This is a genomic window from Bacillus cereus group sp. BfR-BA-01316 (assembly GCF_022664195.1).
In the GTDB taxonomy this organism is placed as follows: Bacteria; Bacillota; Bacilli; order Bacillales; family Bacillaceae_G; genus Bacillus_A.
Map to the genome: position 1 here is coordinate 1 of NZ_JAKUGX010000023.1, position 84,432 is coordinate 84,432.

The following is an 84,432-nucleotide window of genomic DNA, read 5'->3' on the forward strand; positions in this document are numbered from 1 at the left end:
AGCTTTTTTGTCATTTTGAACATTCTCCGATCCCAATTTTCCTCTTATTATACAAGAAATACCCGATAGAATAGACTTTTTTTAAGTGTCTATTCTATAGGGTACATTTTAAACTGCCCCACTGTTTCTTATTTATCAACCATTTAATTGTTTATTTTTGGTAATAAGGGAATAGAGATAGTGAAAGTTGTACTATTTTGATTACTGGAAACTTTTAATGTACCGTTATGGTTTTGAATAATTTTCTTCGTTACTGATAATCCCAGTCCCGTTCCTGAGTCTTTTGTAGAGAAGAATGGATCAAATATATATTCTTGAATAGCTGGAGGAATGCCAGTTCCGTTATCTTTGAAAGTAATACGAACAAAATTATCTAAGCGATAACTAGTAATTTGAATAGAAAGAGGTTCTTCACCTTGAGCGTCGACAGCATTTTGAAATAAATTTAAAAAAACTTGCACGAGTTCATGGCGATCAATATTGACGAGTACACCATCTAATTCGGTAGAAAAATCATAGTCAATAGAAATGTTGTGTAAAAAAACTTCACTAGCAAGTAGTTGTTGAATATACTCGCGTAAAAACGTATTGATTGGAAAATGTTCTCTAGTAAATTCACGCGTTTTTGAAATAGCTAAAAATTTTGTAATAATACTATTGGCACGATCTAATTCAGGGATGAGTAAACTTTTAAACAATTCTTTATTGGATGGAGAAACGCTATCTTGTAGAAATTGCAAGTACCCACGTACCGTTGTAAGGGGATTTCGTACTTCATGTGCAATCCCAGCTGCAATTCGCCCAGCTAGGGAAAACTTTTCGGCATCACGTTCTGTATTTAAATAATGAAATACACTAATAACTCGGAAAATCTCTCCATTATAATCACGAATAATGCGGTTATTTACGATGCCATAGTTTTTGTCTAACACTTCCTCATTATATATTTCGGTTCCCGTTTTTAACGTTTCAATAGCTTTAATTTGTTCTTCAGGTAAGTTTAATAATTGTTGAATTGGTTTCCCAATTATAGAATTTCGTATTACACTAAAATCATCTGCTGCAGCTTGATTACATAATGTAATGTTACCTTTATTATCAATAAAAGTGACGTGATGCGAGAATGCATCGAAAATATGAACAAAATGTTTTTCGAGTTGTTCAAATAAAAATAGTGAATCGCGAGTAAGCTGAAAGGTAGGCTCTTTATCATTTTGTTGTATGTGTTGAATAGAATGAGATGTTCTCGTTTTTTTTATTTGCAAACCAATATGTGGATTTTTATATGTGAAATGATGTGGTAATTGATTTACAAGCTCTTCATATAACCGTACTTTATTTTCCAATTCTTTTATTCGATTTTCATGAGATAAAATAATATCGTCTTGAAGCATAAATAAATAACCCCTCAATTTAAAAATTCTTCCATCTAGTATATCATATTTTTATACGGATACTCTTAAAGAAAGAGCGACTTTATGAAAGTGATCGGATGGTATTTTTGTGAAGTAATATAGAATGAGTGTAAGCTGAAGTTGGGAAGGGAGGAATTCGTTTGCTTTTTATTGGAGTGACGGGATGGGGAGATCATGATTCTTTATATAGTAATCCCTATGAAAATAGAAATAAATTGCGAACTTATAGTGAACATTTTCCCATTGTGGAAGTAGATAGTTCATTTTATGCGATACAACCTGCGCGGAATTATACAAAATGGGCGATGGAAACGCCAAAAGATTTTTCTTTTATAGTAAAAGCTTATCAAGGAATGACAGGACATATGAAAGGGGAAATCCCTTTTTCTACGTTCGATGAGATGTTTGATGTGTATAAACAATCAATTCTTCCTTTAATAGAAGCGAATAAATTAGAAATGATTTTATTTCAATATCCACCATGGTTCGATTGTAAAGTGAAAAATGTAGATTTACTTCGATACACGAAAGAGAAAATGGAAGATTTCCCATGTGCAATAGAATTTCGAAATCAAACATGGTTTTATCCAGAAATGAGAGATAAGACGTTACAATTTTTAGAACAAGAAAAATGGATTCATACAATTTGCGATGAGCCTCAGGCAGGAATAGGATCAGTACCGCTTGTATTAGAGGCAACAAACTCAGACATGGCGTTAATACGTTTTCATGGCCGGAATGTTCATGGATGGCTTGACAAAGGAGAAAATTGGAGAGCGGTTCGTTGTTTATATCGCTACAATAATAATGAGTTGAAAGAATGGGTAAAACGATTAGAGCAATTGAAAAAAAAGACTAAGGACATATACGTTTTGTTTAACAATAATTCGGGTGGGGATGCGGCGGACAATGCGAAACAGTTGATGGAAATGACGAATATTACATATGGCGAGCCGAAACCAGAGCAATTAAATTTATTTGAATAAATACAAACAAGAAAAGCACTGTACAAACAGGGGGAATGTACAATGCTTTTCTATATGAAAAAGAGGGGTAACAATGTTACTGAGCGTTTGGTTGATTCATCAATTGTTGGCTTCATAATAAATGATAATGGTTATCATTATCATAGTCAATAGTTTTTCGGAAAATAAATAAAAAACTTTTGATATTTTGAAAATAAATAAAAAAAGAACAGCGATTACTGCTGTTCTTTTCCATTGACGAATTGTTGTAAATCAAAAGGAGTTATCGCTTGGATAAATTCCTTTGAGATAAGTGTTTGAACAAGAGTGCTTTCAGAAATTGTAGCACCTGTTTTCTTTTCATAAGATTTCTTTAATAAATCAAGTTTTTCAGCCGTTTCTTTCGGTAATTCAATTGTTAATGTGTTCATAATTTCTCCCCCTTACTATTAGAGTACCACTACAGTATAGGAGAGACAAGAAAAGAGAATATGAAACATAAAAAAGGTTACCAAATTTACAAATGGTAACCTTTTTTATGTATAAGAGTTATTAAGCAATACCGATATACTTTAAAGTTTTTGATGGAGTACTGTGATCAAAGAAGTGTTGTAAAAATGCAATATCAACACCTGATTTGTATGCACAATAGCCCCAAGTTTTTCGAAGTGTATGTGAGCTAATCCCTTCTAATCCAACTTCTTTTGCAGCTTTGTTTAAAATGTACCATGCATGTTGTCTCGTAATAGACTTTGTTCCTTTTTGAGACTTTAATAATGGTTCATTACGTTTCCAAGTTTTACGTTCTTTCATGTAGTCTTCGATTGCGTGCTGTAAGTCTTCATTTACAGCAAACCATTTATGTTTCTTTACTTTTTCATTGTAAAATAAAATGGAATGGCGAACATTTTCATTTTCATCGATTACATCACTAACTTTTAATTGTAAGATTTCACTTACTTTTAAGCCAGAATTTACAGCTAATACGAATAATAAGCCATCACGTTTCGAAGATTGTAAAAGTATATTTTTGATAGTTTCTAATTGTTTTTCATTTTGAATAGGTTGTCCTGCTTGTTTCATTTCACGCACTCTCCTCTTTTATATGTGTAAAGGAAAGGATTAACTTGTTTCTTACTATAAAGGGAGAGTGTGAATTTCATGTGAACTCCTAGTGAAATTAAGACAAATTATTTGACTTCTTTCACTTTTTGTAAATTAAAATAAAATACAACGCTATTAGTGGTATTATACACACCATATTCAGCGCGATGTAAGTCTAAAATGTTTTTCACAATGGATAACCCAAGGCCAGTACCTCCAGTATGACGGCTACGAGAAGCGTCTAAACGGTAGAAGCGATCCCAAATTTTTTCAAGGCTTTCTTCTGGAATAGGATTGCCTGTGTTTTCAATTTCGATTTTCACTGTATCTTCCGTTTCTACAACAGAGACGTGTATTTTTTCACCATCTGGAGTATATCGAATTGCATTGCTAAGTAAGTTTACAACGACTTGCTCAATACGGCTACGATTTGCTTTAACAAATAGAGAAGAGTCAGCATGGATGTCCACTTGTAAATGTTTTTCCTCCATGCTAAATAATAATTTTGTATAGACTTGTTGAATTAATTCACCGATCGAGAATGTCGACATTTCTAGTTTGTACGTACCTGATTCTAGTTTTGCTAATTCTAACATTTCAACAATGAGCCTGTTCATATTATCTGTCTCTTCCAAAATAACATTTGTATAATATGTCGTATCTTTACTTACGCCATCTTGAATACCTTCAGCGAAGCTACGAATAACACTAAGTGGTGTTTTTAATTCATGAGATACACCAGAAATGAATTCTTTTCTCGTTTTTTCCAATTGACGTTCGCGTTCAATATCTTGTTGTAATTTTGTATTGGCAACATTTAATCGGTCGATTCGATCTTTTAAATTTACAGAGAGTGTATTAATACTACTTGATAACCCGCCAATTTCATCGTCTGCTGTAACAGGTAACTTCTCGCTAAAATCAAAGTTGGCCATTTTTTTTGTAACGCGATTTATCTTAATTAATGGTTTAACAATGATTTTTGAGTAGTAGAAGGATAACAAAATAATAACGAGAAACACGATAATTAAGGCATAGACATAATAATCTTTTAAAACGAGCATCGCTTCATTAACAGGTTGTAAAGATGCTATCACAAAAGCGTACTCCTTAATTTCTCCGTTTTCCATAATAGGCTTTACAAAGACACTGTTTTTTATATTTTCCCCACTATCTAAAATATACGTGTTTAATTGATTTGAATTAGAAGTACCTTGTCTAATAGTTCTTGCAAAATATTGAACAGCTTGTAATGTTTCAAAATCCTTTGCAAGACGAACCTCAGCCTTGGAAGGAAGCTGTAATTTAGATATTACCCCAGTAAAATGGATTGGAGAACCAGTATTATCATATCGATTTTTAAGTTTATTTTTAGATGGATTACCACTAATGGATTGAAAATCTGAATTGAATTGTTCATTTTCCCATCTAGTATTATTAGTTATTAATTCTTGAGGTGTTATTATATTATTCGGTTGGAGTAGTCCGTCTACATAAATTATTCCATCTTTTTTTAATCCTAAGTTTGCGAATTTATTATATTCTTCTGGTGTTAAAAGATTGTTAAGGGGGATGGAATAGGTTTTATTATTGTTAGGGTTAATCACATCAATGTAAAAACTGTATTCACTTTTAATAATTCCGTTAGAATCTAAAAATTGGATTTCGGCATTTGTTTTATCATGAAATTCTTGTTTTAATTTTCTAGTTTCCTCAAAGCCTTGGTCGCTTTTCTCGTAATTATCTACGAATTTTTCAAAAGCCGTTTGAACGGTTTTTACTTTTTTATTAATATAAAACTTCTCTAAAAATAGAGATTGTCCAAGGAAAAAAAGGAGAAATATGATTGTAAATAAAGTTGATGTTAATAAAAATAGTTTAAAGACGATGCTTCTGTTCTTCACTGTTTCACCTCGTATGAAAAATACTGTAATATAAATGATTACTTAATTATAACAAAGGTTGCAAAAAAGTAGAGGGGATAAATCTGTCTCTCTCTAAAGTAGTTTTTTATAGAAAGTCACATAAAGAGAAGGTGCAGTGACCGTCGAAGTATTTTAGCATAAAAAAGAACTCGCCAGACGTATGACAAGTTCTTTAGTGTGCTATTGCTGAATTGCTGCATCTAAAGCGATTTCAATCATTTCGTTAAATGTAGTTTGACGCTCTTCAGATGTTGTTTCTTCACCAGTGAAGATATGGTCGCTTACTGTTAATACAGATAATGCATTTACACCATATTTAGCTGCTAATGTGTAAAGAGCAGTCGTCTCCATCTCTACTGCTAATACACCGTAATCTCCAAGTTTTTTAACCATATCCATGCTCTCACGATAAAATACATCTGCTGTTAATACGTTACCAACACGAACGTGTAATCCTTTTTCTGTTCCAGCATCGTAAGCTTTCTTTAAAAGATCAAAGTTTGCAGCAGGAGCAAAATCAAAACCTGGGAATGTTAAGCGGTTCATATTAGAATCTGTACAAGCCGTCATCGCAATAATAACGTCACGTACCTTAACATCTTTTTGAATTGCACCACATGTCCCAACACGAATTAAATTTTTCACTCCGTAGCTTTGAATTAATTCGTTTACATAAATAGAAATAGAAGGAACACCCATGCCTGTACCTTGAACAGATACACGCTTTCCTTTGTAAGTTCCAGTGAAACCTAACATGCCACGCACGTTATTATAACAAGTAACATCCTCTAAAAATGTTTCAGCAATATATTTTGCACGTAATGGATCACCAGGTAATAGAATGGATTCAGCAATTTCGCCTTGTTTTGCTTCAATATGTACACTCATGAAAAATCCTCCTTATAATGTATTGATAGAAATCAATATCATTTGCATTATACACTACGACTCCTTTCAATCAAAATCTTTTTTATTTGTAATATGTGCAAAAGAGGAGGATTTCGTAAATCATAATCTAGAATATATATTTAAGAGGTTTTGCATGGATAAAGACAATAAAAATGGTAGGTGATATTTTGAAAAATCTTGTCATTGGGCTTATTGCACTAGTACTTATTGTGGCAGGAGGATTTTACATAAAAAAATATCAAGAAACTGTAGAAACGACCGGAGATGTTCAAGAAGTGAAATGGGATGTAAAAAATAAAAAGGGAAATGAAAAAGTCGATATTTCGTTTCAATTGCTAAATAAAATGAATAATGAAGTTCGTGGTGTGAACGATCAAATTCGAGCAGTGATAGTGGATGGGAATTTGAAAAACATACAACAAACGAAGCCTATATTTGCTGGAAATGGATCGTATAAGCTATCTTCAGATGTAGCAAAAGGTGAAGAGTACACGATATTTTTGTATGAAGATGAAAACAAGTCTGTGGAATCATTTTCTAAGAAAGATTTTGGTGAAGAAAAAAAGGAGAAAAGCAAGGACAAGAATAAAAAGAAACTACCTGTCGATACTGTACTTACAAAAAATATAGGCGAGCATCAAGTGTCTCTTTTATTTGGTGCATTACATCCGAATGAGGCAGCGACATTAACATTTCAGTTTCAAGCGAAAAAGGGAGAAAAGCTGAAATTAAATTCAGGGAGAGGTGAAGTCAACGCTCTATATATCGTTGATGAAACGAGGGAACATTTTTTATATGTCATTCCTGTTGATACGGATGAACAATTACAATATCGTATTACATTTCCAGAAGAAGGAACATATAAAATATGGGGGGATTTCTATATAAATGGTAAGAAGTATGAAAAGGAGTTTAGTATACAAGTGCAAAAACGAAAAAACAGCTAAGTACTTAGCTGTTTTTTCGTTTTCCTATTAATTTTGTTACAGAGAGCATTGTAATTGGTAAAGAATGATTCTTTCGAAATGCTAAATATTTTCCACTCCATGCAGGTTTGTATTTTTCTTTGAAATGTCGTAAACCGCTGAAGCTATATGTGTAACGAACGTTATTAAATATTGCAGCAGCAACTCGTTCAGACCAGAACGATTGCGTTGATAAACCGACATTTGAGAGTGGTGCCATACCAATATTAAAGGAATGGTATTCATTTTCTTTTGCCCAGTGGAATAAGTGGATAAAAATTGCATCCATAATTCCGCTAGGGGCATCTGGATAATAACGCATTAAATCAACAGATAATATGCCACTTTGATATACTGGCATAAAGGTTGTGAATGCAATGACTTTTCCTTCTGCATCAGATAATGTAGCGATAGGGGCACGACTAATATACTCACGATCGAAGTACCCAAGTGAAAATCCTTTCTCTTTTTTTCCGCCGAGCCAAGCATCAGACACTTTCTTTAATTCCTCGTATAATTCGTCTGAGAATGGTGGCTTATGAATAGAGAATGAATAACCTTCTCGTTCAAAACGGTTGAAAGTAGCTCGCATACCAGCACGTTTTTTTCCTGTTATTGTAAACGTATTTAAATCAACGACAGCCTCTTCGCCAAGTTTAAAGAAGTTGTAGCCGAAATCGTGGTATAAGCTCATCCATTTGCTTTCAATTTGATAGAATACGCAAATATACCCAAATCGATCAGCTTCAGCTAAAAATTCTTGCAGCACAGTGCGGTAGGAGGATGGATCACCAATTGGATCACCTAGTACAACAAGACGTTTTCCAGTAATTGAAAAGAGAAGAAGTGCTTTTCCGTCACTACTGAAGAAGAACTGTTTATCTCTTAAAAAACCTAAATGACTAAGTACGTTCCCACCATGTTCATCTAAGAAGTTTTCTAACCTTTTATCATTAGCTGGTTGCCCGGGAAATTGACTACGGTAACGATTGGCAATTAGTGAACCGATAAGTAAAAAAGTAGGAACGAAAAAGGCTGCTGCTAATGCACTTCGTTTAACTTGTGTAATATTTCGAACGACAAAATCAGGTTGGAACGCTTCTTTTGCACCCGCAAATAAAATACCTAAGTTTTTATATAAATATAACGTAAGTAATAAGAAGATAAACACTTTTACGATGTCAGAAAGAGAGACTTCCATTTTCTCGCGTGCAAATCTTTTGCGAAGCATATACAACACAGCAAGTACGATTAATAAAATAAAGGTTTCTTCAATATCAATTCCTTTTAGGGTATTAAAGATTGCTGCTCCAATTAAAGAAACAATCGTCATATAGTAAGAACGCTTTGTTCCATAATATATGCCTCGCGAAAGAATCAGGAGGAGAATACCGAATGTTAATGATAAGCTAAAAGAAAATTGAATAAGATGCTTTGGAGCTAAAATATGTAAGGCGTGAGCTCGATTTATACTAGTCGGTAAAATTGTTGATAGAATAACCATTAAGCCAGCGAATACGGTTAAAGCGGCGGATGCCCATGAACCTAATTTCCCTAAAAAATCACGTTGTAAAGTCCAAATTACACCAGTTGTTTCTAATGCAGGTGCAATAAATGGTTTGTCTTCAATTTTTTTTATGGCCGCTCCTGTCATTTCAAATGCTGCAAAAATGAGACCAAGGCAGAATGGTAAGATGTAATAGACAAGTCGATATAATAACATAGCGGGTAGTAATACGCCTGTATCAACTCCGTATTGTCCTAGTCCGGTTAAGAAAACAAGATCAAATGAACCAAGGCCACCAGGGACAAGACTTACGACACCAGCTAAAGCAGCAATTACATAAACACCTAAAAACTTTTGAAATTCGATATCAATTCCAAACAATATTAAAATGACGTACATAACGATACCAGCTGATACCCACTCGACTAATGAAACTAATGAATATAAAACAGTTGGATTTTTCTCTTCTTCTTCTTCTTCATCTTGTCCGTCTGTCTGTTTTGTTTTTCTATTTTTAATTTTAGAAAACCCAATATATATAGGAACGAAAAGAGCAAAGAAGATAAGAACAGGCCATAACCACGGTTTTTCGTGCAGAATAAAACTAGTGTCTAATATTCCAATAAGGCCGAGGAATGACAGAATGGCTAATCCGTTAATAAAAGCGGTTGTCATCCAAGCAATGCTTTTAATAAGTTTCCCATTCTCTTTTATATGTGGACGATATAGCATTGTACGTACACCGGCACCAACAAGACCACCAAAACCGATAAATCCATTTAAAGTGTTTGCAATCCATGAGATACGGAAAATCTTTTGTACAGGTATATCTGCTTTTAAGTAACGAAGCATAACAAAGTCATAAAAGAACATTGTTGATACGGCAAATGCACCGAGTGTAATCGCTAAAAATACCCCACCAGTTGGAATGTTTTTAATTGTTTCAATTGCTTCTAAAAAAGAAATGCCCGCTAATTCTTTTTTAGCTTGAAAGAAAACAATTGTTAAGACAACAAATGGGAAGATTATTTTCCCGATTTGTAAGAAACGTTTCCATGAAAACGACATAAATACAACTCTCCTTGTGTAAGAAAACTGAGACAATAATATTATTATGACAAACTTCAAGAAAAATAAAAAGGTAAATTCCTGTATAGGGAAGCTATTTTTTATATAGGTTATATTTAAAAGAATATTTCGTTTATCGGAAAATTAAGTTAAAATAAGATGAAAGAAGGAAGAGAGGGGAAGTAGATGATTATAATAGGTTATGCAGGATATGAGTTAGAAAAAGCACAACCGAATACATCAGAAGATTTTTTTAATAGATCTGAAGTGACATATATATTAAATAATCAAGAGAAAACCTTTTCTGTCTTATATGTTCGATATTTTGAAGAAATTTTACAAGAAATTACCCCTTTTGAAGGAAATCCAGTTTATAAAGTAGAAGAACAAGACGTATATTTACGAGATATTGTAGCGATCGCTTGTTTAGTGAACAATAAAGAGCTACGCGCGCAGAAGCGCTTGTATCTCAATGAAGTAACAGACTTTCAACGATACTTTGATGAGGGAACAGTGGTGAAAGTACAAGAAATATTAGCTGAATTACATAAAAATAAAAGAGTAGAAATAGCGTAAAACGGCAAAGGAGAGAGAAGCCATGTCTAATTTGATGGTTGAAAATCAAACAGAACAAGTTTCTATATTTTTAGAAGATGTAATTTCCTTGATAACTAATTATGTAAATTATCATACGTTACCTTCTTTATTGGAGGAGACACCAACAGGAAACGAGCAATACTATAAAGGGATATTAGCATCAATAAGAAGACTTCTTGTTTTTTGTGAAGAAGGACTTGATGCATGTTTTGTTTTGTTGAATAGCCAACCATTTCGAAAGACCGCAGCTGAAAAAGTTTTATATAAGATTTACCATCAAGTAATTGCAGAGTTTTTTTCGCCAAAGAATGATCATTGGTATGAAAATAGTCGTTCTGCTTATACAGGGAAAAATTCTATTGTTTTTCAGCAAAGCCCCCCTGGATCTATAGAACGAATGATGAAGGATTTAGAAGGGAAATTTCAATTGATGCGTGAAGAACTAGAATATTATGAGACAGATTACCAAACAAAAATGTTGCACAAATATTAATTAAGGAAAAGAAGCTAAGGACACTTAGCTTCTTTTCCATTTGTCCAGTTATATAAGGGATTTTAATTGAATATAGTTAAAGTGGATAGCATCAAGGAGGTGCGACATGAGTCAGCAAGGTGTATTTACAGATTACTTTCATGAAGTAGAGAGCTGGTGTGAAAGTGTTCTTCAAGTATTAGATAGCCGTGCAATGGAAGTGTATGATGTCCATATGCTTGCTTATAAAATTCAAACTTTATTAGAGCGTATGAAAGAGCATGAATACGACACAGATGCCGAGTTTATGTATGAAATAAGTGAGGATGTAGAACATATTCAACACCATTTACAGGAAGTATTTATGCAAGAAGGAGAGGAATATGAACTATGTGAAAGAGGGGATAGCGAACGAGCTGTTCCGATTGGGGGGCATACCCTTCCGCCATTACCTTATCCATATAATGCGCTAGAACCGTACATTTCACGAGAAATTATGATGTTACACCATGATAAACATCATCGTAGTTACGTGGAAGGATTAAATAAAGCAGAGAAGATGATGGAAGAAGCGAGAAAAACAAATCAATTTGATTTAATTAAGCATTGGGAAAGAGAAGCGGCTTTTCATGGATCAGGTCATTACTTACACACGATATTTTGGAATAACATGAAAAAAGATGGTGGTGGAAGTCCGAGAGGGGCTTTTTCACAACAAATTGAGCAAGATTTCGGAAGTTTTTTACGTTTTCAAAAGCATTTCACAGAAGCAGCTTCTAAAGTGGAAGGTTCAGGATGGGCGATTCTTGTATGGGTACCCCGTTCAGGAAGGTTAGAAATTTTGCAAAGCACGCTTCATCAATTGTTTACACAGTGGGATACGATACCGCTCCTTGTACTGGATGTATGGGAACATGCATATTATTTACAATATCAAAATCGAAAAGATGAATATATTAAAAATTGGTGGAATGTTGTAAATTGGCCAGATGTAGAAAAGCGATTTGAAATTGCGAAGCAAATTGAATGGACACCGTATTAGACGCATATCCCATGCGTCTTTTTTAGTGGAGGTGGAAGGAAGATTTCGTTCATATTTTAAAAGGCCAAGCATAAACTTGTACAAAAAGTGCCAAAAGGACGTGGGGGGGAAATATGAGACGAATTTGTATAATAATTACGCTAATTATAATGTACGCAAGCGTTATGCCGATTCCTGCATATGCAAAAATGAACGGTGGTGTCAGTGCTCGTAACGCAGTCTTAATGGAACAACAATCCGGTCGTGTGCTATATGGAAAATTAGAACATGAGCCACAAAAAATTGCTAGTATAACAAAAATTATGACAGCATTGTTAGCTGCTGAATCAGGAAAAATGAAAGAGCTAGTATCGGTTAGTAATGAAGCAGTACGAGTAGAAGGATCGGCAATTTATTTAAAACCTGGACAAAAAGTGAAGTTAGAAGATTTAGTTTACGGATTAATGCTTAGATCTGGTAATGATGCAGCACAAGTAATTGCTGAAAATGTGGGAGGGAGTATAGAAGGGTTCGTATATTTAATGAATGAAAAGGCGAAAGAAATCGGAATGAAAGATACGCATTTCTCAAACCCGCATGGCTTGGATGGGGATGGATCGCATTATTCGTCGGCTTATGACATGGCATTATTAACGAAATATGCAATGGGGAACGAGACCTTTAAGGAGATTTTTGGAACAAAAACGTATAAATCAGATTCTTGGGATTATCCGTGGAAAAATAAACATAAGCTTGTGACATCTTATTATGAATTTGCAACAGGGGGAAAGACAGGTTTTACGAAGAAAGCAGGACGGACGCTTGTCACAACAGCTTCAAAAGATGGACTAGATTTAATTGTCGTAACTTTGAGTGCTTCTAGTGACTGGGATGATCATATGAATTTGTTTGATAAAGGCTTTGAACGCTATAAGCAAGCGAAAGTTTTAGGACAAGGAGCACTCGCTGAAATAAATGAAAAGAAATATGCCAATCATGTTTATACGAAAAATAGTTTTTCTGTACCTTTAACTGAAGAGGAAAGAAAGAGCGTGTTATTGAAAGTTGAGCTCGACAAAAGTGCAAAACTTAAGGATGGAGTAAAGATTGGGAAGACAGAAATTTATGTAGGGAACGAGAAAGTTGGAGAACGAAATTTGTTTTACAGTAAACGAAAGTTAGTAGCTACAACGGGAATGTATTGGAATAACGTAAAAGAAATCTTCTCTTACATGATAGGTGTTGGGATAGATGGTTAATCTCGTATGGGCAGCGATGGCAGTTATAGGGATTGTGTATGCCATGATAAATGGAACGATGGAAGAAGTGACCAAAGCAGTGTTTGAAGGGTCAAAAGATGCTGTAACGATTTGTATTGGACTTATTAGTGTTTTAGTATTTTGGCTCGGTTTAATGAAAATTGCTGAGGAAGCTGGATTGTTAAAGAAGTTAGTATCACTTTTTATGCCGATAGTAAAAAGATTATTTCCAGAAATACCGAAGGATCACCCTTCAATGGGATTCATTTTATCAAATATGATGGCGAACTTTTTTGGGTTAGGTAATGCAGCAACACCTTTAGGTATTAAAGCAATGGAACAACTGAAAGAGTTAAATGGTGGAAAGGATTCAGCAAGTCGTTCTATGGTGACGTTTCTAGCATTAAATACTTCAGCAATTACATTAATTCCGACTACTGTCATTTCGATTCGAATGACTTATGAATCAGCAAACCCTACTGAAATCGTTGGCGTAACATTTATAGCACAAGTGTTATCGATGATTGGAGCGATTTGGATTGACCGCTATTTTTACCGGAGAAGGAGTAGAAAGGGGCGGAAAAAATGAGTATTGTAAATACAATTTCATTATGGGTAATTCCTTGTGTAATTGGTTTTATCCTTTTGTATGGCACGATAAAGAAAGTTCCAACGTATGAATCGTTCGTTGAGGGCGGAAAAGAAGGGATTCAAATTGCGGTTTCCATTTTGCCGTTTATGGTTGGAATGCTTGCATCTATTTCTATTTTTCGGGCATCAGGTGCTCTAGATGCGATGATATCAGTAATGAAGCCGATGTTAGACTTTATTCATGTACCAGCCGAAATCGTTCCACTTGCACTTATACGTCCGATTTCGGGATCTGCTGGTTTAAGTATTACGACCGACTTAATCGCTACATATGGGCCAGACTCGTTTATTGGTAGGTTAGCTTCAACGATGCAAGGTAGCACAGATACGACTTTTTATATATTAACAGTATACTTTGGGGCTGTCGGTATTAGAAAAATGGGAGATGCATTAAAGGTAGGACTTTTTGCAGATTTAATCGGAATTATCTGCTCAATTGTGTTTGTTTCTTTATTGTTTCAGTAATGCTATTCATTTTTTACGCTATTTCGCTTATAATATGTATACGACCACTATTAAGGTGTAGCTTAATAGTGGTTTTTTTATGCGGTATTTTTGACAAAATGATGAACTTTTATTGTGAGGAATATGAAAAATATGGACAATAATAAAGGGTAAAAACATGATTTGACCTTTATATGTTTATTATCATCACTATGTTGTTTAAGTGAGATGGAGCGAATAACCGTAAAGCGTATGCGGTTGCCAAGTCTTTCTAATGTAAGGTAAGATAAATTCGAGGTGAAAAAAAGAAATGGAACGATTACAAAAAGTGATTGCGCAAGCAGGTATTGCATCGAGAAGAAAGGCTGAGGAATTAATTCAGCAAGGGAAAGTGAAAGTTAACGGGAAAATAGTGAAGGAGTTAGGAACAAAAGTAACTCCTCAAGATAAAGTAGAAGTAAATAACATCCCTCTTGAAAAAGAAGAACCTGTTTATTTTTTACTATATAAACCAACTGGTGTAATTTCAAGTGTATCAGATGATAAAGGAAGAAATGTTGTAACAGACTTTTTCCCTGAAATTAGACAACGTTTATTCCCAATCGGACGCTTAGATTATGATACGTCTGGCGTATTATTGATGACAAATGATGGGGAATTTGCAAATGTATTAATGCATCCGAGATATAAAGTTGAAAAAACGTATGTTGCGAAAATTAAAGGGCCATTAACAGGTGAGAAAATTCGCATGTTAGAACGAGGTGTTGCATTAGAAGATGGGAAAACAGCACCAGCACAAGTGAAAATTATTTCTTGGGATAAGCGTAAAGAGATGGCGATTGTACAATTAACGATTCATGAAGGACGTAACCGTCAAGTACGTCGCATGTTTGAAGCGTTAGATTGTAAAGTAATGAAATTAAAACGTGAACGTTATGCCTTTTTAGAAGTGGGTAGTTTGCGACCTGGTGATGCAAGAGAATTGACACCGCATGAGGTGAAGCAGTTACGTGCACTTGCTTCTACAAAGCCAAGATAAGCGATAAAGTGAAACCTTTCACCAGTGGAATTATCCGCTGGTGATTTGTTCAATAAAATATTTGAAGTAAAGAATACATATATTTATTATTCATTGAAGAGAGGAGAGACAATATGAAAAAAAACAGATTATTATTTCGTGTTATCATTCTGCTCATTTTAAGCGGTGCTGTAGGATTTACACTGTATCAAGGATTTTTTTCTGATAAAGAGAAAATGCAAATTGGAAAAGAAGCACCTAACTTTGTTGTAACTGATTTAGAAGGAAAGAATATTGAATTAAAAGATTTAAAGGGAAAAGGTGTATTTTTAAATTTTTGGGGAACTTGGTGTAAACCTTGTGAAAAAGAAATGCCTTATATGAATGAATTATATCCGAAATATAAAGAAAAAGGCGTTGAAATTATTGCCTTAGATGCAGATGAAACGGATATCGCAGTGAAGAACTTTGTGAACCAATATGATTTGAAATTCCCAGTTGCAATTGATAAAGGGCAAAAGATCATAGGTACATATGGAGTGGGACCATTACCAACAACCTTTTTAATTGATAAGGAAGGCAAGGTAGTTGAGCAAATTATAGGTGAGCAAACGAAGGAACAACTGGAAGCCTATTTAAAGAAAATTACTCCATAATAAAGATAGCCTTCACATAAGAGGTGCTTGGTGTATAGCACCTTCACTCTAAAAGATTCTGAGTATTGCGGTAACTTGAAAGTAGAATATACAATAGTACATAATAGATACAGGGGCGGTGAGAGCTTTGAAAGAAATTAAATGTGAATGTGGACATGTTAATCCGATAGGAACCATTTTTTGTGAAGCATGTGGGAAACCATTTGAAAGTAATGAAAATATGAAATTATTGGATATGAGATATGAGGGGAGTGCTCGGAGATCTCTCACACATACAAAAACGATAGTCGATAAAATTTGGAGTTTTTTCTCTTCTGTAAAAGTAGGCGTATGGTTAATCGTAATAACTTTAGCTGCATCGGCAATAGGAACTATCTTTCCCCAAGAAATGTACATAACTCCAGGAATCGAACCAGCTGAATATTATAAGACCGAGTATGGATTTTTAGGACAATTATACTATCAATTAGGATTTAATAATTTATATGGATCATGGTGGTACATGATTTTAATTGCTTCCATTGGTATTTCACTTGTTATATGTAGTTTAGACCGTGTGATTCCTCTTTATAAAGCATTAAAAAAACAGGGGGTGAAAAGACACCCAAGTTTTTTAAAGAGACAGAGAGTGCACGGGACTGGTACGCCGCATGAAGGTGACTTAGAACGAGTTCAAATTAATTTAAAGAAACGTAATTATAATGTGAAAGTGGAAGACGGGAACGTTTTAGCGGAAAAGGGACGTTTTTCCCGTTGGGGTCCATATGTAAACCATATTGGTCTTATTATCTTTCTATTCGGTGCAATGCTACGTTTTTTACCGAGTATGTATGTAGATGAAGCACTTTGGTTACGTGACGGTGAAACGAAAGAAATACCAGGAACAGATGGTCAATACTATTTGAAAAACGAAAAGTTTATCAAGGAAGTTTATGATAAGAGTAAGGATAAAGAAGTTTTTGATGAAGCAATTGATCGTGTTGGTGATAAAATGATTGCGAAAAACTTCCAAACAAATGCTGTATTATATAAAGCGGTAGGAGAAAATATATCGGGTCAAAAACCAAAATTAGAAAAGGTAAAAGAAGCTGAAATTCGAGTGAATGAGCCACTGAAATTTGATCAATTTGCTGTTTATCAAGTGGATTACAAAGAAAGTGAATTTAAAAGCATGTCTTTCCATTTGCAAAACAAAGAAAATAATCAAAAGTGGGGACCGATTAAAGTAGATTTAGCGAATCCTACAGAAAAATATGATTTAGGAAATGGGTATTCTCTAGAACTATTAAGCTATTTTCCTGATTTTTATTTTGATGAGAATGGAAGGCCGAATACGAAAACAAAATTACCGAATAATCCTGCATTCGTCTTTAAAATGTTTACCCCGGAAACACCAGATGGTGAAGTTAGTTTCGTCGGTATTCAGCAAAACATAGAGCCTGACGGGAATAATAAATATAAAATGTCATTTGCAGGTGTGGAAATGCAAAATGCAACAGCTCTTACAGTAAGAAAAGATTTGACGCTTTGGATTCTCGGTATTGGAGGATTTATATTTATGGTTGGTGTGATTCAAGGTATGTATTGGAACCATCGACGTATTTGGATACAACGTGTTAATGATGAATGGTGGGTTGCAGGCCATACGAATAAAAATTGGTTCGGCTTAAAGAAAGATATTGAAAGAGTACTAGAAGGAACAGCGATTCCACAACCACACGATAAAATGAATGATAAAAAAATTAGTTAAGGTGGGGAAACGATATGGTACAAATAAGTAGTAATTTTCTGTTCGCCGCGTTCATCTTATATTTAATTGCAACTTTATTTTTTGGAGGAGCAATTAAAGAAAAAGGTAACAAGTGGGCAAATATAGGTATAACAATAACGATTTTAGGTTTTGTAGCCCAAACGGTATATTTTATAACAAGATGGATTGCTTCAGGACATGCACCCGTTAGTAATTTCTTCGAGTTTGGTACCTTCTTCGGTATGATGCTTGTTGGCGCTTTTATTGTTATGTATTTTATGTATCGTGTAAGTATTATCGGATTATTTGCATTACCAATCGCGCTTTTATTAATTGCATATGCAAGTATGTTTCCTAGAGAAATATCACCCCTTATCCCATCTTTAAAAAGTAATTGGCTACATATTCACGTAACGACAGCGGCAGCGGGACAAGCAATATTAGCAATTAGTTTTATTACAGGCGTAATGTATTTACTGAAAAATGTAGATCAATCAACAAGAAGTAAGCGCACATTTTGGTTAGAAACAGTAGTTTTCACACTTGTTTGTACAGTTGGATTTATTGGAGTAACAACGGTATTCTCTAGTATGAAATACGAAGCAAAGTTTCAATGGATTGATAAAAATGAACAACAAGTTGAGATGAAGTATAATCTTCCGGCTTTAGTTGGACCACATGAAGGGAAGTTAATAACAGAAAATAAATTAGAGCCGACAGTAGAGGTTCCAGCAATTGTAAATGCGAAAAAATTAAATACTGTTATTTGGTCAGTGTTAGTCGGAACACTACTTTATATTGTATTAAGACTTGTTTTACGTAAGCGAGTGTCAGCGGCACTTCAGCCGTTAGTAAAGAATACGAATAGTGATTTATTAGATGAAATCGGATATCGTTCTATTGCGATAGGATTCCCAGTGTTTACATTAGGAGCATTAATCTTTGCAATGATCTGGGCTCAAATCGCTTGGACGCGCTTTTGGGGTTGGGATCCAAAAGAAGTTTGGGCGCTTATTACTTGGCTCTTTTATGCTGCGGTATTACATTTACGTTTATCTAAAGGATGGCATGGAGAAAAATCCGCCTGGCTTGCAGTAATTGGTTTTGCAATCATTATGTTTAACTTTATTGTAGTAAACTTAATTATCGCGGGTTTACATTCATATGCATAGAGAAATAAAATAGGAGAGTGTATGTCACTTTCCTATTTTATTTTTGTCAAATTTTCTTCTTTTTTGAGAAAAACATGACAAAGTAGCGGTTGATTCTGTAAAATGATGTCGAGGACCAAATATACTGTTCAAAAAAAATACATAGTTTTGGAAAAAAAATGAACAAACTTTATTATTCTTGTGAAGCATAATATGGGAAGTGGAACGTTAAAAAATGCTTAATTAAACGAGGATAGGTGCAACATTATATTGTAGAAGGGTAGGTGTAAACCGTTGTGGTAAAAGTACGCAGCGGGTAGAAATGGAAAATGAATCAAGAATTTTAATTGTAGATGATGAGGATCGTATTCGTCGTTTATTAAAGATGTATTTAGAAAGAGAGCAATACACAATTGAAGAAGCGGATAATGGTGATACAGCTTTAGAAATGGCGTTACAAAATGATTATGATTTAATCCTATTGGATATTATGATGCCTGGTAAAGATGGTATCGAAGTGTGTAAAGGGATTCGTGAGAAGAAAGCGACGCCAATTATTATGCTGACAGCAAAAGGTGAGGAAGTAAATAGGGTACAAGGATTTGAAGTTGGAACTGATGATTATATTGTAAAGCCGTTTAGCCCGCGTGAAGTAGTACTTCGTGTGAAAGCGGTATTACGCCGCGCTGTACCAACGACATTCTTTACACAAGATACAACGACGAAAGATGTTACTGTGTTCCCTCATTTAACAATTGATAATGATGCGCACCGCGTTACAGCGGATGGTAATGAAGTAAACTTAACACCGAAAGAATATGAATTACTATTATTCTTAGCGAAAGCTCCGGATAAAGTTTTTGACCGTGAGCAATTGTTAAAAGAAGTATGGCAATATGAGTTCTTCGGAGATTTACGTACAGTTGATACGCATGTAAAGCGTTTACGTGAAAAGTTAAGTAAACAATCACCAGATGCAGCGAAGATGATTGTTACCGTTTGGGGTGTTGGTTACAAGTTTGAGGTTGTGAACGACTGATGCTTTGGAGAAGTGTAGTAGGGAAGTTATGGATGACCATATTACTTCTCGTTTCGTTTGTTCTTGGATTTGTTGCTATTTTACTTTCACAGTTTTTTAGAACGTATTATGTTGATATGAGTGAAGCTAGGCTTCAGAAAGTTGCAACAAGTGTAACGGAATTAATTGAAGAAGGTGCCGATGTAAAAACGATTGAGGATATTGCTTACAAATTTTCTGATCCACTTTCAAGGATTATCATTGTAGAAGATGGTAAGGAAATTTCTTCTTCGCCGAAACAAGAAGGATTAGTTACTCTTACAATAGATGATTTGAAAAATGATAAAGAATTAGCAGCTGTTTTTACAGATAAAAAGGATATTAAGAATAATATTAGAAAAGCTTCTAATAGTAGGAAGAATAAGAACACTGAAAATGATATTATGATCGTCGGGAAACCAGTACAGTCAAAAAATCAAAGTGCGGTGTTTGTATATGAATCATTGCAAGTTCCAATACAAGGTATGGAGAGAACGACTGATTTTATTTTCTTATCAGCCGGGATTGCGATTATTTTAACAACTTTCTTTGCATTTTTCTTATCTACTCGAATTACGGCACCGCTTCGTAAAATGCGTGAGGTTGCATTTGAGGTAGCGCGCGGGAAATTTGATACGAAAGCCCCTATGGTGTCGCAGGACGAAATTGGTGAGCTTGCAACTGCTTTAAATCAAATGGGGAAACAGTTGAAGTTTAATATGAATGCCCTGCAGCAAGAAAAAGAGCAGTTGGCTAGCATTTTGAGTAGTATGGCAGATGGTGTTATTACGTTAAATCAAGAAGGTGAAGTCGTTGTTATCAACCCACCGGCAGAACACTTCTTACAAGTTTGGCATGAAGAAAAAGAAGTAGAGTTAAGTAAAAAACTGCCATCTGAACTTGTTGAACTATTCCATCTCGTTGTAGAAAGTGAGCAACAACAAGTTGTTGAAATTAATTTGCAAAAAGGTAACTACGTAGTTCTTATGACACCGCTTTACAATCAAACAAAAATTCGTGGAGCTGTAGCAGTATTGCGAGATATGACGGAGGAGCGTCGTCTTGAGAAAATGCGTCAAGACTTTATTGCGAATGTATCACATGAACTTCGTACACCGATGGTAATGCTTCAAGGATATAGTGAAGCAATTTTAGATGATATTGTGCAAACGAAAGAAGAAATTAATGAGTTTGTTCAAATTATTTATGATGAATCTGTTCGTTTAGGTAAACTTGTAAATGAGTTATTAGATTTAGCCCGTATGGAAAGTGGACATGTAGAGTTACATATAGGTGAAGTAGATATTCATCCATTTGTCGAAAAAATTGGCCGTAAATTCCAGGGGATTGCAAAGGATAAAGAAGTCCAATTAACAGTGGATTTCCAAAGTCCAATTGCACAATATCCGTTTGATGCAGACCGTATGGAACAGGTACTGACGAATTTAATTGATAATGCAATCCGTCATACAAATGCAGGTGGACATGTTACACTTGTAATTAATACGAAAAATAGTGGCCTTACTTTCGAAGTGCAAGATTCAGGTGCTGGTATTCCAGAAGAAGATATTCCGTTCTTGTTCGATCGATTCTATAAAGCTGATAAAGCGAGAACGCGTGGGAAAAAAGTTGGAACAGGACTCGGGCTTGCGATTGCTAAAAATATTGTTCAAGGTCATGACGGGAAGATTTTTGTATCAAGTGTCGTTGGAGAAGGAACTATATTCTCTGTATATTTACCAAATCGTATAATTTAGATATATATGTTTTTTTAAGTTGATCATGAATAAAAGCTTTACTGTTTTTTTATTTTATTGTAAGTGCAATTAAATAAAGAATGGTAGAGTTTTTTTAATAATCAGAATTAAAATAAAAAGAGAGGTGTCGAGATGAAATGAAACTTTATACAAAAACAGGTGATAAAGGGGAAACGAGTGTCATAGGTGGCCGAGTGGATAAAGATCATATACGTGTAGAAGCTTATGGCACAATTGATGAGGCGAATTCTCATATCGGATATGCCATGTCTAAATTACAAGAGGAATGTTTTCGTAACATTTATAACGAACTTGAAAATATTCAACATGAACTATTTGATTGTGGAGGGGATTTAGCAATAGTAGAGAAGAAAATCCCCTATAAAGTAACGATAGAGATGGTCGAGTATTTAGAGAGACGAATTGATTCGTATACAGAAGAAGCGCCGCCGTTAGAGCGTTTTATTTTACCAGGCGGTAGCGAGGTATCGGCTGCACTACACATTGCACGTACAGTTATAAGAAGAGCAGAACGTTGTATAGTGTCATTGCAAAAAGAAGGAGAAACCAATGAAATTGTTCTAAAGTATGTAAATAGGTTATCTGATTATTTATTTGCGCTTGCTAGAGTAATAAATGCACGTTTACAAGTGAAAGATGTGGAATATAACCGCAGTGCACTTGTTTTTCGTAATAAAGAAGAGAAGGAAGTGGAGTAATACACTTTCTTTTTTTTGTATACTTTTTTCTGTAATATCCCACAATAGAGAAGGTATGACGGTTATTAGAAAACGGAGGATGTATATGAAAGCGTTAAAATGTGGCGTGGTGATATTGAGTGTATTATTTTTATCTCAATTACATGTTTACGCTGAAGGGAATCAGTGGATATGGCCTGTTGATGGGCAGATAAGTGATTATTTTGGGACAAGACATGGGAAACACTATGGTATTGATATAGCTGCGCCTATTGGAACGCCTGTTGCAGCTATTCAAAATGGTAAGGTGACAAAGTCTTATTTTTCAAGTAGTTATGGAAATGTTGTGTTTATTAAACATGGAGAATATGAGGCTGTTTATGCGCATTTAAATAAGAGATATGTAGTTCAAGGGGATAACATTTCAAAAGGAGAGCTAATTGGAGAGGTAGGGAATACAGGAGAATCGCGAGGAGCGCATTTACATCTAGAAGTGCATCAAGGGAGATGGACGATGGAGAAAAGGAATGCGATGAATCCGTTGCTTGTTTTAAATGAACAAAAAAATCAAGTTGTGTCATCATCACTATATATTGTACAAAAAGGTGATACTTTAGTTGGTATTGCTCGAAAATTTAGTATGACAGTTGAGGAAATTAAAGTGAGGAATGGATTGCGACAAGAGCAAATCTATCCGAACCAACAACTATACGTCAAGTAAAGGCAACGTCCCAAAAGCATAACTTTTGAATAGATTTATTTTCTTCTTATTTAAGATTGCGATAGTAAATGAAATTATATCGACGCAAATTGAAATATATCGAACATAGCTCTTATTATATCGACATTTCGACAAGAAATATCGACTTAACAACAAAATACGACAATAAGAGCAACCTATTCCTAACGAAAAACCGTCCCAAAAGATCTTTTGGGACGGTTTCTTTTACCAAAAAATAAAGACACATATAAATCCAGAAATAGCTAAGTAGCTATATAAGTAAAAGACTTTTGTTCTTGTTTTTTCTTTTGTCCGAAATAGTACGATAGTTGGTTCGATTAGACCAATTGTAAGACAAAGTAAACCAAGAAGCATAAAGCCAATTGAAAGAGAATACAGGGCGATTTGTGGTGCTTGAAATGGAATCATCCATTTTAATAAAAATGCAATAAGTGCAGTGTAACAAATGCTACCGATGTATTTATTCAATGGTGTATCAGAACGGAAACCAGGAAGTTTCTTGGAAAACGGACGGGAAACAACTTCCGTTTGTAAAGATGTATGTTCTTCAATTATTTTTTGAGCTTCTTTTCCTTTTTGGAAAAGGGATAAAATCCAGTTTCGCTCACCTTGGAAAATAAATTGAGAAGTTGTTAAATAGTGATCAACTTTTACCTTATTCCAACTCTTCCATGGATGACGTTCACACAATTTTAATTTACTTTCTGTTTTTTTATCATACTGATAAATACTTATGCCATCTTGGTCAAAAGTAGCGTAGTATGTCTCTCTTGAGAATGTGCCTAGATCAATTGGACAGTAGAAAAGTAATTCTTTTTTCAAATAAAAGTATTCTTTTCTTAAGTTTTTTTTCATTGCTTCTCGAATAGAGTGTCTTTTATCTTTCTTCATGACATTTCCTCCATAACTCAGAAAATGTTCTTATCTTAACAATTCAACATCTTATCACTTTTGACGACATATGACTAGGGGATTCATAAGAGAAATACCGAATTATAAAGTGAAACTTTAATCAGTGGGGGTTTTTTTCCACCCCCCACTAATTATTAGCCCTCACCAATCGGGCTTTTACGGGCAGTTGATCTCCCGCCTAACTTCCTCGCATTTGCCGAATTTCGAGGTGGGAGTCTTACTGCCCGTTAATGCGGGATAAAAAATATGGGTTGTATTGTAAAATATAGTGATCGTTTCTCTGATTATATAAAATTAATAACTTATTTTTAGTAAGTTACACTTTTTTTGTTCACAATACAATCATGTTGTTGTATAATGAAGTGGAAAATAGAATATCGGTCTATCTTCGGGGCAGGGTGAAAATCCCGACCGGCGGTGATGAACAGTTAATAATGTCGTTCTAAGCCCGCGAGCCGTTAAGGCAGGATTTGGTGTGATTCCAAAGCCGACAGTATAGTCTGGATGGGAGAAGATGGAGGTTCAAGCGTTCAAAAAAGATAAGTATTTGAACGTCTGTTTGATGTGCCTTAAAATTCTCCCTTTGTGTAAATCACAAAGGGTTTTTTCGTTCTATGAAAAAATAGGCATAGCAGAACCTTTCCACTTTCCATGAGAAGATCGATGGAAAAGGAGAGAGAAAGATGAAACAAAAAAACAGTGTAGTGCAGATGGTGAGTGTAGCGATGCTAAGTAGTATTGCATATTTACTAATGATGTTGGATTTTCCATTCCCAGGGCTTCCGCCATTTTTAAAAATTGATTTTAGTGATGTGCCAGCTTTAATTGCAGCGATAATTTTTAGTCCAATTGCAGGTGTAATTGTAGAAGCGATAAAAAATATTTTGCATTACGGAATTCAAGGAAGTTTAACGGGAGTACCAGTAGGAGAAGTAGCAAATTTTATAGCAGGATGTTTATTTATTGGTCCAGCAGCATTCTTATTCCGAAAGTATCGCACAGTAAAAAGTTTAACAACAGGATTAATGCTAGGAACAATTACTATGACAGTTATTATGAGTGTGTTAAATTACTTTATTATTTTACCAGCGTACACTTGGTTTTTAAATTCACCAGCTATGTCTAGTGATATTATGCGACAAACTATTGTAACGGCGATATTACCGTTTAATGTAATTAAAGGAATTGTTGTAACAATTGTATTTGTAGCATTATTTTCACGCTTGAAAGTATGGGTATTTGCAAAAATGAAAAATGCTTAAAAATGTTAAACCATTGGCAGCGTAACTGCTAATGGTTTTTTTGTTAGTGAGAATGAAAAAGAGAGCAAAAAATCCCCCTCATACTTATGAGGGGGATTTTTTGAAGTTAATAAAAGACTATTCGAATTTTAAAGAGTCGCCATCAAATGATTCGTCAGCAACTTTAATTGAGTCAGTTGGACAACCTTCGAATGCATCCATCATATCTTCAATTAATACATCTGGAATTTCAACGATACCTTGGTTATCGTCTAATGTTACAAATGCAATACCTTCATCATCATAGTCATAAATGTCTGGTGCAGCAGCACCACAAGCACCGCATGCAATACAAGTATCTTTGTCAACGATTGTATATTTTGCCATATTTTTTCCCTCCTGATAATATGTATGTGAAAAGTTCGCCAAAAAATTATAACCTTATTGTAAAACGGTTTTTAAAACTTTTCAACATAAAATTATAATGATAATGCTTATCAATTAGAGTGTCAACTTATTTTTGAAGTATTTCATAAGATTTTCAAAATACTTAAATGTTATTTCGTTTGATACAATAGAATATATACAAGCATGTAGTGTGAACATGATAAGTTAAATGAATAGCGGTTAATGTGCAATCGTATTGAAAAAGGAATGAAGTTAGACTGAGAGGTGGAAGCGGTAATGCAGCTACAATATACTTTATTATATTGTTTAAAACAATTGAATGGTGAAAGAACCGTTTCTTCGATTTATTATTTATTAAAAGGAAAGAGATCATCGCAAACATTACAAGATGGGAATATGTTTCAAATTTCTTTTTTGTTTGGGATTTATAAATCATTAAATAGAGCTGATTATGATCAAGAAGTTGCAAAGTTGTTACAAACGGATTTAGTTCAAGGTATACATGATAATACATATGTGTTAACGACTGCTGGTAACATGCAATTAAACAAATGGGAAGGTGACTTTGCCTTTCCGACGTATTTAAATGGTTTACACTATGGTGAAATAGGTGAAACGTTTTGGAAGAGATTATCATTGATCGTTCAAACCATTTCGAATTTACAACAGGCGAATACGAAATTTATTCCAATTCAACAGGATACAGAAATAATGATGTGGGTGAAACGTTTTCTCACTGGAATACCATATATGAGAAGTGAATTGGCTAAAAGATTATGGAAAGAAATGCATACACTTTTACAAAAAAATAATCCAGTAGAGGCGACAATCGTAACATATCGGTTAACTGGGTATGAACGTATTGGGTGTACTTTACAACAATTAGCGGTAATTACGAAACAAGATATATTTCGAGTTTATTTTTTATTTTGGGGTACAATTCATTTCATTATTCAAGAAGTTCGCAATAAAGAAAATGAGTTTCCATTATTAGCTGAAATTATATCTTATCCAAATGAGAAAGCTGATTTATTTAGCTTATCAACGAAAAAAACATATAATCTTTGGAGACAAGGACGCTCTTTAGAAGAAATAGCAACAATTCGGAACTTGAAGGTTGCCACGATAGAAGACCATTTTGTAGAAATTGCTTTACGAGAAAAAGAATTTTCTATTGAGATGTTTATGGAAAAAGAAAAAATAGAAACAGTAACAAAAGTAATTGAAGCATTACAAACACGTAAATTGCGTGTGTTGAAGCAAGCGGTTGGAGAGGAAATCTCTTATTTTGAAGTCCGTCTTGTATTGGCGCGGATGGAGGGTATAAATGAAGCTTGAGGAATATTTATATAAGTGGTTTGGATATTCTGAATTTCGTCCGGGGCAAAAAGGAGTTATTACGGACTTATTGGAAGGAAAAGATGTTGTAGCAATGCTTCCGACTGGAAGGGGAAAATCAATTTGTTATCAACTTCCGGGGCTTCTGCAAGAGGGTACGGTGCTTGTTGTATCACCATTATTATCTTTAATGGAAGACCAAGTTACGCAATTAAAGTATGTCGTGAAAAATCGAGTTATTGCATTGAATAGTTTTCGGACGTTAATTGAAAAAAGAGAAGCAATTAAAAAGCTATCTTTTTATAAATTTGTTTTTGTATCACCAGAGATGTTGCAGTCGGAACTTCTAATAAGAGAATTGAAAAAAATTCATATTTCATTATTTGTAGTAGATGAAGCGCATTGTATTTCACAATGGGGCTATGATTTTCGGCCAGATTATAAAAAATTGGATAAAGTAATTGAAAGTATCGGATCTCCGACAGTACTAGCATTAACAGCAACTGCGACAAAGGATGTACTGCGAGATATAGCGGAAAGTTTAAATCTAAAAAATATCGCTGAGCATGTGTACTCAATTGATCGTCCAAATATTGCGATGGAAGTGCAATTTGTGGAAACAATAGAAGAAAAAAAAGAGGCGCTTTTTGAACATGTAATGTATTTGCAAGGGCCTGGTATTGTTTATTGTTCAAGTAGGGCCTGGACAGAGCGTTTAACCGAGTATTTAAGAGGAAAAGGAATTACAGGTGTAGCTTTTTATCATGGTGGTATGGAACATGAAGAGCGTATGTTAATTCAACAACAGTTTATGAATGACCAGTTGCAAATTGTAATATGTACAAGTGCTTTTGGGATGGGGGTAAATAAGGCGAATACAAGATATATTATTCATTTTCAATATCCGACAAATGTAGCTTCCTATTTACAAGAAATTGGAAGAGCGGGAAGAGATGGAGAATTGAGTATAGCCATTTTATTATGTAGTCCATTGGATCACGATTTGCCAATTTCAATCATTGAAGATGAATTACCAAGTAAATCGCAAATACAATTTTTATTTTCGTTACTACAAGAAAGAATGTTTCAAACGAAAGTATTACCATTAGAAGATGTAGAAGAAATTTGTTATAATGCAGCAAGATTTAATGAACAATATTGGCGTTTTATCCGTTATCATCTTGAACATTTTGGAATCATACAACAGCGAAATCTTATGCTAGAGAGCTTGTCAGATGAAATAATGCACAGATTAATAGCGGAAGTGGAAGTGAGACTTCGTAATAAATATAGTGAGCTAGAAAATATGAAGTCATGGATACAAGTTCAAGGATGTAGACGTGAATATTTATTACAACAATTCGGTTATAGAAAGGAAAAAGAGATAGAAAACTGTTGTGATTACTGTGGTATTACAAAAACGGAGTATAAAAAAAGACGAGCGCAACAGTCAGTTTTCGACTATAATTGGGAAACAGAGTTACAAAAGCTTTTCGGCCTAGGGAAGATGGAGGAATGATGAACATTCAAAGGCATAATGTTGAAGATATGAGTCCGAGAGAAATAAGACTGAATCTCTACATAACACAACTAATCATTATTGGTATCGGTTGTTTACTAGCATATATATTATTTCAAGATAAAAGAGAAGTTTATAGTTTGTGGAAATGGGAACCGGTTTCTATACTTGTAATAGGTGGCTTGTTAGCGATTTGTATTGTGTTATTAGATTATGTTGCAATGCGAGTGTTTCCAGAATCTTGGTTTGATGATGGTGGCATTAACGATAGAATGTTTCAAGAGATTTCAGTCATGCATTTACTCGTTATCACGTTTATTATTGGCTTTGCGGAAGAGTTTTTATTTAGAGGTGTAGTGCAGACTCATTTCGGAATTGTAATAGCGAGTTTAATTTTTGCTGTGTTACATATTCGGTATATAACGAAGCCTTTTTTGTTTTGTTTCGTCTGCTTTATTAGTTTTGTTTTTGGTTATGTATTCGAGTGGACAGGAAATTTATTTATAACGATCTTTGCACACTTTCTTGTTGATTTTATAATGGGACTCCAATTAAGAAAATAAATGGAAGGTGGTGGTGAACAACATGAGAAAACGAATTCCTGATTTTGAAGAGGAGTTAGAAGTTGAGCGAGTGGAAGAAGATGAAGGTTTACCGCCGCGTAGTGAAATTCATAGAAATAAAGAGAAAAAACCAAAGTTTAAAATGAATCACATTTTTGTCCGAGTGTTAACATTTTTATTCATATTGTTACCTATTAGTATCCTATGGTATACGGATAAGTATATACAGGTAAAAAGTGATAGTAATAATGCTGAGAAAAGTGCGTTTGAAGTAATTTTCTTTGATTCAGCTAAGACTGAATCAAAGAAGCAGTCTGAGAAAGTAGCAACTCATGTTGTGAAAGATGGAGAAACTTTAGAAAGTATAGCGAAGCAATATTTCTCAGATGAAAATGGGATAGAAATAATAAAAAAATATAATGATTTACAAGAAGACGAAGTGAAAGTAGGACAAGAATTGAAAATTCCTATAAAAGATAAGTCCACGAAGTATGAGAGCTAGCTAAATGAGTGATATAGCTGCACATAAAATTAAGGACTATACTTTACGAGGAGGGAGAGTAAAAAATATATGTCATGGATTATATTATTATGTACTCTCATATGCATTGGTTTTGTATGTCTTCTTGGAATGTATAAAGAAGCGATGCGTAATACAGTGTTGGAACATACTTTAGTATTCGAAGAATTTCCGGAAAGTTTTCAAAAAGTTAATGTTTTTTTTATTTCGGATATTCATAGAAGGATCATTTCTAGCTCGCTAATTGAACGAGTGAAAGGAAAAGCAGATATCGTAATTATTGGCGGCGATTTAGCTGAAAAAGGAGTACCTTTATCGCAAATCTCTTTAAATATTCAAAAGTTAAGAGAAATAGCCCCTGTATATTTTGTATGGGGAAATAATGATTATGAAATTGAATATCACGAATTAGATGCTTTATTAATAGAAAATAATGTGAAGGTATTAGATAATACAAGATTTGTATTTGAGTCTGAATTAGGAGAGAAAATTTGCTTACTCGGTATCGATGATGTTGGATTAGAACGAGATCGTTTAGATTTAGCGTTGTCTGATTGTAAAGAAGAAGGTTTTCGCATTTTAATTAGTCACAACCCAGATATAATAAAGAAAATGTCTGGTAAAGAACAAATTTCGCTCGTATTAAGTGGACATACACATGGAGGTCAGATTCGGTTGTTTCCATCTGAAAAGTATTTAAAGGGTGGCGTATATAAGCATTCTAATACGACTCTCTTTGTTAGTAATGGGTATGGAACAACATTATTCCCTCTTCGTTTTCGGGCACCTTCCCAAACACATATCATTACGTTATGTGGAGGGAAATAATGCCGGCTTTAAATGGGAAATATAATATAAAAGCTGTTTCGAATATACTCGGAATTCAACCGAGTACACTTCGCGCATGGGAAAGACGCTATAATATTATTGCCCCAAAGAGAAATCGTGCGGGGCATCGTTTATATACCGAAGAGCATATTCATATTTTGAAATGGTTAATGAATAAAGTTTCTGAGGGGATGATGATTGGACAAGCAGTTCAGTTATTAGAAGGGAATCGGTTGCAGAACAACATTCAAAAAGAAAAAATTACAGATACAGAAGTTGTTTTAGTGGACGATATACTACAAGCTTTGTTAAAATTTGATGAAATTACAACTTCTGCATTATTAAACGAGGTTTTTAGTATATATTCAACGGAAAAGGTTGTTACAAGCATCATTCTTCAAGTGGCAAACAAGTTGTTAACTTTAAAAAATAATAATGAGATTACAATGTCACAATTCAAATATGTTGTATCATTCTTACAAACACGTCTAGGAATGATCTATCATAATGCGTCAGTGTATTCTTCCGTTAACAAAGTTTTCGTTTTAGAAAATAATATATTAAAAGGATTTATTTTCGCGACGTATTTACGACTAAAAGGATATCAAGCCATGTATATGGGGACAAGTTTAGATGAAGAAGGTATTTTACTAGCTATTGAACAATTACAACCTAAATATTTGTTTATATCTTTTGATGATGAACGAGAACTTGAAGAGGCAGTAAAATTTATTGACTTGTTGCAAGAAAAAAATGAAAACCTCTCTGGTGGTTTTATAGGAAGAAAAGGCATTGGAGATCAATTAAATCTTCAAAATATCCTAATTGGTAACACGAAAGAAGAATGGGATGGATGGTTAAAAATGTCAGAATAGTCATTCGAAAAGAACCATCTATTTTCTATTTCATATAATAAAAATTAGATGCAATGGTTACGTAGGGAGGGTATGAGATGAGACTGGAACGTTTAAATTATAATAAGATCAAAATTTTCCTAACATTTGATGATTTATCTGAACGAGGATTAACGAAAGAAGATTTGTGGAGAAATGCACCGAAAGTACAGCAACTATTCCGTGATATGATGCAAGAAGCGAATAAAGAATTAGGGTTTGAAGCGGATGGACCGATTGCTGTTGAAGTATTTTCTCTACAAGCTCAAGGTATGGTTGTAATTGTAACAAAAGAAAATCACGAAGTGGATACAGAAGATGAGTTCCGTGACGAGTTTATTGAAATGCAAGTGACTCTTGATGAAAGTGAACATATACTTTACGAGTTTGCTACATTAGATGATGTAATCAATTTGTCAAATCGCTTATATAACCTTGGTGTAACTGATGGGAAGTTGTATACGTGGGATGATCGTTTTTATCTTTGGATAGAAGAAGAAGAGCAATTTCAATTATTGAAGGCGGATTTTATAGCTATTTTAGCGGAGTACGGTAATCCGTCAACAGCAACAATTTACCGTATAATGGAATATGGTAAAGAATTAATGGATTCTCAAGCAATTGAACAAATATACAATTACTTTGTGAAAAAACAAAACCTCAGCTAATGTAACGTAGCTTGAGGTTTTATTTTTATTCAGCTGAAGATTGGAAAATCTAAAATCTATAAAGCGCAGTGTAGGCAACAAGACTAGCCGACCTATATTTAAAAATTAAATCAGTATTTCTTGATGAAATAATTGTTTTATCGAATGTATTTTGATGAAAATAAAAAATATTTAAATATTTAAGTGTTTTACTTTTCTAAAAGCAATAAAAGGACTATAATAATAGTGAAAACGCTTGCAACTTAAAATAGTTTGTATATATTTGTTAGCGTTTTCTATTGCATTCCAAATTTAACGGTGTATACTAGGCAATGAAGGTTTACTAAACAAGTGAAATTACAGGGGGTTTACTTACTATGGTAGCCGAAAAGGGAACTCAAACGAAAACACAACAACAAGGGGAACAACATTTTGAATTGTTAAATTCAACACAAATTGTAATTAATGAAGCATTAGAAAAATTGGGTTATCCAAACGAAGTATATGAATTATTGAAAGAACCAATTCGTATGATGACAGTGAAAATTCCAGTTCGTATGGATGACGGCACTGTTAAAATATTTACAGGATATCGTGCACAACATAATGATGCTGTTGGTCCAACGAAAGGTGGAATTCGCTTCCATCCAAACGTAACAGAAAATGAAGTGAAAGCACTTTCTATTTGGATGAGTTTAAAATGTGGTATTGTTGATTTACCATATGGTGGAGGTAAAGGTGGAATCATTTGTGACCCACGTGAGATGTCTTTCCGTGAATTAGAAAGATTAAGCCGCGGTTATGTACGAGCAATTAGCCAAATTGTTGGTCCGACAAAAGATATTCCAGCTCCAGATGTATTTACAAACTCACAAATTATGGCATGGATGATGGATGAGTATAGCCGTATCGATGAATTTAATTCACCAGGATTTATTACAGGTAAACCACTTGTATTAGGTGGATCACACGGACGTGAAACAGCGACTGCAAAAGGTGTAACAATTTGTATTCGTGAAGCTGCGAAAAAACGTGACATTGATATTAAAGGTGCACGCGTTGTTGTTCAAGGATTTGGTAATGCGGGAAGCTTCTTAGCTAAATTTATGCATGATGCAGGCGCGAAAGTAATTGCAATTTCAGATGCTTACGGTGCACTACATGATCCGAATGGATTAGATATTGACTACTTACTAGATCGTCGCGATAGCTTCGGTACTGTAACAAAACTATTTAATAATACAATTTCAAATACAGAACTGTTAGAACTTGATTGCGACATTTTAGTTCCAGCTGCAATTGAGAACCAAATTACAGAAGAAAATGCTGATAAGATTAAAGCGAAAATTGTAGTTGAAGCTGCAAATGGTCCAACTACATTAGAAGCAACAAAAATCTTAACAGATCGTGGTATCTTACTTGTTCCAGACGTATTAGCAAGTGCTGGTGGCGTTACGGTATCTTACTTTGAGTGGGTACAAAATAACCAAGGTTACTACTGGACTGAGGAAGAAGTAGAACAACGTTTAGAAAAAGTAATGGTAAAATCATTCGATTCAATTTATGAAACATCACAAGTTCGTAAAGTGAACATGCGCTTGGCTGCATACATGATTGGTGTTCGTAAAATGGCTGAGGCTAGTCGCTTCAGAGGTTGGGTATAGTATATAATGTTTTGAGAAAACGTGATTTCCTTTTGAGGGAATCGCGTTTTTTGTTGAAGTTACTAGTTAGAGGTGTTGGATATGAACAATGAAAAAATGGATCAAGTAGATCGATTGGAAGAAAGGATAAACCTAAACTAGTAAGAACTAAAAATACTCAGAAAACAAGTGTTTTTAGAATGTTTGGAGAGGGTTTATTGCATCTGGTTGTTGGAGGGCCGATTATCGCTGTATTATTTAGAATTATTACGTGGATTGGTGAAAAATAAAATAAAAACGAAAAGAACACTTGTTCTGTACGAACAAACGTGCTATACTTTCCTTAGATAAGCAAACGGAAACGATTTTAAGGAGAGATAAATGATGAAAATGACAGTAGACCAAAGATTTATGATGCCAGCAGATGTTGTGGAACGAGTGGAAGTTTTACGAAATAATCATAGTAAGCGTGGATCATTATTACAATCAGTAAATAAGTTTTTCGGTTTAGATACGAAAGAAGATTGTGTTTGGTTTTACGGTTTTTACGGAGTGGCTGTAAGTATTGTATTATTTATGGTATTCACATCAAATATTTTCGATGTTCTCTTCGCATAAGAAATATGCCATAAGGACATTGCCACCGAATACATATATAAGGAAGTAAGGTAATTTTTTAGAGCGGGAGTTGGTAGTAATGGCGATGTTCCCTATAGAGCGTAACTATATTGGGTATGGAAATTCACGACCAGGAATCCCTCTTTCAAAAGTAAGATTTATTGTAAGTCATGACACGGGGAACCCTGGTAGCAATGCGATAGGAAATCGGGATTACTTTAATGAAATACAACCGAAAGCTTCAGCGCATACATTTATTGATGATAAAACAATATTAGAAATTGTCCCTATAAATGAAGTTGCGTACCATGTTCGATACAATGTGCCAACGGATAATGAGTTATTCGGTTATGATGCGAATAAGGCTGCAATTGGGGTGGAACTTTGCTATGGTGGCGACGTAAACTTTTGGGAGGCGTATACTCGTTTTACGTGGTATCACGCTTATTTATGTCAAAATTTCGGTTTGAATCCTAAAAAGGCTATTGTGTCACACAAAATGTTGGATCCTACTCGGAAAATCGATCCTGAAAATGTATTAGGGCAACAAGGAATTAAATTTCAGCAGTTTTTAGCAGATGTCTATCGGATGTATGTTTCGTTTAGATGACAAATATATGAAAAATGAATACAATAAAGATAGGTGCCTACTGCTGTAAGTAGGTTTTTTCTTGTTTATATAAATAGAGCAGAGTTAGAAGACTAGGAGTGAACCGAGTATGCAAAAAGAAACAGTTATTATTATCGGAGGCGGTCCATGTGGATTAGCAGCGGCGATTTCGTTGCAAAAAGTGGGGTTAAATCCGTTAGTAATCGAAAAAGGAAACATTGTAAATGCAATTTATAATTATCCAACTCATCAAACATTTTTCTCCTCTAGTGAAAAATTAGAAATTGGTGAAGTTGCTTTTATTACAGAAAATCGTAAGCCATTTCGTAATCAAGCGCTTGCGTATTATCGTGAAGTAGTAAAGCGTAAATCTATACGTGTAAATGCATTTGAACGAGTGGAACAAGTTCAAAAAGATGGTGATGTTTTTAAAGTTGAAACGACGAAGCGTGACGGAAACAAAGAAATATATGTTGCGAAATACATTGTTGTCGCAACTGGATATTATGATAATCCGAATTATATGAATGTACCTGGTGAGAAACTTGAGAAAGTAGCTCATTATTTCAAAGAAGGACATCCTTATTTTGATCGAGATGTCGTTGTAATAGGTGGTAAAAATTCAAGTATAGATGCGGCGTTAGAGCTTGTTAAATCGGGTGCACGTGTAACAGTTCTGTACCGTGGTGGGGAATACTCGCCAAGTATTAAGCCGTGGATTTTGCCGGAATTTGAGGCGTTAGTACGAAATGGGACAATTCAAATGCATTTCCATGCGCATGTAAAAGAAATTACTGAGCATACGTTGACGTATACAGTAGATGGTGAGGCAAATACAATTCAAAACGATTTTGTATTTGCTATGACGGGTTACCATCCAGACCACAGCTTCTTAACCAAAATGGGAGTTCGGATTGATGAAGAAACAGGGCGCCCGATTTATACAGAGGGTAGTATGGAAACAAACGCTGAAAATATTTTTATTGCAGGTGTAATTGCTGCGGGGAATAACGCAAATGAAATATTTATCGAAAACGGTAGATTCCATGGAGATGCGATTGCGCAAACCATTGCATCAAGAGAAGAATAAAAGGAAGCTGTCGAAATCTTCGACAGCTTCTTTTTTAATCGTGCATAAACATATGTTGGATTGTTTCGTGAGAGTTTGTGTTTTCTAGTGCGACTAGTAATTTAATTCGCGCCTTTTGAGCGTTTAAACCGTAGGTGAAAACAATGCCCATATCTTTTAGTTGTTTTCCGCCACCTTCATAAGAGTATACGTCTTGAACGATACCGTTAAAGCAGCGTGAAACTAATACAATTGGAATGCCTTTTTCTATTAATCGCCCTAGACTAGGAAGTGTTCTTGGAGGTAAATTACCTTGTCCAAGTGCTTCAATAACAATTCCGTCTACTGGTAGTGTTTCGATTGCTGATAATAATGTATCATCCATACCTGCGTATGCTTTTAGAACGACAACGTTTTTAGAAATCTGTCGTACTGTGCATGTTTCGTGATGCACTAAAGCATGATGGAAAACAACACCACGTTTTGTTACCATGCCGATTGGTCCGTACTGTGGACTTTGGAATGTCGCGACATTACTTGTGTGCGTTTTTGTTACATTTGTAGCACAATGTATTTCGTCGTTTAATACGACTAGAACGCCTTTTTCAGCAGCTTCATTACTACTAGCCACTTTTACAGCTGATAAGAAATTATATAGACCATCGGCACCTAATTCATTACTAGAACGCATTGCACCTGTCACAACGATTGGGATAGTTGCTTGAACTGTTAAATCAAGAAAATAAGCTGTCTCTTCTAATGTATCGGTACCATGCGTAATGACTACGCCGTGAATATTGTCTTGTTTTACTCTTTCGTCAATGATGACTTGTAATTGTAGCATTTCGCTAGGAGTCATGTGAGGAGATGGAAGATGGAACACATCTTCGACAATTAAATCAACATCGACTTCTAAATCAGGAATAAATTTTAAAAGAGGATTCTTTTCACCTGGTTGTACGACCCCAGTTTCTTTATCTTCCTCCATTGCAATTGTTCCACCTGTGTGTAAAACTAGGATTCTTTTCAATGCTTATACCCCTTTCAAGTTGAAACATACATTTAGAACATAACATGTTTTGAGTAAATTCGACAATGAAAATGTATAAAAGTATGCTTAGAAAATGACAATAAAATAAATTACTTTAAGTGTGCTCGGTAAGTGGTTATTAGGTTAGGTTTTGTTTGTGGAAATTTATGAGGGTAGATGTGTAAGTTAGAGAGGGAAGGAGTGAGTTTTTTTGAAAAAAGTGGAGGAAATTATAATTCGTATATTACTGATTCAATTTATTTGTCTTTCTGTCGTCCAACTGTTTTTTATACATAAATCTTCAGTGAAATATTTATCGAAAATTGTTTATTACGAAGGTGTCGTCACGAAAAATAAGGCGGAAATCTTACAGGTGAATAAGTAGTTTTCATTTTCTTCTATGATGGATTATGCTACAATTATTGAGGATTTAATGACGTGAGGCAAATGAGAAGAAGCAGGGGGAGAATACCTGCTTTTCGTTTTGTTTTATAAGTGAAAAATGAGGTGTTACAATGGATAAACGAATTTCGATTGCTATAGATGGTCCAGCGGCTGCTGGGAAAAGTACAGTTGCAAAAGTTGTTGCAAAAAAACTTTCATATGTTTACATTGATACAGGCGCAATGTATCGTACTATTACATATGCAGCCCTTGAACAAAAAGTGGATATTGAAAATGAAGAAAAGTTAATGGAAGTTGTAAAAAATGTAAATATTGAATTTCAGCAAGGGGAAAATACACAACTTGTATTTTTAAATGGACAAGATGTTTCTGAAGTGATTCGTACGCCAGATGTGACGAATCGCGTATCTATTGTAGCAAAGCATCGTCTTGTTCGTGAAGAAATGGTACGTCGTCAACAAGGATTAGCTAAAAAAGGCGGCGTAGTAATGGATGGCCGTGATATTGGTACACATGTACTACCAGATGCTGAAGTGAAAATCTTTATGCTTGCTTCTGTAGAAGAAAGAGCGGAAAGAAGACATTTAGAAAATATGAATAAAGGTTTCGATTCTAATTTAGAGCAGTTAAAAGAAGAAATTGCTAGGCGTGATAAATTAGATTCAGAACGCGAAGTTTCTCCTTTGAAAAAAGCTGATGATGCATTGGAATTAGATACAACTTCTTTATCAATTGAAGAAGTTGTCCAAAAAATTATGGGTATTGTTTCAGGAGTATTTGCGAAATAAAGAAAGAGGACTGTCCTCTTTCTTTTTTTTTTTTTTGAAATGTAAAGGATAAGTGAATTATGAGTCTCTTTTCTTGACAAATGGGCTAATTTGTAAGAAGTTAGTTACAGAGGGGAAAAACTGTCAGAATATATTCGCTATTATATTTCAAATCATACTTTCTTCAAGATGATTTTGCTGTATACTATTTATATAGGTTTAATATAGTTTCTTGTGAACTATATTGAAACAGAATATGTGATGATAAATTCTTAAACATGCAAATGAAAACATTTGTTTTCATTTCGTATATACATAAAAATGCTTTGTCAATTCTGTAGGGAGGTATTTCCATGGTAGAGAAAATGAATGAAGAAGTTATGAATTCAAAAGAATTACAAGTTGGTGACGTTGTTACAGGTTCTGTAACGAAAGTTGAAGAGAAACAAGTGCTTGTAAATGTTGGATACAAAACAGATGGCGTAATTCCAATTAGTGAATTAGCTAACGTTCATATTGAAAAAGCAAGCGATGTTGTAGAATTAGATCAAACACTTGAATTGAAAATTATTAAATTAGAAGATGATGATCTTGTTTTATCTAAGAGAGCTGTTGACGCAGAAAAAGCGTGGGTAGAATTACAAGAAAAATTTAATTCTGGTCATGTATTTGATGTTATTGTAAAAGATATCGTGAATGGTGGGTTAGTTGTGGACCTTGGTGTTCGTGGTTTTATCCCAGCTTCACTTGTAGAGGTACATTATGTAGAAGACTTTGCTGACTATAAAGGAAAAACATTAGCGGTGAAAATTGTTGAATTAGACCGTGAAAAAAATCGTGTTATTCTTTCACATAAAGCGGTAGTAGAACTAGAACTAGATTCTAAGAAAAAAGAAGCAATCTCTTCGTTAAAAGAAGGGGATATTGTCGAAGGAACAGTACAACGATTAACGGATTTTGGTGCTTTCGTTAACGTTGGTGGTGTGGACGGTTTAGTTCACATTTCACAAATTTCACACGAACGTGTAGAGCAACCTTCTGAGGTATTAGAGCAAGGTCAAAAGGTAAAGGTAAAAGTGTTATCTGTTGATGCTGATACGCAACGTATTTCTTTATCAATTAAAGCAGCTCAGCCGGGACCTTGGGAAAATGTTGCTGGCGAAATAAAGGCTGGAGATATTCGTGAGGGAGTAGTAAAACGCCTTGTTACATTCGGTGCATTTGTTGAAATTTTACCTGGTGTTGAAGGGCTTGTGCATGTATCTCAAATTGCAAATCGTCACGTGAAAAACCCAAATGAAGTATTGGAAATGGGACAAGAAGTAAAAGTGAAAGTACTTGAAGTCCATGTAGCAGAAAAACGTATTTCTTTAAGCATAAAAGAAACGCTTGAAGAAAATAATGTAACAGAAGATTATAGCCAATATGAGCCAAATGCTGATTCTGCTACTTTCCAGTTAAGTGATATTATTGGTGAACAACTGAAAAAATTAAAGAAATAAAGAGGGGTACAAGTGGTAAGGGCAAAACGTAAATTAGATCATATTGAATATGCTCTTTCTACTGGTCAGTCTCGTACGCATGGCTTTCATGATATTGATTTTGTGCATCAAAGCTTGCCAAATTCAAGTTATGATACTGTAACATGTGAAACAAAAATCGGCGAACTTTCACTAAGTTCGCCGATTTTTATCAATGCGATGACTGGTGGTGGAGGAGAGCAAACATTACATATTAATGAGCAATTAGCATATGTAGCGAAACATCATAACCTTGCTATGGCTGTAGGGTCGCAAATGGCAGCTTTAAAAAATGAAAGCGAGGCGGCTTCTTATAAGATTGTCAGAAAGGTAAACCCAAATGGTATTTTCTTTGCTAATTTGGGGAGTGAGGCAACTGTCGAACAGGCAGAGCGTGTCGTTGATATGATTGGAGCAAATGCATTGCAAATTCATTTAAATGTCATACAAGAGTTAACGATGCCAGAAGGAGACCGTGATTTTACTGGTGTACTTCGGCGAATTGAACAAATTGTTTTAAACAGTAAAGTTCCTGTCATTGTAAAAGAAGTGGGATTTGGAATGAGTAAGGAAACAGTACAACAGTTAGCGAGTATAGGTATAACAGCAATTGATATTGGCGGACAAGGTGGTACGAATTTTGCTGCTGTTGAAAATGAAAGAAGACAGCGAATGCTTTCTTATTTTAATAACTGGGGCATACAAACAGCTACCTCGATTATTGAAGCAACCTCTACAAATAATAACCTCTCTTTTATTGCATCTGGGGGTATACAAACGGCACTTGATGTGGCGAAGGCAATCGCATTAGGGGCGAATACAACTGCGTTTGCTGGATACTTTTTACGTATTTTAATGCAAGATGGTGTTGAGAAGTTAGTGGATGAAATCGACCTTTTACATACAGATTTAAAATTTATTATGACAGCTCTTGGCGTGAAGACGATAGAAAAGTTACAATCTGTACCTCTTGTTGTAAAAGGCGAAACGTATCATTGGTTAGCACAGCGAGGGATTGACACTGCACATTATAGTAGGCGATAAAAAATCAACCGTCCGGTTGATTTTTTTGCGTTTTATTTTCGTAAGCAGAACGTGTGCAAACTTTTCAATATAGCTGGTTAGCGATAAAACAAGATAAGAGATTACTATTTAAGGGTCAAAAGAAGCAAGAAAAAATTTACGGTAATTTAGGGGATGAGGACGTTAATAAAAAGGAGATAATGTATCCTCAAATAGTAAAAATACGATAGGACGCATTACATATAATAGTGAAGATGTTAATATCCATGCACGAAATATAAGAGAAGATACAGCGATTTCTGGATATAATAAAAAGGTTGAAATTGCATTAACTTCAAATGTAAGAGAAGGGGGTTCTAGTTCAACAACAGCACAATTAACAATTAAAACTGTGAATATTGCAATCGCAGTCGGGAATAAATTGTATAGGAATCCAATGGTAAATACAGGAAGTGGAATAGAAACACTAATTTTGCCAAGGGAATTAGGAGAAGACAAAAATCCATCGGAAGATTCGTATGTGATTTATTATTTCAATATACTAAATGAAGTGAGTTTAAGTAATGCTGAAGTAGTATTACTTTCTGATCAAGGAAATATCATTGTGAGTAGGGGAATTAAAGAAGAAAAAGAAGATATTGTAGGCGTGAAAAAAGAGGTTGAGCGAAAGTTAAATGAAATAGGAGAGACGGATTATGTACGTGTAGAGGTAAAGAGTAAAAATCCTTCTCTTCATACGTAGTATGTTATTACATATTCTAAAAAAACCAACAGGTATAGTTACGATTGATGCCTCGTTAAGTGACAGGGTTTATAATGCGAAAATAAAAGAATTATATTATGAGTAGAAATAAAATAATTGTGTAAAAAGACGGTTTCGTACATTATCGAAACCGTCTTTTTGTATTGCCTATTTGAGGGCAGTAGGCCCTACCTCAAAATTCGGCGGAGTCGAGCTGTCCGTAAAAGCCCGATTGGTGTGGGCTAATAATCAGTGGGGATGGATCCCACTCACTGAAGTTTCGCTTTATTTAATGCTGATTCTGCTTTCGAGCTTGCTCCGGTGTATCAAGACTTGTTGCACCGGGATATTGAAGTGATTGGTCGCGATCAGATTCAACGCGGCGTGATTCTCTTAGCTTTCGTTCTTGGCGATCTTTACCCATTGTGAGTTACACCTCCTTATTAAAAGTTTTGCTGTTATGGGAAAAACTATGCACAAAGAAAAGGAGGATTAACTTTCATAAAAAGTTCCCATAATGGAAAACATAGGAGGTGAAGTGATGGATGGGAGTACTTTTTATTTTGTTGCTTGGATAGGGTGGATTGTCGTGACCTTTTTTATGAAAAAAGAATCTATTCGTTGGAAGATAAGTGCTTGTATATTAATTTTTATTATTTGTTCTCCGTTAAATGTGACGATTGCTTCTTTCACCATATCGGTAAATGCCCTTTTGCTTTGTATTATTTCTTTTGTAGGCATCACGTTATATTCTATTTGGAAAAAATTATATACCTTACTTTCGGCACTTATTATTGCAATGTTATATACAAGCTTTCATTTGTTAGAAGTATATGATCCAATTTGGATTGTGGTTGATAGGTTGTTGCTGTTAAGTGGTGCACTTGTGTATGCATCGGTTTTATTGCACGGGGATCGCATATTACGATTATGCTCCTTATATATAGGGATGTTACAAGGGGAATTGTTGGTGACGCTTATTTTTCGTAAATTACATTTTCCTTATGAATATGGCAGTTTAGCTTTTTTAGATGTTGCTGCTGTTTCCACTTTATTTATGGCGATTTTACTTTGGATTACAAAAGCATCAGTATATATGGAACAATTTAAGAGGAAAACACGTAAAAGAAAGGCGAGGGTGATACATGACTGAATATACACCAGCTATTTTATGTGGCGTAATTGCAGGTACAATAACTAGGTTGTTAATGCTTCGTACCGATACGAGGCAATATCCGACGAGGCTCCACGGGAAAATTATTCATATCGCGATGGGATTAATTGCGGCTGCCTTAGGAGCAATTGCGATTCCGTCTGTTTTGAAAAAGGATTTCTCTGCAATTACATTTCTTACGTTAGCAGCGACGCAATTTCGTGATGTGCGCAATATGGAAAGAAATACGCTTCAACAATTAGATGGATACGAGCTCGTACCACGTGGCAATACATACATTGAAGGAATTGCATTAGTATTTGAAAGTCGTAACTATTTGGCGATGTTAACGTCGTTTGTAACAACGTTTGCGTATATAGGATTCCATTCATGGATTGCCGGGGTAATTACTGGTATAGTAAGTTTTTCTATTTCGAAAAAATTAATGTCAGGTAAAAGACTTCATGACCTTGTAGAAATAGAGCACGTTCCACTTCGTTTTGAAGGAGCGGGACTTTATATTGATAATATTTACATTATGAATATTGGATTGCCAGCAAGGCAAGAAGAAATTATGAAATATGGAATGGGATTTATTTTAAAACCGAAATCGATAGATGCGATGGTTACAATCTCAAACTTAGGACAACGGCAAGCTATTTTACATGATGTTTCGGTTGCTTTAGGAATATATAGAGATTCTGGAACGCCGGCACTTGTACCGTTAGCGAAGCGTGATTTAGAGGATGGGAGAGTTGGGATTTTTGTTCTTCCGCAAGATCAAGATGCAGAGAAAGCGATAGGGGTAATTGGAAATGTCCCAACATTAGAGAGTGCTGTTCATATGTCATCAGAAGCTCCGAAAGGAAGGGGAGATAAGAGATGATGTTAGAAAGTGTTATTCTCGCAGTCATTACAACCACACCCGAAAAGTTTGCAGGGGGGGCTCCTTTATTTGTTTGTGAATCGACAGAGGAAATGGAATTTGTTGCAAATAATTTAGAAGCCATTTTAGATGGTATTGCTCATCGCTTACAAGAGAATGTATATATTATTGTGAAACATTAGCAACGTGTGGTATAATGTGAGGTGTTTTGATACGTTGAGAATTATTCTGGAATGCAAATCCCTTCTTGCACAAAGAAGGGTTTTTTACATAATAAACAGAAGCAAGTTGAAAGGATGAAAGTATATGCCGAAACCAGTAATAGCAATAGTAGGCCGCCCGAACGTAGGGAAATCTACTATTTTCAATAGAATTGTTGGAGAAAGAGTTTCAATCGTAGAAGATATACCAGGTATAACGCGAGACCGTATTTATAGTGCGGGAGAATGGTTAAATCATGAGTTTAACATTATTGATACAGGTGGAATTGATATTGGAGACGAGCCGTTCTTGACACAAATTCGTCAACAGGCGGAAGTAGCGATTGATGAAGCAGATGTTATCATTTTTATGACGAATGGTCGCGATGGTGTAACTGCAGCAGATGAAGAAGTTGCTAAAATTTTATACCGTTCTAAAAAACCAATTGTACTTGCGGTAAATAAGGTTGATAATCCAGACATGCGTAGTGATATTTATGATTTTTATGCATTAGGATTTGGCGAGCCATTCCCGATTTCAGGTACACACGGTTTAGGACTTGGTGATTTGTTAGATGAAGCTGCAAATCATTTTCCAAAGATTGAAGAAGAAGCGTATGACGATGAAACAATCCGTTTCTCTTTAATTGGACGTCCAAACGTAGGGAAATCATCACTTGTAAATGCACTTCTTGGTCAAGAACGTGTAATTGTAAGTAATATAGCGGGAACGACACGTGATGCTGTTGATACACCATATAGTAAAGATGGTCAAGATTATGTAATCATCGATACAGCTGGTATGCGTAAAAAAGGGAAGGTATACGAAAGCACAGAAAAATATAGTGTACTTCGTGCACTTAGAGCGATTGAACGTTCTGACGTTGTTTTAGTCGTTTTAGACGGAGAAGAAGGAATTATTGAACAGGATAAAAAAATCGCTGGATATGCTCATGATTCAGGACGTGCTGTTATTATCGTCGTAAACAAATGGGATGCAGTGAAAAAAGATGAAAAAACAATGAAAGCATTTGAAGAAAACATTCGCGCTCATTTCCAATTTTTAGAGTATGCGCCGATCGTATTCTTATCTGCGAAAACGAAAAAACGTACACAAACATTATTACCAGTTATTAATGAAGTAAATGAAAGCCATAGCATCCGCGTACAAACGAACGTATTAAATGATGTAATTATGGATGCGGTAGCGATGAATCCAACGCCGACTCATAATGGTAGCCGTCTGAAAATCTTCTATGCGACACAGGTTGCGGTAAAACCACCAACATTTGTTATATTTGTAAACGATACAGAATTAATGCACTTTTCATATGAGCGCTTCTTAAAGAACCGTTTACGTGAAGCGTTCGGTTTTGTAGGAACGCCGATTCACATTATCGCTAGAGCAAGAGACTAATGGAGAGGATGTGATTTTATGACAAAAATCACAGTAATAGGAGCAGGTAGCTGGGGAACAGCGTTAGCGATGGTATTAGCTGACAATGGGCATGATGTACGTATTTGGGGAAACCGTCCTGAACTCATGAATGAAATTAATATGAAGCATGAGAACAGTAGATATCTTCCAGGGATTACATTGCCAAGCACAATCGTAGCCTACTCTTCTTTAGAAGAAGCATTAGTTGATGTAAATACAGTACTGCTAGTAGTACCGACGAAAGCGTACCGAGACGTATTGCAAGAGATGAAAGAAATTGTTACAGAGCCAATTACTTGGATTCATGCAAGTAAAGGAATAGAACCAGGTACGTCAAAACGTATTTCTGAAATGATTGAGGAAGAAATTCCAGAGAGCTTGATTAAGGATGTTGTTGTACTATCTGGGCCGAGCCACGCTGAAGAAGTTGGATTGCGTCAAGCGACAACTGTTACGTCTGCAGCAAAGCGTATGGAAGCGGCTGAGGGAGTACAAGATTTATTTATGAATAGTTACTTTCGTGTATACACAAATCCGGATATCGTTGGAGTGGAACTTGGTGGTGCTTTAAAAAATATTATTGCACTAGCTGCGGGGATAACGGATGGACTTGGATTAGGAGATAATGCGAAAGCGGCATTAATGACACGTGGTTTAACGGAAATTGCTCGTTTAGGAAGAAAGATGGGCGGAAATCCACTGACATTTGCCGGCCTAACTGGTATGGGGGACTTAATTGTAACTTGTACAAGTGTGCATAGTCGAAATTGGCGTGCGGGAAATATGCTTGGAAAAGGACATTCTTTAGAAGAAGTATTAGAAAGCATGGGTATGGTTGTTGAAGGTGTAAGAACAACGAAAGCTGCTCATGAATTGGCAGAGAAAATGGAAGTTGAGATGCCAATTACAGCCGCTTTATATGACGTGTTGTTCAATGAGAAAAATGTAAAAGATACAGTAGGCTCATTGATGGGACGTGTTCGAAAACATGAAGTTGAAGCGATACCTGATTTGTTATGAAAAAAACGGTAGAAGTACATTTTGTGCTTCTACCGTTTTTTTGTTTTCTGGGTCTTTTCACCAATTCTTCATTTATGCATAGGATGAAGAGTAACTTGAGGAGAGGGTGAAAAGAATGGATAACAACATTTTTAATAACATTGAAAAAGAAGCGAAAGTGAACAAAGAAGATATTTTTAAATTAGCGTCGTCTGTTCAAAATGCGAACTTACGTGATGAGACAGTGCTTCGCCAATTGATTCATCAAGTTGCTCTTATGGCAGGACGTGAAGTGCCAAAAGAGCAAGAGGATCAAATTGTAAAAGCAATCATTAACAATAATATGCCGGCGGATTTTGGTTCGTTAAGTAAACTGTTTAAAAAATAAATTATGAGAAACAAAGAGTTTAGAGAATGCATATGATAGTTATGAAAGAATGGGAATAGAGCTGTTAAGGGCATATTTGGTCAACCGAAGCGCATCATTTCGTGCTTCGGTTTTATTATTTTAAATAAAAATCATCAATTAACGAAAAAATGATGATTTTTATTTGTTAAAATATTTTAATTTGTTAAAATAGTATAAAAATAGATTGAAAGTAAAGGGGTGTATATATGTCGGAAGGGCTTATGAAAATGTGGTTTGCTTTAGGGGCAATTGGATTTATGTTTCTTGCAGTAAGTTTTATTTTATTAAGTAGGCATAAAATGAAGAATAAATTTTTGAAAGGGATTACAGCTTTAGTAGCGTACACCCTCATGATTGTATCGGGAATTGTTATTTTCCTTGTTGTATTTAGTGGCCCTATTGAGCAATAAAGGATGTGCAGTCGGTAAATGTTACAAAAGGAACAGTCCATATTAGCATGAAAAGGTGATTGTCAGTGAAAAAAATCCATATTATTTTAATATTTTGTTGCATGAGCATTTTAACAGGGTGTATGTATCCAAGAGAAAATATGAAACAAAGTGCTATTCCTTATGAAGACCAGTTGCAGGTTGTACAAAAAGCCATTAATACATATAAGGATCAAACGGATGGTTTATTACCAATTAAGACGCGTGATATGAGTACGCCGATTTATCAGAAGTATCCAATTGATTTTCAAAAAATTGCTCCGCGGTACATACAAGAGGCACCAGGGAATGCGTATGAAAGTGGTGGAGTATATCAATATGTATTAATAGATGTTGAAAAAAATCCGACAGTAAAGTTAATTGATGTGAGAATGGCGGAACAAATTCAAGAAGTGACATTGAAGCTAAGGATGTATCGTGATGAACATCAATATCCACCTTTTAAAAAAGTGATTACAGATGGTGTTTATGAATTAGACTTCAAAAAACTAGGATATAAAGATGTACCACAAGTGACAAGTCCGTACTCAGGAAAAGGTCTCCCTCTTGTAATCAATGAAAAAGGAGAATTGTTTGTTGATTATAGAATCGACTTATATGAAGCGTTGAAAAAAAATGAAGGGCAATTTAAAGAAGGTGAAGATATCCGGGGTATACTATCGGAGGATTCCCCGTTTGTTCCTGCATATTCTTTGCCGTACACAGTAAAAAATGGAGAACCAATTTTTTTAAAATCATAAGTCATGAACCTTTCTTTTAGTGAATAAGTTCTAGAAGAAAGGTTTTTTATGTTATACAACTTGCGATGCAAACAAAAGGTATTTTTTAAATAGTCATATGAAATTGGACAAAATTATTTGATATATTGTCCGAACTTCTAGAATACCATTATATTATATCAGATATTATAGGCAACGTTAGAGAAGGTATTAGTTGACTATAAACACGGAATTATTCCCAAAAATATTGAGGGAGGGAATCACTTGGAAAAGGTAGATATTTTTAAAGATATTGCGGAACGCACAGGCGGTGATATTTATTTTGGAGTTGTAGGAGCTGTTCGAACAGGGAAATCAACATTTATTAAAAAATTTATGGAACTTGTTGTTATTCCCAATATTGAAAATGAGTCAGACCGTCAAAGAGCGCAGGATGAACTGCCTCAAAGTGCTGCTGGTCGTACAATAATGACGACGGAACCGAAGTTTGTTCCAAACCAAGCGGTTTCTATCGAAGTAGATGAAGGTCTTGAAGTGAATATTCGATTAGTAGATTGTGTTGGATATACGGTTCCAGGAGCAAAAGGCTATGAAGATGAGAATGGTCCGCGCATGATTAATACTCCTTGGTATGAAGAGCCTATTCCATTCCATGAAGCTGCAGAAATCGGGACACGTAAAGTAATTCAAGAGCATTCAACAATTGGTGTCGTTATTACAACAGATGGAACAATTGGTGAAATTCCAAGAAGAGATTATATAGAGGCAGAAGAACGCGTTGTAAATGAGTTAAAAGAAGTAGGAAAGCCTTTCATTATGATTATCAATACTGTACAGCCATATCATCCAGATACGGAGCAGTTACGTCAAAGTTTATCAGAAGAATATGATATCCCAGTAATTGCGATGAGTGTAGAGAGTTTAAGAGAAACAGATGTGTATAACGTACTTCGAGAAGCGTTATTCGAGTTCCCGGTTTTAGAAGTGAATGTAAACCTTCCGAGCTGGGTAATGGTGCTAAATGAAGGGCATTGGTTACGCCAAAGTTATCAGGAAGCGGTTCAAGAGACTGTAAAGGATATAAAACGTCTTCGTGATGTGGACCGTGTCGTTTGGCAGTTTAGTCAATATGAATTTATTGATCGAGCAAGTCTAGCTGGCATTGATATGGGGCAAGGTGTGGCAGAGATTGATTTATATGCGCCAGATGAATTGTATGATCAAATTTTAAAAGAAGTAGTAGGAGTAGAGATTCGAGGGAAAGATCATTTATTAAAGCTTATGCTCGATTTATCTCATGCGAAAACAGAGTATGACCAAGTGGCAGATGCTTTACGTATGGTAAAACAAACCGGATATGGAGTAGCAGCGCCTGCATTAGCTGATATGAGCTTAGATGAACCGGAAATTATTCGTCACGGTTCAAGGTTCGGTGTTAAATTAAAAGCGGTTGCGCCGTCTATTCATATGATTAAAGTGGATGTAGAATCAACATTTGAACCAATTATCGGTACTGAAAAACAAAGTGAAGAACTAGTTCGCTACTTGATGCAAGATTTTGAAGATGACCCACTATCAATTTGGAATTCTGATATATTTGGGCGCTCTCTTAGCTCTATTGTTAGAGAAGGAATTCAAGCGAAGTTATCTCTAATGCCAGAAAACGCTCGTTATAAGTTAAAAGAAACGCTAGAAAGAATTATTAATGAAGGATCTGGCGGATTAATTGCGATTATATTATAAGAAAAAAATCCCTCTAATTGCAGAGGGATTTTTTTCTTTTTGAGTACGTAATAGAAAAATAAACAGTCATTATCTAATATTTTGTTGTAAATTGTCAAGTTTCATCAGAATTTCACATTTTAAGAGTAACAATTTCCTTAAAAATATTGAATTATAAAGGAGAATCGTATAATATAGGCGTTGATAATGATTTATCTACATCTTTGTAGTATAGAATTTGTAAAAATTGCCTACAAATGAAAGTAAGACTCATTTTATGATCATTATACAGTCTTATCTTTGGGAGGAGGTGAATGGCATGAACAAGACAGATTTAATCAATGCTGTTGCAGAAGCAAGTTCCCTTTCTAAAAAGGACGCAACAAAAGCAGTGGACGCTGTTTTTGATTCTATCTTAGAAGCTTTAAAACAAGGTGATAAAGTACAACTAATCGGATTCGGTAACTTCGAAGTTCGTGAGCGTGCGGCTCGTAAAGGTCGTAACCCACAAACAGGTGAGGAGATTGAAATCGCTGCAAGTAAAGTACCTGCATTCAAACCTGGTAAAGCGTTAAAAGATGCGGTTAAATAATCCTTACATATTAACAGGGAAGAAGAGTTTCCTTTTTGGAAACTCTTCTTTTTGCTTTTAAAAACATAAATATGCTAGAATGTGTTCGTATCACTTTTAGGTTTTTCGGGAGGGCTAGCGGATGGCAAAAGTTAATTTAGAACAAATTGAACATGCAGTACGTCTTATTTTAGAGGCAATCGGAGATGACCCAAATCGCGAGGGAGTACTTGATACACCGAAACGTGTTGCGAAAATGTACGCAGAAGTATTCTCAGGGATGCATGAGGATCCGAAAGAGCATTTACACAAAGTATTCGGAGAAGACCACGAAGAGCTTGTACTAGTAAAAGATATACCATTCTATTCGATGTGTGAGCATCATCTTGTTCCGTTTTATGGAGTTGCTCACGTTGCATATATTCCGCAAGGTGGAAAAGTAACAGGACTAAGTAAATTAGCTCGTACTGTAGACACAATTGCGCGTCGTCCACAACTACAGGAACGAATTACATCAACAGTAGCTAACTCTATTATGGAAGTATTAGAGCCGCATGGTGTAATGGTAGTAGTAGAAGCAGAGCATATGTGTATGACGATGCGTGGTGTGAAAAAGCCTGGTGCGAAAACAGTAACGACTGCGGTGCGCGGCGTGTTAGAAAATGATGCAGCAGCACGTAGTGAAATTTTATCGTTTATTAAGACGAAGTAAAGAAAAGCGGGAAACTGCTTTTCTTTTTTTTATATACAAAAAAATGATATAGTTTTAGTGTTAAAGAGCAAGAATATAAAGGTTGAAAATTACTTCGCTTTTTGTGGAAATGAATGTTTGTAGTTGTTAGAGACGAAGATAACTCGTATGAATGAAAGTTGAGGCTTCATTCGGTGGAAGTTTGGCAGAAGTAGCCAAGTTTTGATTATAGAAAATAGAATGTATGTGTTATAATAAATTTTATGAATTAGAAAACAAGGGTGATTTTTTGTGTGTGACATCTACGGAGGGTATGCGGGTATTAAAGAGAAATTGATGGAGAAATTACGCCATCCTTATTTTATAAACTATATTGAAGAACCATTTATTGATGAAGAAAAAATAGCGCTGTTATACGGTGCATTAAAAAGTGCAAATATACATAAAGAACAAATTGATCATTATGTAGTAACGATTATGCTTGTACAAATTGCTCTTGATACACATGAAAAAGTATCAAATAAAGAAAACGAAGAGACGAGTGGATTTCATAAGCGGCGTCAATTGACAGTTCTTGCAGGTGATTATTATAGTGGTCTATACTATTACTTGTTGTCAATGAATTGTGATATTATCTTAATTCGTGCACTTGCTGAAGGAATTAAGGAGATTAATGAACATAAAATTATGCTATATCAAAAAGCACATGTGGCGATTCAAGACATAATGGAAAGTGTAGTAATAATTGAATCTGCGCTTTTGCAAAAAACATGTGATCATTTTCATTTATCTAATTGGAAACCATATATAACTTATGTGTTAGGAAAAAATCGTCTTCAAAAAGAGTGTCAATTGTATGCTGATAAACAAAATTCACCTGTTTTTCAAGCGGTCCAAAAAATCTCATTGGATGACGATAAAAATCTAGAAACAGTTATTAATGAATGGCTTATGGAAAAGAGAAAGCAGGAAGAAAATTTTTTAGAGAATCATACAGAAGTTAATGAGATAATTTCTATGTTAAGAGATAAATCAAGGACATAAGCAACTTTACATTGGAAGAAGGTACGAGCATGCAACAATCAAAAGAAGAAAGAGTACATGACGTATTTGAGAAAATTTCTGATAAATACGATGTGATGAATTCTGTAATTAGTTTTCAAAGGCATAAGGCATGGCGCAAAGAAACGATGCGAATTATGGATGTGAAACCTGGAAGTAAGGCACTTGATGTATGCTGCGGGACGGCAGATTGGACAATTGCACTGGCGGGAGCTGTAGGTGAAGATGGGAAGGTTTACGGTTTAGACTTTAGCGAAAATATGCTAGCTGTCGGTAAACAAAAGGTAGAAGCTTTAGAATTAAAGCAAGTAGAACTTATGCATGGAAATGCAATGGAACTTCCTTATGAAGATAACACGTTTGATTATGTAACGATTGGTTTTGGGTTACGTAACGTTCCGGATTACATGCAAGTATTAAAAGAAATGACGCGTGTAGTAAAGCCTGGTGGAAAAGTAATTTGCCTGGAAACATCCCAACCAACGATGATAGGTTTTCGTCAAGGATATGTCATATACTTTAAATATATCATGCCGTTATTTGGAAAGATGTTTGCGAAAAGTTATAAAGAATATTCATGGCTTCAGGAATCTGCTAGTACATTCCCAGGGATGAAAGAGTTAGCAAGTATGTTTGAAGAAGCTGGGCTTAAGAATGTGCAAGTGAAACCATTTACTTTTGGTGTAGCAGCTATGCATTTAGGTTTTAAACCAGAATCAAAATAGAAAAAAGACGTTTTAGGTTAAGGTGAACAATATGAAGTTACAACTTATGTACTCTTTTTTACGATCGGATATTAATGTTATAGAAAAAGAATTGAAGAAGACAGTTGCTTCTGAGCAGCCGTTAGTAGAAGAAGCGGCATTACAGCTTATTGAAGCAGGTGGGAAGCGGATTCGCCCTGTTTTTGTTTTGCTTGCAGGGAAATTTGGGGATTATAAGTTAGATGCAATTAAGCATGTTGCGGTTGCATTAGAACTTATTCATATGGCTTCGCTTGTTCACGATGATGTCATTGATGCTGCGTTTTTACGACGCGGTAGCGCAACAGTGAATGCGAAATGGGGAGATCGTATTGCAATGTATACAGGAGACTACTTGTTTGCGAAGTCTCTTGAATGTATAACAAATATAGAAATTCCAGATGCACATCAAGCGTTGTCTCATACAATTTTAGAAGTTTGTAAAGGTGAAATCGAACAAATTAAAGATAAGTATAACTATGATCAAAATTTAAGAACGTATTTAAGAAGGATAAAACGAAAAACAGCATTGTTAATCGCCGCGAGTTGTCAGTTGGGAGCGATTGCTGCTGGTGCTAATCGTGATACTGTAAATCGTCTATTTTGGTATGGATATTTTGTTGGTATGTCTTATCAAATTATTGATGATATTTTAGATTTCGTATCGACAGAAGAGAAGCTTGGAAAGCCTGCTGGTGGTGATTTATTACAAGGTAACATTACATTACCTGTTTTGTATGCCATGGAAGACCCAGTTCTTCGTCAGAAAATTACATCTGTGCATGAAAATACAACAGCAAGTGAAATGAAAGAAATTATTGATGATATTAAAGCGAGCGAAGCTATTGATAAAGCATTTTCGTTTAGTGAACGTTATTTACATAAAGCATTAGAAATAATAAAACCACTCCCTCGTGGACAGGCGAAGTATGCGTTGCAAAATGTCGCGAAGTATATTGGAAAACGAAAATTTTAGTATTTTTTCTAAAAAATAAAACAATCTCTCTATTTCAAAACTATTGCACAATTGTGATAAGGGTGTTAATATGTGTGTGGGGATATACAATTACATACATAATTCAGAAGTGGAGAGATTTTTTATGGAAAAAACATTTCTAATGGTAAAACCAGACGGTGTACAACGTGCCTTCATTGGGGAAATCGTAGCTCGTTTTGAGAAAAAGGGCTTTCAATTAGTTGGTGCAAAATTAATGCAAGTTACTCCGGAAATTGCTGAACAACACTACGGTGAGCATAAAGAAAGACCTTTCTTTGGTGAATTAGTAGACTTTATTACATCTGGCCCTGTATTCGCAATGGTATGGCAAGGTGAAGGTGTAGTAGATACAGCACGCAATATGATGGGTAAAACACGACCACATGAAGCTGCTCCTGGAACAATTCGTGGAGATTTCGGTGTAACTGTTGCGAAAAACATTATCCACGGTTCGGATTCTTTAGAAAGTGCAGAGCGCGAGATTGCTATTTTCTTTAAGGAAGAAGAATTAGTAGACTACTCAAAATTAATGAATCAATGGATTTACTAATTATTTTGAAATAATTTGTAAACGCTTTAATAACTGTGATAATAGTAAAAAGTGCAAGAAGAATAGAGGTATTCTTCTTGCACTTTTTTTTATTTCGATTAGTTACGAAGTTAGGACTGTTATGATATATTGGTATGTAAAGTAAAAGGTCTACTGTTATGAAAATAATAGAATAATTACAAGTAGGGAAAGCAAACACTCGATTTACTATATAATTTCTTTGTATTTTAAAGAGTGATGGAAGATAATATAGCTACTTTATGTAGCGGGATAAATACATATGCGAAAAGAGGAATAACGTATGCGATATATTACAGCTGGTGAATCCCACGGTCCGCAACTTACGACAATTTTAGAAGGTGTTCCGGCAGGATTATCTTTAGTAGCGAATGATATAAATGAAGAATTAGCTAGAAGACAAAAAGGATATGGACGCGGTAGACGCATGCAAATTGAGAAAGACCAAGTGCAAATTGTAAGTGGTGTTAGGCATGGGAAGACGATGGGGTCCCCGATTGCACTTGTTGTTGAAAATCGTGATTTTACACATTGGACAAAGGTTATGGGTGCAGAGCCGTTAACTGAGCAGGAAGAGAAAGAAATGAAAAGGCAAGTTACGAAACCTAGACCTGGACACGCAGATTTAAATGGTGCGATTAAATATGGTCATAGAGATATGAGGAATGTATTAGAGCGTTCTTCCGCACGTGAAACGACAGTTCGTGTTGCAGCTGGTGCAGTTGCAAAAAAAATATTAGCGGAATTAGGTATACAAGTAGCGGGACATGTTGTCGAGATTGGTGGTGTACAGGTAGAAAATATCAAATATAACTCTATTGCGGAATTACAAAGTACTACAGAAGCATCTCCTGTACGTTGTTTAGATGAAAAGGCCGGTAAAAAGATGATGCAAGCAATTGATGATGCGAAGGCAAATGGTGATTCTATCGGCGGTATTGTTGAAGTAGTTGTAGAAGGAATGCCAATCGGAGTAGGTAGCTATGTACATTATGATAGAAAATTGGATGCGAAATTAGCAGCGGCAATTATGAGTATTAACGCTTTTAAAGGTGTTGAAATTGGAATTGGTTTTGAAGCAGCACATAGACCTGGAAGTGAAGTGCATGATGAAATCCTTTGGGATGAAGTGCAAGGGTACAGAAGAAAAACGAACAATGCAGGTGGATTAGAAGGTGGCATGACAAATGGTATGCCGGTTGTTGTGCGTGGTGTTATGAAACCGATACCGACATTATATAAACCGCTTCAAAGTGTTGATATTGATACGAAAGAACCTTTTACAGCGAGTATTGAACGCTCAGATAGTTGTGCAGTGCCGGCAGCTAGCGTTGTGGCTGAAGCTGTTGTGGCTTGGGAGCTCGCAACAACTTTAATTGAACAATTTGGATTAGATCGTATCGATCTTATACGTGAAAATATTGAGAAACATAATGAATATGCGAGGGGATTTTAATGGAGAACATACATATTCAAACGAAATCAAAAGAATATGATGTACATGTTGGAAGGGAGGCGTTGTTACATTTAACAACGCTTATTCAAAAAATGAATCCTGCGGTATCTAACGTAATGATTATTTCTGATGAAGCTGTTGCATCACTGCATTTACAGACAGTTGTTGATGCATTGCAAGTAGAGCAAAAAGTGTTTTCGTTTGTTGTACCGAGTGGCGAAAAAGAGAAGTCTTTTGAAAATTTCTATGAGGCTCACACTTCGGCTCTTGAAAATAAATTAGATAGAAATTCTTTAATCATCGCACTTGGAGGCGGAATGATTGGAGATTTGGCTGGATTTGTTGCCGCGTCGTTTATGCGTGGTATTCGCTTTGTCCAAGTTCCAACGACTTTATTAGCTCACGATAGCGCAGTAGGCGGGAAAGTAGCAATTAACCATCCACTAGGAAAAAATATGATTGGAGCGTTTCATCAGCCAGAAGCTGTTGTATATCATACGCCATTTTTACATTCACTTCCTGAAAAAGAGTGGCGATCAGGTTATGCAGAAGTGATAAAGCATGCTCTTATTGGTGATGTAGAGCTATATCGTTGGTTAAAAGAAGAAGTGCAAATATTAACGGATCTTCGTGATGAAAAGTTAATTCATATATTAACGAAGGCGATTCCTGTGAAAGCGAATATTGTGTCGCAAGACGAAACAGAAAAAGGTGTACGTGCCCATTTGAATTTTGGGCATACGTTAGGACATGCTCTTGAAAAAGAGTTAGGATATGGAAATATTACTCACGGTGATGGAGTAGCGGTTGGCATGCTATTTGCCATGTTTTTAAGTGAGCAAGTGTACAAAGTTGATCTTTTTTATGAAGAAATGAAGCAGTGGTTCTTGAAATACGGTTATCCAAAAATGCCAAGCGACTTGAATGTAGAACGTCTCGTTCAGTTGATGAAACAAGATAAAAAAGCAAATGCTGGAACAATTCATATGGTGCTTATGCAGGAATATGGGGGAGTGAATGTCGTATCTATTTCAGATGAGACTGTTCATATTGCGTTAGAAGCATTTCAAAAGGATATGGTCTAAAAAAGTTGTAGAACAGGTATGAAATGCATATTTAAAGGTATTCTCGTAATGGTGACGGTTATGATTAAAGATGACAGTAAGGAATTATAAATCATATCAATGACTGGGGGAAGAAAAGTGAGAGTAAAAGAGCAATTGTTAACTTTGAGAGCATATGTACCTGGGAAAAATATTGAGGAAGTAAAAAGAGAATATGGATTGTCAAAAATTGTGAAATTAGCATCGAATGAAAATCCGTTTGGCTGCTCTGCACGTGTGACAGAAGCATTAACTTCGTTAGCTAATCAATATGCACTCTACCCGGACGGGGCGGCTTTTGAGCTTCGTGAGAAAGTAGCAGAGTATTTAGGTGTAAAAGCGGAACAACTTTTATTTGGTAGTGGGTTAGATGAAGTCATTCAAATGATTAGCCGCGCTTTGCTACATAACGGAACAAATGTTGTAATGGCGAATCCTACGTTCTCACAATATTATCACCATGCTGTTATTGAAGGAGCCGAAGTTCGGGAAGTACCACTTGAAAATGGTATTCACAATTTAGATGCAATGTTACAGCAAGTAGATGAGAAAACGAAGATTGTATGGATTTGTAATCCGAATAATCCGACAGGTACATATGTAGAAAAACAAAAATTACTTTCATTTTTAGAATCAGTTCCAAAGTCAGCGCTCGTTATTATGGACGAAGCATACTATGAATATGCTGGGGCAGAAGATTATCCGCAAACATTACCTCTTCTTGAAAAGTACGAAAATCTTATGGTGCTACGCACATTCTCAAAAGCGTATGGATTAGCTGCTTTTCGTATTGGATATGCGATTGGTGATGCAAAGCTTGTAGGGCAGCTCGAGGTAGCAAGATTACCGTTTAACACATCAACTATCGCACAAGCGGTAGCGTTAGCGGCGATAGAGGATCAACAGTTTTTACAAGAGTGTGTGAAGAAAAATGCCGGAGGATTAAATCAATATTATGCATTTTGTAAGGAATATAACGTATTCTACTATCCATCTCAAACGAATTTCATTTTCTTGAAACTTGGTATACCTGGTAATGAAGCTTTCGAACGATTAATGAAAAAAGGATATATCGTTCGTTCTGGTGCAGCATTTGGTATGCATGATGGTATTCGTATTACTGTTGGATTAAAAGAAGAAAATGATGAGATTATTGAATTACTTACAGAACTTGTAAAAGAACAAGTGAAGAAAGAAGAAACGTATTCTTAAGAAATGGTGAAGGCTCCTGTTACAGGAGCCTTTTTCATTTGAATTGCAATAAGGGGAGTTGTTTGCACGTTCAAGAAAGAAAACGTTACAATAGAAGTAGACGTATAAGAAGAACTATTGTACATATAACTTATTTAAAATGTGAGGAGGATACAGTTTGAAACTAGTAGGACGAAAAAATAGTTTGAATGGGAAAATTGTTGTTCCAGGAGATAAATCTATTTCGCATCGCTCTGTTATGTTTGGAGCGATAGCGGAAGGGACGACGAAAGTATCAAATTTTTTATTAGGAGAAGATTGTTTAAGTACAATTGCATGTTTTCAAAAACTAGGTGTCCAGATTGAACAGAGTGGTAACGATGTCACGATTTACGGTAAAGGGTTACATAATTTACAAGAACCGAAAGAAGTATTAGACGTGGGGAATTCAGGGACGACTATTCGTCTTATGCTTGGGATTTTAGCAAATACGCCGTTCCATAGTACGATAATTGGTGATACATCAATTGGAAAACGTCCTATGAAACGTGTTACAGACCCGCTTAGTAAGATGAATGCTCAAATCGATGGTAGAGAAAACGGACAATATACACCTTTATCTATTCGCGGTGGTAAGGTAAAAGGTATGCATTACCATTCACCAGTAGCAAGTGCACAAGTGAAGTCAGCAGTTTTACTTGCGGGTTTGCAAGGGGAAGGCATAACTACGGTAACAGAGCCTATGCAATCTCGTGATCATACGGAAAGAATGTTACGTGCATTCGGTTGTACCGTAGATGTTAATGGACGGACCGTTTCATTACAAGGTGGACAACAACTTAAAGGTGCAGACATAGAAGTTCCAGGAGATATTTCTTCGGCGGCATTTTTCTTAGTAGCTGGTGCAATTGTTCAAAATAGTAAGCTTGTATTGGAGAACGTTGGTTTAAATCCGACGAGAACAGGGATTTTAGATGTATTAACAAAGATGGGTGCACTTATTTCTATCGATCATATTAGAAATGAAGAGTTTGAACCGTGCGGGGATATTACGATTGAAACATCTAAACTAAAAGGAATAGAAATTGGTGGAACTCTTATTCCAAGATTAATTGATGAAATTCCTGTAATTGCTTTATTGGCAACGCAGGCAGAAGGAATTACTGTTATTAAAAACGCTGAGGAGTTAAAAGTAAAAGAAACAAATCGTATCGATACGGTTGTAGATGAATTAGGCAAATTAGGTGCGAAGATTGAAGCTACACCAGATGGTATGATTATATATGGTAAACAAAGTTTAAAAGGAAATACTGTTAATAGTCACGGCGATCATCGTATTGGGATGATGCTTGCAATCGCATCGTGTATTATAGATGGAGAAGTGAAAATAGAGAATAGTGATGCGGTCGCTGTATCGTATCAGAAATTTTTCGAACAATTAGCTGCGCTATAAGAGAAAGTATAGGAAGAGGCAGTTCACTCAAAAGGTTGCGTTCTTACACCTAGTTGCTTATGATAAATGAACAGAAGAGAATATTTTTTGAATTAAAGGAGACGTTTATGCAAAAGTTTGAACAAGCTGTTTCTTATATTGAAAACGGTGAAGCAGAAAAAGGATTACAATTATTAAAAGAACAACTACGAGTTGCTAATGATGAAGAGAAGTATGATATCGCTCGTTACTATCATACACTTGGGTTTATGGATGAGGCGTTAGCAATTATTGATGATTTGCGCTTGCTATATCCGGAAGAAAGTGAATTTACGGTATTTTTAGCAGAATTATATATTGATCTAGACAAAGAAGATGAAGCGATTGAAGTGCTTCATGATATTCCAGAAAACGATGATTTATATGTTCAATCGTTATTACTTGTTGCGGATTTATTCCAAATGCAAGGTTTTGATGATGTAGCAGAACAAAAACTATTAAAGGCGAAAGAAATGATGCCAGACGAACCTGTTATTACGTTTGGGTTAGCAGAATTATATAGTAGTAAAGGTGAAGAGCAAAAGGCGATCACTTATTATGAATCGTTACTAGCAGAACATAAAGTTATGGGTGGTGTTGTCATTGCGCTTCGTCTAGCAGAAACTTTAAGTGCTATTGGAAACTGGGAAGAGGCAATCTCTTACTATGAAGCGGGGTTAGAAGAGCAAAAAGATATTCACTCACTATTTGGATATGCCTTCACATTATATCAAGGGGAAGAATATCAAAGAGCAATTGGTGTTTGGCAAGAATTAAAAGAATTAGATCCTGAGTACGCATCGTTATACATGTATTTAGCGAAAAGCTATGAAAAAGAAGGCATGCTTCAAGAAAGCTATGAAACACTTCAAGAAGGAATTAAGGTAGATGAGCTTTCTGTTCCTTTCTATGTAGAATTAGCGAATATTGCGGCGAAATTAGGTAAAATAGCGGAGGCAGAAGAAGTGCTTCAAAAAGCGCTGGAGCTAGATCCGGGACATTTAGGTGCGACATTAAAGTATGCGTATATCTTAAAAGAACAAGAGAAATACGAAGAGCTAATTGCAGTTGTAGAGCGTACAATTGACAGTGGAGAACCAGATACACAACTACTTTGGGATCTTGCATTTGCAAAAAAACAATTAGAAATGTATTCGGATGCATTAAAACACTATGAAAGTGCATATACTTCTTTTAAGAATCATCCAGATTTCTTGGAAGAGTACGGTTATTTCTTATTAGAAGAAGGAATGCGAAAAGAGGCGAAAGAAGTATTTACGCAGTTAATACAACTAGACCCGACACAAATTCATATTGAAGAATTGTTATATAATTTAGAGGATTTTTCGTAAGTTGGAAGGAAACTGAATGCCGCTTCTTGAATCTAAAAAGAAAAGAGAAAGACAGAGGAGGGACTTAATCGCTATGAATACCCCTGTTTCTGTAAACGAGAAGAAGGATTTTGTAAAATGGTTTTTGAATAATTACCAACTGAAACAGCGTGAATGTGTATGGATTTTGAATTATTTAATGAGTCACGATCAATTAATGCATAAAGTCCACTTCGTAGAACATGCAAAATATTGTCCGCGTGGCTTAGTAATGTCAGCAAATTGTGTGAAAGACACACCGTTTCACTTTTTTAAACAAAATGTAATGACAACAGATGCAGAAAAGTCGTTTCATGATATTCGTTTGAATCGAGATGAGGATATTTATATTCAGCTTAATTTTAAATCATCGTTCCAAAATGCAAACTATGTAGCTGTATTAGAAGAAAACCCATATTTGCCAAAGCATATTGAAGTGAATGAAAAAGATCGATTGCTTGCAGAACGATTTTTAGAAGAAAGTGTATTCTCATTTAGAAGAGAGCGTCTTTTGAAACAAATTGATGAAGCTTTGGATAAGCAAGATAAGGAAGCATTTCATAGGTTAACAGCAGAGTTGAAAATTTTATAGAATTCATTTTGATTATGTAATCTTTACGAATTTCAGACTTTTTAAGAAAAACTACTTAATAATAGGTAGTTTTTCTTTTTTTACCTCTTTTAGTATGGTTTAATATATATAAAGTGAAAGTTCTGTTATTTCAAATAGAGGAGGGGAGAAAAGGTGAAATGGATTGTAAAAGATGTAGAACAGTTTGAGCAAGCGAGGGAGTATGTAGATACAGGGATTATACCCCTTTTGTCTATTTCGGCAGCAAAAGAAATGAAAATGGTTGTAGAGCAAGGTGAATTTATTGAGGCTTTGAGTATGGAGTTGGAAAGGGAGTATAAAGGAAGAGTGCTTTTACTGCCCGCATTTACGTATTTGGTAGAGAGCCAAAAGAATGAAAAAGACCGTTTGCAAGAATGGACAGATCATTTGCAAAGGCAAGGTTTTAAGCATATTGCCTATGTGACAAGTGATTTTTCATGGAAAGAAGATATGCGAGATTTGCAGGGTGATTTATTTTGGTTTCCATCGTTATCATTAGAGCAATTTAGTGACCAAGCGAAAAGGGAAGTTATTCGTGCTCACATAAAAAATATTATGGAAATGTTGGAAGAAAGATGGATAAAACAATAATAAACAGAAAGTTCTTATTATTATGAGTAGTATGATATTGACCTATACAAGAGGGTATTATATCATGATAGTGTCCTAGTTTTTATTTTTTATATAATTTTTTCACGAGGGGACAATTTCTGATAGAGGGGGGAAATTTTCGTGAGCGAGAAAGAACATCGTGTGTCAAGAAGACAGTTTTTAAATTACACACTTACAGGGGTAGGAGGATTTATGGCGGCGGGTATTTTAATGCCGATGACGCGGTTTGCACTTGATCCGGTGTTAAGAAAAGAAGCGGGAACAGATATGGTTGCTGTTGGACAAGTAAAAGATATTACAACAGAGCCGAAGCGCTTCGATTTTAAGGTGAAGCAGGTTGACGGATGGTACAAGTCTGAAGAGCCAAAATCTGCTTGGGTGCATAAAGATGAAAGCGGAGACATTGTTGCGTTTTCTCCAGTGTGTAAACATTTAGGTTGCACAGTGAACTGGAATTCGGACAAAGCACATCCTAATCAATTCTTTTGCCCGTGTCACGGGGGACGTTACACAAAAGATGGGATGAACATTAAAGGCACACCGCCTCTTGCTCCGCTTGACGTATACGAATCCAAAGTAAAAGATGGAACACTTTATTTAGGAAAAGCGAAGCCAAAAGGGGGTGCAAAGTAGATGTTAAATAAAATTTATGATTGGGTGGACGAACGTTTAGATATTACACCGATATGGCGTGATATCGCTGATCATGAAGTACCTGAGCATGTTAACCCGGCGCATCACTTTTCTGCATTCGTCTACTGCTTCGGAGGACTTACCTTTTTCGTTACTGTAATTCAAATTTTGTCTGGAATGTTTTTAACGATGTATTATGTGCCTGATATTAAAAATGCTTGGGAGTCGGTTTACTATTTACAAAATGAAGTTGCGTATGGACAAATTGTTCGTGGTATGCACCACTGGGGTGCCAGTCTCGTAATTGTAATGATGTTTTTACATACACTCAGAGTTTTCTTCCAAGGTGCGTATAAAAAGCCTCGTGAGTTAAACTGGATTGTTGGTGTTCTTATTTTCTTTGTTATGTTAGGTCTTGGTTTTACCGGATATTTATTACCGTGGGATATGAAAGCGTTATTTGCTACGAAAGTAGGGATTCAAATCGCAGAGCAAACGCCGCTCATTGGTCCTTATATTAAAACATTACTTGCTGGCCATTCCGAAATTGTTGGCGCTCAAACATTAACTCGCTTCTTTGCTATTCACGTCTTCTTCTTACCAGCAGCACTTCTAGGTTTAATGGCCTTCCACTTCATCATGATTCGCAAACAAGGTATTTCCGGTCCGCTATAAGAGATTGCTAAATTAAAGGGGAAAGAACAAAAGGAGGGAGATTATGCATCGCGGCAAAGGGATGAAGTTTGTAGGAGATTCTCGGGTACCAGTAGCCCGGAAACCAAATATTCCAAAAGATTATTCTGAATATCCAGGGAAAACAGAAGCGTTTTGGCCGAATTTCTTGTTAAAAGAATGGATGGTTGGTGCAGTTTTTTTAGTCGGTTATTTATGTTTAACAGTGGCGCATCCGTCACCGCTTGAGAGAATGGCGGATCCTACAGATGCAGGATATATACCACTTCCAGATTGGTATTTCTTATTCTTGTATCAGTTATTAAAGTATTCGTATGCCTCAGGCTCATTTACTGTAATTGGTGCGTTTATTATGCCGGGGATTGCGTTTGGAGCGTTACTATTAGCTCCGTTTCTAGATCGAGGTCCAGAAAGAGCGCCATTGAAGCGTCCTGTAGCAACGGGGTTTATGCTTTTAGCAATTGCATCGATTATTTTTTTAACTTGGGAATCTGTAGCACACCACGACTGGGAAGCTGCAAAAAAACAAGGAGCAATTGTAAAAACAGCACCAGTTGATAAAAATGATGATGGCTACAAGTTGATGCAAAAAAATACTTGTTTAACATGTCATGGTGACAATTTACAGGGCGGGGCGGCAGCACCGGCTTTGCAAAACTTAACTTTAAAACCAGAAGAAATCGCTAAAATTGCGAAAGATGGAAAAGGTTCAATGCCTAAAGGTGTATTTAAAGGTACAGATGAGGAACTGAAAAAGCTTTCGGAATTCGTTGCAAAGTATAATAAAAAATAATAGAAAAGCTGACTACAAAATCTGTAGTCAGCTTTTTATTTTGATGACGGAAAGTTTACTATATAATAGAGTAGAGTTCGATGAAAGAATTACTTTGTTTGAAAGGTGTTGGACATACAGCTTGGTTTACTTGTATGCAATGTTAAGGCAACGTTCGGTACTATTATTTTTATTGGTTGTTAACATATTAGGTACAATTTACGGATTCATATGGTATGGAAATCAATTAAAAGAAACCTCACCTATATTTTGGCCGTTTGTACCAGATAGCCCTATGGCGACTCTCTTTTTTGTCTTTGTTTTAATTGCTTTTTTGATGAAGAAGAACTGGGGGTTAATAGAAGCGTTAGCGATAGTTACTTTAATAAAATATGGTGTTTGGGCTGTTGTTGTAAATGCAATTACGATTTATGTAAAAGGTCCTATTGGCCTTATGGGATATATGTTAATGTTATCTCATTTTGCGATGGCAGTACAGGGAATGTTATATGCTCCGTTTTATCGGATAAAAAAATGGCACTTCACTGTAGCGGGCATATGGGCATTACATAATGATGCAATTGATTATTTATTTTGGCAAATGCCGAGATACGGGATTATGCATTTGTTTGTAGAGAAAATTGGTTATTTTACGTTTTGGTTAAGTATTGCTGTACTGTGTATTACATATTATTATTGCTTACGTGAGAACCGAAAACAGTTTTCTTTATGATGGTGAGGACATTTAGGGGGAGAAAATGAAGAAAAATAAGAGTGGTATAAACATATTGGATCGATTGATCACTTTAGTAGTTTCCTATAGCATAGCATTTTCTGTTTTCGCTCTCGCGACAACGGTAGTTGTATATGGAAAATGGTTGTATTATTTTGAAATTGATTTTTTAAATATTCCAGATTTAGCGGATATGACGAAAGATGAAATTAAGAGAAACTATGATGTGCTTATTACATATTTATCGCCGTTTTATGAAGGTGCATTACAATTGCCGACATTAGATATGTCCACAAATGGACGCATTCATTTTGTAGATGTTAAAAATGTTTTAGTAAAGATTCAATATATAATGTATGGAACGATTGTAATTGCTGTATTAGGAGGAGCGTATTTATTAAAAAAGAAAAAAGAAAAGTTTTTACTTCACGGAGCGATTCTTACAATTATTTTTCCAATAGCTCTTACGTTACCAATTGCTATTAATTTTGAAAAGAGTTTCGTATTATTTCATAAGCTTTTATTTAGCAATGATTATTGGATGTTTGATATTGAAACAGATCCGGTTATTTTAATGTTACCGGAAGAATTCTTTATGCATGCTGCATGTGTTATTTTATTATTGATTTTAGGTGGTAGCATACTTTGTTACAGTGTGTATAAATATTTAGTGAAAAAGAAAAGGGTTTCAAAGAAAAAATTCTCTGTTTAAAGAGAATTTTTTTGTTTTCATAGAGATAATATATTTTTTGGTTTTGTTCTGTTCTATTCTTGTCCAATTCCACATATTTTGTACTAGTAGTTATAGGGGGGACCGGGATGAAGAGAACATTAATTGGACTGATAGCATTTCTAATTATAATGTTTCCAGTACGTATATATGCTGAAGAGTGGAGTGAACTAACTGGATTGCTAGATGACTCTTTACAGTTAGTGAAGAAAAAAGAAGATGAGAAGGCAATACAAGTACTGCACCATTTCTCAGAGCAGTTTCTATCAAAGGAGAATGAAAAAAATTCAAAAGTAATTCCGGGACAAATTAGAGTCGTTTCTTTAGCATACGATAAGGCGAAACAATCTCTCTCGGAAGATTTAGATAGGCAAGTTAAAGTTGATAATGTGTTAGCGTTACAACTAGCTGTTGATGCGCAAGTATCTAAATATCAGCCACTTTGGATGGAAAGAGAAAGAAAGATAATGAATGCTTTTTCTCAAGTAGAAAAAGCGATGAAAAAAGACGATGATGGACAATTCCAACAGACGCTAAATACATTTTTAAATGAATTTAATATTATTTATCCTAGTTTAATGATTGCTCTGCCAGAAAACGAAGCGCAGCGTGTAAATGCACATTTATCTTATTTGGATGAATTTCGTAACGTTATGTTAAAAACGAAAGGTGGGCAAATGCAACTAGGGATTATTAAAGGTGATTTGCAAAAAATATTTCATACAGTAAAAAAAGATGAGATTGCTCCCTCTCTCATTTGGTTTATGACAATTACTGGAGGACTTATTTTGTTCACTTTAACGTATGTTGGATGGAGAAAGTATAAAGGGGAGAGGGAGAAGCGGAGAAGTAACTTGCATTCTAAAGATAGATAATGCGTATAAATAAAGATACGGATTGTAAGGTTTATTTATTGACAATGGTGGAAGAAAAAAATAGAATGAGAAGTACTATAATTAAAACTTCAATGGAGGTTTATGATGTTTTATTTAATTTACTTCGCGATCATTTTGATCATACCGTTGTATGCACAGTCAAAAGTACGTAGTGCCTATAGCAAGTATTCACAAGTTTATTCAACATCAGGTATGACAGGAGCGGAAGTGGCTCGAAAAATTTTAGATGAAAATGGATTGTACAATGTAGCCGTAGAAGAAACGCCAGGTCATTTGTCAGATCATTATGACCCGCGTGTAAAGACGGTTAGATTATCGACAGATAACTATTATGGTCATTCAGTTGCTGGTACAGCTGTAGCAGCACATGAAGTAGGACACGCAATTCAAGATGCGAAAGACTATAACTTTATGCGTGTACGCCATTCGTTAGTGCCAGTTGCTAATTTTGGTTCAAACATGTCATGGGTTTTTGTCCTAATTGGTGTATTTGCACAAATGTCTGGTTTGTTGTTACTAGGAATTATTTTAATGGCAGCAGGTGTTATTTTCCAACTTGTTACATTACCAGTTGAGTTTGATGCATCAAAACGTGCAATGCAACAAATTGAAGCACTTGGTATCGTATCGACAGATGAGTACGGTCAAGCTCGTAAAGTATTAAATGCGGCAGCATTAACATATGTAGCAGCAGCAGCTGTAGCGGTATTTGAATTATTACGTCTCGTATTAATTTATACTGGTATGCAGCGTAGCGACGATTAAAGACTATCAATTATGATAGTCTTTTTTTGTTTTGTGGATTGAATCTTATAACATGTTACGAATGGAAATAATAGAGAGAATATGGGGTATAGAACTAGTTAAAATAAAGATAAGTATGGAATGATGAAAGAAGGTGACGGACATAGAATATCCAGATTATTTAGTTAAACAAGTGAAGGAGCGTAGTGCTATATACCAATTAGAAGGTTTTTTAAGTGGACAGGGCCCTAGAAATCCAAAATTAATGCTTGTTGGAGAAGCACCTGGTGAAACAGAAATTCATAATGGTATCCCGTTTAGCGGGAAAGCTGGAAAACATTTAATGGAGTTTTTAGAACGTATTCACGTTACAAGGGAAGAAGTGTATATTACGAGTGCGGTTCGGAGTAGACCTTATAAATGGAGAGAGAAAAGGGAACGAAATGGCGAAATAATACAGAGGAAGTACAATAGAACACCGAATCAAGGTGAGATACTTGCCCATGCACCTTTGTTAGATTATGAACTGGAATTTATACAGCAGCCGGTTATTGTCACACTTGGTAATATTGCATTACAGCGTTTAGTTGGTAAAAATAATAAAATTACGGATGTTCATGGAGAATTGTTAAAGCAACCTGTGCAGCGATTGAAAGATAGCAGCAGTACAGAATTTATTTGGTCAGAAAAAGAATATCATATTTTTCCGACCTTTCATCCAGCTTCTATTTTCTATAATCGGAGTTTATTGGAGCTTATTTATGAGGATTTGGAGAAACTTAAAAGATTTGTAATAAAAAACCAGAAAAGTTAAAGAGCTTTTCTAGTTGAATTTAATTATGTAACGGTTTTTTATTTTCATCTAATGTAAATCCTTCACCAACAACATCGTGTACATCACTTACAGCGACAAAGGCATGTGGATCTACTGAAATAATGATATTTTTTAATTTTACGATTTCATTTTTAGCAACAACACAATATAGTACATTACGTTCTAATTTTGTATAGGATCCAACTGCTTTTAAAAAGGTTGCTCCGCGCTCCATTTCGGATAAAATTTTTGCAGCAATTTCATCGTTTTTATCAGAAATAATAGTTGCTCCTTTTGCTGCATAAGCTCCTTCTTGCATGAAATCAATAACCTTAGCCCCGATAAAAACAGCAACTAACGTATACATGCCTTCACGGTATGATAAATATGTAAGAATAGAGATAATGATAACGACCGCATCAAACATAAACATCGTTTTTCCCATACTCCAGCCAACATATTTGTGAGCTAGCCTTGCGATAATATCAACACCCCCAGTAGTCCCGCCGTATTTGAATATAATTCCAAGTCCTATACCGATAAATGCCCCAGCGAATAAAGCAGCCAGTGTCATATCATTTTGCAAGTTTAAATGTAAGTTGAGAACCTCGTAGCGCTGAAACACCCAAAGGAATAAAGAGACGCTAAATGTACCGATTAATGTGTATAAAAATGTTGTTCGGCCGAGTAACTTCCAACCGATGAAAAATATAGGAATATTTAAAATTAAGTTTGTATAGGAAGGGTCAAACGAAAATAGAAAATATAATAATAGCGTAATGCCGGTAAAGCCACCCTCTGCAAGGTGGTTTTCAATATTGATATTCACAATACCGAAAGAGAAAATAGCGGAACCTAATAAAATAAATATAATATTTCGAATATTCAAGTTTGTTTTCATGTAGATAGCCCCCTAATTATGTAATGATTTGCGTTGCTCCGCTTAAACGATAAAACATAATGATAAGTTATTTCTAGTTGCTGGTAAAAATAGTAAACGACGTAAGAGCCCGATTGGTTTAGGCTGATTTTTTGCAGAAAGTAAGCAAAAGAAAGTTTCACGTTACCCCATCCCAACGGCTGGTAGAGGATAAAGCGAAGAAGAAAGAGCAAACCAGCCGTAGGAACCCGATTAGTTCGGGCTAATCTTTTGCAAAAATCATGCAAAAGAAAGTTTCACTTTATTATAGTCTATCCGAAAAAACGTGGCAAATAGGCAAATGTGGGGGAATAATATTTGTCAAATCGCGATGAATTGGCTAACATGAAAGAGGAAGGAATAGAGGTGACTAGTATGGAAGCAAAAACGATGAAAGATATGCAGAAGGAAGTAGATGCATATATCGGCCAATTTAAAGAAGGTTATTTTAGTCCGCTTGCAATGATGGCCCGTTTAACTGAAGAAATGGGAGAGCTTGCAAGAGAGGTTAATCATTATTATGGTGAGAAACCGAAGAAAACGACTGAGATAGAGCGAAGTATTGAGGAAGAGCTTGGAGATGTGTTATTTGTTATGATTTGTATGGCAAATAGTTTAAATATTGATTTAGAAACAGCGCATAACATTGTAATGAATAAATTTAATACACGTGATAAAGATCGCTGGACACGTATTGATGAGGGAGAGAAAGACGCATGAAAGAAATTAAAATAATTATCGCTGGACCACGAGGACGTATGGGACATGAAGCAGTCCTTCTTATGGAAAGAACAGCGCATTTCAATTTAGTAGCAGCAATTGATTATAAGTATGGCGGAGAGAAAATCGCTGATTTACCTGGAATGCCAGCGCTAGATGCACCTATTTATGCGGATTTACATACTTGTTTAGATGAAGTAGAAGCAGATGTATTGTTAGATTTAACAACACCAGAAGTTGGAAAGAAACATGTGACACTTGCAGTTGAACGTGGACTTCGATCTGTTATTGGTACGACTGGATTTACAGAAGAAGAGCTTAAACATTTAACGGAAACTGCGAAAGAAAAAGAAGTGGGAACAATCATTGCTCCAAACTTTGCGATTGGTGCAGTACTTATGATGAAGTTCTCTCAAATGGCAGCGAAGTACTTCCAAGATGTTGAAGTAATTGAATTGCATCACGATCAAAAGTTAGATGCACCATCTGGTACAGCTGTAAAAACAGTAGAATTAATCCGTCAAAACCGTGAACCAAAGCAGCAAGGTCATCCAAATGAAATCGAACAACTAGAAGGTGCACGTGGTGCAAATGTAGACGGTATTCACATTCATAGCGTACGTCTACCAGGGCTTATTGCGCACCAAGAAGTAATGTTCGGCGGAGATGGACAAATGTTAACAGTTCGTCATGATTCATTCAACCGTGCATCATTTATGTCAGGTGTAAAACTATCAATTGAAACAGTAATGAACCTTAATCATCTTGTGTACGGTTTAGAAAATATTATCGACTAAAGGGGAGACAACGGATGAAAATTGCCTTAATCGCACATGACAAAAAGAAAGATGATATGGTTTCGTTCGCATACGCATATAAACCAATTTTTGAAAAACATGAACTTTTTGCAACAGGAACGACAGGACTTCGTATTATGGAGGCAACTGGTTTAGTTGTAACAAGATATCAATCTGGTCCTCTTGGTGGCGATCAAGAAATTGGTGCAATGATTGCAAAAAATGAGATGGATATGGTGATTTTTTTCCGGGATCCACTAACAGCGCAGCCGCATGAACCAGATGTCAATGCGTTACTTCGTTTATGTGATGTATACGCCATCCCACTAGCAACGAATATGGCAAGTGCTGAAATGTTAATGCATGCATTAGAGCGGGGAGATTTAGATTACCGAAAGTTAAGAAAATGAGGGGAACAATTATGAGTGGATTACATATATTAGCGTTTGGTGCTCATGCCGATGATGTGGAAATCGGCATGGCAGGTACCATTGCAAAGTATACGAAGCAAGGCTATGAAGTAGGCATTTGCGATTTAACAGAAGCTGATCTTTCTTCAAATGGAACGGTAGAACTGAGAAAAGAAGAAGCAAAGGCTGCAGCTCGTATTATGGGAGTAAAAACGAGAATTAATTTAGCAATGCCAGACCGTGGTTTGTATATGAAAGAAGAATATATACGTGAAATTGTAAAGATTATTCGTACATATAAACCAACACTAATTTTTGCACCATATTACGAAGATCGTCATCCAGACCATGCTAATTGCGCGAAACTTGTGGAAGAGGCTATCTTTTCAGCGGGAATTCGTAAATATATGCCTGAACTTCTGCCGCACCGTGTAGAGTCTTTTTATAATTATATGATTAATGGTTTTCATAAACCGAATTTTTGTATAGATATTAGTGAATACCTTTCTAAAAAGGTGGAAGCGTTAGAAGCGTATGAAAGTCAGTTTTCAACAGGGAGTGATGGTGTTAAGACGCCATTAACCGAAGGATACGTTGAAACTGTAATCGCTCGGGAGAAGATGTTTGGGAAAGAAGTTGGAGTGCTGTATGCCGAAGGATTTATGAGTAAGAAACCCGTTTTAATACATGCTGATTTAATAGGGGGATGTAAATGAAATTGAAAATAGGTATTACATGTTATCCTTCTGTAGGTGGTTCTGGGGTTGTTGGGACAGAGTTAGGAAAGCAATTGGCGGAACGCGGGCATGAAATTCATTTTATTACATCGGGTGTACCATTTCGGTTGAATAAAGTGTACCCGAACATTTATTTTCACGAAGTAACAGTAAATCAATATTCTGTTTTTCAATATCCACCTTACGATTTAGCACTAGCGAGTAAAATGGCAGAGGTTGCTCAAAGAGAAAACCTTGATATTTTACATGTGCATTATGCAATCCCTCATGCTATTTGTGCATATTTAGCAAAACAAATGATTGGGGAGCGTATTAAAATTGTTACAACCTTACATGGAACGGATATTACTGTGTTAGGTTCCGACCCTTCGTTAAATAATTTAATTCGCTTTGGTATTGAACAATCTGATGTTGTTACAGCTGTGTCACATTCGTTAATTGAAGAAACGAATGAACTTGTAAAACCAGATAAAGAAATTGAGACGGTATACAATTTTGTAGACGAACGTGTTTATTTCAAACGTGATATGTCTCAATTAAGAAAAGAATATGGTATACGAGAAAATGAAAAAGTGTTGATTCATATTTCGAATTTCCGAAAGGTTAAGCGTGTACAGGATGTTGTGCAGTCATTTGCCAAAATTGTAAAGGAAGTAGATGCGAAATTGCTTCTTGTTGGTGATGGACCAGAGTTCTGTACTATTTTACAATTGGTGAAAAGTTTACATATTGAGGAACGTGTCTTATTCCTAGGAAAGCAAGATAATGTTGCAGAGCTTCTTGCGATGAGTGATTTAATGCTACTTTTATCAGAAAAGGAAAGTTTTGGTCTCGTTATATTAGAAGCGATGGCGTGTGGTGTGCCTAGTATCGGAACGAGGGTTGGGGGCATTCCAGAGGTCATTCAACATAGTGAAACAGGATATATATGTGAAGTTGGAGATACAGATGGAATAGCTAAGCAAGCAATTCAACTACTAGAAAATGAAGAACTTCACCGTAATATGGGGGAGCGAGCGATGAAATCTGTATATGAGCAGTTTCGTTCGGAAAAAATCGTTTCACAGTATGAAGCGATTTATTATGACATACTAAGGGATGACAAGAATGGAAAGATTTAAAAAAGCTAGTTCAATTATTGAGATATTAAAACAGCACGGACATGAGGCTTACTTCGTTGGTGGAAGTGTACGCGATCTTATTATCGATAGACCGATTGGAGATATCGATATCGCAACATCTGCTTTACCAGAAGAAGTAATGGCTATTTTCCCAAGACATGTTCCGGTTGGTCTTGAGCATGGAACTGTAATTGTTGTAGAAAATGGTGAACCGTATGAGGTAACTACTTTTCGAACAGAAAGCGAATATGAAGATTTTCGGAGACCTAGTAGTGTTCAATTTGTCCGTTCATTAGAAGAGGATTTAAAACGACGTGATTTCACGATGAATGCAATTGCAATGACAGAGGAAGGCGAAATGGTTGATTTATTTGCTGGGCAAGAAGCGATTCGTCTGAAGGAAATTACAACGGTTGGAGATGCTGCAGACCGTTTTCAAGAAGATGCACTGCGAATGATGCGTGGTATTCGGTTCGTAAGTACGTTAGGTTTCTCTTTGGAAATAAAGACGAAACAAGCAATTGAAACGTATGGGCATTTGCTCGAACATATAGCGATTGAAAGAATTACAGTTGAATTTGAAAAATTGTTGACCGGTACATATTGTGTGAATGGTCTTCAAGAGTTAGTAGAAACGAAGCTATTTTCTCATCTGCCATATTTGCAAATGTCAGAAGAAAGACTCTTGAAAGCTACGCAGTATAAATGGGATTCTTTCGAAACAGACGTTGAGGCGTGGGCATTTTTCTTATATTGTATCGGAGAAGAGCATCCATCTGTCTTTTTACGTCAATGGAAGTTCTCGAATAAAAAGATTAAAGATATCGTAGCGGTTTTATTAGCAATTCGTTCTAGAAAGGAGAAGGAGTGGGATACAATCCTTCTTTATAAAACTGGAATTCGCATCGCTGAGATGGCGGAAAGAGTATATGAAGCGATAATAGAAAGTTATAATAGTGCGTCTGTTAAGCAAGTACAATCATTATTTCATGCATTGCCGATAAAAAATCGTCAAGAAATGAATGTGACTGGTAATGATTTATTAAGCTGGGCAGATAAAAAGCCAGGTCCGTGGGTTGCCGAAATGCTTCAAAATATTGAAAAAACAATCGTACAAGGAGATTTAGTTAATAAGAAAGAGAATATAAGGGAGTGGCTACAAAGATGCAATCTACTATAAGAAAGCAGTTATTACAAGTTTTTTCTGAAGCAGATGGTGCATTTGTATCTGGTCAAACACTTAGTGACAAACTTGGCTGTTCGAGAACCGCTGTATGGAAGCATATGGAGGATCTTCGTAATGAAGGGTATGAACTAGAAGCTATACGCCGCTTAGGGTATCGAATTGCTAGTAAACCAGATAAAGTAACTGCTAATGAGATTCAATTAGGATTACAAACAGAGCGTATCGGTAGAACGGTTTATTTTGAAGAATCGGTTGAATCGACTCAGCATATTGCAGCGAGACTTGCTTATGAAGGCGCAGAAGAGGGAACAATTGTCGTTGCTGAAGAACAAACAGCAGGTAGAGGACGTTTAAGTAGAAAATGGTATTCTCCAAAAGGAACAGGAATTTGGATGAGTATTATTTTGCGTCCATCTATTCCAGTTCATCATGCACCACAGCTTACTTTATTAGCAGCTGTTAGCGTAGCGCAAGCAATTGAAAAATGTACCGGTGTAAACGTAGGGATTAAATGGCCAAATGATATTTTAATTCAAGGTAAAAAAGCTGTCGGTATATTAACGGAGATGCAAGCTGATCCAGATAAAATTAATGCTGTTATTATGGGAATTGGCATTAATGCAAATCAGAAACAAGAACATTTTGATGAGGAAATTCAGCAAATTGCAACTTCATTAGCAATTGAATCGGGTAAGCCGATTGTTCGTGCGGAACTTATGCAACAAATTTTCTTGCAACTAGAGAAATTGTATGAAGAGTATTTAAAAAATGGCTTCTCTGTTATTAAAATTCTTTGGGAAAGTTACGCAGTAAGTATCGGAAAAGAAATTACAGCTCGAACGATGAAGGAAACTATTAATGGGCTAGCAAAAGGGATTACGGAGGATGGTGTATTGTTACTTGAGGATCATCAAGGACAAGTGCACCACATTCATTCTGCTGATATAGAAATTAAGTAAAAGAAGTTCCTATTTTGGAGCTTCTTTTTGTCATTTAGATACTAATAAATTTCACATACCGTAATAGGGATAGAAAATTATTTTTTCGAAAAAATGTAGCAATTCCTTTTCAGAGTTTGCTATAATTAGTTCGAATATGGGCAGTATCAAAGCGAACTGCACCATTATTTTACGCAGTATGAAAAAATAATAATTTGGATTCTGCCTTGATCCAATAACGGACTGGGACAGAGGGATGAATAATGCCGACTAACACACAACCCTTCTGCCCTTTTATGGCCAGAGGGGTTTTTTATATGATTTCGGCCATCTCCTCTCTCCTGCATAAAGGAGGAGTAGTTTTTGAAAACAAAAACAGATTTTTTGAAAATGAAAGAGCAAGGTGAGCCGATTACAATGCTAACGGCGTATGATTATCCATCTGCTAAATTAGCAGAAGAAGCTAAAGTCGATATGATTTTAGTGGGTGATTCTCTAGGAATGGTTGTACTTGGGTATGATTCAACAGTTCCAGTAACAGTAGAGGATATGATTCATCATACGAAAGCTGTACGCCGCGGAGCGAAAGAGACGTTTATTGTAACTGATATGCCATTTATGTCTTATCATGTCTCATTGCAAGATACGATGGTTAATGCACGTCGCATTGTTCAAGAGAGCGGGGCACATGCATTAAAGGTAGAAGGTGCTGGAGAAGTTATATCAACTATTCACTACTTAACGCATGCGGGAATTCCCGTTGTGGCGCATTTAGGTTTAACTCCTCAATCTGTAGGAGTGCTAGGTGGGTATAAAGTACAAGGGAAAGATGCTGAAAGTGCAAAAAAATTAATAGAAGATGCAAAGAAATGTGAGGAAGCTGGTGCGATAGCACTTGTGTTAGAGTGTGTGCCAATGCAATTAGCAGAACTTGTTTCAGAGCAGTTAACAATTCCTACAATCGGAATTGGAGCAGGACAAAAAGTAGATGGGCAAGTTCTTGTATACCATGATCTTATCTCGTACGGCGTAAATCGTGTTCCGAAATTTGTGAAGCAATATACGTCTGTTCAAGAGGAGATTGTGCGAGGGATTTCGCAATACGTTACTGAAGTAAAGACAGGGCAATTTCCTGAAGAAAAACATTCATTCACAATGAAAGAGGAAGAGTGCTTAGCGTTATACGGAGGAAAACAATAATGAAAATCATAACTACAGTGCAAGAGATGCAGCAAATTACAAACGAACTTCGTACAAGTGGAAAAAGTATCGGTTTTGTTCCAACGATGGGGTATTTACACGAAGGGCATGCTACGTTACTACGTAAGGCCAGGGAAGAAAATGAAAATGTAGTTTTAAGTGTATTTGTAAATCCACTACAATTTGGACCAAATGAAGATTTAGATCGATACCCACGTGATATTGATAGAGATGAAAATGTAGCAAAAGAAAATGGTGTTGATTATTTATTTTATCCGAGTGTAGAAGAGATGTATCCAGCAGAACAAACGACAACAGTAGAAGTTGTGAAGCGTACCGACGTATTATGTGGCAAACAAAGACCTGGTCATTTCGCTGGTGTTGCGACTGTACTAATGAAACTATTTAATATTACATTGCCAAAGCGTGCTTATTTCGGTATGAAAGATGCACAGCAAGTAGCTGTAATTGAAGGATTCGTAACTGATTTTAATATTCCCGTTACGATCGTACCAGTTGATATTGTAAGGGAAGAAGATGGATTAGCGAAAAGTTCTCGTAATGTGTATTTATCACTAGAAGAACGCGAAGAGGCTCCTCATTTATACCGCAGTCTATGTATAGCGAAAGAACGAATTGAGGCAGGCGAACGTAATCCAGAAATCATTATGAATCTTGTGAAAGAGCATATTGAGAAGTATACGAAAGGCACTGTAGATTATGCTGATTTATATGCATACCCTTCATTAAAAGCAACAAATAAAATTGAAGGAAGAATCATTTTAGCGATTGCAGTTAAGTTTGAAAATGTACGATTAATTGACAATATAACATTAATGGGGAAATAAGGGGGAGCATCTATGTTTCGCACAATGATGAGAGCGAAGTTACATCGCGCAACTGTAACAGAAGCAAATTTAAATTATGTAGGTAGTATTACAATTGATGAAGATTTAATGGATGCGGTCAATATTGTAGAAAATGAAAAAGTACAAATTGTAAATAACAACAATGGGGCTCGCTTAGAGACATATGTTATAAAAGGAGAGCGCGGTAGTGGAGTTGTTTGTTTAAATGGTGCAGCTGCAAGGCTTGTACAACCGGGTGATAAAGTTATTATTATTTGCTATGGTTTAGTGGCAGAAGAAAATATTCATAAACAAGAGCCGAAAATTGCAGTATTAGACGATGATAATCAAATTATTGAAATGTTAGGTGCTGAAAAAGCTGGCACGATATTATAAGTAGGATGGCTATCTCTAATTAAGGAGATAGCTTTTTTGTGCATCTTTTCATTAAGATGAGGTAAAACGTGGTATAGTAACATTATATAATTTTTGTGTTTGATAGGTAAGAAATTGAGGTGTTACATATATGAGTAAGCGTTATGTCGTTGTTGATTTAGAGACGACAGGGAACTCCTGGAAGGATGGGAAGGATAAAATCACCCAAATTGCAGCTGTTGTAGTGGAAGATGGAGAGATATTAGAGATTTTTTCATCTTTTATTAATCCGAAGAGAGAGATTCCCCTATTTATTACAGAATTAACTGGGATTGATGAAGATCTTGTAAAACAAGCCCCGTTATTTCGAGATGTAGCCCCGATGATTGTTGAGCTATTACAAGGTGCGGCTTTTGTTGCACATAACGTTCACTTTGATTGGAATTTTTTAAATGAAGAATTAAGGCAGGCTGGATATACAGAAGTACATTGTCCTAAAATTGATACAGTTGAATTGGCGCAAATTCTTTTGCCGACAGCTGATAGTTATAAATTACGTGATTTAGCTAAGCAGCATGAACTAGAGCACGATCAACCACATCGTGCGGACAGTGATGCTCTTGCAACAGCGGAGTTGTTTTTACAATTTTTAAGTGAAATTGAAAAGTTACCACTTGTCACATTACAATCGCTTTATGAATTAAGTGATGTTTTCCAAAGTGATATAGCTGATGTACTTTCTGAAAATATTTTAAAGAAAATGATGCATGGTAAAGAAGAGACAGAGGAGTATGAAGTGTATCGAAATATTGCGCTTCGAAAGCGGAATTATTCTTTAAGCCTCAGTGAAACATGCTCATCTAAATTTGATGCTTTCTTACATAAGACAATGGATAACCTTGAATTGAATATGCCAAAGTTTGAAAAAAGAGAAAGCCAACAGATTATGATGAAGGAAATATATACAGCACTAAGAGATTCTAGGTTTTCACTGATTGAAGCAGGAACAGGTACGGGGAAGACGCTTGCATATTTACTTCCAAGTATTTATTTCGCAAAGAAAAAAGAAGAACCTGTTATTATAAGTACACAAACTGTACAATTGCAACAACAAATACTAGAAAAAGAAATTCCTTTATTAAAGAAAATAATGCCATTTTCATTTGAAGTAGCTCTTCTGAAAGGAAGAAAGCATTATTTGTGTCTACATAAATTTGAATATGCTTTGCAAGAGGAAGAGAAAAATTATGATATGGCGCTCACAAAGGCAAAAATTTTAGTGTGGTTATTGCAAACGGAAACCGGCGATCGTGATGAATTAAATATTCCAGAGGGCGGAAAGTTACTTTGGAACCGTATTTGTAGTGATGCATATAGTCCAGGCGGGATGCAAAGTAACTGGTTTAGTCGTTGTTTTTATCAACGAGCGAAGAATAAAGCATTGTTTGCAGATATTGTTATTACAAATCATGCGTTATTATTTCAAGATTTTTCAAGTGAAGAACCACTGTTTGCTTCATGTGAACATATTATTTTTGATGAAGCTCATCATATCGAGGAAGCGGCGAGTAGAACATTTGGTGAACAGTTCTCATGTATGTATTTTCAATTAGCTTTATCTCGTCTTGGTACTTTAGAAACAGATGATGTGCTTTCTAAAGTATATAAAATGATGAAAAAATCAGAGCAAGCATCTCGGTCGACTTTCCGTATGGTGAGTCATAGTTTGAAGGAATTGAAATTTGATGCGGATGAACTATTCCAAATGTTACGTGCTTTCATATTTAAACAAACAAAGCAGGAACAAGGGATGAGCAATATGCCGCTCATTTATCGATATAACACGGAAGTAGAGAAAGGTAAGTTATGGGATAGCATTACCGAGTTAACAAATCGTTTTGTATATGATGTAAGAAAATTAGTGACTACACTTGAGAAGCAAGTTGATATATTGCAAAGTAAATTAGAATGGGAGATGCATGTTGTTACAGGTGAATTTATGCACTTAATTGAGTTGTTGAGAAAGATGGTACAATCTTTACAATTACTCATTTTAGAAAAAAATTCATACGTGACATGGATGGAGACTGAAACGAAGGGAACGATTCATTCAACAGTTTTATATGCGCAGCCTGTTCATATTAGTGAAAGATTTGCTGATGAATTTTTAACAGAAAAAAAGAGTGTTATTTTCACATCAGCAACGTTAACAGTTAGTGATTCATTCGACTATATAAAAGAGGAGCTAGGTTTGCATGATTTTGCGCCCAATATATTAAAGGTTCCATCACCATTTCGTTTTGAAGAACAAATGAAATTAATGGTTTCAACGGATGTGCCTTTTATTAAGCAAGCAAGTAATGAGGAATATATTGAGTCTGTATCGGCACATATTGCGAAAATAGCGAAAGCTACAAAAGGTAGAATGCTCGTTTTATTTACTTCGTATGAAATGTTGAAAGAAGCGTATACGAATTTGAAAAGTGATGATGCATTAGAAGGATATTTATTATTCACACAAAGTGTGAATAATAAGAGCCGAAGTCGCCTCATTCGTAAATTTCAAGAGTTCGACAAATCGATTTTGTTAGGAACAAGTAGTTTTTGGGAAGGGATAGATATACCTGGAGATGCTCTGAGTTGCCTTGTCATTGTCCGTCTGCCCTTTACGCCTCCTAATCAGCCGATGATGGAAGCGAAAGGAGAGTGGCTAAAAAATCAAGGAGAAGACGTATTCGCTAAGTTAGCGCTCCCGCAAGCGATATTACGTTTCAAACAAGGATTTGGTCGTCTTATTAGAACAAATACAGATACAGGAACGGTATTTGTATTAGATCGTCGTTTGACAAGTTCTTCCTATGGAAAACGGTTTTTACAATCAATCCCAACTGTTCCGCTCTATGAAGGACCGTTAGAAGAATTGTTAGAGCAATTAAAGGAACGGCCAAATAAATAAAATTGGAAGAAAAATACGCCTGAAGTACATTTAAACTTCAGGCGTAAAAAATGTGGGTAGGAGGAATTTTATTTTTCTTACTTCTTGTATATAAAATATATTGCTTTTCGATTTGAAACCTTTTTTTGCTGTACATGTCCTGCTATAATAGATGGGTGATGAAGCAGGGGTTGTAAAGAATGTACTCTTATTGTAACCGCATTGCGTTCTTCTATAATTAGAAATTTTTGTGTAACGGAGGAGTTTTTTCATGGATAAGAAAATCGAAGTCCTATCAACGACGCGTATTAAATATTCGTCTGACTTGTATAAAATTGTTGATAGCTTGAATCGTACGTTAAAAGAGCAGGACCTCATGTTCGGATTAGCATTAGACGAAAAAGATAAAGAAATAGCTGTATTTACGATTTACAGAACGTAGTGATTCAATGAAAAAGTGGATCTTTGCAATCATTATCGTAATCGTTGCTAGCGGAATATATGGGGCGTATGTTTATAATAAAGCAATGGAAAAGAAAATTCCAAAAGAGTCAAAGTCTGTAGAAATTGCAAAAGAAAAAGCAAAGCTTACAAATGTGAAATCTGTTGATTATTTCAACGGAAAAGCTACATATACAATCGTACAAGGTACAGATGAAAAGGGAGAACAACTTATCGTTTGGGTGCCTGAGAAAAAAGGGGATACTGTAGTAAGGAAAAAGAGCGAAGGTATTTCTGAAAAAGAGGCTATACAAAGAACAATGGAACAAGTCGGCAATGAAAGTAAGGAATCAAAAAGAAAGCCGAAAGAAATTCTGAAAGTGAAATTAGGCTTTGAAAAAGATGTACCATTATGGGAAGTTACATATATTGATGATGACAATCGTTATAGTTACTACTATCTTGCATTTGAAGATGGCCAGTTTTTACGACGATACAGCATTGAAAAATAGATGTAGGGGGAACTACAAATGAAATTAGCAAAGCGAGTAGCTGCTTTAACACCATCTGCAACTTTAGAAATTACAGCAAAGGCACAAGCATTAAAAGCAGAGGGTCATGATGTAATTGGATTAGGGGCAGGAGAACCTGACTTTAATACGCCAGAACATATTATGGAAGCCGCACATAAAGCGATGTTAGAAGGACATACGAAATATACACCAACAGGTGGATTACAAGCGTTAAAACTAGAAATCGTTAAGAAATTTACTCGCGATCAAGGAATAGCGTATGATCCATCTGAAATTATTGTATGTAATGGTGCAAAACATGCATTATATACTTTATTCCAAGTGTTACTTGATGAAGGAGATGAGGTTATCATTCCAACTCCTTATTGGGTAAGTTATCCTGAACAAGTAAAGCTTGCTGGTGGTAAACCAGTTTATGTAGAAGGCCTAGAAGACAATGAGTACAAAATTACAGCAAAGCAGCTGCGTGAGGCAATTACAGAGAAAACGAAAGCAGTTATTATTAATTCACCGAGCAATCCAACAGGAATGATTTACAGCAAAGAGGAATTACAACAGCTTGGAGAAGTATGTTTAGAACATGATATCTTAATCGTTTCTGATGAAATTTATGAAAAATTGATTTATGGTGACGCAGAATACACTTCAATTGCCCAGCTTTCTAATGCATTAAAAGAACAAACGCTTATCATTAATGGTGTATCTAAATCTCATTCTATGACAGGATGGCGCATTGGATATGCAGCAGGAAATAAGCAGCTTATTAAAGCGATGACGAACTTAGCGAGTCATAGTACGTCAAACCCTACTTCAATTGCTCAATACGGTGCAATTGCTGCGTATGCAGGCTCACAAGAACCTGTAGAAACGATGCGTCAAGCGTTTGAAGAAAGATTGAACATTATTTATGATAAATTAATTCAAATTCCTGGTTTCACTTGCATCAAACCACAAGGTGCATTTTACTTATTCCCAAATGTAAAAGAAGCTGTGGCTTTAGCTGGATATGACACAGTTGATGACTGGGCAAAGGCATTATTAGAAGAGGAAAAAGTCGCTCTTGTTCCAGGTACAGGATTTGGTGCACCAAATAACGTTCGACTATCGTATGCGACATCTCTTGAGCAAGTAGAGAAAGCATTGGAACGAATTCATACATTTATGAAAAGTAAAGTGCAGGCTTAATCAGCTATTCTTTATATTAAACATAAAAAACCTCCCTACATGTAGGGAGGTTTTTTTGACGAATTGTGGCAAAAAGAAATAGCTAAAGGTGTGTTATACTAGAGAGCGAGGTGTTTGGTGATGAAAAAGAAAATGATGTTACAATGGTTTGAACAGGGAAGCATAGCGATTCCTAAATTGCTTATGATGCATTATAAAAAGCTAGGGTTAAATGAAACGGAATTTATGGTGGTACTTCATGTACACACATTTTTAGAATCAGGTAATTCGTTCCCGACTCCTTCGGAGATTTCAGAACGGATGACGATAACAGAAATGAAATGTATGGAAGTGATTCAGACATTAATTCAAAAAGGTTTTTTAGCACTGGAAGGTGGAAAAAGATCTGAAGCAATGATGTGTGAAAGTTATTCTTTACAACCACTATGGGAAAAAATATTGCACTTTTTAATGAATGAATCTATAGAAGAAGAGCAACAAGAAAAAAAACAAATTCAAGTAAATTTATATACAGTATTTGAAAAAGAATTTGGAAGACCACTTTCACCATTTGAATGTGAAACATTGGGAATGTGGGAAGATCAAGATCAACATCATCCGAATTTAATTCAAGCGGCTCTTCGGGAAGCTGTTATGAGTGGTAAACTTAATTTCAGGTATATTGATCGCATCTTATTTGAGTGGAAAAAGAATGGGATTAAAACGGTAGATCAAGCACAAAATCAAGGCCAGAAATTTAGAGCGAATCAACAACGTACACAACAAACGACAAAACAAGAGACGAAATTTACTGGGAAAGTGCCTTTTTATAACTGGTTGGAGCAGTAATGTAGGAGGAAAGATATGTTGAACAAAACGCAAATTCGTCACTGTCTAGATACAATGGCGGATATGTATCCAGAAGCACATTGTGAATTAATTCATGATAATCCATTTGAACTTGTAATCGCAGTGGCATTATCTGCGCAATGTACAGATGCACTTGTAAATAAAGTGACGAAGAACTTATTTCAAAAATATAAAACACCAGAAGATTATTTAAGTGTGTCTTTAGAAGAATTACAACAAGATATACGTTCAATTGGGTTGTATAGAAATAAGGCAAAAAACATCCAAAAATTATGTCAAATGTTACTTGATGATTATAAAGGGAAAGTTCCAGAAGACCGTGACGAGCTGACGAACTTACCAGGTGTAGGGAGAAAGACAGCGAATGTAGTTGTTTCAGTTGCATTTGGGATTCCAGCAATTGCTGTTGATACGCATGTAGAGAGAGTGAGTAAGCGCTTAGCGATTTGCAGATGGAAAGATTCAGTTTTAGAGGTGGAAAAAACGTTGATGAAGAAAGTTCCAATGGATGAATGGGGAGTGACGCATCATCGTATGATTTTCTTTGGACGTTATCACTGCAAAGCACAACGTCCACAATGTGAAAAGTGCCCGTTATTAGATGTATGCCGTGAAGGGAAAAAGCGGATGAAGGGGAAATAAGGGATGGAGCGAGTGGTAGAAGTACCAAAAACGTTTCGATATGTACCATTTTTTAAAGAGAATGCAAAATCGATTACGTATCATACTGATCAATCTTTTGAAGAAATAATACAAAATACTTATTTTATATTTGATATAGCAAAGCAGTATGAGCCATGGAATGAACTTGAAAAAAGTATTCCAGCGGTGTTAAATACATGGAAAACGAAAAACGAAGAAATTGCTACGCTATTTCGAAACAGAAAAAAACAAGAAGCTGAGAGTCCAATGACTCTTTTTGCAGCTCATATGTTATCAGTCGTATATTGGTTAAATGAACAACCTGTGCCTAGTTTGCATGAGATACAAAAACATATAGATAAATTAGAAATGAAACCTGTTAATTTTATGGAACGATATTCATTTGTTATAAAGAAACCGGGGCATTATCATTCTTATATTCAATTAGCACAGTTATACATCGAAGTAGAAAAGCTATATGCGAAGAAAATCATAACAAAAAAGAAGTCCATTTCTCGTTAGGAGAAATGGACTTCTTTTTATTATGATTCTGTTGTAACAACATTTCCATCTGCGTGCGGAGTAGTATCTCCACCGTGATTCTGTTGTTCCTGTTGTTTACGCTCTTCTTCAGCTTTCTTTTTAGCTTCGTCTTCAGCTTTTTTTCTAGCCTCTTCTTCAGCTTTTTTCTGAGCCTCTTCTTGCTGCTTACGCTGTTCTTCTGCAGCTTT

General features: G+C 35.6%; 91 protein-coding genes, 1 pseudogene and 1 riboswitch. Of the genes and pseudogenes, 80 read left to right on the plus strand and 12 right to left on the minus strand.

Features of this window, described 5'->3' with window-relative positions; genetic code table 11:
- Positions 1 to 143: 143 nt before the first annotated feature.
- Positions 144 to 1,394 (minus strand): ATP-binding protein, encoded by a 1,251-nt coding sequence (locus tag MR071_RS16895; RefSeq protein ID WP_242237061.1) that lies wholly within the window; start codon positions 1,392 to 1,394, stop codon positions 144 to 146.
- 161 nt (positions 1,395 to 1,555) lie between these two features.
- Here MR071_RS16895 and MR071_RS16900 point away from each other — a divergent pair, with 161 nt between their 5' ends.
- On the plus strand, positions 1,556 to 2,401 hold the full coding sequence (locus MR071_RS16900) for a DUF72 domain-containing protein (protein ID WP_242237064.1): 846 nt from the start codon (positions 1,556 to 1,558) through the stop codon (positions 2,399 to 2,401).
- A 215-nt stretch (positions 2,402 to 2,616) separates the two neighbouring features.
- On the opposite strand, the gene MR071_RS16905 is transcribed toward MR071_RS16900, so the two are convergent.
- From MR071_RS16905 to deoD, 4 genes are all read right to left on the minus strand, one after another.
- Positions 2,617 to 2,811, minus strand: a complete 195-nt coding sequence (locus MR071_RS16905; protein WP_002149425.1) for a DUF3924 family protein — start codon at positions 2,809 to 2,811, stop codon at positions 2,617 to 2,619.
- A gap of 121 nt (positions 2,812 to 2,932) precedes the next feature.
- Positions 2,933 to 3,463, minus strand: a complete 531-nt coding sequence (locus tag MR071_RS16910; RefSeq protein ID WP_000806236.1) for a tyrosine-type recombinase/integrase — start codon at positions 3,461 to 3,463, stop codon at positions 2,933 to 2,935.
- 107 nt (positions 3,464 to 3,570) lie between these two features.
- On the minus strand, positions 3,571 to 5,388 hold the full coding sequence (locus MR071_RS16915) for a sensor histidine kinase (protein WP_242237067.1): 1,818 nt from the start codon (positions 5,386 to 5,388) through the stop codon (positions 3,571 to 3,573).
- A gap of 201 nt (positions 5,389 to 5,589) precedes the next feature.
- Positions 5,590 to 6,297, minus strand: a complete 708-nt coding sequence (gene deoD / locus MR071_RS16920; RefSeq protein WP_000110707.1) for a purine-nucleoside phosphorylase — start codon at positions 6,295 to 6,297, stop codon at positions 5,590 to 5,592.
- A gap of 173 nt (positions 6,298 to 6,470) precedes the next feature.
- Between deoD and MR071_RS16925 the strand changes: the two genes are divergently transcribed.
- A complete protein-coding gene (locus MR071_RS16925; protein WP_242237070.1) occupies positions 6,471 to 7,265 on the plus strand; it encodes a hypothetical protein in 795 nt (264 codons plus the stop codon).
- Between the two features lie 4 nt (positions 7,266 to 7,269).
- Here MR071_RS16925 and mprF read toward each other — a convergent pair whose 3' ends face one another.
- Entirely contained in the window at positions 7,270 to 9,858 is a 2,589-nt protein-coding gene (gene mprF / locus MR071_RS16930) for a bifunctional lysylphosphatidylglycerol flippase/synthetase MprF (protein ID WP_242237074.1), read from the minus strand.
- Positions 9,859 to 10,044: 186 nt separating this feature from the next.
- Here mprF and MR071_RS16935 point away from each other — a divergent pair, with 186 nt between their 5' ends.
- From MR071_RS16935 to MR071_RS17000, 14 genes are all read left to right on the plus strand, one after another.
- Positions 10,045 to 10,434 carry a hypothetical protein gene (locus MR071_RS16935; protein WP_105584043.1) on the plus strand — a complete coding sequence of 130 codons (390 nt, stop codon included), beginning with the start codon at positions 10,045 to 10,047 and terminating at the stop codon, positions 10,432 to 10,434.
- A 22-nt stretch (positions 10,435 to 10,456) separates the two neighbouring features.
- Positions 10,457 to 10,948, plus strand: a complete 492-nt coding sequence (locus MR071_RS16940; protein WP_242237076.1) for a YpuI family protein — start codon at positions 10,457 to 10,459, stop codon at positions 10,946 to 10,948.
- 106 nt (positions 10,949 to 11,054) lie between these two features.
- A complete protein-coding gene (locus MR071_RS16945; protein WP_105584041.1) occupies positions 11,055 to 11,969 on the plus strand; it encodes a superoxide dismutase in 915 nt (304 codons plus the stop codon).
- A 113-nt stretch (positions 11,970 to 12,082) separates the two neighbouring features.
- A complete protein-coding gene (locus MR071_RS16950; RefSeq protein ID WP_242237077.1) occupies positions 12,083 to 13,207 on the plus strand; it encodes a D-alanyl-D-alanine carboxypeptidase family protein in 1,125 nt (374 codons plus the stop codon).
- Positions 13,200 to 13,796 carry a spore maturation protein SpmA gene (gene spmA / locus MR071_RS16955; RefSeq protein WP_002086662.1) on the plus strand — a complete coding sequence of 199 codons (597 nt, stop codon included), beginning with the start codon at positions 13,200 to 13,202 and terminating at the stop codon, positions 13,794 to 13,796. Before MR071_RS16950 ends, spmA begins: the two co-directional genes overlap by 8 nt.
- On the plus strand, positions 13,793 to 14,323 hold the full coding sequence (gene spmB, locus MR071_RS16960) for a spore maturation protein SpmB (protein WP_105584039.1): 531 nt from the start codon (positions 13,793 to 13,795) through the stop codon (positions 14,321 to 14,323). Before spmA ends, spmB begins: the two co-directional genes overlap by 4 nt.
- 289 nt (positions 14,324 to 14,612) lie before the next feature.
- Positions 14,613 to 15,341, plus strand: a complete 729-nt coding sequence (rluB, locus tag MR071_RS16965) for a 23S rRNA pseudouridine(2605) synthase RluB (RefSeq protein WP_002201160.1) — start codon at positions 14,613 to 14,615, stop codon at positions 15,339 to 15,341.
- Between the two features lie 113 nt (positions 15,342 to 15,454).
- Positions 15,455 to 15,976 carry a thiol-disulfide oxidoreductase ResA gene (gene resA, locus MR071_RS16970; protein WP_105584037.1) on the plus strand — a complete coding sequence of 174 codons (522 nt, stop codon included), beginning with the start codon at positions 15,455 to 15,457 and terminating at the stop codon, positions 15,974 to 15,976.
- Positions 15,977 to 16,103: 127 nt separating this feature from the next.
- Positions 16,104 to 17,726, plus strand: coding sequence for a cytochrome c biogenesis protein ResB (resB, locus tag MR071_RS16975; RefSeq protein ID WP_242237079.1), 1,623 nt, complete (start codon positions 16,104 to 16,106; stop codon positions 17,724 to 17,726).
- Positions 17,727 to 17,740: 14 nt separating this feature from the next.
- Positions 17,741 to 18,898, plus strand: coding sequence for a cytochrome c biogenesis protein ResC (resC, locus tag MR071_RS16980; RefSeq protein ID WP_242237084.1), 1,158 nt, complete (start codon positions 17,741 to 17,743; stop codon positions 18,896 to 18,898).
- A 301-nt stretch (positions 18,899 to 19,199) separates the two neighbouring features.
- Positions 19,200 to 19,916, plus strand: a complete 717-nt coding sequence (resD, locus tag MR071_RS16985; RefSeq protein WP_002158614.1) for a DNA-binding response regulator ResD — start codon at positions 19,200 to 19,202, stop codon at positions 19,914 to 19,916.
- On the plus strand, positions 19,916 to 21,691 hold the full coding sequence (gene resE / locus MR071_RS16990; RefSeq protein ID WP_105584035.1) for a sensor histidine kinase ResE: 1,776 nt from the start codon (positions 19,916 to 19,918) through the stop codon (positions 21,689 to 21,691). Before resD ends, resE begins: the two co-directional genes overlap by 1 nt.
- A gap of 137 nt (positions 21,692 to 21,828) precedes the next feature.
- Positions 21,829 to 22,410, plus strand: a complete 582-nt coding sequence (locus tag MR071_RS16995; protein ID WP_002149412.1) for a cob(I)yrinic acid a,c-diamide adenosyltransferase — start codon at positions 21,829 to 21,831, stop codon at positions 22,408 to 22,410.
- A gap of 85 nt (positions 22,411 to 22,495) precedes the next feature.
- On the plus strand, positions 22,496 to 23,110 hold the full coding sequence (locus tag MR071_RS17000; RefSeq protein ID WP_002141020.1) for a peptidoglycan DD-metalloendopeptidase family protein: 615 nt from the start codon (positions 22,496 to 22,498) through the stop codon (positions 23,108 to 23,110).
- Positions 23,111 to 23,335: 225 nt separating this feature from the next.
- On the opposite strand, the gene MR071_RS17005 is transcribed toward MR071_RS17000, so the two are convergent.
- Positions 23,336 to 24,022, minus strand: a complete 687-nt coding sequence (locus MR071_RS17005) for a hypothetical protein (protein WP_002149409.1) — start codon at positions 24,020 to 24,022, stop codon at positions 23,336 to 23,338.
- 401 nt (positions 24,023 to 24,423) lie between these two features.
- A riboswitch (FMN riboswitch) is annotated at positions 24,424 to 24,563 on the plus strand.
- 163 nt (positions 24,564 to 24,726) lie between these two features.
- Between MR071_RS17005 and MR071_RS17010 the strand changes: the two genes are divergently transcribed.
- Positions 24,727 to 25,305, plus strand: a complete 579-nt coding sequence (locus MR071_RS17010) for an ECF transporter S component (protein WP_002011769.1) — start codon at positions 24,727 to 24,729, stop codon at positions 25,303 to 25,305.
- A gap of 117 nt (positions 25,306 to 25,422) precedes the next feature.
- On the opposite strand, the gene MR071_RS17015 is transcribed toward MR071_RS17010, so the two are convergent.
- Complete coding sequence (locus MR071_RS17015) at positions 25,423 to 25,671, minus strand: ferredoxin (protein ID WP_001151994.1); 249 nt, start codon at positions 25,669 to 25,671, stop codon at positions 25,423 to 25,425.
- Positions 25,672 to 25,968: 297 nt separating this feature from the next.
- Here MR071_RS17015 and MR071_RS17020 point away from each other — a divergent pair, with 297 nt between their 5' ends.
- The 11 genes from MR071_RS17020 to MR071_RS17075 all read left to right on the plus strand — a co-directional run bounded on the left by MR071_RS17020 (position 25,969) and on the right by MR071_RS17075 (position 35,961).
- A complete protein-coding gene (locus MR071_RS17020; RefSeq protein ID WP_105584033.1) occupies positions 25,969 to 27,030 on the plus strand; it encodes a YpbB family protein in 1,062 nt (353 codons plus the stop codon).
- Positions 27,020 to 28,549 (plus strand): RecQ family ATP-dependent DNA helicase, encoded by a 1,530-nt coding sequence (locus tag MR071_RS17025; protein ID WP_242237087.1) that lies wholly within the window; start codon positions 27,020 to 27,022, stop codon positions 28,547 to 28,549. Before MR071_RS17020 ends, MR071_RS17025 begins: the two co-directional genes overlap by 11 nt.
- Positions 28,549 to 29,112 (plus strand): CPBP family intramembrane glutamic endopeptidase, encoded by a 564-nt coding sequence (locus MR071_RS17030; protein WP_242237174.1) that lies wholly within the window; start codon positions 28,549 to 28,551, stop codon positions 29,110 to 29,112. The genes MR071_RS17025 and MR071_RS17030 overlap by 1 nt, the downstream gene beginning before the upstream one ends.
- A 22-nt stretch (positions 29,113 to 29,134) precedes the next feature.
- A complete protein-coding gene (locus tag MR071_RS17035) occupies positions 29,135 to 29,614 on the plus strand; it encodes a LysM peptidoglycan-binding domain-containing protein (RefSeq protein ID WP_105584030.1) in 480 nt (159 codons plus the stop codon).
- 69 nt (positions 29,615 to 29,683) lie between these two features.
- Positions 29,684 to 30,460 (plus strand): metallophosphoesterase, encoded by a 777-nt coding sequence (locus MR071_RS17040; RefSeq protein ID WP_242237088.1) that lies wholly within the window; start codon positions 29,684 to 29,686, stop codon positions 30,458 to 30,460.
- The gene (locus tag MR071_RS17045) at positions 30,460 to 31,335 is read left to right on the plus strand and encodes a MerR family transcriptional regulator (protein WP_242237091.1); all 876 of its coding nucleotides are present in this window, start codon (positions 30,460 to 30,462) and stop codon (positions 31,333 to 31,335) included. Before MR071_RS17040 ends, MR071_RS17045 begins: the two co-directional genes overlap by 1 nt.
- A 77-nt stretch (positions 31,336 to 31,412) precedes the next feature.
- A complete protein-coding gene (locus tag MR071_RS17050) occupies positions 31,413 to 32,021 on the plus strand; it encodes a genetic competence negative regulator (RefSeq protein ID WP_002158605.1) in 609 nt (202 codons plus the stop codon).
- Positions 32,022 to 32,377: 356 nt separating this feature from the next.
- Entirely contained in the window at positions 32,378 to 33,664 is a 1,287-nt protein-coding gene (gene gudB / locus MR071_RS17055) for an NAD-specific glutamate dehydrogenase (RefSeq protein WP_000225168.1), read from the plus strand.
- A gap of 360 nt (positions 33,665 to 34,024) precedes the next feature.
- The gene (locus MR071_RS17065; RefSeq protein ID WP_002086635.1) at positions 34,025 to 34,261 is read left to right on the plus strand and encodes a DUF3961 domain-containing protein; all 237 of its coding nucleotides are present in this window, start codon (positions 34,025 to 34,027) and stop codon (positions 34,259 to 34,261) included.
- A gap of 79 nt (positions 34,262 to 34,340) precedes the next feature.
- Positions 34,341 to 34,871: a peptidoglycan recognition protein family protein gene (locus MR071_RS17070; protein ID WP_242237095.1), complete on the plus strand. Its 531-nt coding sequence runs from the start codon at positions 34,341 to 34,343 to the stop codon at positions 34,869 to 34,871.
- A gap of 109 nt (positions 34,872 to 34,980) precedes the next feature.
- Positions 34,981 to 35,961, plus strand: coding sequence for a YpdA family putative bacillithiol disulfide reductase (locus tag MR071_RS17075; RefSeq protein ID WP_002086631.1), 981 nt, complete (start codon positions 34,981 to 34,983; stop codon positions 35,959 to 35,961).
- A 34-nt stretch (positions 35,962 to 35,995) separates the two neighbouring features.
- Here the strand turns inward: MR071_RS17075 and ansA are convergent, their stop codons facing one another.
- The gene (ansA, locus tag MR071_RS17080) at positions 35,996 to 36,970 is read right to left on the minus strand and encodes an asparaginase (protein WP_105584026.1); all 975 of its coding nucleotides are present in this window, start codon (positions 36,968 to 36,970) and stop codon (positions 35,996 to 35,998) included.
- A 211-nt stretch (positions 36,971 to 37,181) separates the two neighbouring features.
- Between ansA and MR071_RS17085 the strand changes: the two genes are divergently transcribed.
- From MR071_RS17085 to MR071_RS17105, 5 genes and pseudogenes are all read left to right on the plus strand, one after another.
- Positions 37,182 to 37,355 carry a DUF5359 family protein gene (locus tag MR071_RS17085; RefSeq protein WP_181149417.1) on the plus strand — a complete coding sequence of 58 codons (174 nt, stop codon included), beginning with the start codon at positions 37,182 to 37,184 and terminating at the stop codon, positions 37,353 to 37,355.
- A 130-nt stretch (positions 37,356 to 37,485) separates the two neighbouring features.
- Complete coding sequence (gene cmk, locus MR071_RS17090; RefSeq protein WP_002086629.1) at positions 37,486 to 38,163, plus strand: (d)CMP kinase; 678 nt, start codon at positions 37,486 to 37,488, stop codon at positions 38,161 to 38,163.
- Positions 38,164 to 38,495: 332 nt separating this feature from the next.
- Positions 38,496 to 39,644 (plus strand): 30S ribosomal protein S1, encoded by a 1,149-nt coding sequence (gene rpsA, locus MR071_RS17095; protein WP_002126412.1) that lies wholly within the window; start codon positions 38,496 to 38,498, stop codon positions 39,642 to 39,644.
- Between the two features lie 12 nt (positions 39,645 to 39,656).
- Entirely contained in the window at positions 39,657 to 40,706 is a 1,050-nt protein-coding gene (locus MR071_RS17100; protein WP_242237098.1) for a type 2 isopentenyl-diphosphate Delta-isomerase, read from the plus strand.
- Positions 40,707 to 40,759: 53 nt separating this feature from the next.
- Positions 40,760 to 41,533, plus strand: a pseudogene (locus MR071_RS17105) (hypothetical protein).
- A 183-nt stretch (positions 41,534 to 41,716) separates the two neighbouring features.
- On the opposite strand, the gene MR071_RS17110 reads toward MR071_RS17105, so the two are convergent.
- A complete protein-coding gene (locus MR071_RS17110) occupies positions 41,717 to 41,851 on the minus strand; it encodes a YpzI family protein (protein ID WP_000513901.1) in 135 nt (44 codons plus the stop codon).
- Positions 41,852 to 41,968: 117 nt separating this feature from the next.
- On the opposite strand from MR071_RS17110, the gene MR071_RS17115 reads away from it, so the two are divergent.
- The 30 genes from MR071_RS17115 (at position 41,969) to MR071_RS17260 (ending at position 67,865) form a co-directional block, all read left to right on the plus strand.
- A complete protein-coding gene (locus MR071_RS17115; RefSeq protein ID WP_242237100.1) occupies positions 41,969 to 42,580 on the plus strand; it encodes a YphA family membrane protein in 612 nt (203 codons plus the stop codon).
- A complete protein-coding gene (locus MR071_RS17120; protein WP_242237102.1) occupies positions 42,573 to 43,466 on the plus strand; it encodes a YIEGIA family protein in 894 nt (297 codons plus the stop codon). The genes MR071_RS17115 and MR071_RS17120 overlap by 8 nt, the downstream gene beginning before the upstream one ends.
- Positions 43,463 to 43,648, plus strand: coding sequence for a capping complex subunit for YIEGIA (locus tag MR071_RS17125; protein ID WP_070141520.1), 186 nt, complete (start codon positions 43,463 to 43,465; stop codon positions 43,646 to 43,648). The genes MR071_RS17120 and MR071_RS17125 overlap by 4 nt, the downstream gene beginning before the upstream one ends.
- A 124-nt stretch (positions 43,649 to 43,772) precedes the next feature.
- Positions 43,773 to 45,083, plus strand: coding sequence for a ribosome biogenesis GTPase Der (gene der / locus MR071_RS17130; protein ID WP_105584018.1), 1,311 nt, complete (start codon positions 43,773 to 43,775; stop codon positions 45,081 to 45,083).
- Positions 45,084 to 45,101: 18 nt separating this feature from the next.
- Positions 45,102 to 46,124, plus strand: a complete 1,023-nt coding sequence (locus tag MR071_RS17135; RefSeq protein WP_242237104.1) for an NAD(P)H-dependent glycerol-3-phosphate dehydrogenase — start codon at positions 45,102 to 45,104, stop codon at positions 46,122 to 46,124.
- Positions 46,125 to 46,239: 115 nt separating this feature from the next.
- Positions 46,240 to 46,491: a stage VI sporulation protein F gene (locus MR071_RS17140; protein WP_242237106.1), complete on the plus strand. Its 252-nt coding sequence runs from the start codon at positions 46,240 to 46,242 to the stop codon at positions 46,489 to 46,491.
- Positions 46,492 to 46,718: 227 nt separating this feature from the next.
- Positions 46,719 to 46,922, plus strand: a complete 204-nt coding sequence (locus MR071_RS17145) for a DUF2768 domain-containing protein (RefSeq protein ID WP_002011815.1) — start codon at positions 46,719 to 46,721, stop codon at positions 46,920 to 46,922.
- Between the two features lie 65 nt (positions 46,923 to 46,987).
- Positions 46,988 to 47,701: a hypothetical protein gene (locus MR071_RS17150; protein ID WP_242237109.1), complete on the plus strand. Its 714-nt coding sequence runs from the start codon at positions 46,988 to 46,990 to the stop codon at positions 47,699 to 47,701.
- Between the two features lie 243 nt (positions 47,702 to 47,944).
- Positions 47,945 to 49,423, plus strand: coding sequence for a stage IV sporulation protein A (spoIVA, locus tag MR071_RS17155; RefSeq protein ID WP_000416521.1), 1,479 nt, complete (start codon positions 47,945 to 47,947; stop codon positions 49,421 to 49,423).
- Between the two features lie 298 nt (positions 49,424 to 49,721).
- Complete coding sequence (locus tag MR071_RS17160) at positions 49,722 to 49,994, plus strand: HU family DNA-binding protein (RefSeq protein WP_001043860.1); 273 nt, start codon at positions 49,722 to 49,724, stop codon at positions 49,992 to 49,994.
- A gap of 121 nt (positions 49,995 to 50,115) precedes the next feature.
- Positions 50,116 to 50,685, plus strand: coding sequence for a GTP cyclohydrolase I FolE (folE, locus tag MR071_RS17165; RefSeq protein ID WP_001151482.1), 570 nt, complete (start codon positions 50,116 to 50,118; stop codon positions 50,683 to 50,685).
- Between the two features lie 270 nt (positions 50,686 to 50,955).
- Positions 50,956 to 51,708, plus strand: a complete 753-nt coding sequence (locus MR071_RS17170) for a heptaprenyl diphosphate synthase component 1 (protein WP_242237111.1) — start codon at positions 50,956 to 50,958, stop codon at positions 51,706 to 51,708.
- A gap of 29 nt (positions 51,709 to 51,737) precedes the next feature.
- Positions 51,738 to 52,451, plus strand: a complete 714-nt coding sequence (locus tag MR071_RS17175) for a demethylmenaquinone methyltransferase (protein ID WP_242237114.1) — start codon at positions 51,738 to 51,740, stop codon at positions 52,449 to 52,451.
- A 31-nt stretch (positions 52,452 to 52,482) separates the two neighbouring features.
- Entirely contained in the window at positions 52,483 to 53,445 is a 963-nt protein-coding gene (hepT, locus tag MR071_RS17180; RefSeq protein ID WP_002011823.1) for a heptaprenyl diphosphate synthase component II, read from the plus strand.
- A gap of 124 nt (positions 53,446 to 53,569) precedes the next feature.
- Complete coding sequence (gene ndk / locus MR071_RS17185) at positions 53,570 to 54,016, plus strand: nucleoside-diphosphate kinase (RefSeq protein WP_000415879.1); 447 nt, start codon at positions 53,570 to 53,572, stop codon at positions 54,014 to 54,016.
- 301 nt (positions 54,017 to 54,317) lie between these two features.
- Positions 54,318 to 55,490 (plus strand): chorismate synthase, encoded by a 1,173-nt coding sequence (aroC, locus tag MR071_RS17190; protein ID WP_242237117.1) that lies wholly within the window; start codon positions 54,318 to 54,320, stop codon positions 55,488 to 55,490.
- Positions 55,490 to 56,575 carry a 3-dehydroquinate synthase gene (gene aroB, locus MR071_RS17195; protein WP_242237120.1) on the plus strand — a complete coding sequence of 362 codons (1,086 nt, stop codon included), beginning with the start codon at positions 55,490 to 55,492 and terminating at the stop codon, positions 56,573 to 56,575. Before aroC ends, aroB begins: the two co-directional genes overlap by 1 nt.
- 117 nt (positions 56,576 to 56,692) lie before the next feature.
- The gene (gene hisC / locus MR071_RS17200) at positions 56,693 to 57,805 is read left to right on the plus strand and encodes a histidinol-phosphate transaminase (protein ID WP_242237124.1); all 1,113 of its coding nucleotides are present in this window, start codon (positions 56,693 to 56,695) and stop codon (positions 57,803 to 57,805) included.
- 157 nt (positions 57,806 to 57,962) lie between these two features.
- Entirely contained in the window at positions 57,963 to 59,237 is a 1,275-nt protein-coding gene (gene aroA, locus MR071_RS17205; protein ID WP_242237127.1) for a 3-phosphoshikimate 1-carboxyvinyltransferase, read from the plus strand.
- Between the two features lie 107 nt (positions 59,238 to 59,344).
- Positions 59,345 to 60,607, plus strand: a complete 1,263-nt coding sequence (locus MR071_RS17210) for a tetratricopeptide repeat protein (protein ID WP_242237130.1) — start codon at positions 59,345 to 59,347, stop codon at positions 60,605 to 60,607.
- A gap of 73 nt (positions 60,608 to 60,680) precedes the next feature.
- Positions 60,681 to 61,217: a ReoY family proteolytic degradation factor gene (locus MR071_RS17215; RefSeq protein ID WP_002086615.1), complete on the plus strand. Its 537-nt coding sequence runs from the start codon at positions 60,681 to 60,683 to the stop codon at positions 61,215 to 61,217.
- Positions 61,218 to 61,370: 153 nt separating this feature from the next.
- Complete coding sequence (locus tag MR071_RS17220; protein ID WP_242237133.1) at positions 61,371 to 61,829, plus strand: YpiF family protein; 459 nt, start codon at positions 61,371 to 61,373, stop codon at positions 61,827 to 61,829.
- Between the two features lie 141 nt (positions 61,830 to 61,970).
- Positions 61,971 to 62,483 carry a menaquinol-cytochrome c reductase iron-sulfur subunit gene (gene qcrA, locus MR071_RS17225; RefSeq protein ID WP_002158584.1) on the plus strand — a complete coding sequence of 171 codons (513 nt, stop codon included), beginning with the start codon at positions 61,971 to 61,973 and terminating at the stop codon, positions 62,481 to 62,483.
- Positions 62,484 to 63,158 carry a menaquinol-cytochrome c reductase cytochrome b subunit gene (qcrB, locus tag MR071_RS17230; RefSeq protein WP_000932700.1) on the plus strand — a complete coding sequence of 225 codons (675 nt, stop codon included), beginning with the start codon at positions 62,484 to 62,486 and terminating at the stop codon, positions 63,156 to 63,158.
- Positions 63,159 to 63,201: 43 nt separating this feature from the next.
- A complete protein-coding gene (qcrC, locus tag MR071_RS17235; protein ID WP_002011836.1) occupies positions 63,202 to 63,969 on the plus strand; it encodes a menaquinol-cytochrome c reductase cytochrome b/c subunit in 768 nt (255 codons plus the stop codon).
- A gap of 121 nt (positions 63,970 to 64,090) precedes the next feature.
- Positions 64,091 to 64,681, plus strand: a complete 591-nt coding sequence (gene lhaT, locus MR071_RS17240; protein ID WP_242237135.1) for a lipoprotein heptaprenylglyceryl N-acetyltransferase LhaT — start codon at positions 64,091 to 64,093, stop codon at positions 64,679 to 64,681.
- A 25-nt stretch (positions 64,682 to 64,706) separates the two neighbouring features.
- Positions 64,707 to 65,393: a lipoprotein intramolecular transacylase Lit gene (gene lit, locus MR071_RS17245; RefSeq protein WP_193645900.1), complete on the plus strand. Its 687-nt coding sequence runs from the start codon at positions 64,707 to 64,709 to the stop codon at positions 65,391 to 65,393.
- 107 nt (positions 65,394 to 65,500) lie between these two features.
- Positions 65,501 to 66,286 (plus strand): sporulation protein YpjB, encoded by a 786-nt coding sequence (gene ypjB / locus MR071_RS17250; protein ID WP_242237139.1) that lies wholly within the window; start codon positions 65,501 to 65,503, stop codon positions 66,284 to 66,286.
- Between the two features lie 105 nt (positions 66,287 to 66,391).
- Positions 66,392 to 67,072: a zinc metallopeptidase gene (locus MR071_RS17255; RefSeq protein ID WP_002086606.1), complete on the plus strand. Its 681-nt coding sequence runs from the start codon at positions 66,392 to 66,394 to the stop codon at positions 67,070 to 67,072.
- Positions 67,073 to 67,205: 133 nt separating this feature from the next.
- A complete protein-coding gene (locus MR071_RS17260) occupies positions 67,206 to 67,865 on the plus strand; it encodes a uracil-DNA glycosylase (protein WP_142395718.1) in 660 nt (219 codons plus the stop codon).
- A 19-nt stretch (positions 67,866 to 67,884) separates the two neighbouring features.
- Here the strand turns inward: MR071_RS17260 and MR071_RS17265 are convergent, their stop codons facing one another.
- On the minus strand, positions 67,885 to 68,766 hold the full coding sequence (locus tag MR071_RS17265; RefSeq protein WP_242237140.1) for a YitT family protein: 882 nt from the start codon (positions 68,764 to 68,766) through the stop codon (positions 67,885 to 67,887).
- Positions 68,767 to 69,159: 393 nt separating this feature from the next.
- On the opposite strand from MR071_RS17265, the gene MR071_RS17270 reads away from it, so the two are divergent.
- From MR071_RS17270 to MR071_RS17350, 17 genes are all read left to right on the plus strand, one after another.
- Entirely contained in the window at positions 69,160 to 69,504 is a 345-nt protein-coding gene (locus tag MR071_RS17270; RefSeq protein ID WP_105584312.1) for a nucleotide pyrophosphohydrolase, read from the plus strand.
- Positions 69,501 to 70,301, plus strand: a complete 801-nt coding sequence (gene dapB, locus MR071_RS17275) for a dihydrodipicolinate reductase (RefSeq protein ID WP_242237143.1) — start codon at positions 69,501 to 69,503, stop codon at positions 70,299 to 70,301. Before MR071_RS17270 ends, dapB begins: the two co-directional genes overlap by 4 nt.
- Before the next feature lie 14 nt (positions 70,302 to 70,315).
- The gene (mgsA, locus tag MR071_RS17280; protein ID WP_000684753.1) at positions 70,316 to 70,711 is read left to right on the plus strand and encodes a methylglyoxal synthase; all 396 of its coding nucleotides are present in this window, start codon (positions 70,316 to 70,318) and stop codon (positions 70,709 to 70,711) included.
- Between the two features lie 11 nt (positions 70,712 to 70,722).
- Complete coding sequence (bshB1, locus tag MR071_RS17285; RefSeq protein WP_242237146.1) at positions 70,723 to 71,427, plus strand: bacillithiol biosynthesis deacetylase BshB1; 705 nt, start codon at positions 70,723 to 70,725, stop codon at positions 71,425 to 71,427.
- The gene (gene bshA / locus MR071_RS17290) at positions 71,424 to 72,569 is read left to right on the plus strand and encodes an N-acetyl-alpha-D-glucosaminyl L-malate synthase BshA (RefSeq protein ID WP_242237152.1); all 1,146 of its coding nucleotides are present in this window, start codon (positions 71,424 to 71,426) and stop codon (positions 72,567 to 72,569) included. Before bshB1 ends, bshA begins: the two co-directional genes overlap by 4 nt.
- Entirely contained in the window at positions 72,556 to 73,749 is a 1,194-nt protein-coding gene (locus tag MR071_RS17295) for a CCA tRNA nucleotidyltransferase (protein WP_242237155.1), read from the plus strand. Before bshA ends, MR071_RS17295 begins: the two co-directional genes overlap by 14 nt.
- A complete protein-coding gene (locus MR071_RS17300; RefSeq protein ID WP_105583997.1) occupies positions 73,734 to 74,714 on the plus strand; it encodes a biotin--[acetyl-CoA-carboxylase] ligase in 981 nt (326 codons plus the stop codon). Before MR071_RS17295 ends, MR071_RS17300 begins: the two co-directional genes overlap by 16 nt.
- Before the next feature lie 342 nt (positions 74,715 to 75,056).
- The gene (panB, locus tag MR071_RS17305; RefSeq protein WP_242237158.1) at positions 75,057 to 75,893 is read left to right on the plus strand and encodes a 3-methyl-2-oxobutanoate hydroxymethyltransferase; all 837 of its coding nucleotides are present in this window, start codon (positions 75,057 to 75,059) and stop codon (positions 75,891 to 75,893) included.
- The gene (gene panC, locus MR071_RS17310; protein ID WP_105583995.1) at positions 75,893 to 76,741 is read left to right on the plus strand and encodes a pantoate--beta-alanine ligase; all 849 of its coding nucleotides are present in this window, start codon (positions 75,893 to 75,895) and stop codon (positions 76,739 to 76,741) included. The genes panB and panC overlap by 1 nt, the downstream gene beginning before the upstream one ends.
- A 12-nt stretch (positions 76,742 to 76,753) precedes the next feature.
- Complete coding sequence (gene panD, locus MR071_RS17315) at positions 76,754 to 77,137, plus strand: aspartate 1-decarboxylase (protein ID WP_000490176.1); 384 nt, start codon at positions 76,754 to 76,756, stop codon at positions 77,135 to 77,137.
- Between the two features lie 130 nt (positions 77,138 to 77,267).
- On the plus strand, positions 77,268 to 80,072 hold the full coding sequence (gene dinG, locus MR071_RS17320) for an ATP-dependent DNA helicase DinG (protein WP_242237160.1): 2,805 nt from the start codon (positions 77,268 to 77,270) through the stop codon (positions 80,070 to 80,072).
- Positions 80,073 to 80,322: 250 nt separating this feature from the next.
- Positions 80,323 to 80,493, plus strand: coding sequence for a YpmA family protein (locus MR071_RS17325; RefSeq protein WP_000358351.1), 171 nt, complete (start codon positions 80,323 to 80,325; stop codon positions 80,491 to 80,493).
- 7 nt (positions 80,494 to 80,500) lie between these two features.
- Positions 80,501 to 81,004, plus strand: coding sequence for a cell wall elongation regulator TseB-like domain-containing protein (locus MR071_RS17330; RefSeq protein WP_242237163.1), 504 nt, complete (start codon positions 80,501 to 80,503; stop codon positions 81,002 to 81,004).
- 18 nt (positions 81,005 to 81,022) lie between these two features.
- The gene (aspB, locus tag MR071_RS17335) at positions 81,023 to 82,210 is read left to right on the plus strand and encodes an aspartate transaminase AspB (protein WP_242237166.1); all 1,188 of its coding nucleotides are present in this window, start codon (positions 81,023 to 81,025) and stop codon (positions 82,208 to 82,210) included.
- A gap of 120 nt (positions 82,211 to 82,330) precedes the next feature.
- Positions 82,331 to 83,038, plus strand: a complete 708-nt coding sequence (gene dnaD, locus MR071_RS17340; protein WP_242237168.1) for a DNA replication protein DnaD — start codon at positions 82,331 to 82,333, stop codon at positions 83,036 to 83,038.
- A 15-nt stretch (positions 83,039 to 83,053) separates the two neighbouring features.
- Positions 83,054 to 83,701 (plus strand): endonuclease III, encoded by a 648-nt coding sequence (gene nth, locus MR071_RS17345; RefSeq protein ID WP_242237171.1) that lies wholly within the window; start codon positions 83,054 to 83,056, stop codon positions 83,699 to 83,701.
- A gap of 3 nt (positions 83,702 to 83,704) precedes the next feature.
- The gene (locus MR071_RS17350) at positions 83,705 to 84,223 is read left to right on the plus strand and encodes a YpoC family protein (RefSeq protein ID WP_242237173.1); all 519 of its coding nucleotides are present in this window, start codon (positions 83,705 to 83,707) and stop codon (positions 84,221 to 84,223) included.
- Positions 84,224 to 84,243: 20 nt separating this feature from the next.
- Here MR071_RS17350 and MR071_RS17355 read toward each other — a convergent pair.
- Positions 84,244 to 84,432, minus strand: a 189-nt coding sequence (locus MR071_RS17355) for a hypothetical protein (RefSeq protein WP_375337514.1), incomplete at its 5' end; no start/stop codon positions are given.

What these genes read in the sequence shown, in the direction of transcription:
- MR071_RS16895 (WP_242237061.1), bottom strand. Translation starts at nt 1,394, where the DNA reads ATGCTTCAAGACGATATTATTTTATCTCATGAAAATCGAATAAAAGAA.
- MR071_RS16905 (WP_002149425.1), bottom strand. Translation starts at nt 2,811, where the DNA reads ATGAACACATTAACAATTGAATTACCGAAAGAAACGGCTGAAAAACTT.
- MR071_RS16910 (WP_000806236.1), bottom strand. Translation starts at nt 3,463, where the DNA reads ATGAAACAAGCAGGACAACCTATTCAAAATGAAAAACAATTAGAAACT.
- deoD (WP_000110707.1), bottom strand. Translation starts at nt 6,297, where the DNA reads ATGAGTGTACATATTGAAGCAAAACAAGGCGAAATTGCTGAATCCATT.
- MR071_RS16925 (WP_242237070.1), top strand. Translation starts at nt 6,471, where the DNA reads ATGGTAGGTGATATTTTGAAAAATCTTGTCATTGGGCTTATTGCACTA.
- mprF (WP_242237074.1), bottom strand. Translation starts at nt 9,858, where the DNA reads ATGTCGTTTTCATGGAAACGTTTCTTACAAATCGGGAAAATAATCTTC.
- MR071_RS16935 (WP_105584043.1), top strand. Translation starts at nt 10,045, where the DNA reads ATGATTATAATAGGTTATGCAGGATATGAGTTAGAAAAAGCACAACCG.
- MR071_RS16940 (WP_242237076.1), top strand. Translation starts at nt 10,457, where the DNA reads ATGTCTAATTTGATGGTTGAAAATCAAACAGAACAAGTTTCTATATTT.
- MR071_RS16945 (WP_105584041.1), top strand. Translation starts at nt 11,055, where the DNA reads ATGAGTCAGCAAGGTGTATTTACAGATTACTTTCATGAAGTAGAGAGC.
- MR071_RS16950 (WP_242237077.1), top strand. Translation starts at nt 12,083, where the DNA reads ATGAGACGAATTTGTATAATAATTACGCTAATTATAATGTACGCAAGC.
- spmA (WP_002086662.1), top strand. Translation starts at nt 13,200, where the DNA reads ATGGTTAATCTCGTATGGGCAGCGATGGCAGTTATAGGGATTGTGTAT.
- spmB (WP_105584039.1), top strand. Translation starts at nt 13,793, where the DNA reads ATGAGTATTGTAAATACAATTTCATTATGGGTAATTCCTTGTGTAATT.
- rluB (WP_002201160.1), top strand. Translation starts at nt 14,613, where the DNA reads ATGGAACGATTACAAAAAGTGATTGCGCAAGCAGGTATTGCATCGAGA.
- resA (WP_105584037.1), top strand. Translation starts at nt 15,455, where the DNA reads ATGAAAAAAAACAGATTATTATTTCGTGTTATCATTCTGCTCATTTTA.
- resC (WP_242237084.1), top strand. Translation starts at nt 17,741, where the DNA reads ATGGTACAAATAAGTAGTAATTTTCTGTTCGCCGCGTTCATCTTATAT.
- resD (WP_002158614.1), top strand. Translation starts at nt 19,200, where the DNA reads ATGGAAAATGAATCAAGAATTTTAATTGTAGATGATGAGGATCGTATT.
- resE (WP_105584035.1), top strand. Translation starts at nt 19,916, where the DNA reads ATGCTTTGGAGAAGTGTAGTAGGGAAGTTATGGATGACCATATTACTT.
- MR071_RS16995 (WP_002149412.1), top strand. Translation starts at nt 21,829, where the DNA reads ATGAAACTTTATACAAAAACAGGTGATAAAGGGGAAACGAGTGTCATA.
- MR071_RS17000 (WP_002141020.1), top strand. Translation starts at nt 22,496, where the DNA reads ATGAAAGCGTTAAAATGTGGCGTGGTGATATTGAGTGTATTATTTTTA.
- MR071_RS17005 (WP_002149409.1), bottom strand. Translation starts at nt 24,022, where the DNA reads ATGAAGAAAGATAAAAGACACTCTATTCGAGAAGCAATGAAAAAAAAC.
- MR071_RS17010 (WP_002011769.1), top strand. Translation starts at nt 24,727, where the DNA reads ATGAAACAAAAAAACAGTGTAGTGCAGATGGTGAGTGTAGCGATGCTA.
- MR071_RS17015 (WP_001151994.1), bottom strand. Translation starts at nt 25,671, where the DNA reads ATGGCAAAATATACAATCGTTGACAAAGATACTTGTATTGCATGCGGT.
- MR071_RS17020 (WP_105584033.1), top strand. Translation starts at nt 25,969, where the DNA reads ATGCAGCTACAATATACTTTATTATATTGTTTAAAACAATTGAATGGT.
- MR071_RS17025 (WP_242237087.1), top strand. Translation starts at nt 27,020, where the DNA reads ATGAAGCTTGAGGAATATTTATATAAGTGGTTTGGATATTCTGAATTT.
- MR071_RS17030 (WP_242237174.1), top strand. Translation starts at nt 28,549, where the DNA reads ATGAACATTCAAAGGCATAATGTTGAAGATATGAGTCCGAGAGAAATA.
- MR071_RS17035 (WP_105584030.1), top strand. Translation starts at nt 29,135, where the DNA reads ATGAGAAAACGAATTCCTGATTTTGAAGAGGAGTTAGAAGTTGAGCGA.
- MR071_RS17040 (WP_242237088.1), top strand. Translation starts at nt 29,684, where the DNA reads ATGTCATGGATTATATTATTATGTACTCTCATATGCATTGGTTTTGTA.
- MR071_RS17045 (WP_242237091.1), top strand. Translation starts at nt 30,460, where the DNA reads ATGCCGGCTTTAAATGGGAAATATAATATAAAAGCTGTTTCGAATATA.
- MR071_RS17050 (WP_002158605.1), top strand. Translation starts at nt 31,413, where the DNA reads ATGAGACTGGAACGTTTAAATTATAATAAGATCAAAATTTTCCTAACA.
- gudB (WP_000225168.1), top strand. Translation starts at nt 32,378, where the DNA reads ATGGTAGCCGAAAAGGGAACTCAAACGAAAACACAACAACAAGGGGAA.
- MR071_RS17065 (WP_002086635.1), top strand. Translation starts at nt 34,025, where the DNA reads ATGATGAAAATGACAGTAGACCAAAGATTTATGATGCCAGCAGATGTT.
- MR071_RS17070 (WP_242237095.1), top strand. Translation starts at nt 34,341, where the DNA reads ATGGCGATGTTCCCTATAGAGCGTAACTATATTGGGTATGGAAATTCA.
- MR071_RS17075 (WP_002086631.1), top strand. Translation starts at nt 34,981, where the DNA reads ATGCAAAAAGAAACAGTTATTATTATCGGAGGCGGTCCATGTGGATTA.
- cmk (WP_002086629.1), top strand. Translation starts at nt 37,486, where the DNA reads ATGGATAAACGAATTTCGATTGCTATAGATGGTCCAGCGGCTGCTGGG.
- rpsA (WP_002126412.1), top strand. Translation starts at nt 38,496, where the DNA reads ATGGTAGAGAAAATGAATGAAGAAGTTATGAATTCAAAAGAATTACAA.
- MR071_RS17110 (WP_000513901.1), bottom strand. Translation starts at nt 41,851, where the DNA reads ATGGGTAAAGATCGCCAAGAACGAAAGCTAAGAGAATCACGCCGCGTT.
- MR071_RS17115 (WP_242237100.1), top strand. Translation starts at nt 41,969, where the DNA reads ATGGATGGGAGTACTTTTTATTTTGTTGCTTGGATAGGGTGGATTGTC.
- MR071_RS17120 (WP_242237102.1), top strand. Translation starts at nt 42,573, where the DNA reads ATGACTGAATATACACCAGCTATTTTATGTGGCGTAATTGCAGGTACA.
- MR071_RS17125 (WP_070141520.1), top strand. Translation starts at nt 43,463, where the DNA reads ATGATGTTAGAAAGTGTTATTCTCGCAGTCATTACAACCACACCCGAA.
- der (WP_105584018.1), top strand. Translation starts at nt 43,773, where the DNA reads ATGCCGAAACCAGTAATAGCAATAGTAGGCCGCCCGAACGTAGGGAAA.
- MR071_RS17135 (WP_242237104.1), top strand. Translation starts at nt 45,102, where the DNA reads ATGACAAAAATCACAGTAATAGGAGCAGGTAGCTGGGGAACAGCGTTA.
- MR071_RS17140 (WP_242237106.1), top strand. Translation starts at nt 46,240, where the DNA reads ATGGATAACAACATTTTTAATAACATTGAAAAAGAAGCGAAAGTGAAC.
- MR071_RS17145 (WP_002011815.1), top strand. Translation starts at nt 46,719, where the DNA reads ATGTCGGAAGGGCTTATGAAAATGTGGTTTGCTTTAGGGGCAATTGGA.
- MR071_RS17160 (WP_001043860.1), top strand. Translation starts at nt 49,722, where the DNA reads ATGAACAAGACAGATTTAATCAATGCTGTTGCAGAAGCAAGTTCCCTT.
- folE (WP_001151482.1), top strand. Translation starts at nt 50,116, where the DNA reads ATGGCAAAAGTTAATTTAGAACAAATTGAACATGCAGTACGTCTTATT.
- MR071_RS17175 (WP_242237114.1), top strand. Translation starts at nt 51,738, where the DNA reads ATGCAACAATCAAAAGAAGAAAGAGTACATGACGTATTTGAGAAAATT.
- hepT (WP_002011823.1), top strand. Translation starts at nt 52,483, where the DNA reads ATGAAGTTACAACTTATGTACTCTTTTTTACGATCGGATATTAATGTT.
- ndk (WP_000415879.1), top strand. Translation starts at nt 53,570, where the DNA reads ATGGAAAAAACATTTCTAATGGTAAAACCAGACGGTGTACAACGTGCC.
- aroC (WP_242237117.1), top strand. Translation starts at nt 54,318, where the DNA reads ATGCGATATATTACAGCTGGTGAATCCCACGGTCCGCAACTTACGACA.
- aroB (WP_242237120.1), top strand. Translation starts at nt 55,490, where the DNA reads ATGGAGAACATACATATTCAAACGAAATCAAAAGAATATGATGTACAT.
- MR071_RS17210 (WP_242237130.1), top strand. Translation starts at nt 59,345, where the DNA reads ATGCAAAAGTTTGAACAAGCTGTTTCTTATATTGAAAACGGTGAAGCA.
- MR071_RS17215 (WP_002086615.1), top strand. Translation starts at nt 60,681, where the DNA reads ATGAATACCCCTGTTTCTGTAAACGAGAAGAAGGATTTTGTAAAATGG.
- qcrB (WP_000932700.1), top strand. Translation starts at nt 62,484, where the DNA reads ATGTTAAATAAAATTTATGATTGGGTGGACGAACGTTTAGATATTACA.
- qcrC (WP_002011836.1), top strand. Translation starts at nt 63,202, where the DNA reads ATGCATCGCGGCAAAGGGATGAAGTTTGTAGGAGATTCTCGGGTACCA.
- lit (WP_193645900.1), top strand. Translation starts at nt 64,707, where the DNA reads ATGAAGAAAAATAAGAGTGGTATAAACATATTGGATCGATTGATCACT.
- ypjB (WP_242237139.1), top strand. Translation starts at nt 65,501, where the DNA reads ATGAAGAGAACATTAATTGGACTGATAGCATTTCTAATTATAATGTTT.
- MR071_RS17255 (WP_002086606.1), top strand. Translation starts at nt 66,392, where the DNA reads ATGTTTTATTTAATTTACTTCGCGATCATTTTGATCATACCGTTGTAT.
- MR071_RS17265 (WP_242237140.1), bottom strand. Translation starts at nt 68,766, where the DNA reads ATGAAAACAAACTTGAATATTCGAAATATTATATTTATTTTATTAGGT.
- MR071_RS17270 (WP_105584312.1), top strand. Translation starts at nt 69,160, where the DNA reads ATGGAAGCAAAAACGATGAAAGATATGCAGAAGGAAGTAGATGCATAT.
- dapB (WP_242237143.1), top strand. Translation starts at nt 69,501, where the DNA reads ATGAAAGAAATTAAAATAATTATCGCTGGACCACGAGGACGTATGGGA.
- mgsA (WP_000684753.1), top strand. Translation starts at nt 70,316, where the DNA reads ATGAAAATTGCCTTAATCGCACATGACAAAAAGAAAGATGATATGGTT.
- bshB1 (WP_242237146.1), top strand. Translation starts at nt 70,723, where the DNA reads ATGAGTGGATTACATATATTAGCGTTTGGTGCTCATGCCGATGATGTG.
- bshA (WP_242237152.1), top strand. Translation starts at nt 71,424, where the DNA reads ATGAAATTGAAAATAGGTATTACATGTTATCCTTCTGTAGGTGGTTCT.
- MR071_RS17295 (WP_242237155.1), top strand. Translation starts at nt 72,556, where the DNA reads ATGGAAAGATTTAAAAAAGCTAGTTCAATTATTGAGATATTAAAACAG.
- MR071_RS17300 (WP_105583997.1), top strand. Translation starts at nt 73,734, where the DNA reads ATGCAATCTACTATAAGAAAGCAGTTATTACAAGTTTTTTCTGAAGCA.
- panC (WP_105583995.1), top strand. Translation starts at nt 75,893, where the DNA reads ATGAAAATCATAACTACAGTGCAAGAGATGCAGCAAATTACAAACGAA.
- panD (WP_000490176.1), top strand. Translation starts at nt 76,754, where the DNA reads ATGTTTCGCACAATGATGAGAGCGAAGTTACATCGCGCAACTGTAACA.
- dinG (WP_242237160.1), top strand. Translation starts at nt 77,268, where the DNA reads ATGAGTAAGCGTTATGTCGTTGTTGATTTAGAGACGACAGGGAACTCC.
- MR071_RS17325 (WP_000358351.1), top strand. Translation starts at nt 80,323, where the DNA reads ATGGATAAGAAAATCGAAGTCCTATCAACGACGCGTATTAAATATTCG.
- MR071_RS17330 (WP_242237163.1), top strand. Translation starts at nt 80,501, where the DNA reads ATGAAAAAGTGGATCTTTGCAATCATTATCGTAATCGTTGCTAGCGGA.
- aspB (WP_242237166.1), top strand. Translation starts at nt 81,023, where the DNA reads ATGAAATTAGCAAAGCGAGTAGCTGCTTTAACACCATCTGCAACTTTA.
- dnaD (WP_242237168.1), top strand. Translation starts at nt 82,331, where the DNA reads ATGAAAAAGAAAATGATGTTACAATGGTTTGAACAGGGAAGCATAGCG.
- nth (WP_242237171.1), top strand. Translation starts at nt 83,054, where the DNA reads ATGTTGAACAAAACGCAAATTCGTCACTGTCTAGATACAATGGCGGAT.
- MR071_RS17350 (WP_242237173.1), top strand. Translation starts at nt 83,705, where the DNA reads ATGGAGCGAGTGGTAGAAGTACCAAAAACGTTTCGATATGTACCATTT.